Annotated in this window: 98 protein-coding genes and 3 pseudogenes (2 of these 101 cut by a window edge); 36 read left to right on the plus strand and 65 right to left on the minus strand. The window is 70.8% G+C overall.

Going from position 1 to position 112,634, the window contains the following annotated elements; translation table 11 throughout:
• Positions 1–1,382: the 3' portion of a serine/threonine-protein kinase gene (locus ACWGI2_RS38365; protein ID WP_453700616.1), read on the plus strand. Its footprint begins 247 nt before the window's first position; only the last 1,382 of its 1,629 coding nucleotides appear in the window; the start codon falls outside the window, past its left edge; it ends in the stop codon at positions 1,380–1,382.
• A 32-nt stretch (positions 1,383–1,414) separates the two neighbouring features.
• Here ACWGI2_RS38365 and ACWGI2_RS38370 read toward each other — a convergent pair whose 3' ends face one another.
• Positions 1,415–2,239: an SGNH/GDSL hydrolase family protein gene (locus ACWGI2_RS38370; RefSeq protein WP_453399309.1), complete on the minus strand. Its 825-nt coding sequence runs from the start codon at positions 2,237–2,239 to the stop codon at positions 1,415–1,417.
• A 234-nt stretch (positions 2,240–2,473) separates the two neighbouring features.
• Between ACWGI2_RS38370 and ACWGI2_RS38375 the strand changes: the two genes are divergently transcribed.
• From ACWGI2_RS38375 to ACWGI2_RS38400, 6 genes are all read left to right on the plus strand, one after another.
• A complete protein-coding gene (locus ACWGI2_RS38375; protein ID WP_453700502.1) occupies positions 2,474–2,905 on the plus strand; it encodes a hypothetical protein in 432 nt (143 codons plus the stop codon).
• 1 nt (position 2,906) lies between these two features.
• Positions 2,907–4,007, plus strand: coding sequence for a GNAT family N-acetyltransferase (locus ACWGI2_RS38380; protein ID WP_160504145.1), 1,101 nt, complete (start codon positions 2,907–2,909; stop codon positions 4,005–4,007).
• 379 nt (positions 4,008–4,386) lie between these two features.
• A complete protein-coding gene (locus ACWGI2_RS38385) occupies positions 4,387–5,220 on the plus strand; it encodes a glycosyltransferase family 2 protein (protein ID WP_453700503.1) in 834 nt (277 codons plus the stop codon).
• Complete coding sequence (locus ACWGI2_RS38390) at positions 5,217–6,248, plus strand: glycosyltransferase family 2 protein (protein ID WP_453700505.1); 1,032 nt, start codon at positions 5,217–5,219, stop codon at positions 6,246–6,248. The genes ACWGI2_RS38385 and ACWGI2_RS38390 overlap by 4 nt, the downstream gene beginning before the upstream one ends.
• A gap of 31 nt (positions 6,249–6,279) precedes the next feature.
• A complete protein-coding gene (locus ACWGI2_RS38395; protein WP_453700506.1) occupies positions 6,280–7,080 on the plus strand; it encodes a polysaccharide deacetylase family protein in 801 nt (266 codons plus the stop codon).
• Entirely contained in the window at positions 7,073–10,951 is a 3,879-nt protein-coding gene (locus ACWGI2_RS38400; RefSeq protein WP_453700508.1) for a lipopolysaccharide biosynthesis protein, read from the plus strand. Before ACWGI2_RS38395 ends, ACWGI2_RS38400 begins: the two co-directional genes overlap by 8 nt.
• A gap of 27 nt (positions 10,952–10,978) precedes the next feature.
• On the opposite strand, the gene ACWGI2_RS38405 is transcribed toward ACWGI2_RS38400, so the two are convergent.
• Entirely contained in the window at positions 10,979–12,400 is a 1,422-nt protein-coding gene (locus tag ACWGI2_RS38405; RefSeq protein ID WP_453399302.1) for a GH39 family glycosyl hydrolase, read from the minus strand.
• Positions 12,401–12,562: 162 nt separating this feature from the next.
• Between ACWGI2_RS38405 and ACWGI2_RS38410 the strand changes: the two genes are divergently transcribed.
• Entirely contained in the window at positions 12,563–13,657 is a 1,095-nt protein-coding gene (locus ACWGI2_RS38410) for a DUF5925 domain-containing protein (protein WP_453700510.1), read from the plus strand.
• Between the two features lie 259 nt (positions 13,658–13,916).
• On the opposite strand, the gene ACWGI2_RS38415 is transcribed toward ACWGI2_RS38410, so the two are convergent.
• The gene (locus ACWGI2_RS38415) at positions 13,917–14,303 is read right to left on the minus strand and encodes a GntR family transcriptional regulator (RefSeq protein WP_453700511.1); all 387 of its coding nucleotides are present in this window, start codon (positions 14,301–14,303) and stop codon (positions 13,917–13,919) included.
• A gap of 70 nt (positions 14,304–14,373) precedes the next feature.
• Here ACWGI2_RS38415 and ACWGI2_RS38420 point away from each other — a divergent pair, with 70 nt between their 5' ends.
• The gene (locus tag ACWGI2_RS38420) at positions 14,374–15,303 is read left to right on the plus strand and encodes a GNAT family N-acetyltransferase (protein ID WP_453700512.1); all 930 of its coding nucleotides are present in this window, start codon (positions 14,374–14,376) and stop codon (positions 15,301–15,303) included.
• Complete coding sequence (locus ACWGI2_RS38425) at positions 15,284–15,778, plus strand: DUF402 domain-containing protein (RefSeq protein WP_453700513.1); 495 nt, start codon at positions 15,284–15,286, stop codon at positions 15,776–15,778. Before ACWGI2_RS38420 ends, ACWGI2_RS38425 begins: the two co-directional genes overlap by 20 nt.
• Positions 15,779–15,809: 31 nt before the next feature.
• On the opposite strand, the gene ACWGI2_RS38430 is transcribed toward ACWGI2_RS38425, so the two are convergent.
• Positions 15,810–17,291 carry a methyltransferase domain-containing protein gene (locus tag ACWGI2_RS38430; RefSeq protein ID WP_453700515.1) on the minus strand — a complete coding sequence of 494 codons (1,482 nt, stop codon included), beginning with the start codon at positions 17,289–17,291 and terminating at the stop codon, positions 15,810–15,812.
• Between the two features lie 108 nt (positions 17,292–17,399).
• Here ACWGI2_RS38430 and ACWGI2_RS38435 point away from each other — a divergent pair, with 108 nt between their 5' ends.
• Positions 17,400–17,540, plus strand: coding sequence for a hypothetical protein (locus ACWGI2_RS38435; RefSeq protein WP_453399296.1), 141 nt, complete (start codon positions 17,400–17,402; stop codon positions 17,538–17,540).
• 28 nt (positions 17,541–17,568) lie between these two features.
• On the opposite strand, the gene ACWGI2_RS38440 is transcribed toward ACWGI2_RS38435, so the two are convergent.
• The 4 genes from ACWGI2_RS38440 to ACWGI2_RS38455 are packed head-to-tail and all read right to left on the minus strand — an operon-like array spanning position 17,569 to position 21,050.
• Complete coding sequence (locus ACWGI2_RS38440; protein ID WP_453700517.1) at positions 17,569–18,024, minus strand: GNAT family N-acetyltransferase; 456 nt, start codon at positions 18,022–18,024, stop codon at positions 17,569–17,571.
• Positions 18,021–19,529 (minus strand): tripartite tricarboxylate transporter permease, encoded by a 1,509-nt coding sequence (locus ACWGI2_RS38445; protein ID WP_453700519.1) that lies wholly within the window; start codon positions 19,527–19,529, stop codon positions 18,021–18,023. Before ACWGI2_RS38445 ends, ACWGI2_RS38440 begins: the two co-directional genes overlap by 4 nt.
• A 1-nt stretch (position 19,530) precedes the next feature.
• Positions 19,531–20,070, minus strand: coding sequence for a tripartite tricarboxylate transporter TctB family protein (locus ACWGI2_RS38450; protein ID WP_453399293.1), 540 nt, complete (start codon positions 20,068–20,070; stop codon positions 19,531–19,533).
• The gene (locus ACWGI2_RS38455; RefSeq protein ID WP_453700618.1) at positions 20,067–21,050 is read right to left on the minus strand and encodes a Bug family tripartite tricarboxylate transporter substrate binding protein; all 984 of its coding nucleotides are present in this window, start codon (positions 21,048–21,050) and stop codon (positions 20,067–20,069) included. The genes ACWGI2_RS38450 and ACWGI2_RS38455 overlap by 4 nt, the downstream gene beginning before the upstream one ends.
• 217 nt (positions 21,051–21,267) lie before the next feature.
• Here ACWGI2_RS38455 and ACWGI2_RS38460 point away from each other — a divergent pair, with 217 nt between their 5' ends.
• A complete protein-coding gene (locus ACWGI2_RS38460) occupies positions 21,268–21,954 on the plus strand; it encodes a response regulator (RefSeq protein ID WP_453700521.1) in 687 nt (228 codons plus the stop codon).
• A 30-nt stretch (positions 21,955–21,984) separates the two neighbouring features.
• Here ACWGI2_RS38460 and ACWGI2_RS38465 read toward each other — a convergent pair whose 3' ends face one another.
• The 3 genes from ACWGI2_RS38465 to ACWGI2_RS38475 are packed head-to-tail and all read right to left on the minus strand — an operon-like array spanning position 21,985 to position 23,499.
• A complete protein-coding gene (locus ACWGI2_RS38465; RefSeq protein WP_453700523.1) occupies positions 21,985–22,632 on the minus strand; it encodes a hypothetical protein in 648 nt (215 codons plus the stop codon).
• A gap of 4 nt (positions 22,633–22,636) precedes the next feature.
• Entirely contained in the window at positions 22,637–23,299 is a 663-nt protein-coding gene (locus tag ACWGI2_RS38470) for a sigma-70 family RNA polymerase sigma factor (protein WP_453399290.1), read from the minus strand.
• Complete coding sequence (locus ACWGI2_RS38475) at positions 23,299–23,499, minus strand: hypothetical protein (protein ID WP_160504161.1); 201 nt, start codon at positions 23,497–23,499, stop codon at positions 23,299–23,301. Before ACWGI2_RS38475 ends, ACWGI2_RS38470 begins: the two co-directional genes overlap by 1 nt.
• A gap of 732 nt (positions 23,500–24,231) precedes the next feature.
• Here ACWGI2_RS38475 and ACWGI2_RS38480 point away from each other — a divergent pair.
• Positions 24,232–25,242, plus strand: coding sequence for a lytic polysaccharide monooxygenase (locus ACWGI2_RS38480; RefSeq protein WP_453700524.1), 1,011 nt, complete (start codon positions 24,232–24,234; stop codon positions 25,240–25,242).
• A 74-nt stretch (positions 25,243–25,316) separates the two neighbouring features.
• On the opposite strand, the pseudogene ACWGI2_RS38485 reads toward ACWGI2_RS38480, so the two are convergent.
• The 3 genes and pseudogenes from ACWGI2_RS38485 to ACWGI2_RS38495 all read right to left on the minus strand — a co-directional run bounded on the left by ACWGI2_RS38485 (position 25,317) and on the right by ACWGI2_RS38495 (position 28,333).
• Positions 25,317–26,198: pseudogene (locus ACWGI2_RS38485) on the minus strand (esterase/lipase family protein).
• A 165-nt stretch (positions 26,199–26,363) separates the two neighbouring features.
• A complete protein-coding gene (locus ACWGI2_RS38490) occupies positions 26,364–27,059 on the minus strand; it encodes a response regulator (RefSeq protein WP_453399287.1) in 696 nt (231 codons plus the stop codon).
• On the minus strand, positions 27,056–28,333 hold the full coding sequence (locus ACWGI2_RS38495) for a sensor histidine kinase (RefSeq protein WP_453700526.1): 1,278 nt from the start codon (positions 28,331–28,333) through the stop codon (positions 27,056–27,058). The genes ACWGI2_RS38490 and ACWGI2_RS38495 overlap by 4 nt, the downstream gene beginning before the upstream one ends.
• Before the next feature lie 134 nt (positions 28,334–28,467).
• Between ACWGI2_RS38495 and ACWGI2_RS38500 the strand changes: the two genes are divergently transcribed.
• Positions 28,468–29,376 (plus strand): ABC transporter ATP-binding protein, encoded by a 909-nt coding sequence (locus ACWGI2_RS38500; RefSeq protein WP_453700527.1) that lies wholly within the window; start codon positions 28,468–28,470, stop codon positions 29,374–29,376.
• On the plus strand, positions 29,373–30,215 hold the full coding sequence (locus ACWGI2_RS38505; protein WP_453700529.1) for an ABC transporter permease: 843 nt from the start codon (positions 29,373–29,375) through the stop codon (positions 30,213–30,215). Before ACWGI2_RS38500 ends, ACWGI2_RS38505 begins: the two co-directional genes overlap by 4 nt.
• A gap of 9 nt (positions 30,216–30,224) precedes the next feature.
• Here ACWGI2_RS38505 and ACWGI2_RS38510 read toward each other — a convergent pair whose 3' ends face one another.
• Entirely contained in the window at positions 30,225–31,199 is a 975-nt protein-coding gene (locus ACWGI2_RS38510; protein WP_453700530.1) for a DNA polymerase Y family protein, read from the minus strand.
• Positions 31,196–34,630 carry a DNA polymerase III subunit alpha gene (locus ACWGI2_RS38515; RefSeq protein ID WP_453700532.1) on the minus strand — a complete coding sequence of 1,145 codons (3,435 nt, stop codon included), beginning with the start codon at positions 34,628–34,630 and terminating at the stop codon, positions 31,196–31,198. The genes ACWGI2_RS38510 and ACWGI2_RS38515 overlap by 4 nt, the downstream gene beginning before the upstream one ends.
• A 163-nt stretch (positions 34,631–34,793) precedes the next feature.
• Between ACWGI2_RS38515 and ACWGI2_RS38520 the strand changes: the two genes are divergently transcribed.
• Entirely contained in the window at positions 34,794–35,849 is a 1,056-nt protein-coding gene (locus ACWGI2_RS38520) for a DUF3533 domain-containing protein (protein ID WP_453700534.1), read from the plus strand.
• 47 nt (positions 35,850–35,896) lie between these two features.
• Entirely contained in the window at positions 35,897–37,042 is a 1,146-nt protein-coding gene (locus ACWGI2_RS38525; protein WP_453399280.1) for an AAA family ATPase, read from the plus strand.
• 49 nt (positions 37,043–37,091) lie between these two features.
• On the opposite strand, the gene adhE is transcribed toward ACWGI2_RS38525, so the two are convergent.
• The 9 genes from adhE to ACWGI2_RS38570 form a co-directional block, all read right to left on the minus strand.
• Positions 37,092–39,695: a bifunctional acetaldehyde-CoA/alcohol dehydrogenase gene (adhE, locus tag ACWGI2_RS38530; protein WP_453700535.1), complete on the minus strand. Its 2,604-nt coding sequence runs from the start codon at positions 39,693–39,695 to the stop codon at positions 37,092–37,094.
• Positions 39,696–39,887: 192 nt separating this feature from the next.
• A complete protein-coding gene (locus ACWGI2_RS38535) occupies positions 39,888–40,973 on the minus strand; it encodes a S1 family peptidase (protein WP_453700537.1) in 1,086 nt (361 codons plus the stop codon).
• Between the two features lie 274 nt (positions 40,974–41,247).
• Positions 41,248–42,198, minus strand: a complete 951-nt coding sequence (locus ACWGI2_RS38540) for a slipin family protein (RefSeq protein ID WP_453700539.1) — start codon at positions 42,196–42,198, stop codon at positions 41,248–41,250.
• 175 nt (positions 42,199–42,373) lie between these two features.
• Positions 42,374–43,273, minus strand: a complete 900-nt coding sequence (locus tag ACWGI2_RS38545; RefSeq protein WP_453399276.1) for a S1 family peptidase — start codon at positions 43,271–43,273, stop codon at positions 42,374–42,376.
• A gap of 260 nt (positions 43,274–43,533) precedes the next feature.
• A complete protein-coding gene (locus ACWGI2_RS38550) occupies positions 43,534–44,349 on the minus strand; it encodes a DUF1684 domain-containing protein (protein WP_453700541.1) in 816 nt (271 codons plus the stop codon).
• Positions 44,350–44,397: 48 nt separating this feature from the next.
• On the minus strand, positions 44,398–45,369 hold the full coding sequence (locus tag ACWGI2_RS38555; RefSeq protein WP_453399274.1) for an ABC transporter substrate-binding protein: 972 nt from the start codon (positions 45,367–45,369) through the stop codon (positions 44,398–44,400).
• Between the two features lie 14 nt (positions 45,370–45,383).
• On the minus strand, positions 45,384–46,145 hold the full coding sequence (locus ACWGI2_RS38560) for an amino acid ABC transporter ATP-binding protein (protein ID WP_160504172.1): 762 nt from the start codon (positions 46,143–46,145) through the stop codon (positions 45,384–45,386).
• Positions 46,142–47,017 (minus strand): amino acid ABC transporter permease, encoded by an 876-nt coding sequence (locus tag ACWGI2_RS38565; RefSeq protein ID WP_453700543.1) that lies wholly within the window; start codon positions 47,015–47,017, stop codon positions 46,142–46,144. The genes ACWGI2_RS38560 and ACWGI2_RS38565 overlap by 4 nt, the downstream gene beginning before the upstream one ends.
• Positions 47,014–47,871 (minus strand): amino acid ABC transporter permease, encoded by an 858-nt coding sequence (locus ACWGI2_RS38570; RefSeq protein ID WP_453700545.1) that lies wholly within the window; start codon positions 47,869–47,871, stop codon positions 47,014–47,016. Before ACWGI2_RS38570 ends, ACWGI2_RS38565 begins: the two co-directional genes overlap by 4 nt.
• 447 nt (positions 47,872–48,318) lie before the next feature.
• Here ACWGI2_RS38570 and ACWGI2_RS38575 point away from each other — a divergent pair, with 447 nt between their 5' ends.
• Positions 48,319–49,344, plus strand: coding sequence for an ABC transporter substrate-binding protein (locus ACWGI2_RS38575; RefSeq protein WP_453700547.1), 1,026 nt, complete (start codon positions 48,319–48,321; stop codon positions 49,342–49,344).
• Positions 49,345–49,355: 11 nt separating this feature from the next.
• On the opposite strand, the gene ACWGI2_RS38580 is transcribed toward ACWGI2_RS38575, so the two are convergent.
• Positions 49,356–50,624, minus strand: coding sequence for a DUF5685 family protein (locus ACWGI2_RS38580; protein ID WP_453700549.1), 1,269 nt, complete (start codon positions 50,622–50,624; stop codon positions 49,356–49,358).
• A gap of 289 nt (positions 50,625–50,913) precedes the next feature.
• Here ACWGI2_RS38580 and ACWGI2_RS38585 point away from each other — a divergent pair, with 289 nt between their 5' ends.
• A complete protein-coding gene (locus ACWGI2_RS38585; RefSeq protein WP_160504177.1) occupies positions 50,914–51,357 on the plus strand; it encodes a cell division protein SepF in 444 nt (147 codons plus the stop codon).
• A 13-nt stretch (positions 51,358–51,370) separates the two neighbouring features.
• Here the strand turns inward: ACWGI2_RS38585 and ACWGI2_RS38590 are convergent, their stop codons facing one another.
• Both ACWGI2_RS38590 and ACWGI2_RS38595 read right to left on the minus strand, forming a co-directional pair.
• On the minus strand, positions 51,371–52,567 hold the full coding sequence (locus tag ACWGI2_RS38590) for an acyl-CoA dehydrogenase family protein (RefSeq protein WP_160504178.1): 1,197 nt from the start codon (positions 52,565–52,567) through the stop codon (positions 51,371–51,373).
• Between the two features lie 133 nt (positions 52,568–52,700).
• Positions 52,701–54,326 carry an MFS transporter gene (locus tag ACWGI2_RS38595; protein WP_453700551.1) on the minus strand — a complete coding sequence of 542 codons (1,626 nt, stop codon included), beginning with the start codon at positions 54,324–54,326 and terminating at the stop codon, positions 52,701–52,703.
• Positions 54,327–54,556: 230 nt separating this feature from the next.
• Here ACWGI2_RS38595 and ACWGI2_RS38600 point away from each other — a divergent pair, with 230 nt between their 5' ends.
• The gene (locus tag ACWGI2_RS38600; protein WP_453700552.1) at positions 54,557–55,717 is read left to right on the plus strand and encodes a glycosyltransferase family 39 protein; all 1,161 of its coding nucleotides are present in this window, start codon (positions 54,557–54,559) and stop codon (positions 55,715–55,717) included.
• Between the two features lie 237 nt (positions 55,718–55,954).
• Complete coding sequence (locus ACWGI2_RS38605; protein ID WP_453700554.1) at positions 55,955–56,968, plus strand: phosphatase PAP2 family protein; 1,014 nt, start codon at positions 55,955–55,957, stop codon at positions 56,966–56,968.
• A 134-nt stretch (positions 56,969–57,102) separates the two neighbouring features.
• On the opposite strand, the gene ACWGI2_RS38610 is transcribed toward ACWGI2_RS38605, so the two are convergent.
• Positions 57,103–57,318, minus strand: a complete 216-nt coding sequence (locus ACWGI2_RS38610; RefSeq protein WP_453399264.1) for an I78 family peptidase inhibitor — start codon at positions 57,316–57,318, stop codon at positions 57,103–57,105.
• Between the two features lie 416 nt (positions 57,319–57,734).
• Between ACWGI2_RS38610 and ctaD the strand changes: the two are divergent.
• Positions 57,735–59,306, plus strand: a pseudogene (gene ctaD, locus ACWGI2_RS38615) (aa3-type cytochrome oxidase subunit I); the annotation flags it as partial.
• A gap of 1 nt (position 59,307) precedes the next feature.
• Here ctaD and ACWGI2_RS38620 read toward each other — a convergent pair.
• The 5 genes from ACWGI2_RS38620 to ACWGI2_RS38640 all read right to left on the minus strand — a co-directional run bounded on the left by ACWGI2_RS38620 (position 59,308) and on the right by ACWGI2_RS38640 (position 64,597).
• Positions 59,308–60,378: a helix-turn-helix transcriptional regulator gene (locus ACWGI2_RS38620; protein WP_453700555.1), complete on the minus strand. Its 1,071-nt coding sequence runs from the start codon at positions 60,376–60,378 to the stop codon at positions 59,308–59,310.
• A 71-nt stretch (positions 60,379–60,449) separates the two neighbouring features.
• Positions 60,450–61,325 (minus strand): hypothetical protein, encoded by an 876-nt coding sequence (locus ACWGI2_RS38625; RefSeq protein ID WP_453700556.1) that lies wholly within the window; start codon positions 61,323–61,325, stop codon positions 60,450–60,452.
• The gene (locus ACWGI2_RS38630; protein ID WP_453700557.1) at positions 61,322–62,602 is read right to left on the minus strand and encodes a glycosyltransferase family 4 protein; all 1,281 of its coding nucleotides are present in this window, start codon (positions 62,600–62,602) and stop codon (positions 61,322–61,324) included. Before ACWGI2_RS38630 ends, ACWGI2_RS38625 begins: the two co-directional genes overlap by 4 nt.
• Before the next feature lie 164 nt (positions 62,603–62,766).
• Positions 62,767–64,047: an ABC transporter substrate-binding protein gene (locus ACWGI2_RS38635; RefSeq protein WP_453700558.1), complete on the minus strand. Its 1,281-nt coding sequence runs from the start codon at positions 64,045–64,047 to the stop codon at positions 62,767–62,769.
• Positions 64,022–64,597 (minus strand): hypothetical protein, encoded by a 576-nt coding sequence (locus ACWGI2_RS38640; RefSeq protein WP_453399259.1) that lies wholly within the window; start codon positions 64,595–64,597, stop codon positions 64,022–64,024. Before ACWGI2_RS38640 ends, ACWGI2_RS38635 begins: the two co-directional genes overlap by 26 nt.
• A gap of 135 nt (positions 64,598–64,732) precedes the next feature.
• Between ACWGI2_RS38640 and ACWGI2_RS38645 the strand changes: the two genes are divergently transcribed.
• From ACWGI2_RS38645 to ACWGI2_RS38655, 3 genes are read left to right on the plus strand one after another with little or no spacing between them, the layout of a single operon-like run.
• Positions 64,733–65,245 carry a hypothetical protein gene (locus tag ACWGI2_RS38645; RefSeq protein WP_453700619.1) on the plus strand — a complete coding sequence of 171 codons (513 nt, stop codon included), beginning with the start codon at positions 64,733–64,735 and terminating at the stop codon, positions 65,243–65,245.
• Between the two features lie 4 nt (positions 65,246–65,249).
• Positions 65,250–68,033 carry an ABC transporter permease subunit gene (locus ACWGI2_RS38650; protein WP_453700560.1) on the plus strand — a complete coding sequence of 928 codons (2,784 nt, stop codon included), beginning with the start codon at positions 65,250–65,252 and terminating at the stop codon, positions 68,031–68,033.
• A complete protein-coding gene (locus ACWGI2_RS38655; RefSeq protein ID WP_453700562.1) occupies positions 68,030–68,719 on the plus strand; it encodes an ATP-binding cassette domain-containing protein in 690 nt (229 codons plus the stop codon). The genes ACWGI2_RS38650 and ACWGI2_RS38655 overlap by 4 nt, the downstream gene beginning before the upstream one ends.
• Here the strand turns inward: ACWGI2_RS38655 and ACWGI2_RS38660 are convergent.
• Entirely contained in the window at positions 68,694–69,533 is an 840-nt protein-coding gene (locus ACWGI2_RS38660; protein WP_453700563.1) for a transglycosylase family protein, read from the minus strand. The two genes, ACWGI2_RS38655 and ACWGI2_RS38660, sit on opposite strands and share 26 nt — an antisense overlap.
• Positions 69,534–69,652: 119 nt before the next feature.
• Entirely contained in the window at positions 69,653–70,288 is a 636-nt protein-coding gene (locus ACWGI2_RS38665) for a transglycosylase family protein (RefSeq protein ID WP_453700564.1), read from the minus strand.
• Between the two features lie 526 nt (positions 70,289–70,814).
• On the opposite strand from ACWGI2_RS38665, the gene ACWGI2_RS38670 reads away from it, so the two are divergent.
• Both ACWGI2_RS38670 and ACWGI2_RS38675 read left to right on the plus strand, forming a co-directional pair.
• Positions 70,815–71,621 (plus strand): hypothetical protein, encoded by an 807-nt coding sequence (locus ACWGI2_RS38670; protein WP_453399254.1) that lies wholly within the window; start codon positions 70,815–70,817, stop codon positions 71,619–71,621.
• Positions 71,622–71,799: 178 nt separating this feature from the next.
• Entirely contained in the window at positions 71,800–72,099 is a 300-nt protein-coding gene (locus ACWGI2_RS38675) for a hypothetical protein (protein ID WP_453399253.1), read from the plus strand.
• Positions 72,100–72,171: 72 nt separating this feature from the next.
• Here ACWGI2_RS38675 and der read toward each other — a convergent pair whose 3' ends face one another.
• The 6 genes from der to ACWGI2_RS38705 form a co-directional block, all read right to left on the minus strand.
• Entirely contained in the window at positions 72,172–73,644 is a 1,473-nt protein-coding gene (der, locus tag ACWGI2_RS38680; RefSeq protein WP_453700566.1) for a ribosome biogenesis GTPase Der, read from the minus strand.
• Between the two features lie 70 nt (positions 73,645–73,714).
• Positions 73,715–74,401 carry a 1-acyl-sn-glycerol-3-phosphate acyltransferase gene (locus ACWGI2_RS38685; RefSeq protein ID WP_160504188.1) on the minus strand — a complete coding sequence of 229 codons (687 nt, stop codon included), beginning with the start codon at positions 74,399–74,401 and terminating at the stop codon, positions 73,715–73,717.
• Positions 74,359–75,042, minus strand: coding sequence for a (d)CMP kinase (gene cmk / locus ACWGI2_RS38690; RefSeq protein WP_453399634.1), 684 nt, complete (start codon positions 75,040–75,042; stop codon positions 74,359–74,361). The genes ACWGI2_RS38685 and cmk overlap by 43 nt, the downstream gene beginning before the upstream one ends.
• 121 nt (positions 75,043–75,163) lie before the next feature.
• The gene (locus ACWGI2_RS38695; protein WP_453399251.1) at positions 75,164–76,249 is read right to left on the minus strand and encodes a prephenate dehydrogenase; all 1,086 of its coding nucleotides are present in this window, start codon (positions 76,247–76,249) and stop codon (positions 75,164–75,166) included.
• Positions 76,246–76,608, minus strand: coding sequence for a chorismate mutase (aroH, locus tag ACWGI2_RS38700; RefSeq protein ID WP_160504191.1), 363 nt, complete (start codon positions 76,606–76,608; stop codon positions 76,246–76,248). Before aroH ends, ACWGI2_RS38695 begins: the two co-directional genes overlap by 4 nt.
• A gap of 133 nt (positions 76,609–76,741) precedes the next feature.
• A complete protein-coding gene (locus tag ACWGI2_RS38705) occupies positions 76,742–77,203 on the minus strand; it encodes a YidB family protein (protein WP_453700568.1) in 462 nt (153 codons plus the stop codon).
• Between the two features lie 188 nt (positions 77,204–77,391).
• Here ACWGI2_RS38705 and ACWGI2_RS38710 point away from each other — a divergent pair, with 188 nt between their 5' ends.
• From ACWGI2_RS38710 to ACWGI2_RS38725, 4 genes and pseudogenes are all read left to right on the plus strand, one after another.
• Positions 77,392–78,075 carry a hypothetical protein gene (locus ACWGI2_RS38710; protein WP_453700570.1) on the plus strand — a complete coding sequence of 228 codons (684 nt, stop codon included), beginning with the start codon at positions 77,392–77,394 and terminating at the stop codon, positions 78,073–78,075.
• A gap of 29 nt (positions 78,076–78,104) precedes the next feature.
• On the plus strand, positions 78,105–78,698 hold the full coding sequence (locus ACWGI2_RS38715; RefSeq protein ID WP_453700571.1) for a DUF6529 family protein: 594 nt from the start codon (positions 78,105–78,107) through the stop codon (positions 78,696–78,698).
• The gene (locus ACWGI2_RS38720) at positions 78,695–79,162 is read left to right on the plus strand and encodes a Rieske (2Fe-2S) protein (protein ID WP_453700573.1); all 468 of its coding nucleotides are present in this window, start codon (positions 78,695–78,697) and stop codon (positions 79,160–79,162) included. The genes ACWGI2_RS38715 and ACWGI2_RS38720 overlap by 4 nt, the downstream gene beginning before the upstream one ends.
• 22 nt (positions 79,163–79,184) lie before the next feature.
• A pseudogene (locus ACWGI2_RS38725) lies at positions 79,185–79,950 on the plus strand (nucleotidyltransferase domain-containing protein).
• Here ACWGI2_RS38725 and ACWGI2_RS38730 read toward each other — a convergent pair.
• From ACWGI2_RS38730 to ACWGI2_RS38785, 12 genes are all read right to left on the minus strand, one after another.
• Positions 79,876–80,646: a nucleotidyltransferase domain-containing protein gene (locus tag ACWGI2_RS38730; RefSeq protein WP_453700575.1), complete on the minus strand. Its 771-nt coding sequence runs from the start codon at positions 80,644–80,646 to the stop codon at positions 79,876–79,878. The pseudogene ACWGI2_RS38725 and the gene ACWGI2_RS38730 overlap by 75 nt on opposite strands.
• 3 nt (positions 80,647–80,649) lie before the next feature.
• Complete coding sequence (locus ACWGI2_RS38735; protein ID WP_453700576.1) at positions 80,650–81,651, minus strand: ADP-ribosylglycohydrolase family protein; 1,002 nt, start codon at positions 81,649–81,651, stop codon at positions 80,650–80,652.
• The gene (locus ACWGI2_RS38740) at positions 81,648–82,376 is read right to left on the minus strand and encodes an NUDIX hydrolase (protein WP_453700578.1); all 729 of its coding nucleotides are present in this window, start codon (positions 82,374–82,376) and stop codon (positions 81,648–81,650) included. The genes ACWGI2_RS38735 and ACWGI2_RS38740 overlap by 4 nt, the downstream gene beginning before the upstream one ends.
• Positions 82,377–82,502: 126 nt before the next feature.
• Complete coding sequence (locus tag ACWGI2_RS38745) at positions 82,503–83,708, minus strand: pseudouridine synthase (RefSeq protein WP_453399241.1); 1,206 nt, start codon at positions 83,706–83,708, stop codon at positions 82,503–82,505.
• A gap of 10 nt (positions 83,709–83,718) precedes the next feature.
• Positions 83,719–84,393: an SMC-Scp complex subunit ScpB gene (scpB, locus tag ACWGI2_RS38750; protein ID WP_453399240.1), complete on the minus strand. Its 675-nt coding sequence runs from the start codon at positions 84,391–84,393 to the stop codon at positions 83,719–83,721.
• Positions 84,390–85,358 carry a segregation and condensation protein A gene (locus tag ACWGI2_RS38755; RefSeq protein WP_453700579.1) on the minus strand — a complete coding sequence of 323 codons (969 nt, stop codon included), beginning with the start codon at positions 85,356–85,358 and terminating at the stop codon, positions 84,390–84,392. Before ACWGI2_RS38755 ends, scpB begins: the two co-directional genes overlap by 4 nt.
• 18 nt (positions 85,359–85,376) lie before the next feature.
• Positions 85,377–85,976, minus strand: a complete 600-nt coding sequence (locus ACWGI2_RS38760; protein ID WP_453700581.1) for a hypothetical protein — start codon at positions 85,974–85,976, stop codon at positions 85,377–85,379.
• Positions 85,961–87,145, minus strand: a complete 1,185-nt coding sequence (locus tag ACWGI2_RS38765) for a ParA family protein (RefSeq protein WP_453399237.1) — start codon at positions 87,143–87,145, stop codon at positions 85,961–85,963. The genes ACWGI2_RS38760 and ACWGI2_RS38765 overlap by 16 nt, the downstream gene beginning before the upstream one ends.
• 324 nt (positions 87,146–87,469) lie before the next feature.
• A complete protein-coding gene (gene ald / locus ACWGI2_RS38770) occupies positions 87,470–88,594 on the minus strand; it encodes an alanine dehydrogenase (protein WP_453700583.1) in 1,125 nt (374 codons plus the stop codon).
• A 135-nt stretch (positions 88,595–88,729) separates the two neighbouring features.
• Entirely contained in the window at positions 88,730–90,829 is a 2,100-nt protein-coding gene (locus tag ACWGI2_RS38775) for a tetratricopeptide repeat protein (protein ID WP_453700585.1), read from the minus strand.
• A 188-nt stretch (positions 90,830–91,017) separates the two neighbouring features.
• Positions 91,018–91,644: an NUDIX domain-containing protein gene (locus tag ACWGI2_RS38780; RefSeq protein ID WP_453399234.1), complete on the minus strand. Its 627-nt coding sequence runs from the start codon at positions 91,642–91,644 to the stop codon at positions 91,018–91,020.
• A gap of 86 nt (positions 91,645–91,730) precedes the next feature.
• The gene (locus tag ACWGI2_RS38785) at positions 91,731–93,380 is read right to left on the minus strand and encodes a CTP synthase (protein WP_453399633.1); all 1,650 of its coding nucleotides are present in this window, start codon (positions 93,378–93,380) and stop codon (positions 91,731–91,733) included.
• A gap of 412 nt (positions 93,381–93,792) precedes the next feature.
• Between ACWGI2_RS38785 and ACWGI2_RS38790 the strand changes: the two genes are divergently transcribed.
• Complete coding sequence (locus ACWGI2_RS38790; RefSeq protein ID WP_453399233.1) at positions 93,793–95,604, plus strand: glycoside hydrolase family 15 protein; 1,812 nt, start codon at positions 93,793–93,795, stop codon at positions 95,602–95,604.
• Here ACWGI2_RS38790 and ACWGI2_RS38795 read toward each other — a convergent pair.
• The gene (locus ACWGI2_RS38795; protein WP_453700587.1) at positions 95,601–97,289 is read right to left on the minus strand and encodes a flavin monoamine oxidase family protein; all 1,689 of its coding nucleotides are present in this window, start codon (positions 97,287–97,289) and stop codon (positions 95,601–95,603) included. The two genes, ACWGI2_RS38790 and ACWGI2_RS38795, sit on opposite strands and share 4 nt — an antisense overlap.
• Before the next feature lie 11 nt (positions 97,290–97,300).
• Positions 97,301–98,812: an APC family permease gene (locus tag ACWGI2_RS38800; RefSeq protein WP_453700589.1), complete on the minus strand. Its 1,512-nt coding sequence runs from the start codon at positions 98,810–98,812 to the stop codon at positions 97,301–97,303.
• A gap of 159 nt (positions 98,813–98,971) precedes the next feature.
• On the opposite strand from ACWGI2_RS38800, the gene ACWGI2_RS38805 reads away from it, so the two are divergent.
• Positions 98,972–100,609: a PucR family transcriptional regulator gene (locus ACWGI2_RS38805; RefSeq protein ID WP_453700591.1), complete on the plus strand. Its 1,638-nt coding sequence runs from the start codon at positions 98,972–98,974 to the stop codon at positions 100,607–100,609.
• Positions 100,610–100,625: 16 nt separating this feature from the next.
• Here ACWGI2_RS38805 and ACWGI2_RS38810 read toward each other — a convergent pair whose 3' ends face one another.
• The 3 genes from ACWGI2_RS38810 to recN form a co-directional block, all read right to left on the minus strand.
• Positions 100,626–101,762 carry a glycosyltransferase family 4 protein gene (locus ACWGI2_RS38810; protein WP_453700593.1) on the minus strand — a complete coding sequence of 379 codons (1,137 nt, stop codon included), beginning with the start codon at positions 101,760–101,762 and terminating at the stop codon, positions 100,626–100,628.
• Positions 101,763–101,944: 182 nt separating this feature from the next.
• The gene (locus ACWGI2_RS38815; protein WP_453700594.1) at positions 101,945–102,730 is read right to left on the minus strand and encodes a hypothetical protein; all 786 of its coding nucleotides are present in this window, start codon (positions 102,728–102,730) and stop codon (positions 101,945–101,947) included.
• A gap of 159 nt (positions 102,731–102,889) precedes the next feature.
• A complete protein-coding gene (gene recN / locus ACWGI2_RS38820) occupies positions 102,890–104,617 on the minus strand; it encodes a DNA repair protein RecN (protein WP_453700620.1) in 1,728 nt (575 codons plus the stop codon).
• A 207-nt stretch (positions 104,618–104,824) separates the two neighbouring features.
• Here recN and ACWGI2_RS38825 point away from each other — a divergent pair, with 207 nt between their 5' ends.
• Positions 104,825–106,174, plus strand: a complete 1,350-nt coding sequence (locus ACWGI2_RS38825) for an FtsX-like permease family protein (protein WP_453700596.1) — start codon at positions 104,825–104,827, stop codon at positions 106,172–106,174.
• A 78-nt stretch (positions 106,175–106,252) separates the two neighbouring features.
• On the opposite strand, the gene ACWGI2_RS38830 is transcribed toward ACWGI2_RS38825, so the two are convergent.
• The 3 genes from ACWGI2_RS38830 to ACWGI2_RS38840 are packed head-to-tail and all read right to left on the minus strand — an operon-like array spanning position 106,253 to position 108,322.
• Complete coding sequence (locus ACWGI2_RS38830) at positions 106,253–107,158, minus strand: NAD kinase (RefSeq protein ID WP_453700598.1); 906 nt, start codon at positions 107,156–107,158, stop codon at positions 106,253–106,255.
• A gap of 11 nt (positions 107,159–107,169) precedes the next feature.
• On the minus strand, positions 107,170–107,985 hold the full coding sequence (locus ACWGI2_RS38835; RefSeq protein WP_160504211.1) for a TlyA family rRNA (cytidine-2'-O)-methyltransferase: 816 nt from the start codon (positions 107,983–107,985) through the stop codon (positions 107,170–107,172).
• 7 nt (positions 107,986–107,992) lie between these two features.
• On the minus strand, positions 107,993–108,322 hold the full coding sequence (locus tag ACWGI2_RS38840; protein ID WP_453399224.1) for a hypothetical protein: 330 nt from the start codon (positions 108,320–108,322) through the stop codon (positions 107,993–107,995).
• Between the two features lie 42 nt (positions 108,323–108,364).
• Here ACWGI2_RS38840 and ACWGI2_RS38845 point away from each other — a divergent pair, with 42 nt between their 5' ends.
• Positions 108,365–108,712, plus strand: a complete 348-nt coding sequence (locus ACWGI2_RS38845) for an alkyl sulfatase C-terminal domain-containing protein (protein WP_160504212.1) — start codon at positions 108,365–108,367, stop codon at positions 108,710–108,712.
• On the opposite strand, the gene ACWGI2_RS38850 is transcribed toward ACWGI2_RS38845, so the two are convergent.
• The 3 genes from ACWGI2_RS38850 to ACWGI2_RS38860 are packed head-to-tail and all read right to left on the minus strand — an operon-like array spanning position 108,696 to position 111,666.
• Positions 108,696–109,565 carry an ABC transporter ATP-binding protein gene (locus tag ACWGI2_RS38850; RefSeq protein WP_453700600.1) on the minus strand — a complete coding sequence of 290 codons (870 nt, stop codon included), beginning with the start codon at positions 109,563–109,565 and terminating at the stop codon, positions 108,696–108,698. The two genes, ACWGI2_RS38845 and ACWGI2_RS38850, sit on opposite strands and share 17 nt — an antisense overlap.
• A 32-nt stretch (positions 109,566–109,597) precedes the next feature.
• Positions 109,598–110,626, minus strand: coding sequence for a FecCD family ABC transporter permease (locus tag ACWGI2_RS38855; RefSeq protein ID WP_453399221.1), 1,029 nt, complete (start codon positions 110,624–110,626; stop codon positions 109,598–109,600).
• Complete coding sequence (locus ACWGI2_RS38860) at positions 110,623–111,666, minus strand: FecCD family ABC transporter permease (RefSeq protein WP_453399220.1); 1,044 nt, start codon at positions 111,664–111,666, stop codon at positions 110,623–110,625. The genes ACWGI2_RS38855 and ACWGI2_RS38860 overlap by 4 nt, the downstream gene beginning before the upstream one ends.
• Positions 111,667–111,719: 53 nt before the next feature.
• On the opposite strand from ACWGI2_RS38860, the gene ACWGI2_RS38865 reads away from it, so the two are divergent.
• On the plus strand, positions 111,720–112,634 hold the 5' portion of the coding sequence (locus tag ACWGI2_RS38865) for an ABC transporter substrate-binding protein (protein ID WP_453700601.1). Its footprint extends 126 nt past the window's final position; the window shows 915 of its 1,041 coding nt (coding positions 1–915); its start codon is at positions 111,720–111,722; its stop codon lies beyond the right edge, outside the window.

Here is a 112,634-nt window from a genome sequence, read left to right on the forward strand (position 1 = left end):
TGGACGCGGAGGGTCCGATGGCCCCGCAGCGTGCCGCTCGTGTCAGCGCCGAGGTGCTCGCCGCCCTCCGCGCCGCCCACGACGCCGGGGTCCTGCACCGTGACGTCAAGCCCGGCAACGTACTCATCGCGAACGACGGCCGTGTCGTCCTGACCGACTTCGGGATCGCCATGGTGGAGGGGAGTTCGGCCCTCACCATGACGGGTGAGGTGGTGGGCTCCCCCGAATTCCTCGCCCCGGAGCGGGCGTTGGGGCAGCGTCCTGGGCCCGAGTCCGATCTGTGGTCGCTGGGTGTGCTGCTCTACGCGGCCGTCGAGGGCCATTCGCCGTTCCGGCAGGACACCCCTCTCAGTACGCTGCGCGCGGTCGTCGACGAGGAGTTGCCGCCGCCCCGGAACGCGGGGCCGCTGGTCCCGGTCATCGAGGGGCTGCTGCGGAAGGACCCCGCCGCCCGGATCTCCGCCGCCGACGCGGAGAACCAGCTGCGGCTTGTCGCGGCGGGCGGCACCCCCCAGGTGGCGACGCCGCTCCCGTACATGCCGACTGTCACGTCACAGCAGTCACATCAGCACCAGCAGGCACCCTCTCCGCTTCCGCCGCCGTCGTCGTACCGGCAGGAGCCCGTCGTCACCACGACCACCACGGCACCTGCGACGCGCTCGCGCCGCACGGTCCTCGTCCTCACCGCGGGCCTTGTCGCCCTGGCGCTCGCCCTCGGCGGACTCATCTACGCCCTGGTCAACCGCGACGACGGAGGCGGGGGCGGCACCAGCAGCGGGTCATCCGAAGGAGGCGGGAGCGGCAGCGGCGGGAACGGCAGCGGCGGTTCCGACGGCGGCAAGAACGGCGGCAGCACGTCGGACGGCGGCGACGGCGGAGGGTCGGGCGACGGCGGCGGCAGTGACGGCGGCTCCACCGGCGGCGGCTCCACGGACGGTGGCGGCGGGGGCGGCAACGACGGCGGCGGTGGTGGCAACGGCGGTTCGGCCACGCACCCTGCGCAGTCCGTCAAGGTCTCGGTCACCGGCGCGAACACGGAGTACAGCGGCGTCTGTCCGCCGGCCGCCGGGCAGGCCCCCTCGTTCACGGCGACATTCACCGTGGGGCGGGTTCCGGTGACCGTCGACTACCGCTGGGTGACCAAGTCGGGCGAGCCGAGCGACCCCGGCTGGAAGACGCTCAGCTTCGCCTCGGGCGGGGGCAAGTCCAAGCAGGCGCACCACACGGAGACGGTCGACGGGGAGCCGGGCTCGACGTATCAGAACGAGATCAGTGTGGAGGTGCGCAGTCCGGTGGAGGCGGGCTCCAACTCGGTCGCGTACTCGGTGACATGCGAAGAGGAGACCCCGACGGGCGGGGCCTCCTCCTATGCGCCTAACTGACTCCTGTGCGCCGAACTGAGCCGGACTGAGGGTCAGGACGCCGCGGCGCTGAACACGGGGAGGTAGCCGCCGGACTGGCCCGCGGCCTTGGGGTGGTAGGACTCGCCGATGTTGGTCCAGTTCACGCTGTGCAACCACGGGGAGCCCGAGCAGATCTCGTGGCCGGTGAACGTGGAGGTCACGTCGCCGAAGGTGAAGCCGTGGTCGGCGGCGCGCTTGGCGGTCGTGGAGTTGAGGAAGTCTGCCGCGCTGTTGATGGCGCTGCGTTCCTTCTCGGAGAGGCCGGCAATGCAGCCGCCGCCGAGCTTGTAGAAGCGGGGGTATCCGAGCACGACGACCTCGGCGGCCGGTGCCTTGGCGCTGATCGCCGAGTAGACCTTGTCGAGGTTGCCGGGGAGCGTCGTCTCGACGTAACTGCGGGCCTGTGCGATCCGCGCGAGACAGCTGCTCTCGGACTGGAGCACGCAGGTCGTCATGACGTCGGCGAAGCCTGCGTCGTTGCCGCCCACGGAGAGGCTGACGAGACCCGTTCCGGAGCCGAGCGGGCCGAGCTGATTGGCCACGACGTCACCCGTACGAGCGCCCGAGCAAGCCGTGAAGTTGAAGCTGGAGGGTGAGTTGGCGGCCGCCCAGAGCGCGGGGTACGCGCGCGGGGTGCGCTTGCAGTTGCCGCTTCCGCTGTCGTATCCGCCGGCTCCGACACCGGACGAGTAGGAGTCGCCGAGTGCCACATAGCCGGTGGCCGCGGCCTGTTGATCGGATCGCTGGTCTGCGTGTGCCGCTGTGGCCCCGGTGAGGGCGAAGGCGGTGGCGAGGAGGAGTGAGGAAGCATATGCCGTGATTCGGGACAATCTCATGGAACCTCCCTTAGCAGGATTTCTGCCTCGACTGTGGTACCACTCCCCCCAGGTCGCCGGTAGTGTTCATGTCAATGAGTTCTTCTGCAATTCCCTTGCCCGCACAGGGAGTTCCCTTACGGTTCAAGGGTCTGACGGCGAACATCTCCACACTCCCTCCGCATCTTGACGGGCCGCCGTCGACTGCGCGACATTGAAGCCCGGCATCCGGCGCTTCGGGGGGCAAAGTCGCCAATGCAGACCATCAGGATCAAGTCACTGTCATCAGACACCGGGCGAGAGCCCCACGACCGGCCTGGCCGTCACGAAGACGCGCTGCCCCTGCTCGCGGGCACGGCTGTGGCGGTGGGCGCGGTCGGCGCGATGCTCGCGCTCACGGACATCGATTCGCCGCTGCGCGCCCCGTTCACCCTGTTCTTCCTGCTGGCGGCGCCCGGCGGAGCAATTGGCGCCGCTCTCAGGGGACTTGATCCATGGGGCCGGATCATTGCTTCCGTTTCCGGGTCCTTCGCGGTCAACCTGTTGGTGGCGCAGGCGATGCTCGCCCTCCACATGTGGTCGGTACGCGGCGGGGTCGCCGCCATCACCGTGATCGGCTCGCTCATCTATCTGCTGGTACTGGCGCGGCGGCTGCGACGCCGCGCCCCGACGAGGCGGACCTCCTGACGTGGACATCACCGTGCACCGCCCTGGAGAACTCACCGCTGCGGACCGGGCGGCCTGGACAGCGCTGCAGTCCAAGGCCCACCTCCACGGCTCGCCGGAGCTGGCCAATCCTTTCCTCTCCCCGGAGTTCACCCTCGCGGTGGGCCACTGGCGGCGCGGGGTGCGGATCGCGGTCGTACGCGAAGGCGGCGAGCCCGCGGCCTTCTTCCCGTTCCAGAGATCCATCACCGGCGTCGGCCGGGCCATCGGCCTCGGCGTCTCCGACTGCCAGGGCCTGGTGCACCGGCCCGGCTTCACGTGGGACGCACGAGAGCTGTTACGGGCCTGCGGGCTCGCGATGTACGAGTTCGACCATCTGACCAACGGCCAGGAGCCGTTCGAGGCGGGCGCCTCCGGTTCCTTCGCCTCCCCCGTCATGGACATCGACCAGGGGTACGAGGCGTATCTCGGCCAGCTCAGGGCGAAGTCACCGAAGTTCACCCGCACGACGCTCTCCAAGGTGCGCAGGCTCGAGCGCGACCACGACACCGTTCGCTACGTGCACGACGAGCGCGACCCCGCGGTCCTTCGCACCCTGATGGAGTGGAAGTCGGCCCAGTACCGCAGGACGGGCCGCAGCGACCGCTTCGCGTCCACGTGGATCAACCAGCTCGTCCGGCAGCTCTTCCACACCAGGTCCGATCAGTTCGCCGGCCTGCTCTCCGTGCTCTACGCCGACGAGGTGCCCGTCGCCGCGCACTTCGGGCTGCGCTCCGAACGGGTCTTCGCCCAGTGGTTCCCTGCGTACGACCCGGCGTACGCCAAGTACTCGCCCGGCCTGATCCTGCATCTGCGCATGGCCGAGGCGGCCGCCGCCGACGGCATCGCGTATCTCGATCTCGGGCGGGGCCAGAAGCAGTACAAGGACTCCCTGAAGACACGCGAACTCACCGTGTCCGAGGGGTGGGTGGCTCTGCGCCATCCGGCAGCGATCGGTCACCGGGCGCGGCGCGCTCCGGTCAGGGCGCTGCGCAACACGGTCTTGTCACGGCCGGAACTCTTTGAACCGGCCGACAAGCTGCTGAAACGCATGGGCCAAATCCGATCAAGAAAGAACGAATAAGGGGTAGCGGGAGGGAACAGGGCGCTCCGTATGTGCCCACCAAGATTGGCCAAATCATCAAAAACGTGAGGCCACGTTCCAGGTCTTGCCATACGGTCTCAATCATCAATACCGTCGTACATCCACCCGCATCGGTCCATCACGCAATGCGATCTAGGGGAGGGCTCAAGGTCGCGGTGGAACCGGCGCGGGGCGCGGTAGGGGGGTGCCGTGCTCGGCGACTGAATTCGTGCCGAGTCACGTCCCGCGCGATGCCAGCTCACTCGGCATGCACGGAGATCCATTTCGTCATGCGCAAGTGAGAACCCCCCTTTCGAACCGGATACATATCCGGACCGCCCGGGGGTGGGCGGTCCACCGGACGAGAGGGATCAGACTCATGACTTCTTTTGTGCGCCCTGCCACCGAGCCGGGCCAAGATCCGTTAAACAAGCCGACACTGTCCGGCAACTACCGGCCGATTACCACCCACTTGGCGATCACACCGCCGGTGAGCGTCGTGATTCCCGCGATGAATGAGGCGGAGAATCTTCCCTACGTCTTCAAGACATTGCCCGAATGGATCCACGAGGTCGTGCTCGTGGACGGCAATTCCACCGATGACACGGTGGCCGTCGCGCGGGAACTGTGGCCGGACGTGAAGGTCGTCCGCCAGCTCGGCAAGGGCAAGGGTGACGCCCTGATCACCGGATTCGAGGCATGCACCGGCGACATCATCGTGATGGTCGACGCGGACGGCTCCGCCGACGGTCACGAGATCGTCAGCTATGTCTCCGCCCTGGTCTCGGGCGCGGACTTCGCCAAGGGCTCGCGGTTCGCCAACGGCGGTGCCACGGACGACATGACGCCGATCCGCAAGCTCGGCAACCACGTTCTGTGCTCCGTCGTGAACGCCAAGTTCGGCGCCCGCTACACCGACCTCTGCTACGGCTACAACGCCTTCTGGCGGCACTGCCTCGACAAGATAGAGCTCGACTGCACGGGCTTCGAGGTGGAGACCCTGATGAACATCCGGGTGGTCAAGGCCGGGCTCAAGGTGCAGGAGATCCCCAGCCACGAGTACCTCCGCATCCACGGCGTCAGCAACCTCAGGGCCGTACGCGACGGTCTGCGCGTCCTGAAGGTGATCCTCACGGAGCGTTCCAACCGCCGCGGGAAGCGCCGCAGCACCCGTGGGGTGCCCTTCCGCACGCGTCAGGGAGAGGTGTCTTGAGCGGTTCCGGACACCACGGGGGTAGCACGGTCGCGGGCATCTCCGTCGTCATCTGCGTCTACACCGAGGACCGCTGGGAGGACATCCTCGCGGCGGTCGCCTCGGTGCGGGCGCAGTCCCTGGCGGCACTCGAGACGCTTCTCGTGGTGGACCACAACGCCTCGCTCCTCGACCGTCTTTCCAAGGAGTACAAGGAGACAGAAGGGGTGCGGGTGCTCGCGAACGCGGGCCCCCGCGGCCTCTCGGCGGGCCGCAACACCGGGATCGCCGCATCCGGCGGCGAGATCATCGCGTTCCTCGACGACGACGCCGTCGCGGAGCGGGACTGGCTGCGCCACTTCGCCGAGGGGTACGCCGACCCGAAGGTCTTCGCGGTGGGCGGGCGCACCATGCCGATCTGGGAGTCACGGCGCAGGCCCGCCTGGTTCCCCGAGGAGTTCGACTGGGTCGTCGGCTGTACGTACAAGGGGCTGCCCGAGGGGCGGGTCCGCGTGCGCAACGTCCTGGGCGGCAACGCCTCCTTCCGTCGCAGCGCGTTCGAGGCGGCGGGCGGCTTCGCGACCGGCATCGGGCGCGACGGCGACAAGCGCCCCCTTGGCTGCGAGGAGACGGAGCTGTGCATCCGTCTCACCCGCGCGAGGCCGGACGCGATCCTGCTCATCGACGACCGCGCGGTGATCCACCACCGCGTCCCCGCGGCACGGGAGCGCTTCCAGTACTTCCGCACACGGACGTACGCGGAGGGCCTCTCCAAGGCGCTCGTGGCGCGAAGTGTCGGTGCCGACAAGGGGCTTGAGTCCGAGCGCCGGTATGCCACGCGCGTCCTGCCGGCCGGTGTCGGGCGCGGTCTGCGTGACGCGCTGCTCGCGCGTCCGGGCGGCGCGGGCCGCGCGGGCGCCATCGTGGCGGGCGTGCTCACCGCGGCGGGGGGGTACGTGCTCGGGAGTGTCCGCGCGCGCAGGGGAGGCGCCACGTTCTCGGTCGTGGAGATCGAGACGGATGCGGACGGTGAGGGGGCTGCGGCATGAGCACGGCACCGACCGGCCGAGGAGGGCCGTCATGAACGCTCCTGTGCCGATACTCATGTACCACTCGATCGCGCATGAACCGACCCTGGAGACGCGGGCGTTGTCCGTGTCTCCAGGGGCGTTCGCCGAGCAGCTCGAACTGCTCGGCGAGCGGGGGTTCACGCCACTGAGCACGGCCGGGCTCGCCGCGATCTGGCGTACTCCCGGCCGCGCCCTGCCGGCCAGGCCCGTCCTGATCACCTTCGACGACGGCTATGAAGGCGTGCACCGGCACGCGCTGCCCGTGCTCGCCAAGCACGGCTTCGCGTCGACGCTGTTCGTCTCCACGGGCTGGCTGCGCGGAGCGCACGACACCGGGGGCGGCCTCGACCTGATGCTCGACTGGGACCAGGTGCGCGAACTGGCCGCAGCGGGCACGGAGATCGGCGGGCACAGCCACACGCACCCGCAGCTCGACCAGCTGGACGACGACGATCTCTGGTTCGAACTCCTTCGCTGCAGGGAGATCGTCACCGAAGAGATCGGCACCCGGCCGGTCTCCTTCGCCTACCCCTACGGCTATTCGAGCCGCCGGGTGCGCCGCACGGTGCGCGGCGCCGGATTCGCCCAGTCGCTCGCGGTCGGCAACGCCCTCGCGCGGCGTACGCAGGGGCCGTACGCCCTGCAGCGGGTGACCGTGCGCCGCTCCACCGGCATCGGGGAGTTCGAACGGCTCGTGGAGGGCCGTTCGATCGCCCGCAACTTCGCAAGGGACCGTGCCCACACCAAGGGGTACGCCGTGGTCCGAAGAGCCCGACAGGCCCGCCGGAAGGCAACTCGTACCCGTGTCTGACACGTCGACCGCCCAGGCAGACGTCTCTGGGACTCCGAGCACCGAACAGCGGCCGCCGTCCGGCAAGCCGGGCAGGCCGCGCAGGATGCGCCTGCCCGGCAGGGGTGGCGGTGGTGGTGGGAGCCCGTTGTTCCGCAACGCCTATGCACTGATGCTGAACACCGGCATCTCCGGCGTGCTCGGCGTCGGCTTCTGGCTGGCCGCCGCTCGGTACTACTCCGAGTCGGCGGTCGGCCAGGGCTCGGCGGCGATCGCCGCCATGAAGCTCCTCGCGGGGCTCACCGCCCTCACCCTGACGGGTGCCCTCGCCCGCTACATACCGGTAGCGGGACGCGCCACGGGCAAGCTCATCTTCCGTACGTACGCGGCCAGTTCGGTGGTCGTGGCGTTCGCCGCGCTGATCTTCCTGTTCACGCTCGACCTGTGGGGACCCTCGTACAAGTTCCTGCACGGACCGCTGCACGGCCTCGGCTTCATCGCCGCGGTCATCGCCTGGTCGCTGCTCACCCTCCAGGACGGGGTGCTCACGGGGCTGCGCAACGCACTGTGGGTACCGGTCGGCAACACCATCTTCTCGGTCGTCAAGCTGGGGCTGCTCATCGCGGTGGCCGCGGCGATCCCGACGGCGGGCGTGTTCGTGTCGTGGGTCGCCGCGATCGCCCTGTCGGTCATCCCGCTCGGCTGGCTGGTGTTCCGGCGCCTCGTGCCGCGGCACGTGAAGGCGACCCAGGACAAGACGCAGCCGCCGACGCTGCGCGAGATGGGCCGCTTCCTGGCCGGCGACTACACGGGCTCGCTCTTCTCGCTCGCCGTCGTCTATCTCGTACCGGTGATCGTCGCCTCGCAGGTCAGCTCGGTCGACAACGCGTACTTCTACATCACCACCACGATCGGCGGCACGGTCAATCTGCTCGCCATCAACATGGGCGCCTCGCTGACCGTCGAGGGCGCGCACGACCCGGCGCGGCTGGCGGCGAACACCCGGGCCGCGCTGCGCCGCATGGCGCGCATCATGCTGCCGGTGTGCGGTCTGCTCTTCATCGGGGCGCCGTTCATTCTGCGGGTCTTCGGCGAGGCATACGCGGACGCGGCGACGCCGCTCCTTCGCTGGTTCGCGGTGGGCGCGGCGCTGCGGGTCGTCATGGAGACGTACTTCGCGGTGCAGCGCGCGCAGAGCCGTACGTCCGGGATCGCCTGGATGCAGGGGCTCTTGTGCGCCCTCGTGCTCGGCCTGACGCTGATTCTGCTGCCGCGGATGGGGCTCACGGGCGCGGGTGTCGCCGAGATCTGCAGCCTCACGGTGATCGTGGCGATCGCGGCGCCGAAGCTGTACCGGGTGGCGCGGGGGGCCGCGCCGTCGGATGCCGGCGGGGCACCGGACGGCGATCTCGCGGACCTGGGGACGCCCGAGACGCCGCTCGCGCCCGCGGCGGCGGACGCGGCGGGACAGAAGAAGGAGCGGCGCGGGCCCGCCTGGGCGCTGCGCGACGCGCTCGACTCGGACACGCTGCAACTGGCGGTGCGGCCCGACTTCGAGCATCCGGAGCGCAGGCCCGACGTGCGTCCGGGGCCGGGGACGCCCGCGTCCGGGACGCCGGTCTTCGGGAAGGCCGCGGGCACGGGGGGCAAGGGGGACAAGGGGGACAAGGGGGATGACATGCCGGACACGGAGGACTCGGAGGTCACGGCGCACCGGCCGACCTGGGCGCTGAGAACACCGGTCAAACCGCGCGAACCGGCGGCTCCGTCGCCGATGCCGCCTTCGGTGTCGTCGGCCGTCACCGCGCCCGCCGAGGAGCCCGCCACCGCCCCCGGCGCGGCGGAGGAACCGCCCGAGCCCGTCGTCGCGCCCGGACCGCTCCCCCGTAGCCACGCCCTCTTCATGGCGCTGTTCCTCGCCTTCGCGCTCGCCCTCTACTGGCTGCCCACCGTGGGCATCACCGAGGCCGATCTGGACGAGATGGGCGGGCTCGGGCTCATCTCGATCCTGCCCGCGCCGACCCTGCTCGGCGCCGCGCTGCTCGTCGTCGTCTTCGCCTCGCTGCTCTGGCTGGAACGCCCGCACAAGGCCCTGCTCCTGGCGACGCTGCTCACCACGGTGGTGTGTCTGCACGCACTGCCGGCCCTGCTCGAGGACGAGCCGCGGTTCGCGACGGCCTGGCAGCACCTGGGCTTCATGGAGTACATCGACAGGACCGGCTCCGCGGTGCCCGACCTGGACGCGCGCTGGAGCTGGCCCGGGTTCTTCGCCGCGGCCACGTTCGTGGCGAAGGCGTGCGGCGTCTCGGACATGACCGAGGTGATCCGCTGGTGGCCGCTGGCCATGCAACTGCTCTACCTGGCCCCGATGTTCCTGCTCGTGCGCTCCATGCGGGCGTCCTGGCGCGCCAAGTGGGCAGGCCTGTGGATCTTCGCCCTCAGCGGCTGGGTCGGCCAGGACTACTTCTCCCCGCAGGGCTTCACGTATCTGCTCTATCTGGTGTTCGTCGCGGTGCTCCTCGTGTGGTTCCGCGCGCCGCACGTGCTGTGGGCCAGGCGGCGCCCGGGAGAGCTGGAGGTCGAACCCGCCGACCGGCGCCAGCGCGCGGTCCTGCTCGTCGTCCTGATAGCCCTGTTCGCGGCGACGGTCCCCGCGCACCAGCTCACGCCGTTCGTGATGCTCGGCGTCCTGGCCGCGCTCGTCCTGGTGGGCCGCTCGGAGCTGCGGGGCCTGCCGATCCTCTTCGCGGTCCTCGTCGCCGTCTGGGTGGGCTTCCTCGCGGAGCCGTACTGGTCGGGTCACTTCGACGAGCTGTTCGGCGGGATCGGCGGCGTCGGCGGCAACGTGACGTCGTCGGTGTCCGGCCGCATCGAGGGCGGCAGTTCGACCCACCAACTCGTCCTGTACGCACGCGTCGCGCTGGCCGGCGGTGTCATGGCGTTCGCCTGCTGGGGCTGGTGGCGGCGGCGCGACCACAAGTACACGGAACGCTCGCTGCTCGTCCTGACCTTCATCCCGTTCCTGGGCTTCGGCATGCAGTCGTACGGCGGCGAGATGGCCCTGCGTGTCTTCATGTTCGCGCTGCCGGGCGCCGCGCTCCTGGCCGGGCTCGCGTTCTTCCCGCGGGCGGGCATCACCGCGAAGGAACGGGACCGCGACAAGGTGAGCCTGGCGCCGCTCGCCGCGCTGATGGCGGGGCTCGTCCTGATGGGCGGCTTCCTGGTGGCGCGCTGGGGCAACGAACCCTTCGAGCGGACCCGGGCCGGCGAGGTCGCCGCGATGGAGTACGTGTACGAGCACGACGACCCGACGGTACGACTCCTGTGGATGAGCGACGACACGCTCAACAACGTGACGCCCGCGATGCCTTGGGGCATGCGCGACATGGAGAAGGTGCAGTACGTCCCGACCCTCGCCCCCGCCGACCCGGTCCTGGTCTCCAGCCTGGTGAAGGCGCTCAAGGACGCGGGCCCCAACTCGTATCTGATGATCAACAAGAGCCAGACGGTCTATCTCCAGATGGACGTGGGCTACTCCAGGACCTGGGACACCCGGCTGATCACGAACCTCGACAACCGCCAGGAGCTGAAGAAGGTCCTCACGAACGACGACGCGACCCTCTACACGCTGCGCAAGCAGCCGAACGGCGCGGTCGAGAAGGCCGATCCGGGCCCGATCGGGCCGCAGGTGACCTGGACTCCCTGGTCGGTGGTCGGCGCGCTCGCGGCGATCGCCCTGGTCCTGCTTCTCGTCACCCGTGAGGTCGTGCGGGTGGCGGTGGAGCCGAGCGTGCGGCAGCTGCGCTGGCTGCAGAGCAGCTTCTGGTTCTCGCTGCCGCTGCTCGCGGTGCTGCTCGCCTCGCTGATCCAGCGGTTCCTGACGATGGCGTGACGCGGGGCCGGGGAGGGCTGAAGCGGATCACCGCTTCAGCCACTTCACCTCGTACCCCTTCATCCCGAACCGCTGCCCGTCGACCTTCGCGTCGATGGAGCGGTCGAGGGTGTTCACGACGAGCACGGTCTCCTTGTCGGCGAGGACGCGTACGTTCGGTACGTCGTCGGCGGCGACGGAGACCTTCTCGTACTCCGTGCCGGGCGGGAACGCGTCGTTGAACCGGGAGAGCATCTTCAGCATCGGCAACTCCGTGCCGCCGTCGTCGAGTTGAGTGGACCGCCACAGGCAGCCCGCGCAGGTCTCGCCTCTCTTCTGCGGGTTCCAGTAGAAGCCGCTGCTCGCACCGCCGCGTGCCATCGCCATCAGCCCGGTGGCGTGCACGGCGACGCGGTGCGGCTCGGACCAGTCGTCGCGGTCGTCGTCGCTGTCGCCCGGTTCCACGTAGTACTCGGCCCACCACAGCGGCAGGTCCCCGGTGCGCTCCCGCACCCATTTGCTGACGGCCGTGAGCTTCTCGGTGGCCTTGAACTCGTCGGGGAGCATCTCGTCGTCGACGGTGTAGCTGGAACCGTCCACGACGACGAAGTCGGCGCCCGCCTTGTTCTTGTTCCAGTAGTCGAAGGCGTCGAGGACCCGCTGGTCCAAGCGGCCCCAGGGGCCCTTGACCTCCGTCGACGCGCCCTCGGTCTGGCGCGGGTCGACGCTGTCCATGACGAGGTAGGGGCCGCCGACCATGATGTCCTTGTTGACCTTCTTGAGCTCCTTGTAGACCAGGTTGTAGAGCTCGGTGTAGCCCTCGTAGTCCCAGCGGGCCTTCTCGTTGTTCCAGAAGCCCTTGAACTCGTTCCAGACGATGAAGTGCCGTACGTCCGGATAGCGTTTGGCGACGGTCGCCGCGAGCTTGGCGTAGTCCTTGAAATGGGCGGGCTCCGGAGCGGTCTCCAGGGCCTGCTGGCTCCAGTCGGTGTTGTCCGCGCCGGGCTTGCCGCCCTTCATCCAGTCCGGGGCGCAGCACAGGGTGACGACCGGCGTGCCGTCGGTGGCGCGGATGAAGTCCATCCGGCTGTCCATCTCCGTGAAGTCGTAACGCCCCTTGACCGGCTCGGGGTTGCCCGCGCCCCAGCCCATGATGTGCTGGATCTGCGGCAGCGGGCGCGGCTGGCCCGCGAGCAGCTCCTCGGCGCGCCGCGTGGCCGCATCGCCGCCCTCGTCCGCGCTGTACTGGGTGTGGGTGAAGCCCCAGCCGACGGCCGGCTTCGCCTCGCCGGGCGGGACCGCGGGGGTGCCGTGCACCTTGTCGCCGTCGCGCGTGGTGCCTTCGGAGTCGGTGCCGTCATCGGGGAGCGTGACGACGGTCAGGATCAGTGCCAGTGCGGCCAGAGCAACGCCGAGCAACGCGGCGAGCCGCCACCGCTGTGCCCCCGAATACCACCCATGACGTCCCATCAAGAGCAAGAGTAGCCACGGTAGTTGGCGGTAGGACAGGTTCCGTACCACGGGTTTGCGGCTTTCCTGCGGATTCGGGGGGCCTGCCCCCACCTGAACGGAGTACGGCGGAGTACGTAAACCTGGATGCACGAGGGCACTTGTGTGCCGGATCATGGCGGCATGTCTGCGAACCCTCAGGACACCCTGCCGATCCGGCTCAACGTCGACGACAGCGACTCGCCGTCGGATGTCGTGGACGCCCTCTTCCTCGGCCGCTTCGCCACCGGTGAGCAGCCCTTCTCGCACAGCTCCAACATCGACCGCGTCAAGTCCGGCTCCACGCTGCTCCCGCCCGGTGCGACGGTGCTGCGCGCGGCCCGCGACGACGACCGCAGCGCGACGCTGGCCGAGGGCGCCGGCTGGACGCTCCTGATCTCGCGCTGGAACCGCGGCGCGGACGTCACCGTGACGGCGACGAGCGCCGACCTCGCGGAGAAGGTCCTGAAGCAGGCGACGGACGGCGCGCAGGACGAGCCGGAGCCCCAGCCGGACAACGTGACCATGGGGTTCTGGTACGTGTCGCCCAGGCGCGGCCCGCACCGCACCACGCGGCAGATCGCCGCCGGTACGTGGGAGGAGGTGCGGGAGAACTACACCGCGCCGGTCGCCGAGGCCATGGACTCCCTGATGAAGACGGGGCCCGAGGACATCTCGGGCCGCCTCCTGCTCCTGCACGGCCCGCCGGGCACGGGCAAGACGTCGGCGCTGCGGACGCTCGCGCGGTCCTGGCGTGACTGGTGCCAGGTGGACTGTGTCCTGGACCCGGAGCGGCTGTTCAGCGACGTCGGCTACTTGATGGACATCGCGATCGGCGAGGACGACGGCACGGCGAAGGGCCGCTGGCGGCTGCTGCTCCTGGAGGACTGCGACGAGCTGATCCGGGGGGAGGCGAAGCACACCGCGGGGCAGGCGTTGTCGCGGTTGCTGAACCTGACGGACGGGCTGCTCGGGCAGGGGCGCAACGTCCTGGTCGGCGTCACGACGAACGAGGACCTGGAGCGGCTCCACCCGGCGGTGGTCCGGCCCGGCCGGTGCCTCGCCCGCATCGAGGTGGGCAGCCTGACCCGCGCCGAGTCGATCGACTGGCTCGGCACGGAGGAGGGAGTCCCCCGCGAGGGCGCGACGCTGGCGGAGCTGTACGCGTTGCGCCGCGGAACCTCCCCTACGTCGGTCCCGGACCCCCGGGAGGGCGCGGACTCGGGGCTGTATCTGTAGCCCTGCGGGCGGCTTACAAGCCGCCGCTTCGCGGCGATTTCTCCCGCCCACCCACCCGTATACCCCGCAGCCACTCTCGCTGCGGGCAGGCGTTCAGCCCGCCCCCGTTGTGGGCAGGCGTTCCGCAGGGCGATTGGGGTCTCCCCTGCTCGAGCGAAGCCGAGAGCTTGGGGAAGGGTGGGCACAACGCGAAGCCGCAGGGTGCGGATTCAGCAAGGGGTCAAGTCCCTCCCCGGGCCCCGGCCCCGGGGAGGGGCAGTCACCCCGAGTCCCCATAAGCGGCCCGCAAAGCATCCCGCGCAGCGGCAAGCGCCCCCGCCTCGGAGAGGCCGAGCCGCCGAGCCCGCTCGGCAAAAGCCTGGGCCGCGGCGGACGCCTCCCGCGCCGCCGCATCCCCCGCGGCGGCGATGAACGTCCCATGACGCCCCCGCGTCTCAATCACCCCGTCAGCCTCAAGCGCCCGATACGCCTTGGCCACCGTATTGGCGGCAAGCCCCAGCTCCTGGGCCAGCCCCCGCACGGTCGGCAACTTGTATCCCACCGGCAGCGCACCGCCCCGCGCCTGCTCGGCGATCTGGGCCCGCACCTGCTCGTAGGACGGCACACCACCCGCACCGCCACCGTCGATCTCGATCTTCAAGGTCACGCGGTGATTGTCCCGCACCCCCGGAAAATAGGAGGCATCCCGGCGCGCCCCGCGCGTAGCGTGCGGCTCCATGACCGTCCTAGTCCGCGCACTGCGCCCCGGCAGCAGACCCGATGCCGAGGGTTTCGCCGCCGTCCGCCGCGCCTGCCTGCCCGCCATGCTCGCCACCGCCGATTCGGTCCGGTTCGACCTGGCACACGCTCATCCCGACTCCCGGTACCTCCAGTTGGTCGCCGAGGCCGACGGGGAGATCGTCGGCACGGCGCAGGTGGGCATCGCCTACGACAGCCCCGAACCGGGCCAGGGCTTCGCCAACGTCTACGTACACCCGGAGCGGCGCGGGCTCGGCGCGGGTTCGCTGATCCTGCGGACGGCGGAGGAGTACCTGGCGGACGCGGGAGCCACCACGGTCTTCTCCTGGGTCCTCGACGAGCCCGCGAACCGCGCCTTCGCCGCAGGACGCGGCTACCGCGCGAGCCGCTCGGCCCACTTCCTGCGCCTCGACCTGGCCGGTGGCCGGCTGCCGCCGCGCCAAGAGCTGCCCGCCGGGGTGGAGTTGCGTACGGGAGCGGAGTTCGGGGACGACCCGCGCGCTCTCTTCGAGCTGGACGCGGAGACCGTGGCGGACGAACCGGGCGATGTGGCCGCGGAGTTCACGGACTACGAGCAGTGGCTCGCCGAGACCTGGAACCACCCCTTGGTGAACCGCGAACTGACCTCGGTGGCAGTGGTGGACGGCACGCCTGCCGCCTTCACCCTGGCCAGGACGGACGACGCGTCGCGCTACGCGAGCGGCATGACAGGCACCGCACGCGCGTTCCGCGGGCGCGGCCTCGCCAAGCTGGCCAAGAACGACTCCCTGCACCGGGCGCGGACCGTCGGCTGCACCGAGGCGTTCACGGGCAATGACACCGGCAACGAGCCGATGCTGGCGATCAACAAATGGTTCGGCTACGAGATCTGCGCGACGGAGGTACGTCATGTCCGGGCCCTCGGCTGACAAGCTGGACGTCATCCTGATGAAGGCGGGCCGAATGAAGATCCGCTACCCGGCGGAGGTCCTGGCGGACGACGGCATGGTGGTGACGGTCCGCGCACCGTGGGCGGCGGACGGGGTACGGGACTTCGGCTTCGTACGCTTCGAGCCGGGCGACGTCTTCACGGAGCACTACTGGCGCGACCGCTGGTACGCGGTGAAGGAGGTCCGCACCTCCACGGGCACCCTGAAGGGCTGGTACTGCGACGTGACACGCCCCGCGGTACGGACCGGCGCCACGCTGACGGTGGAGGACCTGGACCTGGACCTGTGGTGCTCGGCGGACGGCAAAACAATCATCCGCCTGGACGAGGACGAGTTCACCGAAAGCGGCCTCACCGAACGCGACCCCGTGGCCGCCGCGGCGGCTCTGTCCGCCCTGGACGAGCTGGAGCGCTTGGCACGCGGGGAAGGCTCCTTCACCCCCGGCCCGCGTTAGGAAGGCTCCCTCCCCCCGGAACGGGCTCGAATCAGCCCCCGGCCACCAGCTCTACCTCGAACCCCGCCCCGTCCTCCAGATACGCCGCACAGTGCTCCTCCCCTCCCGCGAACGGATACCGCTCCGGGAAGAGCAAGGACCAGCCGTGCTCCGGAGCCTGCGCCACCAGTCGGTCGAGCTCCGCAGGGCCCGGCACGTGAAACGCCAGGTGGTTCAGGCCGGGCCTCAGCCGGTCATGTTCCCCGCCCCGCATGTCCGGCGACTGTTCGAGCACCACATACGTCGCACCCCGCCGCCAGCTGCCGCCACCCTCCCACCGCTGCTCACGGACATGCCCCAACTCGCCCATGAGCCAGCCCCACGAGGCCTCCGCGGCGGCGAAGTCCGGCACCCACAGCTCCACATGGTGCGCGCCCCGGGCGGGCCCGAGGGCGACCGCCCGGCCAGCCCCGCCCGCCTCGTACCGCACCGCGTCCCCCTCCTCCTGCCAGTGCAGAGCGAACCGCTCCCCCGCCCGCCACGCCTCAAGTGCCGCCCTGCAGTACGCCACCATGTCGTCCGGCAGTGCGTCCGCCCTGTGCCAGCTCAGTTCGTCGCACTTGTGCGGCTCCGCGTTGAAGGGTTCGCCGCCCGTGCCGTACGTCGCTTCGAAGAACCAGCCGATGCGAGGGTTTCCGCCCGGGCCCCGGTGCTGGAGGACCAGTTCGGCGCTGACGTCCTCGGGGGCAAGATCGAGGCCGATCTCCTCCCTCGCCTCGCGGATCACTGCCGTACGGACGTCCTCGCCGGGCTCGACGTGGCCCGAGGGGGTGTTGAACAAGCCGTCCCCGTAACCGGTGTTGGCACGGCGGGCAAGGAGCACCTCGTCACCTCGGCGGAGGATGAGGTGGACATCCACCACCTCCTTGTGGCGGCGGGGCGCGGCACTGGGGAGGACCGCCACCAGCGCGTATCGCTCATCCTCCACCTTCTTCCCCCACAACCGCTCGTCGCCCGACAGACGTTCGGAGTGGAGACGGGTGGCCGGCGGCGTCAGGATCTCGATCAGGCGGCTCGCGGGGATACCGGACGGGTTCGTCGTGCCCCATACGCCCTCGATGAGTACCAGGCGGCCCCCTGGCCGCAGCAGCCCGCACCAGCGCCGCAGCGTCGCCTCCGGGTCCGGCAGCATCCACAGCACGTGCCGGGCCAGGACCACGTCGAAGCGACGGCCGTCCACCGGGGGCGCTTCCGCGTCGCCGATCAGCACCTCCGCCGCGTGCCCCGACAGCTTCTCGCGGGCCCGTTCCACCATGCTCGGGGAGAGGTCCACCGCCGTGACGCGATGCCCGCGCTCGGCGGCCAGCAAGGAGAGGCTTCCGGTGCCGCAGCCCAGGTCAAGGACGTCGCCGGGGGCCTTCGGCAACCAGTCCCGCAGGCGCTCCGCCCACGCGCCCCGCACCACCGTGTCCCGCAGTCCGTGGTCCGGCTCGTCGTCAAAGGTGACTGCCTCGGCGTCCCAGTCGATCGTCATCCGCCGATGGTGACACCCGCCACTGACAATCCACCTCGGATGAGAAACCCTCCCCGCAGAGGTCTACCGACGTCCCACCTTGGACATCGGTAGTACAGGGAGGCAGCCATGCGCCGTGTGACCGTGCACAAGACCGTCGGGAAGCCCACCAATCGGCAGATCCGGGAGAAGCACGACTCCGAGGAACGGCCTCGCGAGCGCCCCGAGGTCCGCAAGGACATCCAGCGGACCTGGTGGCCGGACGGGTGAGATCCCGGGGCGAGGGAAGAGGCCAGAGCTAGAGCCTCTTCCGGTAGTGGTAGCGGTCGTACGGGCCGTCCACCCTGCGCTGCACCATCTCGTAGCCGTACCGAGGGTAGAGCTTCCGGTTCTCCCACATCATCGCGTTCGTGTAGAGCCGGACCTCGGGAAGGCCGAGCGACCGCGCCCGCTCGTCCACGAAGGCGAGCAGGCGGCGGCCCACCCCTTGGCCCACGCCATCGGGGTGGACCGCGATGCTGTCCAGGAACAGGTGGTCCTCGTGCGGGACGAGGACCAGGACGCCGATCACCGGGTCGCCGGTGACATACACCCGCCCCGCCGCCACCTCCGCCGCGTGGTCCGCCTCCATGGGGGCGGGCACGACACCGATGCGCTCGATGTAGGGGTGGTACGCCGCGTCCGTCACCGCCTTCACAGCAGGGACGTCGGCGGCGGTCGCGGGGCGGATGTCGTCGTTCGTGCCTTGGATCATGCCTTTACGTCTACGTCAGTCCTCCTGCCCCGCACCAGCAGTTTCTTCAGGAGAGGCCAGAGCACGATCAGCGCGATGATCACGTACACCGTGATCGAGAAGGGCGTGTCGACCAGGCCCCTGACACTGCCGTCGCTGATCTGCAGGGCGCGGCGCAGCTGCTGCTCCGCGTTCGGGCCGAGGATGACGCCGATGACGGCGGGCAGGACAGGCAGTCCGTAGCGCCGCATGCCGAAGCCGATCAGGCCGATGATCAGCAGGATCACCAGGTCCAGGGCCTCGCCGCCGACCGCGTACGCGCCCACCGCGGCGAAGAAGAGAATGCCCGCGTAGAGGTAGGGCCTCGGGATGCGCAGCAGCTTCGCCCAGACGGGGGCCAGCGGCAGGTTCAGGGCCAGGAGCAGGACCATGCCGACGAAGAGGGACGCGATCAGGCCCCAGACCAGGTCGGGTTCGCGCTCGAAGAGGAGCGGGCCCGGCTGGATCCCGTACTGCTGGAAGGCCGCGAGCATGACCGCCGCCACCGCCGTCGTGGGCAGGCCGAGCGTCAGCATGGAGACCAGGGTGCCCGCGGCCGATGCCGAGGACGCCGACTCGGGTCCGGCCACACCTTCGATCGCGCCCTTGCCCCACTCGTCCTTGTGCTTGGACAGGCGCTTCTCGGTGACGTACGAGAGGAAGGTGGGGATCTCCGCGCCGCCCGCCGGGATCGCGCCGAAGGGGAACCCGATGAGCGGGCCGCGCAGCCAGGACTTCCAGGTGCGCTTCACATCGGCCTTGCCCAGCCAGGGGCGCCCGACCGGTATCGCCTCGCCGCTCGTGCGCCGCAGGTGGGCCGCGACCCACAGGGCCTCGCCGATCGCGAAGAGACCGACCGCGACGATCACCACGTCGATGCCGTCGGCGAGTTGGAGGGAGCCGAAGGTCAGACGCTGCTGCCCGGTCATCTGGTCGAGGCCGACCAGGCCGAGGGTGAGGCCGATGAGGAGCGAGGCGAGTCCTCGTACGCGCGAGGAGCCGAGCACGGACGTCACGGCGATGAACGCGAGGACCATGATGGCGAAGTAGTCGGGCGCGCCGATGTCGACGGCGAGTTCCGCGACGGTCGGCGCGAGCGCCACCAGGAGGATCGTGCCGATGATGCCGCCCGCGAAGTGCCCGATGGCGGCGGCCGCGAGGGCTTGCGCGCCCCGTCCGGCCTTCGCCATCGGGTTGCCCTCCATGGCGGCCACCACCGCCGCGCTCTCGCCCGGTGTGTTCAGCAGGATCGAGGTCGTCGAGCCGCCGAACATCGCTCCGTAGTAGATGCCCGCGAACATGATGAACGCGCCGGTCGGCTCCAGGCCGTACGTCACGGGCAGCAGCAGCGCCACCGCCATCGCGGGGCCGATGCCGGGCAGGACGCCGATCGCGGTGCCCAGGAGCACGCCGACGGCGGCCCAGAGCAGGTTCATGGGGGTGAGGGCCGTGCCGAAGCCGTCCATCAGGGAGTTGAAGGCGTTCATGTCACAGCACTCCCATCAGCGGCCCGCCGGGCAGCGGCACCCCGAGCAGGTTGTTGAAGACGACGTACGTGATGAGGGAGATCCCTGCCGCGATGAGCGGATCGCGGTCCAGGTGGCGGCTGCCCAGCGCGTACGCCGCGCCCCAGAAGAGCAGGGCGCCCGCGATGGGGAAGCCGAGCGGCTCGATGAGGACGGCGGCGCCGAGGAAGACTCCGGCCAGGAGCAGCACGGTGCGCCAGTCGGCGGGTTCGGACAGGTCGATGTCCTCGCCGCCCTCGGCCTCGCCGCGGCCGCCGCGCAGGACGTCGATCGCGAGGAGCACGGCGACGACCAGGAGTCCGATGCCGACAGCGATCGGGACCGTCTTGGGGCCGATCGGGCCGCGCTGGGCGATCTCGACGTCCATCGTGAGCGCGTCACTGAGAACGAGCACGCCGAGGGCCAACAGCATGAGGCTCACGCCGAGTTCGGAGTGCTCGCGCAGCCAGGCGCGGCGGCTGCTCCCGCTCTCCTCGGGCGGGTTTTCGGTGCTCGTCGTCACAGTCCCAGCTCCTTCAGCACGGAGACCACGTTCTTGTCCTGTTCGGCCAGGAAGTCGCCGAACTTGTCGCCGGTGAGGAAGGCGTCGTCCCAGCCGTTGGTCTTGAGGGACTTGCGCCACTGAGGGGAGTCGTGGAGCTTCCTGACCAGGCCGGTGAGCTTCTTGCGTTCCGCTTCGGAGAGGCCGGGCGGGGCGACGATGCCGCGCCAGTTGGTGAAGTCCACGTCGTAGCCGGACTCCTTGAGGGTCGGGCCCTTCAGGCCGTCGACGCGCTTCGGTCCGGTGACCGCTAGCAGCCGCAGCTCGCCCGACTTGATCTGGTCCAGGTACTCGCCGACGCCCGAGACGCCGAAGGCGACCTTCTTGCCGAGGATCGAGGCGAGGAGCTCGCCGCCGCCGTCGAAGGGGACATAGTTGACCTTCTTCGGGTCGATCCCGGCGGCGCGGGCCATCAGCATCGGGGCGAGGTGGTCGGGGCCGCCGGGGGACGAACCGCCGCCGACGGGGAGCTTGCCCGGGTTCTTCTTCCATGCCGCGACGAGCTGCTTGATGTCCTTGTACGGCGAGTCCTTGGCGACCACGACGACGTCCGGCTCCTCGGTGAGGCGGGCGATCGGGGTGGTGTCGGCGAGGGTCTTGGGCGAGTGGTTGGAGCGTGCGGCGCCCACGACGCCGAGGCCCATGGACATGGCGAGCTTGCCATTGCCGTGCTCGCCGACGAGGCGGCTGAGGCCGACGGTGCCGCCGGCGCCGGGCAGGTTGAACACCTCGATGTTGTGGGTGAGTCCGGCGTCCTCGGCGTTCTTCGCCGCGGTGCGGGCGGTGATGTCGTAGCCGCCGCCCGGGGTGTTGGGGACCATGAAGCGCAGGCCGGGGATCTGTGTGCCGGTCTCGGCGCCGCTGCCCGTCGAGAGCAGAGGCGGCCCTGCGAGCACGAGCAGCGCGGCCCCGAGCAGGGCAAGGGGTGTGCGCAGACGCACGTGTGCCACCACCTGTCGGTACGTAGTCGGGGTACCTGGTCGGTACGGAGGAGTTGATGCGGCCGGGCTCCCCGTGGGGGAGAGAACCCGGCCGCCGTCCGCGGGGACGGGGATTCCTGTGAGGTGGCCCACATGTTGCCTGCGCGTTAAGAAGCTGTCTCTCTTCCGGAATCAACGGACGTTGTGGTCGTTGTGGTCGCGCCCATAGCCTGCGGCGATGACAAGGGTGCTGGTCGTGGACGACGACTTCATGGTCGCCAAACTGCACAGCCGTTATGTGTCCGCGGTGGACGGGTTCTCGGTGGTGGGAGTGGCGCACAGCGGTACGGAGGCGCTGGCCGCTGTGGAGCGGCTGCGCCCCGATCTCGTCCTTCTTGACATCTATCTGCCCGATATGGACGGCATCGCGGTGCTACGGGAGTTGCGTGCCGTCGAGGAGCGGGACCGGGACCGGCAGCCGCTGGACGCGCTGTTCATCACGGCCGCCCGGGACGCGGAGATCGTACGGGCGGCGCTGCGGGCCGGGGCCCTGCACTACCTGATCAAGCCGTTCAACCAGGCCGCGCTGCGCGAGCAGTTGCTGCACGTGGCGGCGTTGCGGGCCCGCCTGGACGGCCTGGACGAGGCGCGCCAGGAGGACGTCGACCAGATCTTCGGCCCCCGCCCGCCCGGCTCCCGCGAACTCCCGAAGGGCCTGGCGGCGCACACCGCGGACCTGGTCGAGCAGACGCTGCGGGGCCACCCGGCCGGACTCTCCGCCTCGGAGTGCGCGCAGGAGGGCGCCCTGTCCCGGGTCAGCGCGCGCCGCTACCTGGAGTTCTTCGCGGACACGGGCCGGGTCGAGGTGACGCTGCGGTACGGGGGGACGGGGCGGCCGGAGCGGCGCTACCGGTGGGTGCGGTAGGGGCCCCGGAGGGCCCACCATGAGCACGGGCTATGAGGCGTTGGCCAGCTCTTCGACCGCCTGGTCCACGAGGTGGGAGTCCGGGTAGGGGACCTTGCCCATGCCGAAGTCCTCCACGGTGTCGACCTTGAGCCGGCGTACGGCCTCGTGCAGGCGCCGCGGCAGACGGGCCGCACGCGGCGCGACCGGTCGGCCCTGGTGCGGGGAGCGGGGGGCCGGCGGCTCGGTCAGGGTGATGGCCTGCTCGGCCCAGAAGGTGGCATCGCGGACCTCGCCCCGGCTGCGGTGGTAGAGGCTCAGGCACTGCGCGGCGACCGCGTTGCCGGCGCCTGCGGAGAACTGCCACCAGAACTGGGCGCCTTCGCAGCACCCGGCCAGGCTGAGCAGGCAGGCGAAGTAGAGGGCGCCGTCGGGGTTGTCGGGCCCACGGGTCGCCAGCTGGGAGAGGTGTCCGGCGGCTTCGGGGTGGTGCAGGACTTGGGTGGACACCGCGTCCAGGTGGAGTGTGGCCTGCTCGTGGACGGTGGGCATCTGGCCTGCCGGGCCGGGCGCGGCCCCGAACATCAGGTTCTGGGTGACGTCCCTGACGATCTCCTGCTTGAGGTCGTCGAGGTCGGCGTCGGTGAACACGTCGTCCATCGCAGCCTGGGCGAGGATGGTGTCGATGTGGCTCGGCACGGCGTTACTCCTTCTCGTCGGCGGCTGGATCGATCGACAGATCGAGTTTGATGGCCAGGCGCTGGCGCGCCAGGCGCCGGTGGTAGCGAACGGTGTCAGCTTTGATGCCCATGATGTGGGCGATGCGCCGAGAGGGATAGCCCAGGACGTAGTGGAGCACGATGACGTCGTACTGGCGCTCGGGGAGGCCCGCTATCGCGGTGTACAGGCCGAGGGCGGATTCCATCGCGGTGAACCGGTGACGCGCGGCCTCCAGGGTGGCGCGGGCGGTGTGCTGGAGGGCGGCGCTCTGTGCCACCTCGGACCGGGCGGGCCGCCCGGCCAGCCGCAGGTGGATCTCCACGCGCTGTTTGAGGAGCTTCCAGGCGTAGGCTTCCGGGCTCCCCTCCTTCTGTACGTTGCGCCAGTTCAGGGCGAGGTACCGGTAGCAGCGGCGCACGATGGTCTTGGCGGCGTCTTTGTCGCCGAGCATCGAGTGGGCGTAGCGCAGTTGGGGCTTGGCGTTGCGGGTGTAGCACGCTTCCAGGTCGGGGGGCATCTCGTAGGACATGCCGGTGAGGCTGTGCAGGTCCGAGAACGGCGCGTGATCCATGCCGGCCAAGGAGAAGACGGTGTCCTTGGGCCGCTCGGCGTCCTCGGACGGCACCGACGTGGTGTGGTCGCTCATCACTGGGCCCCCTCGTCGCTCGGGGCCGGCAGCAGCTCGGCGGTGTCGGAGAGACGTTTCCCCTTGAGCAGTTCGGCGGCGCCCACGCGCACTCCGGCACGCAGCAGGCGGCGCGTCAGATGGCGTGCGTCAGGGGCGAAGACCCGCAGCGCGGTGACGACGACCGTCGCGGCGAGCAGTTCGTCGAGGGTGAAGGTCACTGTTCCTGTCCTTTGTCCTGCTGACGGCAGACCGTCCTGCACCAGGTGCGGACCACCGGAGAACGTCGATGTCCTCAACCGCAGGATTTCGGATCGCCGGGGGCAAACGCGTATGCCAGAGGCAGCCAATTCTGGACGCAAAGTGACTTGGGAGTAACTGTGGGACAGAATTCACGTTCGAAGTGAACGACGGGTAACTGGCCGTCACTCTGAGTGCAGCCCTCTGGCCAGCGCAAACCCTCCCCTCGCGAGGGGCTCAGACGTACGTCCCGCACTCCCTCCCGAGCCGCTCACGCCCCCGCGCCGCGTTCAGAACCGGCATCAAATGTGACTGACGTCACTCGGTGGTGGCCAACTCCGGTCACTCATCGGCCTGTTGGGTCACCCGGGGTCGAACTGGCGGACGCCATAAGGCCAGACGTCCGCGCGGCCGTGCCCTCAACGGCACCCCTTCCACAAACTCCACCGGACCGGTTCGTAGATCGCGTAACCGGCCAAACAGGAACTCCCAAGGGCCCAGCCTCAGCCCTCGGTTAGCCCTCCCTTAACCCCACCATAAAGATCGCCATCACCCCCTCCCAGCAGGCGAATTCGGGGATTTCAGCGGCTAGCTTTCTCGTCGCCGGGCCGGTTACGAACCGTCGGCGCCGCACGCATTCGGGGGGCGGCACCGGCCGTTCGCAACCGTCTCGTGTCCCCACCCCCCAGAACCGCCGCTGAGGAGAACCACTCATGACCGCACGTCGCAAGGTCGCCGCGATCGCCGCCGTCGGCATCGCCCCGCTCGCCCTGACCGCCCTTTCGGCCGCCCCCGCCGCCGCGCACGGTTCGATGACGGACCCGGTGAGCCGTGTCTCCGCGTGCTTCCAGGAAGGCCCCGAGGCCCCGAAGTCGGCCGCCTGCAAGGCGGCTGTCGCGGCCAGTGGCGCGCAGGCCTTCTACGACTGGAACGGCGTGAACATCGCCAATGCCGCGGGCAAGTCGAAGGAGATCATCCCCGACGGCAAACTGTGCAGCGCGGGCAACGACAAGTACAAGGGCCTCGACCTGCCGCGCGCCGACTGGCCGTCGAGCAAGATGTCCGGCGGCAACCACACCTTCCGCTACAAGGGCACCGCCCCGCACAAGGGTTCCTTCGAGCTGTACATCACGAAGGACTCGTACGACCCGTCCAAGCCCCTGAAGTGGTCGGACCTGGAGGAGAAGCCGTTCGTCGACGTCACCGACCCGAAGATGGAGAACGGTGACTACGTCTTCGACGGCAAGGTCCCGGCCAAGTCGGGCCGCCACCTGATCTACTCGATCTGGCAGCGCTCGGACTCCCCCGAGGCCTTCTACACCTGCTCCGACGTCGTCTTCGGCAAGGACAGCGGCGGCGGGGCCGCGGCTCCGGCCCCGACCGCGTCCGCGCCCTCCGAGAAGGACATCGCCGCGGGCGCCGAGAAGTCCACCGTCGAGCACCAGGGCCACGGCGACAGCGACGCCAAGACGGGCGCCGAGGCCTCCGAGGCGGCCCCGGCCGCCGGTGACGACACGGCCGGGGGCGACAACACCGCCGCGAACCAGCCCGAGGTGAACGGCGGCGCCGCGAAGCCCGCCGCGGCCACCAACGAGAACCTCGCCGAGACCGGCGGCGACAGCACCACCCCGTACATCGCGATCGGCGGCGCCGCCGCCCTCGCGATCGGTGCCGCGGCCATGTTCGGCACGGCCCGCCGCCGCACGGCGCGCCACGGCCGCTGAATCCTCTGAGAGCCCGCTGAGCCGCCGCTGACTCCGGTCAGCGGCGGCTCTCGGCTCGGGACAACACTCTCGGCTCAGGAGAAGCAGGTGCTCGGCGTCGCGTGCGCCGGGTCGAGTGCGTTCGCGACCTCGTGGTGCGCGACGCGGTCGAGGATCCCGATCGCCACATGCTCCGACAGGTCGACGGGGCACAGGTCCTGGATGGTCACGTTGCGTACGCCCGGGCCGTCCAGGAATTGCGTGCGGTACGGGGTGACCACCTCGTCGTACTTGGTGGCGATGACGGTGTAGCGCACGCCGGGGACGGTGTCGCCGCCTTCGTTGAGCTTGGTCAGGAACGGCGATCCGGCCACCTGGTCGGCGAGGCTCGGGGTCTTGGTGGTGAGCAGGTCCTCGATGCCGGGGAAGTAGGGCAGCAGCTTGGTGAGGCCGAGCAACGTGGTGCCGTGGTTGTCCGGCGCGAGGCCGACCAGGGCGTTCACCTTCTCCGCGCCACCGAGGAACTTCAGGTAGTAGCGGGGCATCATGCCGCCCTGCGAGTGGCCCACGAGGTCAGCCTCGGCCGCGCCCGTCGATGCGAGCACCTTGTCGACGAAGCCGTCGAGCTGCTCGGCCGACTTGTCGATCGGGCCGAGCCCGTTGAAGAACGGCACTCCTGGCAGCTGGCCCTAGTCGAGGGAGTAGACGCAGTAGCCGCGCCTCACCAAGTAGGGCGCCAGGACGAGCCAGTTGTCGATGGAGTTGCCGAAGGTGCCGTGGACGAGGACCACGGGGCGCGGGTGGGCGGCGGACGGCTTGCAGTCGTAGTCGTTCCAGCCACTCGACGAAGAGGCAGCGGCGGCGGGGGCGGCGGACGCCGTGCCAGCGGCGGGAGTGAGGGTGAGCAGGCCCGTCACGAGAATCGTCATGAGGAGGGCGGCGGTGAACGCTCTGAGCGTTCGTCTCCAGGGCAGCATCGGGTGATCTCCTTGCGGCTCAAGGGAGTTGCGATGGGTGAGCCCTGTGATCCGGATCACGAGGATGCCGTGCACACGACAAATTACGGGCGAGTAGTAAAAGTGTGAAGCTGCGCGTCGGCAAAACTTCCAGCAGGCACTGGCACGGTCACGCGGCCCGCCGCCTCACCGTCCGGGCGGCGATACGAGCCCCACCTCGTACGCGATGATGACCAGTTGGACCCGGTCACGGGAGTCCAGCTTGGTGAACAGCCGCGCCACGTGCGCCTTCACCGTCGCCACGGTGATGAAGAGTTCAGCGGCGATCTCGGCGTTGGACAGACCGCGGCCGACCAGCGTCAGCACCTCGCACTCGCGGTCGGTGATGCCGTCGACCGTCCGCCGGGCCCGCTGCTCCGGAGCGGGCCGCGCGGCGAACTCCGCGATCAGGCGCCGCGTGACGCTCGGCGCGATCAGGCCGTCCCCGGAGGCCACCACGCGGATCGCCGCGAGGATGTCCTCAAGTGCCATGTCCTTGACGAGGAATCCGCTCGCGCCCGCGCGGAGCGCGCCGTACACGTAGTCGTCGTCATCGAAGGTGGTGAGCACGAGGACGCGGACCGGCTCCGCCTCCGTCTCTGCCTGTGCCTGCGCCTCCGCCGTGATCAGACGCGTCGCCTCGATGCCGTCCATGCCGGGCATGCGGATGTCCATCACGACGACATCGGGGCGTACGTCGCGGGCCAGCCGCACCGCATCGGCGCCCGTCCCCGCCTCCCCCACGACCTCGATGTCCGGGGTGTCGGCCATCAGGACGCGCAGGCCCGCGCGGACGAGGGGCTGATCGTCGGCGAGGACGACCCTGACGGCGGGGCCGGTCATCGGGCCTCCACCGGCGGCAGAGGCAGCAGCGCCGTCACCCGGAAGCCGCCCTCGGGCCGCGGCCCCGCGGTGAACCGGCCGTGCAGCAGGGCGACTCGCTCACGCATGCCGACGAGGCCGAACCCGGTGCCCGCGGGCAGGCCGCCGCGGCCGTCGTCCTCGACCGCGAGGGACAGTTCGCCGTCCCTCTGCTCGACGGTCACCCGGCAGGAGTCCGTCCCCGCGTGCCGTACGACATTGGTGAGGGCCTCCTGAAGGATGCGGAACGCGGCCAGGTCGATGTCGGCCGGCAGCGGCCCGCGCTCCCCCACCCTGCGGATCTCCGCGCGGACCCCGGCGTCCCGCGCCGCCGCGGCGAGGCGGTCGACATCGGCGAGCCCCGGAGCGGGTTCGCGGGGCGGCGGCGCGGAGGCCTCACGGGCGGCGTCCCGCGTGCCATCGGCGGCTCCCGGCTCCGGCCTGCGCAGCGCCACCAGCGTCCTGCGCAGCCCCGCGAGGGTCTCCCTGCTGGTGGCCTCGATGGTGGTGAGCGCGTTGCGGGCCTCCGCGGGCTGGGTGTCGATGACCCGGCTGCCCACGCCCGCTTGGATGGCGATGACGCCGATGCTGTGGGCGATCATGTCGTGCAACTCCCTTGCGATGCGCAGCCGTTCGGCGGTGACGGCACGGGCCGTGGCCTGGGCGCGCAGCGCGTCGGCGTGTGTTCGGCGCTCGCGGGCCGAACTGCCCGCCATCCAGGCGGCGATGAGGGCGACGGCGACGAACGCCACGGTCTCGGCATTGTTGTTCGCCCAGCCGGAGGTCTCGCAGCCGCCCGGCTGGTAGGGGGGCCGGCAGCCGTCGTCGGGCGGGAAGGCGAAGAGGGTGACGGCCTGTGTCGTGAACGCCATGAGGGCGGCGGGGATTGAGGTGCGGCGCGAGCGGGTGGCCGCGAGATAGCCGACGGCGCAGACCCCGGCCAGCGTCTGGAGGTAACTGACCTCCGTCTTGCGCATCTCCATCGTGGCCGCCGCCGCGCCCAGGAGCAGGAAGGCGAGCGCGGGCAGCGGCCGACGCCTGAGGAGCGAGGCGACCACGGCCGTCAGCGCGATCGACGCGAGGACCATCAGGAGGTCGAAGCCATGCTGTCCGTGGTCGAAGGTCACGTACGTGACGAGCGGATGGATGAGGGCTCCGCTCCAGGCCAGGCCCGTGCGCACGGGCGGCCACAGGCGCCGGGCCACGCGTCGGCTCCGCCCCTCCTCGGCCGTGGGCTGACCTGCGTCGATGTCCATGCGCCGATCGTATGTGCCCTTTCCTCGCGGGGGTATTGGCCCGCGGTCGTACGCCCAGGGGCTACCGGAGCCGGCGGCGGGTGTGGCCTTCGGCCCGATGCCGCGCGGCCCCGGCCGGCGGCACCGTGGTCCGGGTGATCGAAGTCAACGAACTGACGAAGCGGTACGGCGACAAGAGCGCCGTACACAATCTGAGTTTCACGGTGCGCCCGGGGCAGGTCACCGGGTTTCTCGGCCCGAACGGCGCGGGCAAGACGACGACCCTGCGGATGCTCCTCGGCCTGGTGGCCCCCAGCGGCGGAACCGCGACCATCGACGGCCGCCCCTTCCGGGACCGGCCGCGCGGGCTGCGTCACGTCGGCGCGCTGCTCGACGCGGGCGACGTGCACGGCGGTCGTACGGCCCGCGCCCATCTGCGCGCCCTGGCCCACGGCAACGACATCCCCCGGAGCCGAGTGGCCGAGGTGCTCGACGAGGTCGGCCTCACCGAGGTGGCCCGGCAGCGCCTGGGCGGCTTCTCGCTCGGCATGCGGCAACGCCTGGGTATCGCGACCGCGCTGCTCGGCGACCCGCCCGTCCTCCTCTTCGACGAGCCCCTCAACGGCCTTGATCCGGAAGGGGTGTTGTGGGTACGCGGGCTCTTCCGGCGCCTTGCCGCCGAGGGCCGCACGGTCTTCGTGTCCAGCCATCTGATGTCGGAGATGGAGAACACCGCCGACCAGCTCGTCGTCATCGGCCGGGGCGAGCTGATCGCGGCGGAGAGCCTCACCGACTTCGCGGCGCGGGGTACGCGGCTGAGCGTGACGGTGCGTACTCCGGACGCCCTGAGGCTGACGGAGGCGCTGGGCGCCGAGGGTGCGTCGGTGGAGTCGGCCGGCGGCACGCTCACCGTCACCGGTCTGCCCGCGGCCCGCATCGGTGAACTCGCTTTCCAGCACCGGGTGTTGCTGCACGAGCTGACCACGCGGGCCGCGTCCCTGGAGGAGGCGTTCATGGAACTCACCGCCGACAGCGCCGAATACCTGGCAGGAGAACCGCGATGACGGCCCTCACCCTGACCGCCCCCGCCCCGGAACCCCGCGCCCGCTTCCGTCATCTCGTCGGCGCCGAGTGGATCAAGCTGTGGTCCCTGCGCTCGACGTACTGGGTCCTCGCCGCCGCCGCGCTGATCGTCACCGGGATCAACGCGAACTCCGCCTGGTCCAACCTCGACTGGCTGACGCGTCAGGATCCGGCCGTCGTCGGGGAGGGGCCGGGGTACGACACGCTGTCGAGCGCGTTCGTCGATCCCGCCTGGCAGATCCTCGTGGTCGTCGCGGGCAGCATGGGCGCCCTCACGGTCTTCGGCGAGTACACGAGCGGCCTGATCCGCACGACGTTCACCGCCGTCCCCGACCGGCGCGCGGTGATGGCGGCCAAGGCCGCCGTCGTGACCGCGGTGATGCTCGCGCTCGGCACCGTCGTCTCGGTGGCTTCCTTCGGCGTGACGCAGGCGATCCTGCGGGAGCACGGGGGCCTGTCGATCGGCGATCCGGGCGCGCTGCGGGCCGTCGTGGCGTCCGCGCTGCTCGCGCCGTTGAGCGCGCTGGTGGGCATGGCCGTCGGGGCGCTCGTGCGGCACGCCACGGGCAGCATCGTCACGACCCTCGTGACGCTGGTGCTGCTTCCCGCACTCCTCCAGGGCGACGAGTACCGGTGGGTCAAGGAGATCGGCAACGCGATGCCGCTCACCGCGTGGCAGGTCCTCGTCGAGAACCCCGCGATGGGCTACACACCGGTCAAGTACGCGGCGACCATCACCGAGGCGTGGATCGTGTTCGCGGTGTGGCCGCTGGTGGCGGCGGCCGTCGCGGTGGTCACCGTGCACCGCCGCGACCTGTAGCCCCCGTGGCTACGCCGCCAGCGTTCCCGGCACGATCGCGCCGGGGCCGAACTTGGCCCGCGCCCGGTCGGCCACCGCCTCGATCCTGCGGGCCCTGTCGTCCACCGGGTCGAACATCAGCTGGTGGGCGGCGTGTTCGGCGGGGCCGAGCCCTTCGGCGCGCAGCGAGATGCCGCGCACCCGAGCCCGCTGGAGGCCGAGCGCCTCGTACATCCGGTACGCGGACGCGGTCAGCGCGCAGGAGTGCGCGGTCGGCTCGGGCAGCGCGCGCGTGCGGGTCGTGGTGGAGCGGTCGGCGTAGCGCACGGTGAGGGTCAGGGAGCGGCACACCTGGTCCTCGTCGCGCATCCGCGCGCCGAGTTCCTCGGTGATGGAGAGCAGCGCCCTGCGGTGCCGCGTGGGGTCCAACTCGTCGCGGGGGAAGGGGCGTTCGGAGCCGAGGGAGCGGGCGGCGGCATTCGGCACGACGCGTGCGCGGTCGATGCCGAGCGCCTTCTCGCGCAGCTCACGGCCCGCGCGGGCACCGACGAGGCGTTGCAGCGTGGACAGCGGCGCGGCGGCCACCTTGCCTACGGAGTCGAGCCCGTACGAGCAGAGGGTGCGGGCGGTGGCGCGGCCGACCCCCGGCAGTTCGGCGACCGGCTTCGGCCCGAGGAACTCCGCGACGGCGTCCGGGTCGGCGCCCACGGCCCGGGTCACCCCGGGCGCGGCCTCCCGGGCGGCCATCCGCGCGAGCATCGACCCCGGCCCGGCGCCGATCACGCAGTCCACGCCGTGGTGGGCGAGCGCCCGCACCCGGATCACCGAGGCGAGCTCGACGGCGTCCCGCCCGAAGTAACGCATCGCTCCCCGTACGTCGACGAGCGCGGAGTCGGGCGGCAGGGCCTCGACGACAGGGCTGAACTCGCCGAGCAGCGTGAGCAGCCGGGGCACGGCGGCCTCGTACATCGGCGGCAGAAGGAACCGTACGCAAAGAGTGCTCATCCCGCGCTCCCTGGACTCTGGTGCCACAACTTCCGTCCTGTCGCCGCCCGTTCACCGGGGGGCTGGAGGTCGGCCCAGGGGTGCATCTCGTACCCCGTGGACATCCGGATGCGGCGGCCGTCGTCCGCCGGGGTTCCGTCGGACGCCTCGTCCGGCCCCGGCTCGGCGAGACGTGCTCCCACCGCTTCGAGTCCGCCCTCCTGCCGCAGCTCCACCAGTTCCGCCAGGTTCCACGCGGCGGCGCCGACCACGCTGAGGCTGCGGGGCCCGCGCCGCTGCACCACTCCGCGGACCAGGAGCAGCCAGGAGTGGAAGACGGTGTGCGCGCACCGTTCGTGCGCGTCGTCGAAGAAGGCCAGGTCGACCAGGCCCGTGCCGTCGTCCAGGGTGGTGAAGATGACGCGTTTCCCGGAGCGGATCGGCGGGGTCTGGGTGGCCGCCTTGGCGCCCGCGACCAGGACGGTCGCCCCGTGTTCGGCCTCCCGCAGGCGGCGGGCGCTCAGCACGCCGAGCTCCCGGAGGAACTCCGCGTGGTCGCCCATGAGATGGCGTGAGGAGTCCATGCCGAGGACGCCGAGCTCGGCGCTGAGCCGTTCCGCGTCGTCCAGGTCGGGCAGCCCGGCCGGGGCTGTCTTCCGCCCGCCGGACAGGGGGAGTTGGGCCCCGGAGGAGCCCCGCGAGCCCCGCCGGAGTTCCGTCAGGTGCAGTTGCAGATCGCGGCGGTTGGCGCCGAACGCGTCGAGCGCGCCGACCTGTGCGAGCCGCTGCGCGAGCGGTTTGCCGGGCCTGGCCCGCTCCCAGAAGTCGAGGAGCGAGGCGTAGGGCTGCCCGTCCGCGATCCGCGCGGCCTCGGCCTCGCTGATGCCGTGGACGTCGGCCAGCGCGAGACGCAGACCCCAAGTCTCCCTGGGCTCGGACACCAGTTCGATACGGTGAGCGACCGCGGACCGGTTCACGTCCAGCGGAAGGATCGGCACCCCTCGCCGCCGCGCGTCCGCGAGCAGCAGCCGCTTCGGGTACATGCCGGGGTCGTGCGTGAGCAACCCCGCGTAGAAGGCGGCCGGATGATGGGCCTTCAGCCACGCCGACTGGTACGTCGGCACGGCGAAGGCCACCGCGTGCGCCTTGCAGAAGCCGTACGAGCCGAAGGCCTCGATGATCTCCCACGTCCGGCCGATCGTCTCGGCGTCGTAGCCCTTGGCCGCCGCCTGCTGCGCGAACCAGAACCGGATCCGTCCCTGCGACTCGGGGTCGGAGAGCCCGCGCCGCACCCGGTCCGCCTCGTCGCGTCCGCAGCCGGTCATGATGTCCACGATCTCGATGATCTGCTCGTGGAAGACGACGACGCCGTACGTCTCCTCGAGCGGCCCCGCCAGGTCCGGGTGCGGATAGCGGACGGGCGCGCGGCCGTGCCGGGCCTCGATGAAGGGCCGCACCATGTCGGCGGCGACAGGACCCGGCCTGAAGAGCGAGATGTCGACGACCAGGTCGTGGAAGGTCGCGGGCTGAAGGCGTCCGACCAGGTCACGCTGGCCCGGCGACTCGATCTGGAAACAGCCCAACGTCTCGGTGGACTTGATGAGTTGATACGTCGCCGGGTCCCCCGGCGGCACCGCGTCCACGTCCACCCGCGTGCCCGTGGCCCGCTCGACCTCCTCCACCGCGTGCGCCATCGCCGACTGCATCCGCACCCCGAGCACATCGAGCTTGAGCAGCCCGAGGTCCTCCACGTCCTCCTTGTCGAACTGGGACATGGGGAAGCCCTCGCCGCTGGTGGGCATGACGGGCGTACGCGCGAGCAGCGAGGCGTCGGAGAGCAGCACCCCACACGGGTGCATGGCGACCCCGCGCGGCAGCGCGTCCAGGGCCTCGACAAGATCCCACAGGCGGCCGTGGCCCTCCTTCTCCCCCGCGACCTCCCGCAGTTCGGGCAGCTCCTCCATCGCCGAGCGGGCGTCCCGGGCGCGGATGTGCGGGAAGGCCTTGGCGATCTTGTCGATCTCGGCCGGGTCCATGGAGAGCGCGGCGCCCACGTCGCGGATGGCATGGCGGACCCGGTAGGTCTCGGGCATGGCGACGGTCGCGACCCGCTCGGTGCCGAAGCGGCCGATGATCGCGCGGTAGACCTCGAGGCGGCGTGCCGACTCCACGTCGATGTCGATGTCCGGCAGGACGGCACGGCGCGTGGAGAGGAACCGCTCCATGAGCAGGCCGTGCTCGACGGGGTCGGCGTGCGCGATGCCGATGAGGTGATTGACCAGGGACCCGGCGCCGGAGCCGCGCGCCGCCACCCTGATGCCCAAGTCGCGTACGTCGTCGACCACTTGGGCCACGGTGAGGAAGTAGGAGGCGAAGCCGTGGTACGCGATGATGTCCAGCTCGTGGTGCATCCGCTCCCAGTAGCCGTGGGCGCCCGGGGCGCGGTCGTACCCCCGAAGGACCATCCCCGCCGCCGCCCGCGAGGCGAGTACGCGCTGGGCGGTGCGGCGGCCCGCGCCGACGAGGTGCGGCTCGGGGAAGCGCACGGAGCCGAGGCCGATGTCGTCCTCGGGGTCGACGAGACACTCGGCGGCGGCCGACTGGGTCTGCTCCACGAGGCGGTGGGCGGTGTCGCGGCGGAAGCCGGCGGCCTCCACGATCCGCTCGGCGTTGCCCAGCATGGCGTCGGCGCCCTTCAACCACCGTTCCCCGCTGTCGAGTTCCTTGGTCGGGTCGACGGGGACGAGGCGGCGCGCGGCGTCGAGCACGTCGGCGACCGGGCCCATACCGGCGTCGGCGTAGCGGACGGCGTTGCTCAGTACGGGGCGGACGCCCTGCTCAGCGGCGAAGCCGACGGTGCGGGCGGCGAGGCGCAGCGATCCGGGTCCGGTGCCTTCGCGGCCGTGCCACACAGTCTCCAGGCGCAGCGCGTCTCCGTAGCGCTCACGCCAGGGGGCGATGAGGCGGGCGGCCCGGTCGGGGCGCCCCGCGGCGAGCGCGCGCCCCACGTCGGAGGCGGGGCCGAGCAGCACGGTCATGCCCTCGCCGTGGTTCTCCTCCCACGGAAGCACGGGCTGCCCCTCGCCGCTCCGGTGCGCGGCGGTGATCAGCTGGCACAGCGCGGCCCAGCCCGTGGCGCCGTCGCGGGCGAGGAAGGTCACGCGCGGGGTCGACTCATCGATGAAGGCACCTCCGCGCACCGGGGTCCGCCGCCGCGCACCGCGCGGCGGAGCAGGCTCCCCCACCGCGAGCTCGGCCCCGAACAGCGGCCGCACCCCCTCCTTCGCGCAGGCCTTGGCGAACCGGACGGCCCCCGCGAGGGTGTCCCGGTCGGTGAGCGCGAGGGCGTCCATGCCCCGCTCGGCGGCGCGCTCGGCGAGCCGCTCCGGGTGCGAGGCCCCGTACCGCGTGGAGAACCCGGAGACGGTGTGCAGATGCGTGAACCCTGGCACACGCACCTCCTGAAACCCTGAACCGATCCGACCTCACATCCCCCACCTCCACCATAGACCAACTTTCGAACGCATGTACGACACCCGAGTCGAACCGCACCTCTCTTCGCCCATTCGGCCCCGCCCACCTGCGGGAACGACAGGGGGCACGGAGCGTGGGGGCATGAGTTTCACCGATGAGTTGAAGAGCGCCGTCACCCCGCGAGCAGCCCTGCTGGTCATCGGTGTACTGGCCTTGCAGCTGCTGTTCATCGCCTCCTACGTAGGGGCCCTGCACGACCCCAAGCCGAGAGACGTGCCCTTCGGAGTCGTCGCTCCGGGGCCCGCGGCCCAGGAGACATCGGACAAGCTCGGGAAACTCCCCGACGAACCGCTCGACCCGCGTGTGGTCAAGGACGAGGCCGCGGCCCGGCACCAGATCATGAACCGCGACATCGACGGCGCCCTGATCGTCGACCCCCGGGGCACCACCGACACCCTCCTGGTCGGCTCGGGCGGCGGCACCGTACTCGCCACCGCCCTGGAGAAGATCGCCACCGAGGTCGAAGGGGCCGAGAAGCGGACGGTCAAGACCGTGGACGTGGCCCCGGCGTCCACCAAGGACTTCGACGGGCTCTCGTCCTTCTACCTGGTCGTCGGCTGGTGCGTCGGCGGCTATCTGTGCGCGTCGATCCTCGCGATCAGCGCGGGCTCCCGGGCCGCCAACGGCCCGCGCGCGCTGATCAGGACCGGCGTCATGGCGCTCTACTCGATCGCGGGCGGTCTGGGCGGCGCGATCATCATCGGGCCGATCCTCGGCGCCCTGCCCGGCAGCGTCATGGGCCTGTGGGGCCTCGGCTCGCTGATCGTCTTCGGGGTCGGCATGATCACGCTCGCACTGCAGTCGCTCACCGGCATCGTGGGCATCGGCCTCGCCGTCCTGCTCGTCGTGATCGCGGGCAACCCGAGCGCGGGCGGCGCCTTCCCGCTGCCGATGCTGCCGCCGTTCTGGAAGGAGATCGGCCCCTGGCTGCCGCCGGGCGCGGGCACCTGGGTGGCCCGCTCCATCGCGTACTTCAAGGGCAACGCGATCACCGGGCCGATGCTGGTGCTCGCCGCCTGGGCGGTCGTGGGCACCGCCGTCACCCTGGCCATGTCCGCGCTGCGCGGGGACCGCCAGCCGGGGCAGAAGCCCGCGATGCAGGAGACGGAGACGGACAGCGGCGCCCACCGCGGGTGAGGGCCCGCTCCCCGGCCGTTGTCAGACCCGGGTGCGAAGCTGGAGCGATGATCACCACCCTGGCGGTCGAGAACTACCGCTCCCTGCGCAAACTGATCGTTCCCCTCGACCGGCTGAACGTCGTGACGGGCGCGAACGGCACCGGCAAGTCGAGCCTGTACCGCGCGCTGCGCCTGCTCGCCGACTCCGCGCGAGGCGGTGCGGTGGCCGCCCTCGCCCGCGAGGGCGGGCTGCCCTCCGCGCTGTGGGCGGGCCCCGCGAAGGCGGAGGCGACCAGCCTGCGCCTCGGCTTCGCGGGCGACGAGTTCGGGTACGGGGTGGACTTCGGGTATCCGATCCCCACCTCGGGATCCGGCGCGGCGCCCTCGATGTTCAACCTGGACCCGGAGATCAAGCGCGAGTCCACCTGGGCCGGGCCCGTCCTGCGCCCTGCCGCGCTGCTCTGCGACCGCGCGGGCCCCGCCGTGCGCACCCGCACCGCCGACGGCGGCTGGCACCGGACCCAGGGCATCCGCCCGTACGACAGCATGCTGAGCGAGCTCGCCGATCCGCAGCTGGCCCCCGACCTGCTGCGGCTGCGCGAGCTGATCCGCTCCTGGCGGTTCTACGACCACGTCCGCACCGACGCCGAAGCCCCCGCCCGCGCCGCCCGCATCGGCACCCGCACCCCAGTCCTCGGCCATGACGGGGCGGACCTGGCGGCGGCCCTGCAGACCATCCGCGAGATCGGTGATCCTGCGGCGCTCGACGCGGCGGTGGACGACGCCTTCCCCGGCAGCCGGGTGGGCATCGTCGAGCAGGGCGGACGCTTCGAACTCCAGCTGCACCAGCGTGGGTTGAACCGCCCTCTCGGAGCGGCCGAGCTGTCCGACGGCACCCTGCGCTATCTGCTGTGGACCGCGGCCCTGCTCACGCCCCGGCCACCGTCCCTCCTCGTCCTGAACGAACCGGAGACGAGCCTGCACCCGGATCTCCTGCGCCCCCTCGCGGACCTGATCCTGACCGCGACGAAGGACACGCAGGTCGTCCTGGTGACCCATGCCCGCCCTCTCGCCGATGCGGTGGCCAAGGGGGCGGCCCGCCACCGGGTCGACGTCAACTCCATAGAACTGGTGAAGGAGTCGGGCGAGACGACGGTGGCGGGCCGCGAGAGCCTCCTGGACGAGCCGCTGTGGTACTGGCCGAAGCGCTGAGTTCGACGCTGCGGGTCGTCAGTGGCTGGTCGCGCAGTTCCCCGCGCCCCTACGGGGCTCGCCCCCCGTAGTAGGCCTGCCGCATCAACTGCTCCATCTCGGAGAGCATCGGCATGCGCGGGTTGGCAGGCGCGCACTGATCCGCGTACGCGTTCATCGCCTGCTCAGGCAGGGCCGCGATGAAGGCGGCCTCGTCCACGCCCTCCTCGGCGAAGGAGGCGGGGAGACCACACTTGGCGCGCAGTTCCTCGACGGCGGCGGCGTAGGACTCCACCCCCTGCTCAGGGGAAGCCGCCGCAAGGCCCAGCATCCGCGCGATCTCCTGGAACCGCTCCGGAGCCCGGTAGACCTCGGCCTTCGGCCAAGGCGTCGCCTTGGCCGACACCGTGCCGTTGTGCCGGATGACGTGCGGCAGAAGCAGCGCGTTGGTGCGGCCGTGCGAGACGTGGAAGGTGTTGCCGAGGGTGTGCGCCATCGCGTGCACCAGACCCAGGAAGGCGTTGGCGAAGGCCATGCCCGCCACGGTCGAGGCGTTGTGCATCTTCTCGCGCGCCTCGGGGTCGTCGGCCCCGTTCACGACGCACCGCTCCAGGTTCTCGAAGATGAGCTTGATCGCCTGGAGGCAGAGCCCGTCGGTGTAGTCGTTCGCGTACACCGAGACGTACGCCTCGGTGGCGTGGGTCAGCGCGTCGAAGCCGGAGTCGGCGGTGACCGTCGCGGGGAGCTTCATCGGCAGGACCGGGTCGACGATCGCCACGTTCGGGGTGAGCGCGTAGTCGGCGAGGGGGTACTTCTGCGCGGCCTTCGGGTCGGAGATGACCGCGAAGGGAGTCACCTCGCTGCCCGTGCCCGAGGTGGTCGGGACGGCCACCATCTGCGCCTTCTCACCGAGGCCCGGGAACGTGAAGGCCCGCTTGCGGATGTCGAAGAACTTCTCCTTGGTGTCGGCGAACTCGATCTCCGGGTGCTCGTACATCAGCCACATGATCTTGGCCGCGTCCATCGGCGAGCCGCCGCCGAGCCCGATGATCGTGTCCGGCTCGAAGTCCCGCATGCGCGCGGCCCCGGCCCGCACGGTCGCGAGCCCCGGGTTGGGCTCGACGTCGTCGATGACCTGGACGGTGACCGCTTCGGGGCGGGCGGCGAGGATGTCGGTCACCCGCTGGACGAAGCCGAGCGCCGACATCGCCTTGTCCGTCACGATCGAGACCCGCCTGATGCCGTCCATCTCCCCCAGGTAGCGCAGGGAGTTGCGCTCGAAGTAGATCTTCGGCGGGACCTTGAACCACTGCATGTTGTTGTTGCGCCGTCCGATCCGCTTGACGTTGATCAGGTTGACCGCGGAGACGTTGTTGGACACCGAGTTGTGCCCGTAGGAGCCGCAGCCGAGGGTGAGCGAGGGCAGGAAGGCGTTGTAGACGTCGCCGATGCCGCCGAAGGTCGATGGCGCGTTGACGATGACGCGCACCGCCTTGACGCGCCTGCCGAACTCCTCGGCGAGCTCCTCGTCCTCGGTGTGGATGGCGGCGCTGTGGCCAAGACCGTTGAACTCGACCATCCGCGCGGCCAGTTCGAGACCCTGCTCGGTGGATCCGGCCTTGAGGGCAGCGAGGACCGGGGAGAGCTTCTCGCGGGTGAGCGGCTCGCCGTCGCCGACCTCCGCGCACTCGGCGACGATGACCGACGTACCTTCGGGGACCTCGAATCCGGCCTGCTCGGCGATCCACCGCGGCGACCTGCCGACGACGGCCGCGTTCAGCTTCGCGCCCGCGCAGTCGGCGCCGAAGGCCGTCGTCCCGAAGACGAACTCCTCCAGCTTGGTCTTCTCGGCCGCCGTGACGACGTACGCGCCTAGCCGCTCGAACTCCGCGATCCCCGCGTCGTAGATCTCCTCGTCGAGGATCACGGCCTGCTCCGATGCGCAGATCATGCCGTGGTCGAAGGCCTTGGAGAGCACGATGTCGTGCACGGCTCGCCCCAGCTTTCCGCTGCGCGTGACGTACGCGGGTACGTTGCCCGCGCCGACGCCGAGCGCGGGCTTGCCGCAGGAGTAGGCGGACCTGACCATGGCGTTGCCGCCGGTGGCGAGGATGGTGGAGACACCGGGGTGGTTCATGAGCAGCCCTGTGGCCTCCATGGAGGGCTCCTCGATCCACTGCACGCAGTCCGCGGGGGCGCCGGCCTCGATCGCGGCGTCGCGTACGACGCGGGCGGCCTCGGCGGAGCAGCGCTGGGCGCTGGGGTGGAAGGCGAAGATGATCGGGTTGCGGGTCTTCAGGGCGATGAGGGCCTTGAAGAGGGTCGTCGACGTCGGGTTGGTCACCGGGGTCATGGCGCAGACGACGCCGACCGGTTCGGCGATCTCGGTGATGCCGTTCAGTTCGTCGCGGGAGATGACGCCCGCGGTCTTCAGGCCGCGCATCGAGTTGACGACGTGCTCGCAGGCGAAGAGGTTCTTGACGGCCTTGTCCTCGAAGAGCCCGCGGCCCGTCTCCTCGACGGCCAGCCTCGCCAGTTCCCCATGCCGGCTCAGCGCGGCGAGGGAGGCCTTCTTGACGATGTGGTCGACCTGTTCCTGGTCGTACGACGCGAACCGGCCGAGCGCGGTGAGCGCTCCCCTGACCAGTCCGTCCACCATCTCGTTGGCCTCCATGGCGGGGCTCCTTCGGTGAGACCTTTTCGCTTATGCCTCAATTCGACACCCGGGCTTGCCGCTTGAGGGGCGGAGAATGACCTCACCCCGAGGGCCGAAGGTCCCTTTTTTGCCCCCTTTTCTGCACAAAAAAGTCCCACCCCTGCTCTCGCAGGGGTGGGACCGGAACTTCCTGTGAAGCTACCCGCAGGGTCAGCCGATTTCCGCGCCGAAAGCGGAAAGCGCCTCCGGAACAGGCTGGAAGAACGTCTCCCCGCCGGCGCTGCAGTCACCACTGCCGCCCGAGGTGAGGCCGAGCGCGGTGTCACCCGCGAAGAGCGCGCCACCGCTGTCACCGGGCTCGGCACAGACGTCGGTCTGGATGAGTCCGTTGACGACGTCGCCGTTGCCGTAGTTCACGGTGGCGTCGAGACCGGTGACCGAGCCGTCGTGCAGCTTCGTGGTCGAGCCACTGCGCTGCACCTTCTGGCCGACGGTCGCGTCGCCCGCCTTGGTGATGGCCTGCGTCGAGCCGTTGTAGAGGTTCACCTCGCTCGGGTGCGCGGTGTCGCCGCTGTACTTGACGATGCCGTAGTCGTTCTCGGGGAAGCTGGAGCCCGCGTTCTCACCGATGGCCGGGCCGCCCTGCTCCTCCGACCAGCTGGTCACGGCCTCCGTGCAGTGGCCGGCGGTCAGGAAGTGCGGAGCGCCGTCCTTGACCACGTTGAAGCCGAGCGAGCAGCGGCTGCCGCCGCCCCAGATGGCGTCGCCGCCGGCGATGAACGGTTTGAACTCCCCCTTGCTGTGCTGGAGTTCGGCCTTGGAGCCGAGTGCCTTCACGACCGCGCCGAGCTTGTCGAGCTCGGCGCCCTTGACCGTGCGGTCCGCCGTGACGACGACCTTGTTGGTGGCCGGGTCGACCGCCCACGAGGTGCCGGGGATGGATGCCTTGTCGCTGAGCGTCGAGCGGGCGCTCTTCAGCTCCGCGAGGGAGTTCTCGACGATTCTCGCCTTGGCGCCCGCCGACTCCACGGCGTCGGCAGCGCTCTTGTCCAGGACGTTCACGACGAGGTTCTTGGCCTTGGCGTCGTAGTACGTGCCTGCCGCGTCCAGGCCGAGGTCCTTGCCGAGGGACGAGGCGAGCTTTCCGGCCTTCGCGACCGAGAGGGTGTCCGGCGTGGGGGTCGGGGCACTCTCACTCGCGTTCGCAGTCTGGAAGGTGATTCCGGCGGCGATCAGTGCGGTGATGCCCGCACCTGCCACGGCGGCACGTCGCTTGGATATGCGTCGGTGCTTCAACTCACGTCCTCCTGTGGGGGGTCGGCCCGTTCGGTGTGGGGACCTGGGGACCGGAAGGCGTACCGGCACGGAGTCGCACACGCTGCGAAAGCCGCGTCCATGCCAAAGGTTGGGCCCACTATCCCGATACCGCCTGGTAGCACACAAGGTCTACTTCAGGACGCGCACGCGACAATCACCGTGCGCCCCCCGCCTCTTCACCAGCGCCGGTCTCACCACGTCGGTTCCCGGTGCAAACACCGCGTGCGAGCGGATGATCGGCAGCGGGTAAGGACTAGTCCTGTCCGGATCTCGACGCTCCTGGCGCCTCCCGCTCACCGGCTTCCGAATCCGGAGCACCGAAATCCGGCAGCGCGACAGCGGGCGATTCGGTCACGGCGGCGGCGGGCGGACCGGCCGCCGCGACGGGAGACTCAGGCACGGCGGCGGGAGACTCGGGCACGGCGGCGGGCGGCGGCTGCTGCGCCTGTGTGGCCCGTTCCAGGAACCGCAGCAGTTCCACGGGGAAGGGCAGCACGAGGGTCGAGTTCTTCTCGGCGGCGACCGCCACCACGGTCTGGAGCAGCCGCAGCTGGAGCGCGGCCGGCTCCTCCGCCATCTCATGTGCCGCCTGGGCCAGCTTCTTGGAGGCCTGTAGCTCGGCGTCCGCGTTGATCACGCGGGCCCGTCGCTCGCGGTCGGCCTCGGCCTGCCGGGCCATGGACCGTTTCATGGTCTCCGGGAGCGACACGTCCTTGATCTCGACCCGGTCGATCTGCACGCCCCACCCGACCGCGGGAGAGTCGATCATCAACTCCAGGCCTTGGTTGAGCTTCTCGCGGTTGGAGAGCAGATCGTCCAGGTCGCTCTTGCCGATGATCGAGCGCAGGGACGTCTGCGCCATCTGCGAGACCGCGAAGCGGTAGTCCTCCACCTGGACGACGGCCTCGGCGGCATCGATCACCCTGAAGTAGATGACCGCGTCCACGCGCACCGTGACGTTGTCCCGGGTGATGCCGTCCTGCGCCGGGACCGGCATCGTCACGATCTGCATGTTCACCTTACGGAGCCGGTCCACGAACGGCACGACCATCGTGAACCCGGGCCCGCGCACCGAACGCTGCAGCCGCCCGAGCCGGAGCACCACACCCCGTTCGTACTGCTTGACGACACGCGCCGCCGCCATCACATAGACCGCTCCGACAGACCCGACGGCTACTCCCGCCGCCACCAGCTCCTCGACCATGCCGGCCCCCCAGGGTCCGAATTGGGCGTGTTGGGCGTGCACTTCGAAGGTAACGCCGCAGGGCGCACAAAGGGAGACGGGAGACAGGAGAGAGCCCCCGCCCGGACATCTTCCGGACGAGGGCTCTCCTACTGCTGGCTGCGGACTGGTCGTACGTGGATCAGTCGTACGTGGATCAGTAGACGCTCACGCCGTACCGGCTCAGCGCCTCGGTGACCGGCTGGAAGAAGGTCGTGCCGCCCGTGGAGCAGTTGCCGCTGCCGCCCGAGGTGAGGCCAAGGGCCTTGGTCCCCGCGTAGAGCGGGCCGCCGCTGTCGCCGGGTTCGGCGCAGACCGTGGTCTTGATCATGCCGTAGACGATGTCGCCGCCGCCGTAGTTGACGGTCGCGTTCAGGCCGGTGACCCTGCCGCTGTGGGTACCGGTGGTCGAGCCACGCCGGGTGACGGCCTGGTTCAGGGTGGCGTTGCCCGCGCTGGTGATGTCCTGGCTGCCGACCGTGCCCGACTTGGTGATCGAGCCGTTGGTGTACCTGACGATGCCGTAGTCGTTGGTCGGGAAGCTGGAGCCGTGCGTGGTCCCGAGCACCGTGGTCTTCGCGGAGTTGGCCCACCAGGTGCCCGCACCGTCGGTGCAGTGACCGGCGGTGAGGAAGTAGTAGGTGCTGCCGCTGCGGACGTTGAAGCCGAGCGAGCAGCGCCAGCTGGACGCGTAGATCGCGTCGCCGCCGGAGATCAGCTTGCTGAACTTGCCGGGAGTGCGCTCGACCTTGAGGGCGCCCGCGTTGCTGCCCGCCGCCTCCTTGATCTTGGCGATCTCGGCCTTGGAGACGGTGCTGTCGGCGGTGACGACCAGACGGTTCGACGCCTTGTCGACGCTCCATGCGGTGCCTGCGACATCCGCGTCGAGCACCGCGTCGCTCGCCTTGGTGAGCTGCGCCGAGCTGAAGGTGGTGACGTCGTTGGCGTTCGCAGCGGGGACGGCGAGCGCGCCGACGGCCACAAGTCCGGTGGCCACGGCGAGCAGACGAGTACGTCTCGCTATGCCGCTGCGGGGGGTGGTGCGCTTGTTCCTCACTTGTTGTTCCTCCCGAGGGGAAGTCAGTGGGCCCTTGTGGGTTGAGGGCCCGTGAGGCGCAGCCAATGAGCAAAGGGCAAGCCGGATTCCGGATACGCCGTGCTCCTGACAAGCGCTGCTCGGGAGTATTCGGGCCACGGACACCGCGCACAAGGGCGCCTTTCGGCCGTCAGCCGGATACACGACGACCGGCCCCGACGGCTTTCGCTCTCTGTCGTACGCCGTCGGGGCTCTGGGTCATCGGCTCTGCTTCTGACGTGTCAGCGGCCGATGAGGTTCCGCTCCCCCGCCGCGATCTCGGCGGCAAGGGTGTTGCCCGGGGGCGGGAAAGGGCAGATGAAGTGGTCGGCGAAGGCGCACGGAGGAAGGAGCGCGCGGTTGAAGTCCACCGTCGTGCGGCCTTCGGCGTCCGGCGCGGCGGGCCGCAGGAACCGGAACCGGTAGCTGGACACCCCGCTGGTCGCGTCGGCGAACACCGCCCACAATGAGCCGTCACCCTCCACCGACACCTGGAGCGTGTGGTCCTTTCCGGCCAGAGTGAAGGCCAGCTCACCGCCGAGGCCGAGTCCCCGCTCCACCCCGTCCGCGTTGCCGACCCGCACGGTGCGCACCCCGGTTCCGTCGCAGTCGGTGCTCTCGGCGGCGTACGGCGTGAAACGGCCCGGCACCGCCCAGCGCGCGTCGTACGCGGTGGCCTCGATGCCCTGGAAGGCGCGGCGCGTCGCGGACTCCGGGTCGAAGTCGCGTACCGCCCAGAGCCCTTCGCGCCGCAGCACGACCAGGCGGCGTTCGCCGTGCCCGACGCGGGCCGCGCCGACAGGACCGGGGTCGGCGGCGAGCCGGGCCTCGCCGCTGAACAGCTGCCCGTCGAGGGTGAGCCCGTCGCCGGTCTCGGCGGTCAGGACGATCTCGTCGCCCGCCTCGGTCCAGCGCCCGGGGATGTTCGGAAGCGAGCCGTCCGGGTAGTCCGCGAGCCAGTGGGTTCCGGTGAGCGAGAGCGGGCCGTAGGGCGCCGACACCGTCTCGTTCCGCTGCTCGTGCCAGTGCTTCCAGTCGCGTGAAGCGTCCGTCGTCATGTGATCAACCCTTCCATATGTGAACAACCCTTCCATACGGTCGGCTTCTTACGGCTTCGGCAGGCCCTTGGGGTTGATCTGTGACTCCTTCACGGCCTCGCTCTTCAGATCCCAGCGCCCCAGGACCTTGGCGTAACTGCCGTCCTTGATCACGTGGTTGAGCGCCGCCGCGTACGCGTCGACGAGGCCGCTGTCCTTCTTCGTGGTGGCGGCGATCTCGCCCTGGATGTCGGGGCCCCCGCCCGACAGAGTCCCGATGATCTTCGTCTGCCCCGATGACGCGACGTGATAGGCAGCCGTCGGGTTCGGGCCGAGATACGCGTCGATGCGGCCCGACTGGAGGGCCAGGTAGTAGTCGGAGTCCTTCTGGAAGTACTTGATGGCCACCGGCTCGCGCCCGGCCTTCTCGTTCTGCTCGCTCCAGTCGACGAGGATCTTCTCCTGGTTGGTGCCGGAGGAGACCGCGATTGTCCTGCCCGCCACGTCCGCCGGCTTCTTCGCCGTCCAGTCGGCGTCCTTGCGCGCCTCGAAGGCGATGTTGTCGTGGCGGTAGGTCGCGAAGTCGTACTTCTCCTTGCGTTCCTCTGTCACCGTGACGTTCGAGAAGACCCCGTCGAACTTTCCGCTGTCCAGGCCGACGAAGAGGTTCTCCCAGGAGACCTGCTCGAATTTCGGCTGCAGGCCGAGCGTGTCGGCGACCAGGCTCGCGATGTCGACCTCGGAGCCGATCCGCGTCTTGTCGTCGGTGGCGTAGAAGCCGAGGGGCGCGACCGAGTCGGCGCTGCCGCCGAGCCGCAGCGTGCCGCGCTCGCGCACCTTCTCGGGCACGAGCTTCGCTATCGCGTCGACCTTCTTCCCGCGTACGCGGTTCTGGTCGGGCCCGATGTTGATGCCGCCGACCTTCTTGGTGCCGGGCTCGCCGCCGCCGGTCGCGGCGTCGCTGTCCCCGCCGCAGGCGCTCAGCAAGGGCGCGAGAGCCAGGGCGGCGACAGAGACGGAGAGAGTGCGTCGGGAAAACATGCGGGAGCTCCTAGCTAGAGAACCTTGGAAAGAAACGCGCGGGTGCGGTCGTGCCGTGGACGGTCCAGTACGTCGTCGGGGGCGCCCTGCTCGACGATGAGCCCCTCGTCCATGAAGACGACCGTGTCGGCGACCTCACGCGCGAAGCCGATCTCATGGGTGACGACGATCATCGTGGTGCCCTGGCGCGCCAAGTCCTTGATGACGTCGAGGACTTCACCGACCAGTTCGGGGTCGAGCGCGGACGTCGGCTCGTCGAAGAGCAGCAGCTTCGGCTCAAGCGCGAGCGCGCGGGCGATGGCCACGCGCTGCTGCTGTCCCCCGGAGAGCTGCTTGGGGTACGCGTCCGCCTTGTCGGCGAGCCCGACCCGGGCGAGCAGGGTCCCGGCGTGGGCGACGGCTTCCTTGCGCGGGCGCTTCAGCGCCGAGACGGGCGCCTCGACGATGTTCTCCAGGACGGTCAGATGCGGGAAGAGGTTGAAGTTCTGGAAGACGAAGCCGATCCGGGTGCGCTGTTTGAGTACGTCGCGTTCACGCAGCTCGTACAGCTTGTCGCCGGAGCGCCGGTAGCCGACGAGCGCGCCGTCGACGCTGATCCAGCCCTTGTCCACCTTCTCCAGGTGGTTGATGGCGCGCAGGAGCGTGGACTTGCCGGAGCCGGAAGGGCCGAGGATGACGGTGACTTCCCCCTTCCGCACCTCCAGATCGAGGCCCCGCAGTACTTCCAGGGACCCGAAGGACTTGTGTACGGACCGGAGTTCGACCATCGCGCTCATCGCGATGCCCCCTTCGAGAAGTGACGTTCGACGTAGTGCTGGAGGACGGAGAGGGCGCTGGTCAGCAGGACGTACCAGGCGGTGGCGACCATCAGGAGCGGCACGACGCGGCCGTTGCGGCCGTAGATGACCTGCACCTGGTAGAAGAGCTCGCCGATCGCCATCACGGAGACGATCGAGGTGCCCTTGAAGAGGGAGATGATCTCGTTGGCCGCGTTGGGCAGGATCGAGCGCATCGCCTGCGGCAGGATGATGCGGCGGATCTGCCGCAGCCGGGGGATGCCGAGCGCGGCCGCCGCCTCCAACTGCCCGCTGTCGACGGACAGTACGCCCGCGCGCACGATCTCGGCGGCGTACGCGGCCTGGTGCAGGGCGAGTCCGAGTACCGCCGCGCTCATCGCGCCGACGAGCCCCATCGTGTCGAAGGAGAAGAAGCCGGGCCCGAACGGGATCCCGAACTGCAACTCCTTGTAGAGGTAGGCGAGGTTGAACCAGAACAGCAGCTGCACGATGAGCGGGATCGACCGGAACGCCCAGATGTAGGCGAAGGCCACGGCCTTGAGGAAGGGGCTGGCAGAGAGCCGCATGAAGGCGATCACGATGCCGAGCGCGAAGCCGAGAGCCGTTCCGTAGAAGGTGAGCTGGAGGGTGACCCAGACCGCCTCGAGGATCACGTCGGCGGTGAAGAACTCGGCGAACACCTCCCATTCCCAGCCGGAGTTGGTGGCGAGGCCGTGCGCGAACTGGGCCACGAGGACGGCGGTCGCGACGACGGCGGCCCAGCGCCAGGGGTGGCGTACGGGGACCACTTTCAGCGCGCCGAAGTCGTCCTGCGCGATGTCACTGGCCGGCTTCTGTTCCGTCACGCTCATCGGGTGCGCTCCGAACCGCGCGCGTAGTGCCGCTCCACGTAGTACTGGCCGACGCTGAGGAGCGAGGTGATCACGACGTACCAGAGGGTGGCGACCAGGAGCAGCGGGATGACCTGGTAGGTGCGGTGGTAGACGAGCTGCACGGAGTACAGGAGATCCTGCACCGCGATCACGCTGACGATCGACGTGCCCTTGAGCGTGCCGATCAGCATGTTCCCGGCGGGCGGCACGATGGAGCGCATGGCCTGCGGAAGGACGATCCGCCGCCATCTGCGCCACCGGCTGAGCCCGAGCGCCTGCGCGGCCTCGATCTGCCCCCGGTCGACGGAGAGGATGCCGCCGCGCACCACCTCGGCGGCGTACGCGGCCTCGTGCAGGGTGAGCCCGATGACGGCGATGGTGACGGGCCCGAGGAGGTTCACCGTCTTCACGCCGAAGAGGTACGGGTACAGCGCCCCGATGTTGAACCAGAACAGCAGCTGCACCAGGATCGGCATCGACCTGAAGAGCCACACATAGCCCCAACTGACCGCGCGCAGCACGGGGTTGGACGAGAGTCGCCCCATGGCGAGCACCGCGCCGAGCGCGAAGCCGAGCGCCATGACGACGGCGGTCAGCCAGAGCGTGAGCCACAGGCCGCGCAGCACGGAGGCGGAGGTGAAGTAGTCGCCCACCACGGCCCATTGGAACGCGTCGTTACGGACGACCGAGTTGAGGGTGAGCGCGAGGAGCACGAGGACCGCGGCGGCGGCCACCCACTGCCCGGCTCGGCGTTGCGGCACGATGCGCGGGACATCGGGTGGCGGGTCGTGGAGAGGGGCGGTCGCGGCTTTGGCGAGCGTGTCGGAAGACATGGCGAAGGCTCCGTGGATACGGGTGGTGCCTTCACACGGACCGAGCCCCTCAGCACGATCCGCCTTGAGAGTACGGGGCGCTTTCGGCCCGCTGTCAAGGCTGTCCAGGATATGAGCGTTACGTCTCACGGCAGTTGACGCGGAAACGGATGCCTGCTCCACTTGCCCCATGCATCCGCAGCAGTGGCTGGTCACGCGCTCCCACATCGACTTCGGTCGAGTGTGGTCGGCGTCGTGTTCGACGACTCTCTGAGCCGACCCCCTGCGCGCTGAGCCTGCTCCGTTTCCCGGGGCTCTCCCGCCTTGCATCTCCCGTGCGCTTACGCGCCGTTGACCTCGCCTTCACACGCGTACACCGCCGCCGCGCCGCTCTGCGCCGCGACGGCACCCCCTCCCCTCGTACGTCCGCTTCACCCTGCCCTGCTGCCTGATGGAGAACGTCACGCCATGAGCAAGTCCGCGCATTCCGGCGCCCCGCATTCCCGTCGTATCCAGGCGGCCTTCGCCCTGATCACCGCCGCCACTCTCACGCTCACCGCCTGCGGTTCCGGCGGCACCGCCGACACCGCGGGCGGCGCGGCACCCGCGGGCGGGAGCGACAAGGTCCCCACGCGGGACGTGGTCTCCTCGGTCAAGAAGAACGCGGCGGCCGCGAAGCTCCTGCCGGCGGACGTACGCGAGCGGGGCACCCTGAGTCTCGCGACCGCCGTCGGCGGCAGCCCGCCCGGCAATACCTACCTGGAGGACGGCAGGACGATCGTCGGCCAGGACGCCGACTTCGCGGAGGCCGTGGCCAAGGCGCTCGGCCTGAAGCTGAAGCGCGAGGCCGCGAGCTTCGAGGCGATCCTGCCCGCCCTGGACAGCGGGAAGTACGACCTGGGCACCGGCAACTTCGGCGTGACGGAGGAGCGGCGCAGGACCATCGACTTCGTCACGTACATCAACGACGGCCAGGGCTTCGCCGTCCGCGACGACAGCGAGCTGAAGAAGGTCACCGACTTCAGGCAGCTGTGCGGCCTGAACGTGGCGACCGGCGCCGGCACCACCTTCGAGGTCACCCTTGAGGACAACAAGCACGTGTGCGAGGACGCGGGCAAGAAGCCGTACAGCGTGAAGACGTACGCCGAGCAGGGCGCGATCTGGGGCTCGCTCCAGCAGGGCCGCAGCGATGTGGTGATGTCCACGATCAACGGCCTGCGCTACGCGGTCGCCCACCAGGAGGGCCTGAAGTTCCTGGGCGAGTACCACCGTCTCGACGTCGGCTTCGCCTTCAAGAAGGGCACAAGGCTGGCGCCGGCCTTCCGGGCAGCGGTGAACGGGCTGATCAAGGACGGAACGTACGACCGCATCCTGAAGAAGTGGAACACGCAGGGCTCAGCGATCGAGGAGTCCCGGATCTCACCGCCGGAGCGCCCCAAAGGGGCGCGGGGAACTGCGCGACCAGCCCCCACAGACCTGCAGACGAAGCAATAGCCGCCCAGTGCCTAAAGCCCGCAGTCACAGCAAGCGCAGCACTCGCAGCAAGAGCAACACCCGCTGTCACCACAATTGCTACAGCAGCCCTCCCGCTTCTTGCGGGACCAGGGGCCCTCGTACGAATCGGCGCAGCACAGTTTGCAGGTGCAGCAGAGGCCGATGGCGACCGCGCATCCCGCCCAGAAGCCCCGCTTGCCCGGCTTCGGCGGTTGCGGTTCGGACCCGGGCCCGAACCCGCCGGGCCCACCAGGACCACCGGGACCGCCGGGACCACCGGGTGCCCCGCCCCCGTATGGATTGCCGCCCCCATACGGATTGCCGTCTCCGTAGGGTCCGCCCTGCGGAGGCCCGAAGGAACCACCCTGCGGCGGTCCGAAGGAACCGCCCTGATGCGCCGTCACCTCATGTGTGTGCCCGCACGCGTCGGTCCCGAAGGCCCGGTCCACCGAGCGCCCCAGCTCGTGCGCGAGCAGCACATGCGCCAGCTTGCCGTCGGTGAATTCCACCTCGCGCAGTGCCAGGCGTATGCCGTGCAGGGCGTCGTCCGCGAGGCGCCGTGCCTCGGCGAGGCCGGTACCCGTGGCCGTCAGGGGGTTCCACGCACCCGACGCGGCGTCAGCTTCCTTGTCCTCCACGGCATCCAGGAGATGCGCGAGCCTGCCGAAGAGCCGCCCGGCCTCGGCGAGCGGTTCGGCGTTGCCCGGCCTGCCCGCGATGACGGCGGTGTGCGCGAAGGCCGCCGCGGTCGCGGTCTCGGTGGGCTCGGTGACCGTGAGCAGGGAGGTGCCGGGACCCGCCAAGCCCTCGATGCCGACCTGCCGTTCGACGGCGTCGAGCAGGACCGCCGTGTCGAAGCCCACATCAGCACCGGTGCGAGCGCCCGCCCGGTCCCAGCTCCGTGCGACCTTCCGGGCCGCGGCGGCCACCGGCCTGCGCGCCAAGAGGCCGTCCCCGTCGACGACGTGGTCGCGTACCTTCGCCGACGCGAGCACCAGCGAGACCGCGGCGGCGAGCCGTGCTCCCTCGCCCTGCGCGACGGAAGCGGTGCGCATGCCGCGCAGCGGACAGGGTCCCGCGGTGCGGCGCCAGCCGGTGGACTGCTTGGCCTGAGCCTCCGTCAGAACCGAGATGATCAGGCCGTCGTAGTTGGTCACGACGCGGGCGAACTGCCCGTGATCACCGCGAAGGGCGAGGCAGAGACCGCACAGATGCGCCATCCATTGCGTCTTGAGACCCTCACCGAGACGATGGCTGCAGGGCCTGACGATTCCGAACATACGACTCCCCCGAGAGCCCGCTGACGATCAACTCGGGCATCGTATCGAGGGGTCCGTTCACCCGGACGCACTGGTCGTCACCCATACGCCGTGAAGAATCATATTTCACTCACTGTCAGCAGCCGTACACAGCTGGACCCTTGGGGAATCACGCGGAACGGCGTGTTGACTCTGCACCAGTACCGTCACGAAAACCCCGCGCGGCGACTATCCACTTGGCGCACTATCCGCATCATGGACGAACATGGGGATGCGGAACGCAGAAAGCCCGCTGTGAGAGGAGGCGTCCATGGGATCGGTGCGCAAGGCGAGTGCCTGGCTTGGCCTCGTCGACGACAACAACAATGACGAGCGTTACTACGACGGCTACGACGACGACGGGGCCGAGGGGCCCGGCGAAGCCTGGGTGACCGACCCGCGGGTGCGGGTGGTGGCCGAGGCCGCCGAGGAGGAAGGGCGCCGGATCGGGACCGTGACCCCGGACAGTTTCCGGGACGCGCGCGGCATCGGCGAGCTCTTCCGGGACGGTGTCCCGGTCATCATCAACCTCACGTCGATGGAGCCCGGCGACGCCAAGCGCGTCGTGGACTTCGCGGCGGGCCTCACCTTCGGTCTGCGCGGTTCCATCGAGCGCGTGGCGACGCGGGTCTTCCTGCTCACCCCCGCCGACACGCACATCGTCAACGGGGAGGCCACCAGCCGTCCGACGGACGGTTTCTTCAACCAGAGCTAGCGGGCGAGGCCGCTCACCGGAAGGCGTCAAGGCCGGTGAGCGCCTTGCCCAACACGAGTTGATGCATCTCGACGGTGCCCTCATAGGTGAGCACCGATTCGAGATTTGTCGCATGCCGCATCACGGGGTACTCCAGCGAGATCCCGTTCGCACCCAGGATCGTCCGGGACGTGCGGCAGATCTCGATCGCCTCTCGTACGTTGTTGAGCTTGCCGAAGCTGACCTGTTCGGGCCGGAGCCTGCCGGCGTCCAGGCGGCGGCCGAGGTGGTGCGCGAGCAGGATGCCCTTGTGCAGCTCGACCGCCATGTCGGCGAGCTTGGCCTGGGTGAGCTGGAAGCCGCCGATGGGCCTGCCGAACTGCTCGCGGGTCTTGGAGTACTCGACGGCGGCCTCGAAGGAGGAGCGGGCGGCGCCCATGGCTCCCCAGACGATGCCGTAGCGCGCGTGGGAGAGGCAGCTCAGGGGGCCCTTGAGTCCGGTGACCTCGGGAAGCACCGCGTCGGCCGGCAGTCGCACCTCGTCAAGGACCAGCTCACTGGTGACGCTCGCGCGCAGCGACCACTTGTGCTTGATCTCGGGGGCCGAGAAGCCGGGGGTCTCGGTGGGGACGACGAAGCCCCTGATCCCGTCGTCGGTGTGCGCCCAGACCACGGCGACCCCGGCCACGGAGCCGTTGGTGATCCACATCTTGCGTCCGGTGAGCACCCAGTCGGTGCCGTCCTTCTTGGCGAAGGTGCGCATGGACGCCGGGTCGGACCCGTGGTCGGGCTCGGTCAGGCCGAAGCAGCCGATGATCTCGCCCGCGGCCATGCCGGGCAGCCAGCGCTGCTTCTGCTCCTCGGAGCCGAAACGGTGGATGGCGTACATGGCGAGGGAGCCCTGCACGGAGACGAGCGAGCGGATGCCGGAGTCGGCGGCCTCCAGCTCCAGACAGGCGAGCCCGTACTGGACGGAGCTCGCCCCGGCGCAGCCGTAGCCCTCCAGGGACATGCCGAGCGCGCCGATCGAGCCGAGCTCACGGGCGAGCTCACGGATGCCGGGCAGTTCGCCCTTCTCGTACCAGTCGGCGATGTGCGGCATGACGCGGTCGGCGGCCCAGGTGCGGACGGTCTCGCGGATCGCGAGGTCCTCCGGCTCCAGGAGGTCGTCGATGCCGAGGGGGTCGGCGGGGTCGAAGGGCGGCAGAGGGGTGCGGGCACTTGCGGACATGCGGGCCTCCGGCGACACGAAAACTAGCAGTGGTAGTTAGCTACGGTTCGCGCTGACGTTACGACGCAGTGTCCCGCACGTCCATAAGGGCGGGTGGGTGAGGGAATCCCCCCGGCCGAAGGCCGGGATCACGTCAACGGACGGACTCCACAGGAACCCCCGCCTCCCCCCGGGGCGCCGGAACCCCCTGCTCAGGCCGCGCCGCAGGCGCCCCGCACTCCATGGTCCGCGGCAGCTTCAGCGCCATCAGCGCGCCGAGCAGCAGCAGCCCCGCGCTGACCAGCAGGGTCACGTGCAGCCCGTGCACGAAGGACTCGCGCGCGGCGGTGCGCAGCGCCTCGCCCGCCCCGCCACCGAGGCCCGAAGCGACTTCGTACGCCTCACCGAGCGAGTGGCTCGCGGCGGCGCTCTCCCTTGCCGGGACGCCCTGCACGGACGAGAGGCCGGGCGCGTACGCCGCGTTCATGACGCTGCCGAGGAGCGCGATGCCGATGCCGGCGCCCAGCTGGTACGAGGTCTCGCCGATCGCGGCGGCGCCGCCCGCCTGCGACTGGGGCGCCTCGCTGAGCATCGACTCGTACGAACCGAAGAGGGTCGTCTGGAGACCGAGGCCGAGCAGTACGAAGCTGACGAGCAGGAGCGGGTCGTTGGCCTGGTCGCCCATGCCGGTGAGCACCACCACGGCCGCCGCGGTCAGGGTGAAGCCGGAGGCGACCATCGTGCGCGGGCCGAAGCGGTGCAGGAGCTTCGATCCGGCGAGGCCCGCGGCCATCGCGGCGACGGTGAGCGGCACGAGCCGCATGCCGGTCTCCAGCGGGGAGAGGCCGAGCACCAGCTGGAGATACTGCGCGGCGACCAGTTCCAGGCCCACCAGGGCGAGCATCGCGAGCACGATGCAGCCGAGCGAGGTGCTGAACGCGGGCCGCGCGAACATCGACAGGTCTATGAGCGGATGCTCGCGCCGCCGCTGCCTGCGGACGAAGCCGACCAGGAGGGCCGCGCCCAGGAAGAACGACAGGAGGGTGGTCATGCCGAACGGCGACTCTCCGCCGCCCGCCCGCTTCACCGCGAACACGAGCCCGAAGAGACCGGCCGCAGCCATCAGCGCGCCGACCACGTCCCACGGCCCGTTACGGTCGCCCGTCGACTCGGGAAGGAGCCAGCGCCCGATGGGCAGGCTGACCAGCATCAGCGGGATGTTTATCAGGAAGACCGAGCCCCACCAGAAGTGCTCCAGCAGGAAGCCGCCGAGCAGCGGCCCGCCCGCCGCGCCGATTCCGGCCACCGCGCTCCACACACCGATGGCGACGGCGCGCTCACGCCGGTCGGGGAAGACCTGGCGCAGGATCGAGAGCGTCGCGGGCATGATCATCGCGCCGCCGACGCCGAGCAGGGCGCGGGCCGCGATGAGGATCTGGGCGTTGTCGGCCATGGCGGCCACGGCCGATGCCACGCCGAAGAGGGCGTACCCGAGGAGGAGCACCCGTCTGCGGCCCACCCGGTCACCGAGCGTGCCGAAGAGGATGAGCAGCGAGGCGCAGACCAGTGGATAGACGTCCACGATCCACAGCAGCTCGATGCCACCCGGCTTCAGGTCCTCGGTGACGGCGGGCACCGCCACGTGCAGAACGGTGGCGTCGACGGCGACGAGCAGCAGGCTTACGCAGAGAACGACGAGCACCAGCCAGCGGTTGGCGCCGCCCTGCGACCCGGGTACCCGACGGCCGGAAGGAGCGGTGGCCGTGGTTGAACCCGACATGTGCGATACCTCCCAGTGATCCCTCGCATCGGCGGCCCCGCGGGACGTGATCTCCCAGCTGGCGGCAACGAAAGGCGAGTGAGCCGTCAGAGTACGCGAGTTCACGGCTGTGGCGCGTGGCGGACCTCTCACGGTTGCACGGAGACGGTGTGGCATACGCCACGCTGCCCACGCATGGACCACGCCCCCGGCAGGCCCGCCGGTTCCCGGCTGCGCCGATAATCGAGCCCGTGACCGACCTGGATCAACGCCTGCCCCCGCCGTCGTACGGCGCCCGTGCGAGCGCCGCGCTGCGCCGTGCGGCGCCCGCGCTCCTCGCCTACGCGGGGGTGCGCGCCCTGGGGGTCGCGGTGCTCGCGGTGTGGAGCGCGGCGGCGGGCAAGAGCTGGCACACCCTCCTCACCGCCCGCTGGGACTCCCTCTGGTACACCCGCGTCGCCGAGCACGGCTACGGCTGGGAGGTGACGCTCCCGGACGGCAGCGTCCACTCGAACCTCGCGTTCTTCCCGCTGCTGCCCTGGCTGGAGCGCCTCGTCTCGGCGGTCAGCCCCTTGTCGTACGCCGATGCCGGCCTGGTGGTGAGCTGGCTCGCCTCGCTCTGCGCGGCCGGGGGGATCTTCGCGATCGCCGATCACCTCTACGGGCGCCGCGCGGGGATCTGCGCGGTCGCGCTGTGGGCGGTCCTGCCCGTGGGGATCGTGCAGTCGATGGCGTACAGCGAGTCCCTCTTCACGGCGCTCGCGGCCTGGTCGCTGTACGCGGTGCTCACGGGACGCTGGGTGTGGGCGGGCGTGCTCGCCTCCTTCGCGGGGCTGACCCGGCCCGTGGGCGCCGCGGTCGTGGCGGCGCTCTGGGTGACGGCGGCCGTCCACGTCCGCCGGGAGCGCACCGCGGACCGGCGCATGATCCTCGGGGTGGTCCTCGCCCCGCTCGGCGCCGCGGGTTACGTCCTGTGGGTCGGCCACCGCACCGGCGACGGCCTCCTCGGCTATCTCGACGTCCAGGCCGGCTGGGGCAACGGCTTCGACTTCGGCTATGCCTTCGCCCGCTTCATCGGCGAGAAGTTCACCGCCTTCCCGGCGGCCCTCGCGGGGGTCGGCCTGATCGTCGGGGTCGCCCTGGTGGTCTGGCTGTACGTCATCGGCGTACGCCAGAAGCAGCCGCTGCCGCTCCTCGTCTACTGCGGGATCGTCGTGGCGCTCGCCCTGTGCGCCGCGGGCTATTTCGGCTCGAAGCCGCGCCTCCTGCTGCCCGCCTTCCCGCTCCTCCTGCCGATCGCTGTGGCGCTCGGTAGGGTGCGTCCGTCCAGGTCGGCGCTGGTGCTCGGGGGTGTGGCGGCGGCGAGCGCGGTGTACGGGTCGTTCTGGCTGAACGGCTCAGGTCCGCCATGATCGTTTCCGGGCGCCGTGGTGAGCGGACGGCAAAATCCGCGCAAGACCCCGGTGAACGAATTTATAAGGACCATAAAACGGTCGCATCAATGATCAACGAATTCAGTAAGGGGCTCATCTCGGAATAGGGAAACCGCAGGAATAAACCCCCGTCTGAGATCAATGCCACATCACATCGTCATCACAAAGCCACTGATTCGGCCTAGTCCCGCACTCACTCGCTGTAACGTCGATTGGGTGCGTACCGAACGAAACCTCACCCGTCTGGACCGGGTCTTCGCCCGTCTTGACCGGGAGCCGGAACGACCTGCCGGCCTTGATCTGCCGAGGATGAGCAGACACAGGATCGTGCTCTTCAGCGCGACCCTGGCCTTCTACCTCGCCATCGTGGTCGCCGTGCTGACCACGTCGTGGCTGGTGCGGTTCGACTGGCAGGTCATGTTCTTCAGGCCCTACCAGCAGTGGCCCGAGATCCACGCCTTCCTCGACTACTGGGTGGTCCTCGGCCAGCGCGGCCCGACCGCCGTGATGGTCGCGGCCTGGCTGGGCTGGCGCTCCTGGCGTCAGCACACGATCCGCCCGCTCCTGACGTTCGGCGCCGCCCTGCTGCTCCTCAACGTCACGGTCGGCGCCGCCAAGATCGGCATGGGCCGCCTCGGCCCGCACTACGCCACCACGATCGGCGCCAACGAGATGTGGCTCGGTGGCGATATATTCCCTTCGGGCCACACCGCCAACGCCGTCGTGACCTGGGGAATCCTGGCCTACATGGCCTCCACCCCGCGCACCCGCCGCTATCTCTCGGCGCTCTCCGCGGTGGTCTCCCTCAGCGTCGGCCTGACCACCGTCTACCTCGGCACCCACTGGCTGAGCGACGTCTTCCTCGGCTGGGCCGCGGGTCTGCTCGTCCTGCTCGCCCTGCCTTGGGTCGAGCCGCTCATCAACCGCGTCGAGGGCTGGATCTTCAGCCTGCGGGACCTGTGGCGCGCCCGTCGCGCCGGCCTCGCGACCCCGGTCGCCCCGGCTCCGGCGAGGGTGCCGCGGCCCACCCCCGCACCGGCCGACGAGCCCCCGCTGCGCGAGCCGGTCGGCGCCTCCCGTCCCGCCCGCGCCCCGGCCTACCTCGCGCCGGGCCCGCACACACCGCGCTCCGAGCGCAGCCCGGTCACCCCCGCGGGCAGCCGCCGCCCGCCGCACTCCGAGCGCGCCTCACGCGCCGCCACGTCGCCACGGCCGGTGGCGGGCGGCTAGCCCCGAAGACAGCGGGGGTCGGTACGCACAACCCATCCCCCGCATCGCGAAGGCCCCGGTTCCGTCCAGGAACCGGGGCCTTTCGCCGTGCCGTGGTCAGTGGCCAGTGGTCCGTGGTCACGCCTTGCCGAGGGTCAGCCCTTCCAGCAGCGGATCACGACGCCTTCCTTGACCTCGAAGTTGAGCCGCCCCGCGAGGTACTCCATGGTGATGATCGCGCCCGGCGGCAACGACCTGACGGTGGACCAGCCGCGCTCGCGGGCCTGCCGCTCGGCGCCCTCGGCCGAGAGGCCGACGTAGGCGTCCAAGGTGTCCTGGGGTTCGGCGGGAGGGGTCGGAATAGGTGCCATGGCCGCCACGTTAGGCGCCGCGGCCCGGCCGGGGAAGGCCGTAGCCGGACACCATGCGTCACCGGTCCCCCTCCGGTCACGCTTTTGTCACAGGATCACGACGTGCGTTTCGCCTTAACTCCGTCACACGTACGGGCGGTTCCGAAGTTGTTCCGACGCCATTCCTGGATTTCCCGCGAGCTACCTGAGAGCGTCTCGGTACCACTGAAATAGCACGGCGGACAGAGTGCCGAGTTGCCTTTACATACCCTCCTCATTTCTGAATCCAGGGTGCTCGACGAGATGTGACGACGCATAGGGAATTCGAGGTTCCGGCACAGCGGGCCCGTACGCCCCCTGTCGGATCCGGGTGTGACGCGAGCATCATGGCGGGTGCTTCGAGCAGGACCGGCGGCGTGACGGCGAAGGGGCGAGCGATGGGGACTGAGACCGCGACCGCGGCGGCACCGCCGGCCTTGCGGAAGACTCCGGGCCGGATCCTCGTGGACTGGCTGACCACCACCGACCACAAGAAGATCGGTCACCTGTACCTGGTCACGTCCTTCGTGTTCTTCCTCGCCGCGGGGCTGATGGCCCTGATGATGCGGGCCGAACTCGCCCGTCCCGGGCTACAGCTGATGACGAACGAGGAGTTCAACCAGGCGTTCACCATGCACGGCACGATCATGCTGCTGCTGTTCGCGACGCCGACCTTCGCCGGCTTCGCCAACGAGATCATGCCGCTCCAGATCGGCGCGCCCGACGTGGCCTTCCCGCGGCTCAACATGCTCTCCTACTGGCTGTTCCTCTTCGGCGGCCTGATGGTGCTCGGCTCGCTCCTGGTGCCCAGCGGCCCGGCCGACTTCGGCTGGTTCGCCTACGCGCCGCTCAACAGCATGGAGCGGTCACCGGGGATCGGCGCCGACCTGTGGATCATGGGGCTCGCACTCTCCGGGTTCGGCACGATCCTCGGCTCGGTGAACTTCCTGACGACCATCATCGGGATGCGCGCCCCCGGGATGACGATGTTCCGGATGCCCGTCTTCACCTGGAATGTCCTGTTCACTTCGATCCTGGTGCTGCTCGCGTTCCCCGTGCTCGCCGCCGCGCTGCTCGTCCTGGAGGCGGACCGGCGCTTCGGCTCCATGGTCTTCGCCCCGGAGAACGGAGGCGCGCTCCTGTGGCAGCACCTCTTCTGGTTCTTCGGGCATCCCGAGGTCTACATCATCGCGCTGCCGTTCTTCGGGATCATCTCCGAGATCATCCCGGTGTTCAGCAGGAAGCCGATCTTCGGCTATCTGCCCCTGATCGGCGCGACGATGGCCATCACCGGGCTCTCCGTCGTCGTGTGGGCGCACCACATGTTCGCGACGGGCGCGGTGCTGCTGCCCTTCTTCTCCTTCATGTCCTTCCTCATCGCGGTCCCCACGGGCGTGAAGTTCTTCAACTGGACGGGGACGATGCTCAAGGGCTCGCTGTCGTTCGAGACACCGATGCTGTGGTCGATCGGCTTCCTCGTGAGCTTCCTCTTCGGCGGGCTCACCGGCGTGATCCTGGCCTCGCCGCCCCTCGACTTCCACGTCACCGACTCGTACTTCGTCGTGGCGCACTTCCACTACGTCGTGTTCGGCACCGTCGTCTTCGCGACCTTCGGCGGCTTCTACTTCTGGTGGCCGAAGTTCACCGGGAAGATGCTCGACGAGACGCTCGGCAAGATCCACTTCTGGACGCTCTTCGTCGGCTTCCACGTGACGTTCCTCGTCCAGCACTGGCTGGGCGCGGAGGGCATGCCACGGCGTTACGCGGACTATCTGGCCGCGGACGGCTTCACGGCGCTCAACACCATCTCGTCCATCGGGGCGTTCCTGCTCGGCATGTCCACGCTGCCGTTCCTCTACAACGTCTGGAAGACCGCCAAGTACGGCAAGAAGATCGACGTCGACGACCCCTGGGGATACGGCCGCTCCCTGGAGTGGGCCACCCCCTGCCCGGTGCCGCGCCACAACTTCGTCACGCTGCCCCGGATCCGCTCCGAGTCCCCGGCGTTCGACCTGCACCATCCGGAGTTCGCCGCGTTCCATCCGCCCCAGGCGCAGTACCCGGACCCGCAGACCGAACACCCCGGTCCAGGGCCCGGCTCAGGAGGTCCCTCGCCGAGCTGAGCCGTTCGGTGAAGTCCACGGGCTCGACGACCTCGAACTCGAAACCCATGAGCAGCACATGGATCACCATGACGTCCAGGCTCATGGCGCCCGTGCGCAACAGACAGCTGTGCTCGGTCTCGGCCTCCAGCGTGCCGTCCGACGGGGTGACCCGCTGGGCCGCCTCCTCCAGGGGCACCAGGAGACGGAACACCGCCTGTGCGGCGTACGCACGCGTGGAGACGCCCTTGGAGACGTACGCGGCGAGGTCGTCGGCCGGCGGGGTGCGCGGCGCGAAGCGCGGTCCGTGCGGGGGCTTCGGTGTGATGCGGTCCGCGCGGAACGTACGCCAGTCGTCGCGGTCGACGTCCCAGGCGACCAGATACCAGCGGCGCTCGGTGCAGACGAGGCGGTGCGGTTCGACGGTGCGGCGGGTCGAACCGCCGCCGTGGTCGCGGTAGTCGAAGCGCAGGCGCTCCGCGTCCCGGCAGGCGTGGGCCAGTTCGGTCAGGACCGAGGGGTCGACGGCCTGCGCCTGGGGGCTTCGAAGCATCGGCACGGTGAACGCCGTCAGGGCGCCCACCCTGCGCCGCAGTCTGCTCGGCAGGACCTGCTCCAGCTTGGTCAGGGCGCGTACGGAGGTCTCGCCGATGCCCTCGATGCCCTGTCCGGCGGCGGTGCGCAGGCCGACGGCCACGGCGACCGCCTCGTCGTCGTCGAGGAGCAGCGGCGGCAGCTCTGCGCCCGCGCCGAGCTGGTAGCCGCCGCCCGTGCCGGGGCTGGCGTTGACGGGGTAGCCGAGCTCGCGGAGCCGGTCCACGTCGCGCCGCACGGTGCGCGGGGTCACGCCGAGCCGGTCGGCCAGGTCCGCGCCCGACCAGTCGCGGTGGGCCTGGAGCAGCGAGAGCAGGCGGAGCAGTCGTGCGGAGGTCTCCAACATGGGGCTGATTGTGCCCGGCGTCGCGGACAGCCACGGTCCGCGATGGCATCAGCTTCACCGACTGGCCGACGTCACCCCTCGACCGTGTTCGCCTCACGGATCCGTACCGAGAGGTCGTTGTCGTTCGTGTAGTACGCCCCCGCCTCCAGCGCGCCGTGCGCCGCCGTGTCGAGCCGGACCACCGGATAGGTGAAGATCTGCTTCTTGTCCGGGATGTCGTCCAGGAGCCGGGCGAGCCGGATCCGCGGCCCGCTCTCCCCCGCCGGGCGCAGCCAGAGGTCCCAGGGGCCGGGCCCGCTGTCGGCGAGCACGTCGCAGTGCAGGGCGAAGCTGAACTCCACGCCGTCGGCGGTCAGTTCGTAGCGCTCGATCCGGTCGGGCTCGGCGCGACGGGACGCCTCCGCGTATGCGGCGCCGGTCAGCGCGGTGCCGTACACGCGGCCCTGCGCGGTCACCTGGGTGCCCTCGATCCGCAGCTCGCCGATCTCCGCGTGCGGGGCGCGCAGCCAGCTGCGTACGGAGAGGTTGCCCTGCTTGGTCGCGTACGGAATGCGGACGGCGATGTGGCCGCGGGCGCCGCTGGGGGCGCGATCGACCAGCGAGCGCAGGTCGTTGACGCCGGGCGCGAGGCGGCGGGGGGTGGCGCCGCCGACCTCCGCGTAGGCGTTCCAACGTCCCTCGGCCAGCTCGACACTGCTGGGCAGCGCGGCCCGCAGCCGTCCGTCGGCCGCCGGGGAGAGCGGCAGGCGTACGTCCTCTTCGGCGGAGGCGGCGTCACGGCGGCGCAGCAGCAGGTAGGCCGCGCCCTTGCCACCGGGGTCGGTGACGTCGAAGGTGAGGCCTCCGGCGGAGTCGGCTATGCAGTCGGCGCGTGGTGCCGCCGCGACGTCCTGATCGGCACCGGTGTCGCAGGGCGATGAGGCGTCCGAGGTGGCCAAGGCCGTCATGCGGTGGATCCCTTCGTCTGTATGCCGCTGGTCGATACCCCATGTCCGATGTCCCGCACCGCGTACGCACCGCCGAGGAGCGCGCCGCGGGTGCGGTGCAGTGAGCCGCGCATCCGGCCGCCGAAGGAGCTGCCGCGGGCGAGCATCCCGGTGAACATCGCGTCGTAGCGTTCGGCGATGCGGACCGGGTCGAAGCGCTCGGAGTCCTCGAGAGCGGCACCCGCCATCCGCCGGCGGAGTGTGTCGTTGTTGATCAGTTCGAGCAGTCCGCCCGCGATCGCGTCGGGGTTGCCGACCTCGACGAGTCGCCCGTCGACACCGTTGTCGATGATCTCGCCGGGACCGTGCGGGCAGTCGGTGGCCACGACGGGCAGGCCGCAGCGCATCGCCTCGACGATGGTCATGCCGAAGGATTCGAGGCTGGAGGTGACGGCCGCGATGGAGCCCTTGGCCCACTCGGGCTCGATGGGGTGGGCGGGCCCCATCAGGAAGACGTGGTTGTAGAGGCCGAGTTCGTCGATCAGGGCGCGCAGCTTGTCCTTCTGCTTGCCGCCGCCGTATATCCGAAGGCGCCAGTCGGGGCGCTCGGCGCGCACCTGGTCGAAGGCCCGGATCAGCAGGTCGTACCGCTTGACGGGGGCGAGCCGCCCGGCCGCGACGACCCACTTCTGGTTGCCGTCGGCGGGCTCGATGCCGGGCGCGGGCACGGGGTTGGGCACGGCCTGGACGTGGACGCCCGGCAGGCGCATCTTGCGTCGGTAGGCGCGGGCGTCGGCCTCGGTGGTCGTGGTCAGGACGTCGAGGCGGGGGTAGACGCTGCGCAGTTGGCGGCGCAGTTCCTTGGAGTGGCTGTCGAGCGTGAGGTGCTCCTGGCCGACCCGCAGCGGGCCGCGCGTGGTCTCGCGCGCGAGGTGCACGTTCAGGCCGGGCCGCGTACCGACCACCACGTCGGCGCTGACCGAGGAGAGATGCTCGGCGATGCGCCGGTCGGTGAGGGCGCTGTACTGGTCGTAGCGGCCCTCCGCACTGGGGAACGTCCGGGCGGGCCGCAGGGCTTCGGCGGCCTCCCCCTCATATCCGGGGCTTTCCTTGCGCATGTCGACGAGGTGACTGAGCCTGACGCGGGAGTCGGGCGAGAACACGGGCTCGTCGCGGTGCCGGAAGACGGAGACGATCTCGACGTCGTGCTGCTCGGCGAGAGTGTTCGCCAAGTTGTACGTCGTCCGGATCGTCCCGCCGATTCCGTACGCGTTGTGAATCAGGAAAGAGATATGCATGCGTCCCCGTATCCCACGCTTCCCCGCGGACAGTCCTTCTCGTCCGCCTACCGCAGGGTTAGACGGGGATTACGGACAGAGGGTTGGGTTTCATCATCAGCTTGTTCCTGAACAGTTGTGCCATCGGTACCCGGTTTCGGGAACTTTCCTGCTAGGTACACGCATCATGGCTGGTAGGAGAGCTGCGGCACCTCGAAGCAGTTGTCGTTCATGTTCCCCTGTGTGACCCAGCCCTCACTGTCCTTCCAGCGGGCCACGGACACACAGGCCCTCCGGGTGCCGGGCGGCTCGGCCCGCTCCTCGTACGTCACCGGGAGCAGCAGTCCACGTGCCGTGTAGGGCTCACCGCGGTTCATGAAGCGGTCGACGCACGCGCGCGTGACGTCGGCCCGGCACGACTTCGCCGCGTCCGTGAACCACATCGCGGCGGCCCAGCCCTCCAGCTGCCACTGGGAGAGCTCCTTGTGCCCCTTCATGGCGTCGCGGAACTCGCGTACGGCCGGCTGGTCCGTGTCCTCGTAGTTGCGGCTCGCGCCGGTGGCCCACAGGGCGTTGCGGCAGCGCGGCGCGTCCTTGTAGTCGCCGGCCACGGAGGAGGTCCAGTTCTGGACGTTGGTGACCTTGGCGGTGACGTCGGCGCCCACGTCGTCCATCGCCTCGCACAGCTGGGCGTTGCCGTGGGTGTCCATCGCGTCGAAGACGAGGTCGGCGCCCTGCTCCTTCAGGTCGGCCGCCGCCGCGCGGAAGTTGGGCAGCGCGAAGTCGACCTGCTCGGTGACCACCTTGTAGCCCTCGGCCTTCAGGCCCCGGGTGACGAGACGGGCGTACGCGGCGGACGAGGCCTGGTTGTAGGAGACGACGGCGGCGGTGCGCGCGCCCTGCTCCCGCTTGAAGTAGCGGTAGACCTCGGTCCCGCCGATCAGCTTGCCGCCCCAGCCGGGCTTCCCGTCGCGCGGGGCGAGGCTGCCGTAGATCCCGTACAGATGCGGATAGGTGTCGTACGCGGACCCGATCGGCTGGCCCCCGACATCGGGCACGCGCGCGCGGGAGACCCGGGAGGCGCCCGCGTAGTCGAGGGAGCTGGTCGCGACGAGCGCGACGACGCGCTCCTCGTCGACCAGCTTGTGCACGCACTCGTTGTTGCCGACGCCGCTGCCACCGTCGTCACACGTGCGCACCTCGATCTTGCGCCCGTCGATTCCACCGCGTGCGTTGAGCCGTTCGAAGTACGCCTTGGCCCCGTCCCTGGGCCCGGTGAACGCGGAGCCGCCGACGGGGCTCGTCGCGCTGGTGATGATGCCGACCCGGATCGGTGCCCCGGACGGGGCGGGCGCCCTGCTCCTGGACTCGAAGTCGCTCTCGGGGAGCCGGCTGCCGCACCCCGCCACGGCCACGAGCAGCGCGGCGCCCCCTAGGACCTCAGCAGCCCGGACCGGGCGACTCATTGCCGCTCAGTTTCACCAGGGCGCAGAGGGTCTTGACGGACACCTTCCAGGTGTCGTCCTGGTTGACGGAGGTGCCCGAGGCGTCGGGCAGCGCGGTGGCGCCCTTCAGGGTCAGGGCGTACGTCACGTCCGCCTCGGTCGCCGAGGTGAACTCGACCTTGTTGACGTCGGCGCTGACCTGCTTGCCGCGCTCGTCGCCGCTGAAGCTCTTCAGGACGGCGCGCATCTTCGGCCCGTTCTCGAGGACGGCCTCCTTGTCCTTCATGGAAACGGCCGGATCGAAGAACTTCTCGAAGTTCTCCTTGACCTGTTTCTCGGCCGCCGCCGGATCCGCGGGCGCGTCCCCCGCGGGCGCTTCCGAAGAGGCGTCCGGAGTCGACTTCTCCGCGGACGGCTTGGGCGGATCGCTGTCGCCGCCCCCGCCGCTGTCGTCACCGCATGCCACGGCGGCCGGAGCGACGAGCAGGACCGCGGCTGCCGCGAGGGCCGCGCTCCTCACCCTTCCCCGCCTGAGATCGCTCCCCCGCTTGGGGCTGGTCCAGAGAACCATCTGGCTCACCACCGGGTGTCGGTCCGGGCCATCAGGGCCCGGTGCTTTCAGGGTCAGCTTGCAGAAGGCATAGTGCAAGCCATCGGCTGACATGGACAGCCCACCGACGCTACGAACGTGTCCCAGGGGGCGCAGATGCGGGCGGCTCAACCGGATCAGACAGCTCGTTCGGCCCGGCTCCGCGCTGTGCGCCCCGTCCTCTGGGTGGCCTTCGCCGCCCTCGCCGCCGGTGCGGTGCTCTGCGTGGTCGGCTGGTACGGCATCTCGGGCGAACGCTTCGCCGAGCGTCAGCTCCCGTATCTGGCGTCGTGCACGGTCCCGGGCGCGGCGCTGATCATCGCCGGGGCGGTGCTCTTCACCCACGGCAGGAGCGCCCTGGCCACGGCCCGCGTGGAAGAGCTGTACGAGCTCCTGGTGACGGCCGGCACGCCTCCCGCCACGACGGAGCGGCCCGACCCGGTGGCTACCAGCGGCGACTTGCTGATGATCCCCGGCGGCACGCTCTGGCACCGGGCGGACTGCCCCCTGGTGGCGGGAAAGCCGGAAGCGGTCCCCGCGGACGCCCACATCCTCGCGACCGGCGACCTGAGCCCCTGCCCCATCTGCGAACCGCAGCCGACGCCCATCACCCCGTCACCGGAGCGATGACCCGGTGGCCTCCCTGAGCTACGACCTGACGCTGGCCGGGCTCGCGGTCGGCAGCGCGGCGGCCCTCACCGGCATCGGCCTGATCGTCACGTACCGCGCGACCGGTGTCCTCAACTTCGCGCACGGCGCGATCGCGATGGTCTGCGCGTACGTCCTGCGCCAGCTGACGGTGGAGTGGCACTGGCCGCTGCCCCTGGCCACGGCCGTCACGCTCCTCCTGGTCGCCCCGGCCATCGGCCTGCTCCTGGAGAAGGCGGTCTTCCGCCCCTTGTCGATCCTGGGCAGCGATCCGGCCCAGACCCTGGTGGCGTCCATCGGCGTCTTCATCCTCCTGGTCGGCGGCGCCGCGCTGATCTGGGGCCAGGGAGCGAAGGCTGACGCCCCCACGCTCGTATCGGCGGACCCCTGGGCCCCGTTGGCGGTGACGCTCGCCCTGGCCGCGACGGTCTGGGCGGTCACCCGCTGGACCCGCTTCGGCAGCGAGCTGCGGGCCGTGGTGGACAACCGTCCCCTCGCGGTCCTCAGCGGCATCGACGCGGACCGGGTGGCTTCGGCGGGCTGGGCGTTCGGCGCCTTCACGGCGGGCCTCACCGGCGTGCTGCTCGCTCCCTTCGTACGCCTGGACCCCTACGGCATGCCGCTCCTGGTGATGGAAGTGGTGGCGGTAGCGGTGGCGGCCCGCATGCGGAGCCTGTTCATCGCGGTGGCAGTGGCCCTCGGGATCGGCGTGGCCCAGAGCCAGTTGACCCGCCTGCACCCTTCCGGCTGGGCGGAACCCCTCCTCCAGGCCCTGGGGGCCAACCTCTTCGTGGTGGCCCTCCTCATCGCGGCGCTCGTACTCCCGGGCATCGGCTCGCGGAACACGCTCCCCCGCACGGCGGCGGCGCGCGTCCCGGCGCCGCCGGGCGCGTGGATAGTGGCGGCGGTCCTCTTCCTCATCCCGCTGGGCTTCGCGGGCTCGGACCTGACGACCTCGGTGCAGGTCCCGGCGCTTGCGGTGATCCTGCTCTCGCTGGTGATCGTGACCGGCAGAGGGGGCCAGATCTCCCTTGGCCAGGCGGCGTACGCGGGTCTTGGCGCGCTCTTCACCGCCCTCCTGGCGGCGGGCCGTTTCCCTGGCCTGCCCGAACTCCCCCACCTCCCCGCCCTGGCCGTGGCCGTCCTCCTGGTGGCCCCCCTCGGCCTCCTCACCGGCTGGCCCGCGATCAGCCGCCGCGGGCTTGCGCTGGCCCTGGCGACGTTCGCGGTGGGCGTCGGTGTGAGCCGCTTCGTCTTCGCCCAGCCGTACGCGACGTCGGGCCTCACCCTGGACCGCCCTGCGGGCTTCGACAGCGACCGTGCGTACTACGTCCTCGAACTGGCGCTGCTCGCCGCGGCGTTGCTCTTCGCGGTCAGCATGCGCCGGGGCCGCATGGGGCGGGCGCTTGCCGCGATGCGGGATCACGAGGCGGGGGCGGCGGCCGCGGGTGTGCCGGTGCGCACCCTGAAGCTGACGGCCTTCGTGGCCGGGGCGGCGCTTGCCGCCCTGGGGGGCGGGATGCTGGGCATGGGGCTGCGGGCCTTCGACCCCGCCGCGTACGACCCTGTGCGCGGGCTCCTCTGGTTCGCGGCGGTGGTGGTGCTTGGGGCGGACAGTCTGCTGGGTGCCCTGCTGGCTGCGGCGCTTCTGGTGGGCCTTGACGCGGGTACGCGGGGTGGGGTGGCGGCGGCCTTGATCGGCGTCCTCGCGGTGCTGGTCGGGCGCGTGCCGGCTGCCGCCGGGGGTTTGCGCCGCGCTTGCCTGACGCCGCTGGGCGGGCGGGCCCGCAACGCCCTGACCCCAACTCCCCACCCACCCACCCGATCACCCCGCAGCGCAATTGGCGACGGGCCGCAGCCGCCGACGCGACCCGAGGGGACGGTTCGGTATGTCCGCCCGGAGCACGGTTCGCGGCGCTCCGGTGCCGAAACCCCGCGGCCACCGGACGATAGCGAGGACGGACATACCGAGGCGGCCCCGCCCCCAAACGCACCCCTCCGCGAACCCCAGCAGCCACCGGACAACGCCCAGGACACACACACCGGCGCAGCCCCACCCCCAAACACACCCCACCACCAACCCCCGCACCCCCTCACCGCCCACCACATCACCGCCACCTACGACAGCTTCACCGCCCTCGACGACGTGACCCTCTCCGTACCCCCAGGCCACATCACCGCCGTAGTAGGCCCCAACGGCGCGGGCAAGAGCACCCTCTTCCACTGCCTCGCCGGCACCCTCCGCCCCGACTCCGGCCGCATCACCCTCGGCGGCCGAGACATCACCCGCGCCCCCGCCCACGCCCGCACCCGCCTCGGCGTGGCCCGTACCTTCCAGCAACTGGCCGTGTTCCCGTCGCTGACCATCACTGAGAACGTCCAAGTGGGCGCCGAGCAAGGACGCCTGAAGCACCCCCAGGCCACGACCCAGTCTCTTCGCCTCCTCCACCTCCACGGCCAAGACACCCGCCACCACCCCGCCGCAGACCTCCCCACCGGCACCCTCAGACGCGTAGAACTGGCCCGAGCCCTCGCAAGCCACCCCCACACACTCCTCCTGGACGAACCCGCAGCAGGCCTGGACACCGCCGAAGTGGCCGCCCTGGCCCGCGTCCTGCGAGCCCTGGCCGCCGACGGCATGGCACTCCTGGTGGTCGAGCACGACATCGACCTGGTGGCCGACCTGGCCGACACCGTGCACGTCATGGCGGCGGGCCGCATCGTCACGTCGGGCCCCCCGACCGAAGTCCTCCACAGGGCAGCCCCATGAGAACCGGCATCGAACTCCACGAGGCCCGCGTCCGCTACGGCCCCCTCGAAGCCCTGCACGGCGTGACCCTCGCGGCCCCCGCCCCCGGCCTCACCGTCCTCCTGGGCCGCAACGGCTCGGGCCGTACGACAGCGCTGCGGGCCCTGGCCGGCACGGCCCGCCTCACCTCCGGCACCGTCACCTGGGACGGCACGGACGTCACCCGGCTCACCGCTCACGAACGCGCCCGGCGGGGCCTGTGCTTCGTACCCGACGGCCAAGCGGTCTTCGGCCACCTCACGGTCGCCGAGAACCTCAGCCTGTCCGCCCCCGACATCACCCCGGCCCTGGACGCGTACCCCGAACTACGCCCCCTGCTCCCCCGCCCCGCAGGCACCCTCTCCGGCGGAGAGCAACGCATGCTCGCCCTCTCCCGCGCCCTCCTGACGACCGGCGCCGGCGTGATCCTGATCGACGAACCCACCCAGGGCATGTCCCCCACCGTCGCGACCCGTACGTACGACCTCCTCATCGCCCTGAGCACCCGCGCCGCCCCCACCTGCGTCCTCGCCGCGGAACAACGCCTGCCGCCCGGCCTGCGCGAGCACGCGGACCGGACGGCAGTGGTGGTGTACGAACTACGCCGTGGCGAGGTCGTGTTCAGCGGCGAGGCAAGCGAACTCAGCCAACCGGGACCAAAGGCTTAGCCGACACACCAGGCTCGGCAGGCTCCGCAGCCACGGCCGACTCCCCAGGCTCAGCAGGGACGGCTGACTCCGCAGGCTTCTCCGACTCGACAGGCTTAGCCGACCCAACCGGCTTCGCAGGCTCGGCCGGCTTGGCGGACGGGCCAGGCTTCGCAGTCGCGGCCGGCTTGGCGGACGGAGCAGGCTTCTTCGCCCCGGCCGTCTCGGACGGCCTGGCCGACTCGGTGGACGTCTTGGCCGCCTTCTTCGGGATGACCAACTCCGTGCCGATCGCCAGCCTGTCGGGGCGGTTTCCGACCTCCTTGCGATTGGCTTGATACAGGGCTTTCCATCCGCCCTTCACGTCGTAGCGGCGGGCGATGGAGCTCAGCGTCTCCCCCGCCTTGACGACGTGCACGCCGTGCCCGACCCCCCAGCCCTCCCGGACCTTCTTGGGGATCTTCTTGGAGCACACGGGCCAGGCCTTCCAGCCCTGGACCCGCAGCACCTTCTCGGCGACCTTGATCTGTTCCGCCTTGGTGGCGAGGTCGGCACGCGGCGCGTACTTGAGGCCGCCGAACTCCTCCCAGGTGGACTGCTTGAACTGCAGCCCTCCGTAGAATCCGTTCCCCGTGTTCGCGTTCCACCGGCTCGTGCTCTCGCACTTGGCGAGGCAGTTCCAGGCCCCCTCGGTCCGGGAGCAGTCGTACGCCGCGGCGGCGGACCCCGGCCCCGGCCGGGGCGACGCGTTCGCGGACACGGGCAGCAGCAGTGAGGTGACAGCGGCGACGACCAGACCAGCGGGCCACAGCGACCGAAGACTCTTGACCGGCATCGGATACATCCGCCCACGCTAGGCAGCGCCACCGCGGCGCGGAGCCGTGCCGCGCCGCCACGGGCGCGGCCCCACCCGGTCGGACGACCGGGCGGGGCCGCGCCCCAGAGGGACTCGGCTCAGAGATCGAGCCGCTGCCCGGGCAGGATCACGTTCGGATCCCCGCCGATGACCGCCTTGTTGGCGGAGTACACCTTCTGCCAGCTGACGCCGTGCGCGGCCGCGATCCGGCTGAGGGTGTCCCCCTGCCGAACGGTGTAGTCACCGCGCCCGGAGCCCCGGTCGGCATGGCTCGGCGTCCGCTTCTGCGGCTTGGCGGGCTGCTGCCCGGCCGCCTTGGGAGCCTTGGGGGCCTGGGCGGCCTTGGGTGCCGCGGGAGCGGCCGCCGCCCCCGGCGCGCCGCCGGACGCACCCGCCCGCGCCGAGCATGTGGGCCAAGCGCCCCAGCCCTGGGCGCGCTGGACCTTCGTGGCGACAGCGATCTGCTGTGCCTTGGACGCCTTGTCGGCGGTCGCCGCGTAGGCGCCTCCGCCGTACGCGCTCCAGGTCGACGCGGAGAACTGGAGTCCTCCGTAGTAGCCGTTCCCGGTGTTGATGTGCCAGTTTCCGCCGCTCTCGCACTGAGCGATGCGATCCCACACTCCGCTGTCCGCCGCTCCGGCCTGGCCGGCGGCGGTGAGCAGTCCCAGCGGGGCGAGCAACGCCGCTCCGCCGATCACTGCTGTCCTGCGAACGCACTTGGGACGTGCGGACATGAATATCCCTCTCGAAGGACCCGGGATCCCCCAGGTGGCCCGGACCTCCTCGCGCATCTGACGCCGGAGGCCCGCCCACCCCGTCCGCCGGAGTTCGGCACGTTCGTGCCGTGGTGCTTGAGCTGGCTGCCTGGTGCGGCCGGCGGACGTACCCGAGCGGTGCTCGCTGCACACGGCGGTGGAATCTAGGTGTCCGATCGCCCGATATCAACCACCTCCTTGTATTTCCAGGCCAGTTGGCCGTTACCGGGAGTATCGGCTAATTCAGGCCAGCCACTTAATTCGCTGATTTCATGATTTGTCGACCTGTCGTCATGGTGATCTGTGACCCACCTCACCGACCCAACTTCCCTGTACGCAGAAGACGTTGGCGCGGAGTGACGGATTCCGCCGGGCAACTCACCCTCCGCTGCGGATGGTTCGATTCCGTTCGCCTTCACGCGTGACTTGCGCCACTGATCGCCCGTTGTCTCCTTATGAGCCGGGCACACCCCCGGTCCGCACTCAACGAATCCAGGAGCCCCCCGTGCCGCGCATGCTCGACGTCGGCGACGACGTACGCGCCGAGATCGGCGACGAAGAAGCCGACCGGCTGCTCGCCGGAGACAACGCCCCGGGCAGTTACGACTGCACGTCCTGCCGTACCCCGGGCGACACGGAGCAGGAACGCACCAGCACGGTCCTGTTCATCGGCGACGAGACCGCCGTACTCGCCTTCGCCCACGCCACCTGCCTGCCCTCCCAGATCGTCCAGGTCTCCGAGGAGCAGCTGCAGGGTGCCGTGCGCTCGATCACCGGCGAGGACGGCACCGGCGTCGCCGGTGTCGCGGGCCCCGGCCCCGGCGAAGGAGTGCCCGACCAGGCGGTCCTCGGCGTGACCAGCGGCCTCGTGCTCATCGAGGGCGAGCTGCGGCCCGCCCTCGTCGTCGAGCCGACCGGCGCCATCGCCCGCCCGGGGTCTGCTCCCGGCGGCGGCGACGACTTCTTGCAGCTCCTGGTCGAGCAGGGCTTCACGCCGGTGGCCTCGCTCGACGGCGTGCCTCCCGTGCTGCACGGCTGGTCGGTGCTGCTGGCCGCGGGTCAGCTGCACGCCGTGCTCCAGCCCGGCCCCGGCGGCAGCACCCCCGTCGCCTGGTGGCAGGCCCACCACCCGCTCCAGGTCACCGAGGCCTGGCGGACCGCGGCGAACAAGCTCCAGACGGTGCTCCTGTTCGCGGCGCCGGTCGGCTCCATCGGCCGCCAGCCGCGCGAGGACCTGCTGCGCGACGCCCTGGACAAGGCGGCGACGCACGGCCGCCTCGTCGCGGCGGCGATGCCTCTCGCGGGCACCTGAGCCCGTGCGGGCCGCGCCGCCGCCACGCCCCGGGTCCCGACTGCGCCCGTCACGCCCCCGGCGCCCCGTGAAAGCGGCGCGGCCCCCGCATCCGTACGAGACCGGGGTCGTTGGCACATACGTGCACACATACGACCCCTCCCGCCCCCGGCCGGCGTACCAGTCCCCCATCCCCTCCATGCGCTCGGCGCAGGACTCGGGGGGCGACCACTCGGCCACACCGATCTACGACGCGCTCTACTCGGAGTACCGCAGGTCGTTCAAGGCCCTTCCGGGAGACCGGACCGGCGAGGAGGATCTGGGGTTCACGTCGTTCGGCAGCGCGCCGTACGGGACGCACCGTGTCGGCGACCGGCAGGACCCCCGGCACACCACCTTCAGCCAGCTGCACGTCACCCGCTACGGCCACGAGCAGCACGGCACGGTGCACCAGCAGTTCCCCGCGGCCCTTCCGCCGGGCCCGCGCAGGGGGATCTGAGGCACCACCGCCAATGGGCCGGGCCCCGCCTTCTTGATGAAGGCGGGGCCCGGCCCATTGGTCCGTCCGGGGCTACTTCTTGCGGCCGCGCTTCTCGCGCACCCGCACCGAGATGTGGATCGGCGTGCCCTCGAAGCCGAACTCCTCGCGGAGCCTGCGCTCCACGAAGCGGCGGTAGCCATGCTCGATGAAGCCGGAGGAGAAGAGCACGAACCGCGGCGGCTTCGTGCCCGCCTGCGTGCCGAAGAGGATGCGGGGCTGCTTGCCGCCGCGGATCGGGTGCGGGTGGGAGGCCACGAGCTCGCCGAGGAAGGCGTTCAGGCGGCCGGTCGGGACGCGCGTCTCCCAGCCCGCGAGGGCCGTCTCGATCGCCGGGACGAGCTTCTCCATGTGGCGGCCGGTCTCGGCGGAGACGTTCACCCGGGGCGCCCACGCGACCTGGAGGAGCTCGGTCTCGATCTCCCGCTCCAGGTAGTAGCGGCGCTCCTCGTCGAGGGCGTCCCACTTGTTGTACGCGACGACGATGGCGCGGCCCGCCTCGACGGCCATCGTGACGATGCGCTGGTCCTGGACGCTGATCGACTCGCTGGCGTCGATCAGGATGACCGCGACCTCCGCCTTCTCGACGGCGGCGGCCGTGCGCAGCGATGCGTAGTAGTCGGCACCCTGCTGGAGGTGGACGCGCTTGCGGATGCCCGCGGTGTCCACGAACTTCCAGACGACGCCGCCGAGTTCGATGAGCTCGTCGACCGGGTCGCGGGTGGTGCCCGCGATCTCGTTGACGACCACGCGGTCCTCGTTCGCCACCTTGTTGAGCAGGGACGACTTGCCGACGTTCGGGCGGCCGATGAGCGCGATGCGGCGCGGGCCGCCGATGGCGGTGCCGAAGGTCTGCTCGGGCGCCTCGGGCAGCGCGTCGAGGACGGCGTCCAGCATGTCGCCGGTGCCGCGGCCGTGCAGCGCGGACACGGGGTGCGGCTCGCCGAGGCCGAGCGCCCACAGGGCGGTGGCGTCGGCCTCGCCGGAGGGGCCGTCGACCTTGTTGGCGCACAGGACGACGGGCTTGCCGGACTTGCGCAGGAGGCGCACGACGGCTTCGTCCGTGTCGGTGGCGCCGACCGTCGCGTCCACGACGAAGACGACCGCGTCGGCGGCCTCGATCGCGTACTCGGCCTGGGCGGCCACGGACGCGTCGATGCCGAGGACGTCCTGCTCCCAGCCGCCGGTGTCGACGAGCTTGAAGCGGCGGCCCGCCCACTCGGCCTCGTAGGTCACGCGGTCGCGGGTGACGCCGGGGCGGTCCTCGACGACGGCCTCACGGCGGCCGATGATGCGGTTGACGAGGGTCGACTTGCCGACGTTCGGGCGGCCGATCACCGCGAGGACGGGCAGCGGGCCGTGGCCCGCCTCGCCGATCGCGCCTTCGACTTCCTCGGCGTCGAAGCCCTCTTCCGCGGCGAGCTCCATGAACTCCGCGTACTCGGCATCGCCAAGCGCCCCGTGCTCGTGTTCAGGCGAGCCTTCGGGCTGGATCTGGTCGTTCATGAAGTCCGTACCTCTGTCGTATTCGTGATCGGTGGACCGTCTCGCGACGATCCACTACTGAAAGTCTCGCTCAGCGCCCGGTCAGGCGCCTGGCGTCCGCCAGGTGGGCGGTCAGCCGCTCCTGGATGCGCACGGTCGCCTCGTCCAGCGCCTTGCGCGTACGCCGTCCGCTGTCGTCGCCCGCTTCGAAGGGGTCGCCGAAGACGACGTCGACCCTGCTGCGCAGCGGGGGCAGCTTCTTTATCAACCGTCCGCGCTTCTCCGTGCTTCCCAGAACGGCGACCGGAACGATCGGCGCCCCGCTCCGTACGGCGAAGTACGCGAGGCCGGCGCGCAGCGAGGCGAAATCGCCCTCGCCCCGGGTGCCCTCGGGGAAGATCCCGAGGACGCCGCCGTCGTCGAGCACGCCGAGGGCCCGGGTGATCGCCGTGCGGTCGGCGATCTCGCGGTCCACCTTCACCTGCCCGATGCCGCGCAGGAAGCGGTCCAAGGGGCCTATGAAGGCTTCCTTCTTGATGAGGAAGTGCGTCGGCCTGGGTGCCGTCCCCATCACCATCGGGCCGTCGACGTTGTGGGAGTGGTTCACGGCCAGGATCACCGGGCCGGTCGCGGGGACCTTCCAGGCGCCGAGGACGCGGGGCTTCCACAGGCCGTACATGAGGCCGACGCCGATGCGGCGGCCGACCTCCGCACCCCGTTCCGACGGCGCCGCGGTCACTTCGCCGCCCGCTTCTCCTCGACGAGGGTGACGACGCACTCGATGACCTGCTGGAGCGTGAGCTCGGTGGTGTCCACCTCGACGGCGTCACCGGCCTTGGCGAGCGGGGACGTCTTGCGGCTGGAGTCGGCCGTGTCCCGCTTGATGAGCGCCTCACGCGTGGCGGCGACGTCGGCACCCTTGAGCTCGCCGCTGCGGCGGGCGGCGCGGGCCTCGGGCGAAGCCGTGAGGAAGATCTTCAGGTCGGCGTCGGGCAGGACGGTCGTACCGATGTCACGCCCCTCGACGACGATGCCCTTCTCGGCGGAGGCGGCGATGGTGCGCTGCAGCTCCGTGATGCGGGCGCGCACCTCGGGGACGGCGCTGACGGCGCTGACCTTGGAGGTGACGTCGGTGGTGCGGATCGGCCCCGCGACGTCCGTGCCGTCGACCGTGATGGTCGGGGCGAGCGGGTCGGTGCCGGAGATGATCTCGGGCTTGCCCGCGACCGCGGCGATGGCGGTCGGGTCCGTCAGCTCGATGCCGTTGTGCACCATCCACCAGGTGATCGCGCGGTACTGGGCGCCGGTGTCCAGGTAGCTGAGGCCGAGCTGGGCGGCGACGGCCTTCGAGGTGCTCGACTTGCCCGTGCCGGAGGGACCGTCGATGGCGACGATCACTGATGCCGGGGCGGTTTCCACGGTTTCCACGGGGTGCGAAACCTCTCTCAGGACGCGGGGGCAAGGTAGCGGGGCGCAGACACGCCCCGCACAAGGTTACTGGCTCCCGCGCGCACCTCTTACTGCCGGATGCCCCGGGCCTTTACTGGCGGATCGCCCAGCCCCGCTCCCGCAGTGCCGCGGCGAGCACCGGGGCCGCCTTCGGCTCCACCAGGAGCTGGATGAGGCCCGCCTGCTGGCCCGTCGCGTGCTCGATGCGGACGTCCTCGATGTTCACACCGGCCCGGTCCGCGTCGGCGAAGATCCTCGCCAGCTGCCCCGGCTGGTCGTTGATGAGCACCGCGACGACCTCGTACGCGGTCGGGGCCGACCCGTGCTTGCCGGGTACCCGGACCTGCCCCGCGTTCCCGCGCCTCAGCACGTTCTCGACCCCGGCGGCGCCCTCGCGCCGCTTGACGTCGTCCGCCGACTGCAGCGCCCGCAGCGCCGTCACCGTCTCGTCGAGATCGGTGGCGACGGCGGACAGCAGATCGGCGACGGGGCCGGGGTTGGCCGACAGGATGTCGATCCACATCCGCGGGTCGGAGGCCGCGATGCGCGTGACGTCACGGATGCCCTGCCCGCACAGGCGCACCGCCGTCTCCTCGGCGTTCTCCAGACGGGCCGCGACCATGCTGGAGACCAGGTGAGGCATGTGCGAGACGAGCGCGACCGCGCGGTCGTGCGCGTCGGCGTCCATGACGACCGGCACGGCACGGCAGAGGGCGACGAGCTCAAGGGCAAGGTTGAGGACCTCGGTGTCGGTGTCGCGGGTGGGCGTGAGGACCCACGGCCGCCCCTCGAAGAGGTCGGCGGTGGCGGCGAGCGGGCCGCTGCGCTCGCGCCCCGACATGGGGTGCGTGCCGATGTACGGGGTGAGGTCGATACCGAGCGCTTCCAGCTCGCGGCGCGGGCCGCCCTTGACGCTCGCCACGTCGAGGTAGCCGCGGGCCACATCGCGCCGCATGACGTCGGCCAGCGTCGCCGCGACGTGCGCGGGCGGCACGGCGACGACGCACAGGTCGACCCGCCCCTCGGGGGCCTCGTCGGTGCCCGCGCCGAGCGCGGCCGCCGTGCGGGCCTGTCCGGGGTCGTGGTCGGCGAGGTGCACGGTCACGCCGCGCGATGCGAGGGCCAGGGCGGCGGAGGTGCCGATCAGGCCGGTGCCGATGACGAGGGCGGTTCTCACTGGGCGATGTCCTTGCGCAGGGTGGCCGCGGCGCCGAGGTAGACGTGCGTGATCTCGTTGCGGGGGCGGTCGGACTCGATGTGCGCGAGGACGCGGACGACCCGGGGCATGGCTCCGTCGATCTGCAGCTCCTGGGCGCAGATCAGCGGTACGTCGAGGATGCCCAGCTTGCGGGCCGCCGCCGCGGGGAAGTCGCTGTGCAGATCGGGCGTCGCGGTGAACCAGATGCTGATCAGGTCCTCCTGGGTCAGCTCGTTCCGCTCGAGGATGGCGGTGAGCAGCTCGCTGACCTGCTCGTCCATGTGGTCGGCGGCGTCCCGCTCCAGTTGGACGGCGCCCCGGACCGCTCGTACCGCCACAGTGCTGCTCCTCGCTCGCGTACGTATGACTGATGTACCGACAAGGGTAGTCAGGGCCCTGGGGACGAGTGCGCGGCGCCCGCCTGCCGAGACGGACGCCGCGTGCCTCACCGGGGTGGGGAGCACGGTGGGGTCAGAGCTTCTGCTCCTTGATGATGTCCTCCAGCGAGCCCGCCGGGACCTGCCCCTCCGGGGTCAGCTTGTCGACGGCCTGGGGCAGCTGCTGCGCGATCTGGTCGGCGGCCTCGTCGCGGCTGACGCCCGCGTCGTTGGCGACCTTGTCCAGGGTCTCGTCGGGGACGGCCTGCTTGACCTGGTCCGGGCTCAGCGGCTGGTTGCCGCCGTTGCCGACCCAGGAGTCCAGCTGCTCCTGGCTGACCAGGCCCGACTTCGTGATCATGTCGAGGAGGCCGCCCAGCGGGTTGCCGCCGGAGCCGCCCTGGGCGCCGCCGCTCCCGCCCGCGCCGCCCAGCAGACCGCCGAGCAGCGAGCCGAGGACGTTGCCGCCTCCGGAGCCGCCGGCCGCGCCGCCTTGGCTGCCTTGGCCGCCGCCGAGGAGACCGCCGAGAAGGCTTCCCAGATCGTTACCCGCCATGGTCCCGCCTTTCGAGTGAGTGGCCGGGTCGGCGCCTCGGAGGGGCGCGGACCTCAGACCATGACAATGTCGCCCGAATCGCCCCCTGTCGCCACTTGGCCCGATTGGTGGCCGTTCAACTATGGACGCCGGGGCACGGGTCCGCTTGCATGGAGGGGCCGTCAAGGCCACGCCTCGGGGGAGGCCGCATGAAGCGCTCAGGCCCGCTCTACACGCTTCTCGGGGGGCTGCTGCTCGCCCTGTTCATGCTGTCGCTCAACGCGACGACAGGGACGGGCAATTCGTCGTACGGAGGGGACTCGCCCGGCGCCGCGTCGCCTGCCCCCTCCGCCTCGGAGCCCACCAAGGACGCGCCGTCTCCCACACCCACCAAGAGCCCCTCACAGAGCCCGTCGGAGAAGCCGCCGCCCGGGAAGTCCGAGTACGCGGGCCGCACGGCCGACGACGCGGCCGCCGTCTCCCTCTCGATCCGTGACGACAAGGCCATCGCGTACTACTGCAACGGCCGCGACGCGGAGGCCTGGCTGAAGGGCAACGTCAAGGACGACGGCTCCATGCGCCTCACCGGCAAGCACGGCGCGAAGCTGGACGGCACGCTCGCCGGAAACGCGGTCACCGGCACGGTCGAGATCGACAAACAGCCACGGGACTTCACCGCCGCCAGGGCGAAGAAGCCCTCCGGCCTGTATCGCGCGACGACCGAGGTGCGCGGCGCCGAGATCGACGGCGGCTGGATCGTCCTGCCCGACGGGCAGCAGGTCGGGATCCTCAAGGAGGACGGCAAGCCGCGGAAGGCACCGCGCCTCGACCCTGAGACCGGCACCGTCCCGTTCGACGGCGGCGATCTCACCGCCCGTCCCGTCGTGCCCTGACCCCGCTCCGCCCCGACCAGGGAGCCTCCATGAGCGTCGATCCGAACGCCGCCACACAGGGCGGTTTCACCCCACCTCCCGCGGCGGGCGACCATCGCCGCCCGAGCGCGGCCCGCTATGTCGTCCCCGTCCTTGTCGCCGGGGCGGTCGCGGTCGGCCTCGGGGTGTACGGCAAGACGCACGACCCCGAGGGCACTGCCTTCAACCTCGCCGGGTTCAGCAGCACGAGCGCGGTCAAGGCCTGGCTGGGCACGACGGCGTTCGCCTTCGCGCTGGTCCAGGTCGTATCGGCGTTCATGGTGTACGGACGCCTGCCGGGGCCGTCCTGGTCGTCGGCGCTGCACCGCTGGTCGGGCCGGATCGCGTTCCTGGTGTCGGTCCCCGTGGCGGTCCACTGCCTCTACGCCCTCGGGTACCAGACGTACTCGACCCGCGTGATGTGGCACTCGCTGCTCGCCTGCTTCTTCTTCGGCGCGTTCAGCGCCAAGATGCTGCTGCTCCGCTCGGAGAGGCTGCCCGGCTGGCTGCTTCCGGTGGTCGGAGGCCTGGTCTTCGTGGTCCTCACGGTGGTCTGGTGGACGTCGGCGCTGTGGTTCTTCCGTACGCTCGGGGTGACGACATGAGCGACGCGGCCCCCTCACGGCGCACCGTCCTGGCCGCGGGCGGGGTCGTCGCGCTGACCGCCGGGTGCAGCAAGTACGGGGACGAGGGCGCGGAGCCGGAGCCGCCGAAGTCGCAGCCGCCCGCGGCGTCCTCCTCGCCGCCGAAGTCCGGCGGGAAGGATCAACCGCCTCCCAAGGCCGAGGAGTTGGCCAAGACCTCCGACATCGCGGTCGGCGGCGGCAAGGTGCTCAAGGACAAGAAGATCGTCGTGACCCAGCCCGAAGAGGGCGACTTCAAGGCCTTCTCCGCGGTCTGCACGCACTCGGGCTGCACGGTCAGCGAGGTCGCGGACGGCACGATCAACTGCGCCTGCCACGGCAGCAAGTACCGCGTGGCGGACGCCTCGGTCGCGGACGGGCCGGCGCCACGCCCGCTCCCTCCTCAGACCATCACGGTCACCGGAAATTCGATCACGCGCGGCTAGCCGGTGGCCGTACGCTCCCGGCATGCACCGCCCCACGGACACCGACCTGGACCTGGTCCGCGACCACACCGTCTACGCCTGTGTGATGGGCTCGCGCGCCTTCGGCCTGGCCACGGACGGCAGCGACACCGACCGCAGGGGTGTCTTCCTGGCCCCCACACCGCTGTTCTGGCACTTCGAGAAGCCGCCCACGCACGTGGAAGGACCGGCGGACGAGCAGTTCAGCTGGGAGTTGGAGCGCTTCTGCGAGCTGGCCCTGCGTGCCAACCCGAACATCCTGGAGTGCCTGCACTCCCCCGTGGTGGAACACGTGACGGACACCGGCCGCGAACTCCTGTCCCTGCGCGAAGCGTTCCTCTCCCGCCAGGCTCACCAGACCTTCGCCCGCTACGCGCTGGGCCAGCACAAGAAGCTGGAAGCGGACGTACGCCTGCACGGCGCCCCACGCTGGAAACACGCCATGCACCTCCTGCGCCTCCTGATCAGTTGCCGCGACCTCCTGCGCACCGGCGAACTGACGATCGACGTGGGCGACCAGCGCGAGCCGCTGCTGGCGGTCAAGCGCGGCGAGGTGCCCTGGCACGAGGTCGAGTCCTGGATGCGCCGCCTGGCCGAGGAGGCCGACAAGGCGGCCACCCGCACCCCGCTCCCCGCTCCCCGCCGAGCCTGACCGGGACCGCGTGGCGGACTTCCTGTTCCGCGCACGGCGAGCGTCAGCCCTGGAGCCGCACCCGAACGACGAGATCATGCAGCGCGTCGAACGCGGAGTGACCCCGAGGAAGCGCTGAGTCCGCCTGCGCCTGGTCCAGAACTCCGTGCAGCCGCTCCACATCGGCGGCCACGCGTGCGTGGTCCACGTCGGCGCCGCCGTGCTCGGCCTCGGTCTTGGCGGCGACGAGGTCGGGCAGGTAGGCGGGCGCCACGGAGTCGCCCGCCTCCCCCATGAGCGTGGGCAGATGGGCGATCACGGACCCGCTGCGCATTAGATGGATCCCGGTCAGCAGCACGCGGAAGGTGTAGAGCAGCGGCTTGAGCTCGCCGTTCCTCTCGAAGAGCCGCCACTGGGTCTTGGCGAACCCCCGGTAGTGGTGGGCGTGATGACTGGTGAGGACGGTGGGCGCGAGCGAGACGAGCTCCGCGTGGGCGTCCGTCGTGTGCGCCACCAGCGGCGAGAGCAGCTGCTCCAGGACGTAGCCGTTGTGCCGCAGCATCAGCCGCACGAACTTGCGCAGGTCGTGCGTCACGAGGTCCATCTCCACGCCCTCGTGGTCCCACATCCTCGAACGGGTCTCCTCCGGCTCCCGCAGCCCCACCAGATCGGCCACCGGCAGCAGGTGCACCCCGCGCAGATCGACGTCGGAGTCGCGGGACGGGAAGCCGTACAGGTGAGCCCCGGAGACCGTCGCGAACAGCAGCGGGTCCGCCTGCTCCGCGGCGACGGAGGCGAGTTGGGCGTAGAGGCCGGGCCCCAGGTCGACAGTCATGGCTCAAGAATCCCAGAGCGCCCCCAGCTCAAGGAGCTCCCCCCGGTACTCGATCCGCTCGGCCCACTCGGCGGGCCACGCGTCCGCGCCCAGGTGGGCGCCCGCGAAAGCACCGGCGAGGCAGGCGATCGAGTCGGAGTCGCCGGAGGTGCAGGCGGCCCTGCGCAGGGCCGTGACGGGCTCGTCCACGAACTGCAGGAAGCACAGCAGCCCCGTGGCGAGCGCCTCTTCGGCGATCCAGCCCTCGCCCGTGGCCAGGCAGGGGTCCGTCTCCGGGTTGGCATGCCTCAGTGCGGCCTCAAGGCGTTCGAGGACGGCAAGGCACTCGTCCCAGCCACGTGCCATGAACGCGCCCGGCGTCGGATCGCCGCCGCGCGTCCACAACTCGCCGAGCCAGCGCCCGTGGTACGTCTCGCGGCTCTCGTACGCGTACGAGCGCAGCAGACCGACCAGGCCCGTCGGCTCGGCGCCCTCCGCGAGCAGCCGCACGGCGTGCGCCGTGAGGTCCGACGCGGCGAGCGCCGTCGGGTGGCCGTGGGTGAGCGCGGACTGGAGCTGGGCGGCGCCCGCCCGCTGCTCGTCGCTCAGGCCGGGGATGAGCCCGATCGGCGCGACGCGCATGTTGGCGCCGCAGCCCTTGGAGTGGACCTGGCTCGCCTCTTCCCACGGTTTGCCGGTCTTGAGCAGGTAGCAGGCCTTGAGGCAGGTGTTGCCGGGCGCGCGGTTGTTCTCCGGCGACTGGTACCACTCCACGAACTCCTCGCGCACCGGCCGCTCCATCCGCTTCGGCCCGAGCAGTCCCCGGTCCATGGCGGTACGCAGGCCGCGGCCGAGCGCCAGCGTCATCTGCGTGTCGTCCGTGACGATCGCGGGCCTCGGCAGCTCCATCTCCCGCCAAGGCCCGCACTTGGCGAGGATCGACGGTACGTCGTTGAACTCGGTCGGGAAGCCGAGCGCGTCCCCCAGGGCGAGGCCTATGAGGGATCCGGTGGCGGCACGCTTCATGAGGGCTGTCCTTCCGAGGGGATGGTCGCGGGGCGGAGCAACGGCGGGTGCAGCGACGTGGCCGGGCCCGCACGGTAGAGGGCCGCCGGTTTGCCACGGCCGCCCGTCAGGCGCGCGGCGCCGGGGATCGCCTCGACGAAGCCGGGCGTGCCGAGCACCTTGCGGCGGAAGTTGGCCGGGTCGAGCTCGGCGCCCCACACCGTCTCGTAGACCTGCCGCAGCTCGCCGAGCGTGAACTCGGGCGGGCAGAAGGCGGTGGCGAGGCCGGTGTACTCGAACTTGGCGCAGACGCGGTCGTGGGCGTCGGCGAGGATCCGGTCGTGATCGAAGGCGAGCGGCCCCTGGGTGCCGTACGGCAGCCACTCCGCGCGGGCCGCGTCACTGCCGGCGCGCACCGCGGGAGGGTCGGGCACGAGCGCCGCGAAGGCGACCGAGACGACGCGCATCCGCGGGTCACGGTCCGGTTCGCTGTAGGTGCGCAGCTGCTCCAGGTGGAGCCCGGCGCTGTCCGTGAGGCCGGTCTCCTCGGCGAGCTCACGTCCGGCCGCGGTCTCCGCGGACTCCTCCGGCAGCACGAATCCGCCGGGCAGCGCCCAGCGCCCCGCGTACGGCTCCTGACCGCGCTCGACGAGCAGCGCGTGCAGGCGGCCCGCGCGGACGGTGAAGACGGCGAGGTCGACGGTGACGGCGAACGGCTCGAAGGCGTACTTGTCGTAGCCCTGCATGGACCCCCCTCCCTTTATGGTCAGCGCGACTATAAATGCGGGTGGACGAGCTCCGCAAGACGCGAAAAGGCGGCCGGCCCCCGCACAACGCAGGGACCGGCCGCCTTTTACCAACCTCGGTCAGGCCTAGAGGTCGACTTCCTGCATCAGCATGCCGACCTCGGTGTTGGACAGCCTGCGCAGCCACCCCGACTTCTGGTCGCCGAGCGTGATCGGCCCGAAGGACGTCCGCACCAGCTTGTCGACCGGGAAGCCGGCCTCCGCGAGCATGCGGCGCACGATGTGCTTGCGGCCCTCGTGCAGCGTCACCTCGACCAGGTAGTTCTTGCCGGTCTGCTCGACGACGCGGAAGTGGTCCGCGCGGGCGTACCCGTCCTCGAGCTGGATGCCGTCCTTGAGCTGCTTGCCCAGGTCACGCGGGATCGGTCCGACGATGTGCGCGAGGTAGACCTTCTTCACGCCGTACTTCGGGTGCGTGAGGCGGTGGGCCAGCTCACCGTGGTTGGTGAGCAGGATGACGCCCTCGGTCTCCGTGTCCAGGCGCCCGACGTGGAACAGCCGCGTCTCGCGGTTGGTCACGTAGTCGCCGAGGCACTGGCGGCCCTCGGTGTCCTCCATGGTGGAGACGACACCGGCGGGCTTGTTCAGCGAGAAGAACTGGTACGACTGGGTCGCGACCGTCAGGCCGTCGACCTTGATCTCGTCCCGCTCCGGCTGGACCCGCAGGCCCTGCTCCATCACGATCTCGCCGTTGACCTCGACACGGGCCTGCTCGACGAGCTCCTCGCAGGCACGGCGCGAGCCGTAGCCCGCACGGGCGAGGACCTTCTGCAGCCGCTCGCCCTCCTGCTCGGCGCCCGGGAAGGTCTTGGGCGGGCTGACCTTCGGCTTGCCCGCGTAACGCTCGCGGTTGCGCTCTTCCTGCCGCGCGTCGTACTCACGGGACGTCGCGGGAGCTCCCGCGCCGCGCCGGGTGCCCCTGTCCGAGCCCTGAGGCGCCCTGGGGCCGCCCTTGGCGCCGCCGCGTGCCGCCGCGCCACGGCCCTTCCGGGAGGCGTCGCCGCCTACGTCGTAGCGGCGCTCCTCGGGACGGGGCTTGCTCTCGCGCTTCGGCGGCTGGTCGTCGCGACCGCCTCCGGCGCCGCGACCCTGCCGGTCGGGGCTGTTACCGGAACCCCGGTAGTCGCGGCCGCCACCGCTGTTGCCGCGGCCACCACCGCCCGGGCGGCCACCGCTGCTGGGGCGCCCACCGCTGCTGCCACGGCTGCCGCTGTTGCCACCACGGCTCCCGCCGTTGTTTCCGCTGCTGTTCCTGCCGTTGCTGCTTCGCATCAAATTTCCGTTAGTCGTCTGTGCCCTTGGTGTACTCGTAACCCGGCGCATCGGGGGCGTCCGGGTCGAACGACGGAACACCCTCCAGCGTCTCGGCCTCGATCGCCTCCGCCTCGGGGAGGAAGGGCGCGAGCTCCGGGAGCTCGTCCAGGCCACGCAGGCCCATCCGCTCCAGAAAGTAGTTCGTCGTCCTGTACAGGATCGCACCTGTTTCGGGTTCCGCGCCCGCCTCCTCCACCAGACCCCTCTGGAGGAGCGTCCGCATCACGCCGTCACAGTTCACTCCGCGCACCGCGGAGACCCGGGAACGGCTGACCGGCTGGCGGTACGCGACGACCGCGAGGGTCTCCAGGGCCGCCTGGGTGAGCCTCGCCTGCTGCCCGTCAAGGACGAAGCGCTCCACGGCGGCGGCGTACTCGGGCCGGGTGTAGAACCGCCAGCCGCCCGCCACGAGCCGCAGCTCGAAGCCCCGCTTCTGCACGGTGTACTCGTCGGCAAGCTCCCGCACCGCGTCGGCGACCTGCCGCCGTGGCCGGTCGAGGATCTTGGCGAGGTGTTCCTCGGTGGCCGGTTCGTCGACGACCATGAGCACGGCCTCAAGGGCGGGCCGCAGCTCCAGATCGGCGACGGCACCCGCCAGGTCTCCCGCGGGGGTCGCAGGGGTCGCGGGGTTCTCCACGCTCATGTGGCCTTCTCCTCACTCACCGGCTCGGGGGCGCGGTCGAACTCGTCGGTCACCGTCGGCTCGCCATCGCCGTCCCCACCGGTCCACCGCACCATCAGCTCGCCCAGGGCGGCCTCCTGGTCCAGCTCCACGGCCTTCTCGCGGTACAGCTCCAGGAGCGCCAGGAAGCGGGCGACGACGGTGAGGGTGTCCCCCGCGTCCTCGACGAGCACCTGGAAGCTGACCTCGCCCCGCTCCCGCAGCAGGGCCACCACAAGCCCTGCCTGCTCCTGCACGGAGACCAGCGGGGCATGGATGTGGTCGACGTACACCTGGGGCTTCGCACGGGGCTGCATCGCCTTCACCGCGAGACTGGCGAACCCCTCGGCGCCGATGCTGATGACGACCTCGGGGAGCAGCTCCGCGTGGTGGGCCTCCAGGCCGACGGTCCGCGGATAGCGCCGCGCCTCCTCTTCGAGCCGCCCGCTGAAGATGTCGGCGATCTGCTTGTACGCGCGGTACTGGAGCAGCCTCGCGAAGAGCAGGTCCCGCGCTTCGAGCAGCGCGAGGTCCGCCTCGTCCTCGACCTCGGCGGAGGGCAGCAGCCGGGCCGCCTTGAGGTCGAGCAGGGTGGCGGCGACCACGAGGAACTCGGTGGTCTGATCCAGGTCCCAGTCGGGCCCCATGGCGCGGATGTAGGCCATGAACTCGTCGGTCACCGTGGACAGCGCGACTTCGGTGACGTCCATCTTGTGCTTCGAGATGAGCTGAAGCAGCAGATCGAAGGGGCCCTCGAAGTTGGCGAGCCGGACCTTGAACCGCCCGTCGTCGGGCTCAGGAGCTGCCGCCTCCGGCTCCGGCTCGGGAGCTGCCGGCTCCGGCTCGGGAGCTGCCGGCTCCGGCTCGGGCTCCGCCGCGGCCACCCCGGGGCCCCGCCCCAGGGCGCGGCGAGGGGCAGGTCGTGCGGAGTCGTCAGTCGTGGCCATCAGGCGGGAACGCTACCGCTACCGCCCGCGAAGCCGTCGTACGAGAATGCTCGCGTCCCCGCGGGACTCAAGATCCGCGAGAACGACGGCCACCGCCTCGCGGACGATGCGCCCGCGGTCGACCGCGAGCCCGTGCTCGCCCCGCAGCACGAGACGCGCGTGCTCGAGGTCCATCAGCTCCTCGGCGGACACGTACACGGTGATCTTCTCGTCGTGCCGCTCACGCCCGCTGGGCCGCCGGTTGGCCGCCCGCGCGCGCCGCCGTGCCTGCGCCGTGGAGGAGGAGTTCGCGGACCGGCCGCCGCCGCTCTGTGCGGCGGCGCCTTCCTGGTCCTGGGCGGGACGGCGCCCGTCCTTGTCGGCATCGGCGGTGGCCGACCGGCTGCGGGATTCACCCGACTCCGCGTCGGCGGCGCCGTGTTCGGCGGCGTCACCGCCGTCCGTGGCCGCCGCGCCGCCGCGGGAATCCCCCGCGGCGGTCTCGTCGCTCTCCCCCGCGGGGCCCGGCACCCGGGCCTCGCCGTTCGCCTGGCGTCGCGGGGACGACGACTGCAGCGCCATCCCCCCGGTCGTACGGAACAGTTCGTCGGCCCCCGGCAGACTCACTCGGCGTGACACCGGGCGAGCACCTCCCTGGCGAGCTGGCGATAAGCGGCCGCGCCGACCGAGTTCGATGCGTACGTCGTGATCGGCTCACCGGCGACCGTGGTCTCCGGGAAGCGGACCGTGCGTCCGATCACCGTGTGGTACACGTGATCGTCGAAGGCCTCGACCACCCGCGCGAGCACCTCACGGCTGTGCACCGTGCGGGAGTCGTACATGGTGGCCAGGATGCCGTCGAGCTCCAGGTCGGGGTTGAGCCGCTCCTGGACCTTCTCGATGGTCTCCGTCAGCAGGGCCACACCGCGCAGCGCGAAGAACTCGCACTCGAGCGGCACGATCACCTTGTGAGCCGCCGTCAGGGCGTTCACGGTGAGCAGGCCGAGCGAGGGCTGACAGTCGATCACGATGTAGTCGTAGTCCTGCATCAGCGGCTTCAACGCCCGCTGCAGCGTGGACTCTCGGGCGACCTCGCTTACCAACTGCACTTCGGCGGCGGACAGGTCGATGTTGCTGGGCAGCAGGTCCATGTTCGGGACCGCCGTCTTCAGCAGCACCTCGTCGGCCGACATGCCCCGCTCCATGAGCAGGTTGTAGACCGTCAGGTCCAGCTCCATCGGGTTCACCCCGAGGCCCACCGAGAGGGCGCCCTGCGGGTCGAAGTCGACCAGCAGGACCCGGCGTCCGTACTCCGCGAGCGCGGCACCCAGGTTGATGGTCGACGTCGTCTTGCCCACGCCGCCCTTCTGGTTGCACATCGCGATGATCTTCGCGGGACCGTGATCGGTCAACGGACCCGGAATCGGGAAGTACGGCAGCGGGCGTCCCGTGGGACCGATGCGCTCACGGCGCTGACGGGCCGCGTCCGGGGCCAGCGTGGCCGCGTACTCGGGATCGGGCTCGTACTCGGCGTCAGGGTCGTAGAAGTGCCCCTGGGGCAGTTCCTCGTAGTCGGCGAGTTGGGTGTGGGTGGTGTTCTCGCCACTCCGGTCGCCGGCCATGGCGTTCACGTGATGGCCATCCATGCTCTGGGGTGCAGACGGTGTCGTCAGCGTCGACTGGGTTCCCTGACGGGCTTCGAAGGTGCGGACAGCGACGGAGCCGACAGCCTCGAGCCCCACGGGTCCTTGGCCCCGCTCAGAGGTTCCTGGTTGACCACCCCCGGGAGCAAATGTCGACTCATTCACAAGTCGTCTTACCTCCTTGGTGACCAGGAAATTTCTCGATAGGTCAGCGTGGCACCATGCCGACGGTTGGCGACTCTATGGCGTGTCACCGGTCCGCAGCAACACAATCCGCCGGACCCGGCCCGATGTGTCGGCAATCGAACGCCCCCATGTCAAGGGCGCGCGGGGTGCCATTGGCACATTTCCGGGGTGGTCGAATCGGTTAAAGGGTTACGTTCAAGGCGAGTTGACCATGTCCACGGACATACGCATACGGCCGGACCCCTCTCAAGGTCCGGCCGTGGGCGTGAGATTGACGACTTTCGTTGACGAAAGCGGTCAGGTTCAGCCGAGGAGCGTCTCCAGCTCGACGTGCTCGAGGCCGTGCGACTCGGCGACCTCCTTGTAAACGACCTGGCCGTCATGGGTGTTGAGGCCCAGGGCGAGGGCGTGGTCACGGCGCAGCGCCTCGACCCAGCCGCGGTTCGCCAGCTCGACGATGTACGGCAGCGTCGCGTTGGTCAGCGCGTACGTCGAGGTGTTGGGCACCGCGCCGGGCATGTTGGCGACGCAGTAGAACACCGAGTTGTGGATCGGGAAGGTCGGCTCGGCGTGCGTCGTCGGGTGCGAGTCCTCGAAGCAGCCGCCCTGGTCGATCGCGATGTCGACAAGGACACTTCCCGGCTTCATGCGCGACACGAGCTCGTTGGTGACGAGCTTGGGGGCCTTGGCACCCGGGATGAGGACGGCGCCGATGACGAGGTCGGCGTCGAGGCAGGCCTTCTCGAGCTCGAAGGCGTTGGAGACGACGGTCTGGATCTTCGTGCCGAAGATCTTGTCCGCCTCCTTGAGCTTGTTGATGTCCTTGTCGAGCAGGGTCACGTGGAAGCCCATGCCGATGGCGATCTGCGCGGCGTTCCAGCCGGAGACGCCGCCGCCGATGACGACGGCCTTGCCGGCCGCGACACCCGGGACACCGCCGGGCAGGACACCGCGGCCGCCCTGGGCGGCCATCAGGTGGTAGGCGCCGACCTGCGGGGCCAGACGGCCCGCGACCTCGGACATCGGGGCGAGCAGCGGGAGCGCGCGGTTCGCGGTCTCGACGGTCTCGTACGCGATGGCGGTGGTGCCGGACTCCAGGAGCGCCTCCGTGCACTCCTTGGACGCGGCCAGGTGCAGGTAGGTGAAGAGGGTCTGGTCCTTGCGGAGGCGGTGGTACTCCTCCGCGACCGGCTCCTTGACCTTCAGGAGGAGGTCGGCGGTGGCCCAGACCTCGTCGGCGGTGTCCAGGATGACGGCGCCCGCGGAGACGTACTCCGCGTCCGGGATCGAGGAGCCGACACCGGCGTTCCGCTCGATGACGACCTGGTGGCCGTGGCGCACCAGCTCGTGCACGCCGGCGGGGGTGATGGCCACCCGGAACTCGTTGTTCTTGACCTCGCGGGGGATGCCGACCTTCACGTCGATCACGGTCCTCTTGGCTCAGGGATTTTTCGGGCAACGAACTACATACCGATACACAAGAGGGCGCATCGGAGACACCACGGAAGTACGCGGCAGAGCCAGTCTAATGAAGGACTTCTCGCTGTCTAGCCTTTCAATGCATCAATCTTCTGCGGAAGCGCTACGGATTTCGTAGGCGGAAGCCCCGGGTCCATCCTTCGATGCAAGCCCTGTGACCTGCTCGAGCTCCATTCCCAGGATGCGCTCGGCGGCGGCGCGGTGCAGCCTGGCGGCGGCCGGGTCGCCGAGCCGGTCCAGGGTGTCGGCGAGCCTGAGCTGCAGCGCCGCCTGGAGGCGTACGTCACCGGCCTGCCGCGCCCAGTCGACGGCCTCCTGGCAGGTGCGCAGCGACTCCTCGGGCCGCCCCGCGTACTCCTGCACCCGCGCGAGCTCGCTCAACGCCCTTGCCTGGCCCGCCACATCACCGGCCTTGCGGTGCCCGGTGACGGCCGAGCTCCAGTTGCGCAGCGCCTCGCCGTAGCGGCCCGCGTAGGTGTGCGCCGTTCCGATGCGGCCGTAGAGGCGGGCCGCGTCGGAGCGCTCGTCCCGCGCGAGCCGATGGGCGAGGGCACGCCCGAACCAGTCCGAGGCCCGCGACCAGTCCCCCAGCTCCTCGTAGGCACCGCCTACGGATTCCATCGCGCGGCCGGTCGCGTACGGATCATTTGCTTCCCGTCCGGCGTCCAGAGCAAGCCGATAGCGCACCAGTGCCTCTTGCGTACGTCCTGTCCGCGCGTCCAGATCCGCGAGATTCAGGAGGGCGGCCGCCTTCTCGCGGGGCAGGTTCCTGCGCTCGGCGACATCGAGCACGAGCCGGTGGATGCCGTACAGCTCGGGAGCCGCGTCCTCCGTGCCCCGGTGGGCGACCAGGGCCCGCGTCAGGGCAGCCATCAGGCGTCGCGCGAGGGTGTCGAGCTCCCCGTCGGCGACCGCGAGGCGGGCCGCGGCGAGCAGGGCGGGCTGCCGGACGCGCAGCCACTCTTCGGCGGCGCCGGGGTGGGGGAAGCGCAGGGCCCGCGGCAGGCCCGCGAGCTTCTTGCGGGCACCGGAGCTGTCCGGCTCCGTGATCGCCCGGCAGGACTGGAGGAGGCGCACGGTCCGCTCCAGCATCCTGGCCCGCGCGAGCTGCACCTCGGCGGGCCGGTCCTGGCTCTCGGTGCGCTCGCGGAGCAGCGGGACCAGGCAGTCCGGCAGCTCGTACTGCGGAAGCGGCGAGTCCACGGCCCTGACCAGGCCGAGCTTCACGAAGTCGTCCAGGGTCGTGCGGGCGGCGGAGACCGAGCAGCCCGCGAGCGCGGACGCGGTGTGCGGGTCGACGTGACCTGCGGGGGCGAGCGAGAGGTAGCGCAGTATCCGCGCGGCAGCCCCCGGCAGCGAGGTGTACGAGAGCTGGAACATGCGGGAGAGGGCGCCGGCCGCGGACTCGTCGTCGGGCCTGTCGTGCACCTGTTTGGCCAGGTCGGCGACGGCCGCCTTGGGCCGCCCGGAGAGCCAGCCGCCGGCCAGGACGAGGGTGGCGGGGTGTGCGCCGCAGGCCTCGACCAGGCTCTCCGCCGACCGCGGGTCGACGGTGATGCGCACCGGGCCCGCCGCGCGGGAGAGCAGTTCGACCCCCGCGGCGGTGTCCAGGCCGCCCAGCGTGCACGGCCGCACGTCCGGGATGCCGGTGAGCGGGCCCTCCGAAACGGCGACGACCAGGCACTCGGGCGCGTCCGGGAGCAGCGGGTCGACCTGCTCGGCGTCCGCGGCACCGTCGAGGAGCAGCAGGGCCCTGCGCCCCGAGAGTGCCTCGCGGAGCACTTCGGCGAGCTCGTCCTCGTCCGCCCCCGCGGGGGCGGGGACGTCGAGGGCGTCCAGGAGTTCGCGGGCGGTGCGTTCCGTGGGCACGCGCGTGCCGTCGGGTTCGGTGAGCTGGGCTCGGAGCACCCCGTCGGGGTAGTCGTCGGCGACCTGCCGCGCGAGTTCCTCCGCGAGCGCGGTGCGGCCCGAGCCGGGGCGGCCCGCGATGAGGAGCACGCGGGCCCGGGGCGCCTTGCGGCCCGAGATGGTGTCGAGTCCGGCACGGTCGATGTCGGCGCGGAGCTCTTTCAACTCCCTGCGCCGGCCGACGAATTGACCGCCCTCGGAAGTCTGGGCCGGAGCGGGCCGCGGCACCGCGCCGCCCGCCGCCGAACCGTCCGTGTCGACCGCCTGATCCGTCACGGGCCATGCTCCGTCCGCCTGCGCGCGAACCCGCCGGGACTCCGGTCGGGACGCTTCCAGAGCCTAGTTCAGGCCCTGACGCATCCCCCGGCGAGCGGCGCGCACAAGTCCCCCGATCGGATCAGCAGATCGTCACACCGGAGAGCTCCAATGGCCCAGAGCGGTAACTCTCGTACCTCTCAGGCCTCTCAGGCCTCGAAGGGGCGCGCGGGCCAAGGCGCCTCGGCGGGGCGCAGCGCGTCGACACCGTCGCCGCTCAGCACCGCGGTCAGCGAAAGGGCGCCCACGACGAGGCAGTTGTTGTGCAGCTCACCGGCGAGCACGCCCCGTACGAGCTCTTCGAGCGGTACGCGCGCCAGCTCCATGTCGGCCTCCTCCTCGGAGACTTCGAAGCGCTCGCCCTCGGCCTCGGAGAGGTCGCGGGCGAGGAAGATGCGCACGGCCTCGTCGCAGCCGCCGGGCGTGGTGTAGACGTCGGTCAGGACGCGCCAGTCCTCGGCCTTGACGTGCGCCTCTTCGTAGAGCTCGCGCTGGGCGGCGTGCAGGGGGTTCTCGCCGGGGATGTCGAGGAGGCCCGCGGGGATCTCCCAGAGCTTGTGGCGGACGGGGTGGCGGTACTGGCTCAGGACCAGGACCCGGCCCTCGTCGTCCAGGGCCAGCACGGCGACTGAGCCAGGGTGCACCTGGTAGTCACGGCGTACGACGGTCCCGTCGGGCATGACCACGTCGTCGGTACGCACGGAGGTCTTGTTCCCCACGAAGGGGGTCTCCGTGGCCGTGACCTGCCACTCTTCGGCGGTGTCCTTGATCGTCATGTCGCCCTGTCCTCCCACACGTGCAAACAGAAACCGGGGCACCAGCCTCACAAGGCTCGTACCCCGGCAACCGTATCGCTCTTGTGTTACTTACCCGTCTGGCGCTCCACGGCGGCCTTCACCAGGCCCGCGAAGAGCGGGTGCGGGCGGGTCGGGCGCGAGCGCAGCTCCGGGTGCGCCTGGGTGGCGACCAGGTAGGGGTGGACCTCGCGGGGGTACTCGACGTACTCGACGAGCTTGCCGTCCGGGGAGGTGCCGGAGAAGAGGATGCCGGCCTTCTTCTCGAGCTCGGCGCGGTAGGAGTTGTTCACCTCGTAGCGGTGACGGTGGCGCTCCTCGACGTACTCCTTGCCGTCGTACACCTCGCGGGCGATGGAACCCTCGGCGAGCTTCGCCGGGTACATGCCCAGGCGCATCGTGCCGCCCATGTCGCCCTCGCCCGCGACGATGTCCAGCTGCTCCGCCATGGTCGAGATGACCGGGTGGGCGGTCGCGGAGTCGAACTCCGTGGAGTTGGCGTCGGGGATGTCCGCGAGGTTGCGGGCGGCCTCGATCACGATGCACTGCAGGCCGAGGCAGAGGCCGAGCAGCGGGATCTTGTTCTCGCGGGCGAAGGTGATGGCGCCGACCTTGCCGGTCACGCCGCGGTCGCCGAAGCCGCCCGGGATGCAGATCGCGTCGACGTCGGCCAGCTGCTTGGCGGCGCCCGCCGGGGTCTTGCAGTCGTCGGAGGTGACCCACTTGACCTTGACGCGGGCGCGGTTGGCGAAGCCGCCCGCGCGCAGCGCCTCGGTCACCGAGAGGTAGGCGTCGGGCAGGTCGATGTACTTGCCGACCAGCGCGATGGTGACCTCGTGGTTCGGGTTGTGCACCCGGTCCAGGAGGTCCTCCCACTGGGTCCAGTTCACGTCGCGGAACGGGAGGTCGAGCTTGCGCACCACGTAGGCGTCGAGGCCCTCGGTGTGCAGGACCTTCGGGATGTCGTAGATCGACTTGGCGTCGACACAGGCGACGACCGCGTCCTCGTCGACGTCGCACATCAGCGAGATCTTGCGCTTGATGGCGGTCGGCACGTCGCGGTCGGCGCGCAGCACGATGGCGTCCGGCTGGATACCGATGTTGCGCAGGGCCGCGACCGAGTGCTGGGTCGGCTTGGTCTTCAGCTCACCGGACGGGCCGATGTAGGGCAGCAGCGAGATGTGCACGACGAAGACGTTGTCGCGGCCGACCTCGTGGCGGACCTGACGGACGGTCTCCAGGAACGGCAGGGACTCGATGTCGCCGACCGTGCCGCCGACCTCCGTGATGACGACGTCGACGTCGTCGGTGGCCATGCGGCGGATGCGGTGCTTGATCTCGTTCGTGATGTGCGGGATGACCTGCACCGTGTCACCGAGGTACTCGCCGCGCCGCTCCTTGGCGATGACCTGCGAGTAGACCTGGCCGGTGGTGACGTTCGCCGTGCCGTCGAGGTCGACGTCCAGGAAGCGCTCGTAGTGGCCGATGTCCAGGTCGGTCTCGGCGCCGTCGTTCGTGACGAACACCTCGCCGTGCTGGAACGGGTTCATCGTCCCGGGGTCGACGTTCAGGTACGGGTCGAGCTTCTGCATGGTGACGCGCAGGCCGCGCGCCTTGAGGAGCGCACCCAGGCTCGAGGCAGTCAGACCCTTGCCGAGGGAAGAGGCGACACCCCCGGTGACGAAGATGTGCTTGGTCGTCGTGGACTTTGGCTGCATGGCCAAGAGGGGGCTCCCGTGGTCGCGGTCTGAAGGGTGCGTACCGGCACCCTCACCTGGGATTCTGGGGAGGTGCCGTCGCTGCGGTTCGGGGGTTCAATGACCACCGGCTCACGGGCTACCAGGGTATCAGCGACCGGGCGAGGCTGCTTCCGGCCACGCTCGGGCACTCACGTCACACCTCCCTCACCTGGCGCTCACCCGTTCGGCGCAGGCCGGTTGCCGGGAGCGGCGCGCAGATCACCTAGGTGCGTCGTATCCTGCTCGGACACTCGCTGCCGAGCCGGTCCGACTAACGGCAACCACCCCCGTCCGTCCCCCGGAACAAGAGACTCGTGCAGTTCGTTTTACAGCGAAGCCTTGACCGTAGAGCGAGCGCCCCCGAGAGGGCGACGTGGCCGTTTGACTGGAGATGCACGTGGCCGGGCGCATCGAGGATTACGCACTCATCGGAGACATGCAGACCGCTGCCCTGGTCTGCCGGGACGGCACAGTCGACTGGCTGTGCCTGCCCCGCTTCGACTCGCACGCCATCTTCGCCGGATTGCTCGGCACGGAGGAGCACGGATTCTGGCGCCTCGGGCCCGCTCACAGCCCCGACGCACCACCGCCGACAGCCGCGCGGCGCACGTACCGCGGCGACTCGCTGATCCTGGAATCCGAGTGGGACACCCCGCGCGGCACGGTCCGCGTGACCGATTTCATGCCTCCGCGCGACACGGACGCGCCGCAGCTCGTGCGGATCGTCGAGGGTGTCAGCGGCCGGGTGCCGATGCGCTCCGCCCTGCGGATGCGTTTCAGCTACGGCCGCGTGGTGCCCTGGGTGCACAAGGTCGACGGGCGCACGGTGGCCGTCGCGGGGCCCGACTCGGTGTGGCTCGACACGTCGGCCGAGACCTTCGGCAAGGACCTCACGACGTACTCGGACTTCACGGTCGCGCCCGGTGACCGGGTCGCGTTCACCATCTCGTGGCAGCCCTCGCACAAGGAGCCGCCCGCGCCGGCCGAGCCCGAGAACGCCCTCGTGGCCACGCAGGACTTCTGGCGGGAGTGGGTCGAGCACTGCACGTACCACGGCCCGTACCGCGAGGCCGTGGTCCGCTCCCTGATCACGCTGAAGGCCCTGACGTACGCCCCCACGGGCGGCATCGTCGCGGCGCCCACGACGTCGCTGCCCGAGGACATCGGGGGCTCCCGCAACTGGGACTACCGCTACACGTGGCTGCGCGACGCCGCCATCACGCTCTCCTCGCTCCTGCGCACCGGGTACCGCGAGGAGGCCCGCGCCTGGCGCGAGTGGCTCCTGCGCGCGGTGGCGGGCGACCCCGAGAACCTCCAGATCATGTACGGCATCGCGGGCGAGCGTGAGCTCGGCGAGGCCGAGCTGGACTGGCTGCCGGGGTACGAGGGCTCGACACCGGTCCGGGCCGGCAACGGCGCCGCGCACCAGCTCCAGCTCGATGTGTACGGCGAGGTCACCGAGGCCCTGCACCTGGCGCACATGACGGGCCTGGCCCGCAGTGACTACGCCTCACTGCTCCAGCTCAAGCTGATCCGGTATCTGGAGACGCACTGGGACCAGCCCGACGAGGGCATCTGGGAGGTGCGCGGCCCGCGCCGCCACTTCGTGCACTCCAAGGTGATGGTCTGGGTCGCCGTCGACCGCACGATCAAGCTCATCGAGTCCGGCGACGCGGACGGCCCCCTGGACAAGTGGCGCGACCTGCGCGACGACATCCACCGGGACGTCTGCGAGAAGGGCTACGACAAGGAGCGGAACACGTTCACGCAGTCGTACGGCTCGAAGGAGCTGGACGCCTCGCTGCTGCTCATCCCGCAGATGGGCTTCCTGCCGCCCGACGACAAGCGCGTGATCGGCACGATCGAGGCGATCCAGCGGGAGCTCTCGACGTCGGACGGCTTCATCCTGCGCTATCCGACCGCGGGGGACGACGCGGGCGTGGACGGTCTTGAGGGCGACGAAGGCGCCTTCCTGGCCTGCTCGTTCTGGATGGCGGACGACCTGGCGATGATCGGCCGGGTCGACGAGGCCCGCAAGCTCTTCGAGAAGCTGCTCGCGCTCCGCAACGACCTGGGGCTGCTCGCCGAGGAGTGGGATCCGCGGCTGCAGCGCCAGGTCGGCAACTTCCCGCAGGCGTTCAGCCACGTGCCGCTGATCGACACGGCACTGCGGCTGACGGCCTCCGGGGCGTACGGCGGCTAGGCCAGTTTCCCGATGACCTCCCGGGCGGCGCGCTCTCCCTCGGTCGCGCCGCCCTCCATGAAGCCCTGGAAGTCGTAGGAGCAGTGCTCGCCGCCGATGTGGAGGGTGCCCCGCGGGCCCTGCGGTGTGCCTTCGTAGCCGGCGTAGCGGTGCAGATAGCCGACGGGCCAGTACGAGTAGGCGCCGAGGGCGTAGGGGTCCTTGTGCCAGGCGGAGAGCTGGGCCCTGCCCGTCCAGGCGGACCTGGTGCCGGGGAAGACCTGGTCGATCTGGCCGAGGTACCGGGTGGAGAGGTCGCGTACGTAGGGGTCCGACTCGGTGCTGAACGGGCCCGCCGGTGACAGCGATCGGGCGAGGGTGCCGCCGCCGTACTGGATGAGGATGCCGCCGGTGCCCGGCTGGAGCTTGGTGGTGTCCCAGGTCTGCTGGAAGTCGGCGTCGGTGAAGCAGTCACCGGCGCTCACTCCCGGCCAGGCGCCGGTGCCGCGCCAGGGGCGGCTGCCGAACTGCATGTTGAGCTTGGTGCAGTGGCCCATGCGGGCGTCACGCAGCAGGTTGGTCATGCGGGCGTCCAACCCGGCCTTGGTGAGGTCGAGTTGCTTGAGCACCGGCAGCGGTACGCACAGGATCGTGTGGTCGGCGGTGGCGGTGCGCGTGGCACCCGCCTCGGTGTAGGTGAGGGTCTGGGTGCCGTCGGCGTCGGCGCGTACGGCGGTCAGCGCACAGCCGGGGCGCAGGGTGCCGTCGGGCAGGAAGTCGGCGATGGCGCGCGGGAGTTGGTCGTTGCCGCCGGTGATGTGGTAGCGCTCGTCGGACAGGCCCCAGATATTGAAGTGCCCCGGATTGGTCTGGTAACCCATCAGCAGGACGAGGGCGAGCGCGGACTGGTCGGTGGTGTCGGCGCCGTACTCGACGTTGTAGGCGACGTCGAACCAGCGGCCGAGCGGGGAGCCGTGCCCACCGGGGACGCGGGAGTCGATCCACTCATGAATCGACATGTTGTCCAGGGCCGTGCCTGCCGGGGTGCTCCGGTTCCAGAAGACCTCGCCCGCCTCCGACAGGTCGCGGCGCAGGAGTTGGTAGACCTCCTTGAAGTCCTCGTCGGCCTGGGCGCGCGGGTAGTAGGCGCCGTTGAACCAGAGGATCTCCTCCGCGCCGCGCGGTCCGCCGCCGAGGAAGTCCTCGACGGGGAGGTCGAAGCGGCGGCACAGCTCCAGGATCTTCTTGTGGCTCGTGTCGATCAGCTCGCCGCCGATCTCGGAGGTCTGGCCGTACGCCCAGTGGCCGCGCTGGGTGTGCACGCGGCCGCCGACCCGGTCGGGATTCGCTTCGTAGAGCGTGCAGTTCAGGCCCGCGTCATGGAGGGTGAGAGCGGCGGTGAGGCCCGATATCCCGGCTCCTACGACGGCTATGCGGGGTGCGCCTTTGCCGGTCGCGGCCCTGGCGCGGGGAGCGGCCGCCGCACCGGCGCCGATCGCGAGGCCCGCGGCGGCCGCCCCTCTGAGGACCGTTCTTCGGCCGGGCGAGGCGGCGGCGCCCCGGAGTCCGGCGGCGCCCCGGAGTCCGGCGTTGCCCCGGAGGTCAGCCGTGCCCCGGAGTTCGTCGACGGGGACCGCGCGGCGCCGGGCCTCGGTGTGCGCCGCGGCCAGTTGCTTCAAGGCGTGCATCGGGTTCGTACGGGACACGGCAGATCTCCTCAGACGGTGGCGGACGTCGTGGACTCGGTGTCGTTCGCGCGCTCGGCCGCGTCCTCCAGGACGATCCGGCCGATGATCTCGTAGCGGGCGGGCTGCTTCGCCCGCAGATACAGGCCGAGGCCGAGGCCCCCGAAGAAGACGAGGCCCACGATCCAGGGGATGGCCTTGAAGAAGAGGGAGTCGGCGGCGCTGCCCGCCGCGGTGTCCATGTTGATCACGAGCAGGACGACGACGGCGATCATGCCGATGCCGCCGAGCAGCGGGGCGACCAGGGTCGTGAACCAGTGCCGGTCCTCGGGGTGGTTCTTGCGGAAGTAGCCGATGACGGCGAACGAGCAGAGGGTCTGCACGATGAGGATCGCCATCGTGCCGAGGATCGCGAGCAGCGTGTAGAGGTGGATGTACGGGTCCTGTCCGGTGAGCCAGAAGGCGGCGACCAGCGCGACGGCGATCGCGGACTGGACGTAGGAGGCGATGTACGGGGAGCCGTGCCTGGGGTGCGTGCGGCCGAGGCCGCGGTGCAGGAATCCCTCGCGCCCGATCGCGTACAGATAGCGCGAGGCGCACTGGTGGAAGGCCATCCCGCAGGCGAACGAGCCGGTGATCAGGAGCCATTGGAAGGTGTCGACGGCCCAGGCCCCGATGAAGGAGCGGGCCGGGTCGAAGAACAGGTCGAGCGGGCTTGTGGACTGCGAGACCTTCACCGAACCGGTCAGGCCGTTGCCCGCGATGGTCATCCAGGAGACGTAGATGTAGAAGAGGCCGACGCCGACGACCGAGATGAGGGTCGCCCGCGGGATGACCTTCTTGGGGTTGCGGGACTCCTCGCCGTACATGGCGGTGGACTCGAAGCCGACCCAGGACCAGAAGGCGAAGAAGAGGCCGAGTCCTGCCGATGTGCCGGTGAAGGCGTTCTTCGGGTTGATCGGCTCGACGGGGATGCCGTCGGGGCCGCCGCCGTGGATCAGTACGGCGGTGGCGACGGCGAAGAGGACCGCGATCTCGGCGACCAGCATCACGCCGAGCGCCTTGGCGGTGAGGTTGATGTCGAAGTACGACAGGACGACGGTGACGGCGAGCATCGCGGCCGCGTAGAGGATCCACGGCAGGTCGGCGCCGAGCTGATCATGGACGGTGGTCTTGGCGAAGTACGCGAAGACACCGACGATCGACGCCTCGAAGACGACGTACGCGAGGACGGCGAGCATCCCGGACGCCATGCCCGCTATGCGGCCGAGGCCGTGCGAGATGTAGCCGTAGAAGGCGCCGGCGGCGGTGATCCGCTTGGCCATGGCGACGTATCCGACCGAGAACACGGTCAGGACGAGCGTCGCGAAGAGATAGCCCGCGGGGGCTCCGGTGCCGTTGCCCGCGCCGACGGCGATGGGGAGGTTGCCGGTCATCGCCGTGATGGGCGCGGCGGTGGCGACCGCCATGAAGACGACGCCGACGAGGCCGACGGAGTTCGCCTTGAGACGGTGGACCTCGGGTGTGGTGGGTTGCTCTGGCATGGCGGGCACCCTTCCGTGGAGTGACGTACGCCACAACCGACAGGAGGTCGCGCAATTGACGTTCCGGGGCGACGAGTTGTCGGGTTATGAGCGGATCAGATCATTCCCGTAACGGGCCGGAGATGTTCCCGGAACGAATGCGCAGGTACCGTCCGCCCCATGGAAAGTCAGGGCACGCAGGGCACTCAGGGCGGCATCACCGTGCAGCGTGCCCTGGAACTTCCGGGTCTTCGCGGCGGGCTGCCCGAAGTCGTCGCGGGCGCGGAACGGCTGCAGCGCACGGTGCGGTGGGTGCACGCGGGCGAGGTGCCGAACATCGCATCGCTCCTCAAGGGCGGCGAGCTGCTCCTGACCACGGGCCTCGGCCTGGGCGCACGCCCCGCCGAGCAGCGCGTCTTCGTGCGCAAGCTCGCCGAGCGCGGCATCGCGGCGCTCGTCGTGGAGCTGGGCCCGCGCTTCACACGGCTCCCCGCCGCGATCGTGGAGACGGCGCGCGCGGCCGGGCTTCCGCTGGTGCAGCTGCACCGCGAGGTGCCCTTCGTGACGGTCACCGAAGAGGTGCACACCGAGATCGTCAACGGCCACTACGCGCTGCTCCAGCGGGCCGACGAGGTCCACCGGCGCTGCACGGAGGCGCTGCTCGGCGGGGGCGGCGTACCCCAGGTCCTCAACGTCCTCGCGGACTTCAGCGGCAACCCGGTGTTCCTGGAGACGGCGGACGGGCAGCTTCTGTACGCCGCCGGGGCGGGCACGGAGTGTGCCGATCCGCTCCAGGTGTGGGAGGGGCTGCGGGGTCAGCACAAGGACGGGCCGCCCGCGGGCGCGCTGCTCGTCGAGGTGCCGGGCGGCGGTCCCGGCTCCGGCTCGGTGCGCGCCCGGCTCGTGCTGCTCGCGGTGGAGTCCGCGCTGCTTCCGGTGCACCGGATCGCGGCGGAGCGGGCCGCGGGCTCGCTCGCGGTGGTCCTGATGCAGGCCCGGCAGGAGGAGGAGCTCGCCGCGCGGGGCCGGGGCGACTTCCTGACCGATCTGGCGGAGGGGCGGATCCTGGCCGACGACGCGCCCGCCCAGGCGCGGGTGCTCGGTTTCAAGCCCGGCGAGAGCCCGCTGCTCCCGGTCGTGATGCGGCTCGCGGACGGGCTGCCGCCTGGCGGCGGCTGGGCCGTGCTCGCGCGGGCGGTGGCGGAGGAGCTCGCGGCGGTGGGCGTGCCGGTGCTGCTCGGCGTACGTCCGGTCGAGGGGCGGGTCCCGCTGCTCCTCGGACTCCGTACGGAATCCGAGCGCACCGCGGTGGCCGACCGGGTCGCCGCCGCGCTGCGGGCGGGCGTGGAGCGGGCGGGGATGCAGCGGGCCGGGGCGCTGCCGCCGGTCGTGGTGGTCGGGGTGGCGGGCGGCTGGGCGGCGGCGTCGGCGGGGCTGCGGCACGCGGCGGAGACGGCGACGGCGGCGCAGGGCCTCTCGGACCGCCCCTGGTACGACGCGCGGCGCCTGGACATCGACCTGCTGCTGTGGCGCCTGCACAACTACGACGACTCGGCGCTGGCGGCATTCGTGGACCGCGCGATCGGCCCGCTGCGCACCCACGACCGGCGCTCGAAGCCACCGCTGCTGCCCACCCTCCAGACGTATCTGGCCCATGCGGGACGCAAGGCGGAGACGGCGCGCGAACTGCACCTGAACCGTCAGACGCTCTACAACCGCCTCGCCCGGATCAGTGAACTCCTCGGCACGGACCTGGACGACCCGCAGACGGTGCTCGCGCTGAGCCTGGCGCTGCGGGCGCGCAGGCACGTGGCGTAGCGGCCCCGCGCCGGAGCTACGTGGCGAAAGGCTGCGTCAACTCGTCGTAGACGCTGAGGACTTGAGTGACCGTTTCGTCCTCGGTCGGCCATGTCGCCGCCTGGGCCGTGCCCTTGTCCTTGAGCCGCTCCCTGAGCGCGGGGTCGGCGAGGAGGCGTGCGACGGCGGTGGCCAGGGCCTCGGCGTCGCCGTACGGGACGAGGACGGCGGCGTCGCCGACCAGTTCGGGGATGCCGCCGACAGAGGTCGCGACGAGCGGCACGCGCGCGTGCAGGGCTTCCTGGGCGAGCACGGAGCGGGACTCCCAACTGGTGGGCAGCACCACGAGATCGGCCGCCGCGAGCATCTCCGGCACGTCGTCGCGCCGCCCGACGAGCCGGACCGGAAGGCCTTCGCTCTCGATACGGCGCTGCAGGGCGCCGCGCTCGGGCCCTTCACCGGCGATGACGAGGACCGGCAGGGGGTCGAGGTGGCGCCACGCGCGCGCGGCCTCCAGGAGGACGTCGTAGCCCTGCTGCCGTTCGAGGGTGCCGACGGTGACGATCAACGGCCGCCCGACGGCGCCGAGTTCGGCGAGGGCCTTGTGGCGCAGCCCCTCGGCATCCTCGGCCGGCCCGGCCGCGGGCCGCGGCGCGGGGAACGTGACGGGGGCGAGGCGGGCGTCCCGCGCGCCCCTGCTGCGGGCGCGGTCCACGAGGTCGGACGAGGTGCCGAGGACCACGGCGGCGGCCTTGGCGACGCGTCGCTCCAGGAGGCGCAGAACGTGGGCGCGCGCTCCTTCCGCGTGCGCGCGCGTGTGCCAGGTGACGACGAGGGGGACACGGCGGCCGGTGAGCGCGAGGGCGGCGCGGAGTGCGGCATGCAGTCCGTGCGCGTGCACGAGGTCGGCGTCGGCGCAGGCCAGACGGAGGGAGGCGACGGACGCGGGGTCGCTGCTGCGCGGTACGTGGACGTGCCGGGCGCCGGTCCCCGTCAGGTCGTAGGCGCCGACCGCTTCGGTGGGGGCACACACCGTGACCCGCACGCCCCGCGCGGCGAGGCCCGCGGCGAGCGACCTGACGTGGGCACTGCTGCCCGCGCTGCCACCGCCCAGTACTTGCACGGTGTGCAGGGGGGTCTGACCGTGCGGTGAGTGGCTGCTCACGTGGCTCACGTAGCCGGGGCTCCTGGGTCGGCGTCGGGGGGCTGCGCCAAGGATGCCAGTCCGTACGGACGTTCCGGCACCGCCGAAAGGCCTCTTCCGTGTCGGGGCGGGCAACTCCCTGAGCCGGATCACCCACACGGGTGAGGGCAACGGGGATCTTGGGGCGGCTTCGGCACGGCACGGAGGAGACGCTAGGCGGCCGAGCTCCCCGCCACCGCGCCGGCGCTGACCTTCTCTCCGTAGACGGCCGCCGCGACAAGAGCCGCCGCATGCACGGCGAGCCCCGCGCGGCCGTTACCGGCGACGACGGCCGCGCCGAGCGCCGCGCCCAGGGCATGCGCTCCCACGTCGCCGATCATGGCCTGCTCCCCGATGTCCTCCGGCAGCACGGCCGCCGCGGCGCCCACGGAGGCGGCTGCGAGGGCCCCGGCGGCGCCTTCACGCAGCAGACCCGGCGCCCCCAGCGCGACCACGGCTCCGGCGGCCCTTCCGGGGCGTACGTCCACGAGGTTGACGAAGTGGGCAGCACCCGCGATCACGACGCCCGCAAGGAGCTTGTCCACGGGCCGCTCCTTGAGCAGCGCACCGGCGGCGAGCCCCGCCGCGGAGATCCCGAACAACTTCACGGCCCCGCTGGTCACTTCGCCGCCCCGCAGCGCACCGAGGTGCGCGCGAAAGCCCCGGCGCGGATCACCGTCCCCCGCAGCATCGTCGTACGCCCCGCACGCCCCCGCCGCGAGCACGGCGAGCGCGGCGGCGGCACGGGTCCTTGCGGGCAGAGCCACGACTCCCGCCGCCGCACCAAGGGCGGCGGCGGGCCCGGCGTACAACTCCACTGCCCGCCCGGCATAGTTCGTCCGCTGCCACCGGTCGGTCCCACCGGGGGCGCGCGAACGCAACGCGGCGGTGGCCGCGCGAGTGACGGCGGCCGCGCCGAGGAGGGCCGGGAGACGCCGGGCAGAGGTGCGCTTGATCATGCGCATCAGGGTACGGGGGCTGAAACTCCAGCCTGACCGCCGGGATCCGGCGTCTCAGCCCGTCCGGCGTTTGAGGACGAACTCGGCGAAGCCGGTGACCGGCGGCACACAAGGCACCCCCGCTTAAAGGCGCCCCCGCCCGAAAGGAGCCCCCGCCCGCTACCCGTCCCCCCGAGCCGTCGCCAGCAGTTCCTCCGCATGTGCCCGCGCGGTCTCCGAGTCCTCCTGGCCCGCCAGCATCCGGGACAGCTCCCGCACCCGGTCCTCCCCCTCAAGCACCAACACTCCGGAGCGCGTGACGCTCCCGTCGTTCGTCTTCTCGACCAGCAGCTGCCGGTCGGCGAACGCCGCCACCTGCGGCAGATGCGTCACGACCACGACCTGCGCCGACTTGGCGAGGCGGGCCAGCCTGCGGCCGATCTCGACAGCGGCCTTGCCGCCGACACCGGCGTCGACCTCGTCGAAGAGGTACGTCGGCACCGGATCCGTGCCCGCGAAGACCACCTCGACGGCGAGCATCACGCGTGACAGCTCACCGCCGGACGCGCCCTTGGCGATCGGCCGGGGCGGGGCGCCCGGATGCGGGGCAAGGAGGAGTTCCACCTCGTCGACGCCCGCAGGGCCGTACGCGACGAGTCGGCCGTCGACCGGCACACCGTCCGCGTCGTCCGCCACCTCCGTGGCGGTGATGTCGATCGTCACGCGCGCGTGCGGCATCGCCAGCGAGGCCAGCTCTTCGGTGACGGCCGCCGCGAACCGCGACGCCGCCTCCTGCCGCGCATCGGTCAACGCCTGTGCGAGTCCGGCGAGTTCAGCCCGCAGCGCGTCCCGCTCGGCGGTCAGCTCCTCCAGACGGTCGTCGTCACCTTCGAGTTCGGTGAGCCGCGCGGCCCCCTCCTGGGCCCAGGCGAGCACGGCGTCGATGTCGGAGCCGTACTTCCGGGTCAGCTGGGTGAGCGCGGCCCGCCGTTCCTCGACCGCCGCGAGGCGCAGTGGATCGGCGTCGAGGTCATCGGCGTACCCCGCGAGCTCGCCCGCCACATCGCCCAGCAGAATCCCGATCTCGCCGATCCGCTCGGCAAGCGCGGCCAGGGCGGGGTCGTGGGAACGCACCGCCTCAAGCGCCCGGTGGGCGCCCGCCACCAGCGTCGTGGCGTCGACACCCTCGGGGTCCTCGGGGATGCCCGCGAGCGCGGCGTGCGCGGCCGTGGCGGCGGAGGCGAGGGCCTCCGCGTGGCCGAGCCGCTCGGCCTCGGCGGCCAGTTCGGTGTCCTCGCCCTCGCGCGGCTCCACGCCCGCGACCTCGTCGAGGCCGAAGCGCAGCAGATCGGCCTCCTGGGCCCGTTCACGCGCACGCGTGGTGATCTCGTCGACCTCGGTCGTCACGGCCCGCAGCCTGCGGTACGCGGCCGTGTACTTGGCCAGCGGCACGGTGACCGCGTCGCCCGCGTACCGGTCGAGGGCCCCGCGCTGCCGGGCCGGTTTGAGCAGGCCCTGCTGGTCCGTCTGGCCGTGCACCGCGACGAGGTCGTCGGCGAGTTCGGACAGCAGACCCACAGGGACCGACCGGCCGCCGAGGTGCGCACGGGAGCGCCCCTCCGCCGAGACCGTACGACTGATCAGCAGCGCACCGTCGTCGAGTTCGGCCCCCGCTTCCTCCGCGCGCACGGCAGCCGTGGCATCCGCGGGCACAGTGATCCGCCCCTCCACCACCGCCGCTTTGGCGCCGATCCGCACCAAAGCGGGATCCGCGCGTCCGCCGAGCAGCAGGCCAAGGCTGGTGACCACCATCGTCTTGCCCGCACCGGTCTCGCCGGTCACGGCGGTGAACCCCGGCGACAGCTCGACCACCGCGTCGTCGATGACTCCGAGCGACCGTATCCGCATCTCCTCCAACACGGACACGACCTTACGAGGTCATGGGCCAGGTGTGCGACGGCCCCTGGTCTCCTTCCACCTTCCTTCCACGAAGACGCAGGTGGCAAAGGCGGACCGAACGGACGCTGTCACTCGCAGGGGGTGGGGATTACCCCACCATGATCTTCCTGTCAGCCTCCTGGTGCACGGATGACCCAGCACCCCACCATGATCAATATGGGAACGGGACTGGCACAGGCGGCGCTGCGCGCGCATCGCCCGGCATTTGTGGGGACGGCGGTGGCCGCGCTCTTCGCGGCGACCGTGGTGAGCGCATCGACGATGATGCTCGGCACGACGGGCACCGAAGGGCTCTCCGCGCGGGCACGCAGGCAGATCACCGAGAACGGCGTCGGCGACATGGCCGTCGTCCTTCTCATCGGATCGATCTACATGTCGATATTCGTGGTCGCGTCGACGATGGGTACGGCCGTCACGCAGCAGCACCGCGAGCTGGCCATGGTGCGTTCCATCGGCGCCAAGCCCCGTCAGGTCCGCCGCGCGGTGGCCGTTCAGGCCCTCGCCGCGTCGATCCCGGCGGCGCTCGCCGGCTTCGTCCTCGGCGGCTTCGGCGCGCGGTGGTGGCACGCGGGCATGGTGTCGCACGGACTGCTCCCCGCCGAGGCGGACTTCCGGTTCGGCTGGGTCGCCCTGCCGGTGTGCCTGGGCGTGGCCGTGGTGACGACGACGCTCGCCGCGCTGCTCTCGGCGCTGCGGTTCTCGCTGCTTCGCCCGGCCCGCGCCCTGAGCGAGGCGGCGACCGGGCGGCGGGGGCTCGGCATGCTGCGGGCGCCGCTCGGCCTGATCGCGGTCGCGGGGGCCTGCGCCGTCTCCGTACTGCTGTCGAAGCAGCCCGCGGCCGAGGCGAGCGAGGGCGCCTTCCTCGTCCTGATCCTCTTCTGCGTCGGCGCGGGGCTGCTCGGCCCGCGGATCATCGGGCCCGCGGCCTGGCTGGTCTCCGCGCTGGTGGGCCGGTTCGGCGGCAGCGCACGCCTGGCCATGCTCAACGTCCGCTCGCAGCCCCGCCGTTTCTCCGCCGCGGTCGTGCCGCTCGTCCTGGTCGTGGGCTTCGGCCTGACCAAGATCGGCATGCACACCACGGCACAGCACTACACAGGTTCGGCGGGCAGCACGGGCGAGGTCTGGCTCGACTATGTGGGCACGGGGCTCTACGCGGGCTTCGCCTCGATCGCCGCGGCGAACACCCTCGCCATGATCTCCTTCGAGCGCCGCCGCGACGTCGCGCTGCTGCGGGTGGTGGGCAGTCAGCGCGCCCAGGTGCGGGCGATGGCGGCCTGGGAGGCCGTGGTCGTCGCGGGGACGGCGCTGCTGCTCGGCACAGCGATAGCGCTCGGCACACTGGCCCCCATCCTCAGCACGGCCTTCGGCTCGTCGCTCCCCCACCTGCCGTGGGCCGTGCCGACGGGGATAGCGACGGGCACGCTGCTGCTCACGCTGCTCGCCACAGGCCTCCCGGTGGCGAGCGTGTTGCGACGCCGGGCGATCTCTGTGGTGCAGGCAACGTAAGCGTCCCGAAGGGGCGCGGGGAACTGCGCGCTCAGCCACGACGGACCCGCAGCTGAGTCCGCCTCCCCCAGCGGAGCGCTAGTGCGGCGCCCCGCGCCACCCCGACACCGGCAGCGCGAACTTCGCCACGAGGCGGTCGGTGAACGACGCGTGATGCAGCCGCGCGAGCCGCACCGGCACCTCGCCCTTGCGGACCTCCACCCGCGCGCCCGGCGGCAGTTCCACGGTCCGCCGCCCGTCGCACCACAGCACCCCGTGCGACGTGTGCTGCTGGACCTCGACGGCGAGCACCGAGTCCGGCGAGGTCACCAAGGGCTTGGCGAACAGGGCGTGAGCGCTGATCGGCACCATCAGGAGCGCCTCCACCTCCGGCCACACCACGGGCCCGCCCGCGGAGAAGGCGTACGCGGTGGATCCGGTCGGCGTCGCGCACACGATGCCGTCGCAGCCGAACCCGGTGACCGGACGCCCGTCGATCTCCAGGACGACCTCAAGCATCAGTTCGGCCGACATCTTCTGCACGGCGGCTTCGTTGAGCGCCCAGTCGCGGTGCACGACATCGCCGTTGCTGCGCACGACGACGTCGATGGTCATCCGCTCCTCGACCTCGTACGCCCTCGTCACCACCCGGTCGACGACCTTGTCGAGGTCGTCGCGCTCGGCCTCGGCGAGGAAGCCGACCCGGCCCAGGTTCACGCCGAGCATCGGCACCCCGGAGGCGCGGGCGAACTCGGCGCCGCGCAGCAGCGTGCCGTCGCCGCCGAGCACGACGAGCAGTTCACAGCCGTCGAGGCACTGCGGGGTGGCCTCCTTCACCGTGCCGACCTCGGGCGGCAGCGGCAGATCGGCCGCCTCCGCCTCCAGGACCCGTACGCCGATGCCGCTGCGCAGCAGCCCCTGGACGACGAGTTCGGCACTGCGGATGGCGGCAGGCCGCCCGGTGTGCGCGAGCAGGAAAACGGTACGAGCTCGGGTCTGGGTCACTCGGTCCTGAGTCAACGGGGCCCCTCCGCCACGGCACGGTCAACGTCCGCCGGGTCGAGTTCGGGCGCCCCGGCACGCAGCCACAGAAAGTACTCGACATTTCCGGAAGGTCCGGGCAGCGGGCTCGCGGTCACGCCACGCACACCGAGCCCGAGCCCCCACGCCTGGCGCGCCACACCGCGTACGGCATCGGCCCGCAGCGCCGCGCTGCGCACCACACCGCCGCTGCCCAGGCGTTCCTTGCCGACCTCGAACTGCGGCTTGACCATCAGCACCAGGTCGGCGTCCGGGGCGGCGCAGCGCACGAGAGCGGGCAGCACCAGGCCGAGCGGGATGAACGACAGGTCGCCGACGACCAGGTCGACGGGGGTCCCGTCGATGGCTTCGAGCGTCAACTCCCGTACGTTCGTACGGTCCTTGACGGTGACCCGGTCGTCGCTCTGCAGCGACCAGGCGAGCTGGCCGTAACCGACGTCCACGGCGACGACGCCCGAGGCGCCCGCGCGCAGCAGCACATCGGTGAAACCGCCGGTGGACGCGCCCGCGTCGAGCGCGCGCCGCCCCTCGACGACCAGACCCTGCGGCACGAACGCGGCGAACGCGCCCGCCAGCTTGTGGCCGCCGCGCGATACGTAGTCGGGATCGCTGTCGTCGTTCGCGACCACGATGGCCGCGGCGGTCTCCACCTGCGTGGCGGGCTTCGTCGCGGTGTTCTTGTCGACGGTCACACGCCCGGCGGCGATCAGCTGGCTGGCGTGCTCGCGCGAGCGCGCCAGCTTGCGCCGGACCAGTTCGGCGTCGAGGCGGCGGCGTGCCACTCCTGCCACGTTCTGTTCAGCTCCTGTTGTACGAGGGTGAGTGCTGCTGCGGAGCCGCGTGCGTCCCCATGGGTGAGGGCGCGGGCGGCCCGGGGTGTGCGTCGAGCGCGGTCAGCGCGTCACGCAGTCCCCGGTGTACATCCTCGTACACCTCGATGTGGCCGTCCGTGGCGAGGTGGTCGGCGTCGCCGAGGCGCCGGAGCAGGCCGTCGACCTCCGCGTCCCCGGTCGGGACACGCTCCACCCCGAGGGGCGCGGGCCCGACGGGGTCGTACGTCTCCGCCTGCACCTCGGCGGCCTCGGGCTCCACCTGCTCAGGCTCGGGGCCCGGCAACGAGTCGTTCATGCCCCGACGCTACCGCGAAGCGCTGCGGTACCGTCGATCACGATGGCGACGATCGAAGAGTGCCGGACGGCGCTCGACAAACTCTCGGACAATCTGGCGGGCGCCGAAGGCGGCGTGCGCAGTGCCGCCGCGCTCAACCGCTCGCTGAGCTGCCGCATCACCGATCTCGACGTGACCTTCACGGGCCGTCTCGAGAACGGCCGGATCACGGTGCTCGACACGCATCCCGGCCCTCCTCGCGAGAAGGCCGAGATCCGCCTCACCATGTCCGGCGACGATCTGGTGGCGATGGTCGACGGCGAGCTGAACTTCGCGAAGGCCTGGGCCTCCGGCCGGGTCAAGCTGGAGGCGGGCCTGCGCGACCTGCTCCGGCTCAGGTCGCTGCTTTAGCCGCAGCCGCGCTCTTTGTCCGCACCCGCCGAGCCGCCGGCACCACCAGCGGTGTCCCGGTCTCAGGGTCGTCGATGATCTGGCAGTCCATCCCGAAGGTGTCCCGCACCAGCTCCGTCGTGACGACGTCGGACGGCGCGCCCTCGGCGATGACCTCGCCGTCGCGCAGGGCGATGAGGTGGGTGGCGTACCGGGCCGCGTGGTTGAGGTCGTGCAGGACGGCGACGAGCGTGCGGCCCTGCTCCTCGTGGAGGTCGGCGCACAGGTCGAGGACGTCGATCTGGTGCTGGATGTCGAGGAACGTCGTCGGCTCGTCCAGGAGCAGCAGCGGGGTCTGCTGGGCGAGCGCCATCGCGATCCAGACGCGCTGACGCTGGCCGCCCGAGAGTTCGTCGACATAGCGATCGGCCAGTTCGGCGACGCCGGTCGAGGCCATGGACTCGCCCACGATCCGCTCGTCCTGCGCCGACCACTGGCGAAGGAGCCCCTGGTGGGGGTAGCGGCCGCGCGCCACCAGGTCGCCCACCGTGATCCCGTCGGGCGCGATGGACGACTGCGGGAGCAGGCCGAGCGTCCGGGCCACCTTCTTCGCGGGCATCGACTGGATGACGTTGCCGTCGAGCAGGACGCGCCCCGCAGAGGGCTTGAGCATCCTCGACAGGGCGCGCAGCAGGGTGGACTTGCCGCAGGCGTTCGGGCCGACGATCACCGTGAAGGAGTTGTCGGGGATCTCGACGGACAACTTCTCCGCGATGACGCGCTGGTCGTAGCCAAGGGTCACGTCGTCCGCGATGAGCCGGTTCACTGCGGCACGCTCCTGCCTGTCGGTGCTCTCAGAGGTGTTCGTGTTCATGGCCGTACGCGTTCTCACGGGCGTGCGCGTCTTCATATCCGCCCCGCCTTGCGCTCGATGACGAGGAGCCACAGCAGGTAGATGCCGCCGAGCACTCCCGTGACCACGCCGACGGGCAGCTGGTCGGCGCCGAAGGCCCGCTGTGATGCCCAGTCCGCGACGATCAGCAGGGTGGCGCCCATGAACATCGCGGGCAGCAGGTTCGGCCCCGGCGAGCGGGTGAGCCGCCTGGCCAGCTGCGGTGCGGTGAGCGCGACGAAGCTGACGGGGCCCGCCGCGGCGGTGGCGGCGGCGACGAGCAGCACGGCCGAGCCCATCAGGACGATGCGGGTGCGCTCGACGGGCACGCCGAGCGCGTACCCGACGTCGTCGCCCATCTCCAGCATCCGCAGCGGACGCGCGTACGTCATGACGAGGGGTACGAGGATCGCGCACAGGACGAGCAGCGGCCAGACCTGGTCCCAGTCCCGGCCGTTGAGGGAGCCGGTCATCCAGACGACGGCGCGGGCGGCGTCGACGATGTCCGCCTTGGTGAGCAGATAGCCGTTGATCGCGGTGACGAAGGCGGAGACACCGATGCCGACCAGGACGAACCGGAAGCCGTGCACGCCCCGCTTCCAGGCGAGCACGTAGATCGCGAAGCCGGTGACCAGACCGCCCACGAGCGCGCCCCCGGCGACCTGCACCGCGCTGCCCTGGAAGAGGACGATCATGATGAGCGCGCCCGCGGTGGACCCCTGGCCGAGGCCGAGGATGTCCGGACTGCCCAGCGGATTGCGGGAGATGGACTGGAAGATCGCGCCGCCGAGCCCGAGCGCGGCCCCCACGAGGAGGCCGACGAGGACCCGCGGAAGGCGCAGGTCGTTGATGATGAACTCCTGCCCGGCGTCTCCGTTGCCGAGCAGGGTGCGGATGACGTCGGCGGCGGGGATGGGGAAGTCGCCGGTGCCGATCAGGACGACGCTCGCGGCGAGCGCGGCCAGGATGAGCACGGCGACGACCACGGCCGTGCGGACGTCGAGGCGGAAGCTGAGCCCGCCCCGGGTGCGTATCGCCTTCACAGCTGAGCCAGCCTCCGCCGTCGTACGAGAAAGATGAAGACCGGAGCGCCGATCAACGCGGTAATAATGCCGACCTGAAGTTCCGCGGGGCGCGCGACGATGCGCCCGATGACGTCGGCGCCGAGCAGAAGGACCGGCGAGAGGATCGCCGCGTACGGCAGGATCCAGCGCATGTCGGGCCCGGTGAAGGAGCGCACGACGTGCGGCACCATCAGGCCGACGAACATGATGGGCCCGCAGGCCGCGGTCGCCGCCCCGCAGAGCAGGGTCGCGGCGGCCATGGACAGGGCGCGGGTGCGGTTCAGATGGGCGCCGAGAGCGCGGGCGGTGTCGTCGCCCATGGCCATGGCGTTGAGCGGCCGGGCGAGGCCGAGCGCGAGCACGATGCCGATCACGAGGAAGGGCAGGACCTGAAGGATGGTCTCGTTCTTGGCGGAGGCCAGCGAACCGACCGTCCAGAAGCGCATCTTGTTGAGCGCGGCGTTGTCCGTGATCATCACGGCCTGCAGATAGCCGTAGAGCGCGGCGCTCAGCGCGGTGCCGGCGAGCGCGAGCCGTACGGGCGTCGCGTTGCGGGTCCCGCCGAGGGCGTAGACGGCGGCGCCGACAACTGCCGCTCCGGCGAAGGCGAACCACACGTAGCCGCTCAGTGAGGTGACGCCGAAGAAGCTGATGGCGGTGACGACGGCGGCCGAAGCTCCGAGGTTGATGCCGAGCAGTCCGGGGTCGGCCAGGGGGTTGCGCGTCAGTGCCTGGAGGACGGCGCCCGCGAGGCCGAGGGCCACGCCGACGAGCACGCCGAGCAGCGTCCGCGAGAGCCGCTCTCCGACGACGACATCGCCGTACGTCCCGGTGTCCTGGAAGAGACCGTGCCAGACCTGGTCCAGGGACATCTGTTTCGCACCGACCGCGATGCTCGCCACGACGACGAGCAGCAGCACACAGACCGAGACGAGGAGCCCGGCACTGCGTATCGCACGGCGGTTGGGTGGCGCGGGGGCACTCTCCGCGCTGGCTTCGGGGGGACTGTCGACCAACACCAGGTTAGGTTAGCCTACCCTCGCACTGGACTTCGACGAGAGAAGCACCACCTATGCATGCCCGCCGCCCGATACCTCCCGGCCTGACCCGTCGTGGCGTCCTCAGTGCAGGCGGCGCCCTCGGTGTGGGCGGGCTCCTGACAGCATGCGGCGGCCAGGACGACGGCGCAAAATCGCCGGGCGGCGGCACGGGCTGGAGCTTCAAGGACGACCGCGGAACCACCGCGAAGGCCGCGAAACGCCCGCGCCGCATCGTCGCCTACATCGGCGCCGCCGCCGCGCTGCACGACTTCGGCGTCGAGTGCACCGGCGTCTTCGGCCCGACGAAGCTGAAGAACGGCGAACCCGACGTACAGGCGGCGGATGTCGATGTCGACAAGGTGACCATCATCGGCAACGCCTGGGGCGAGTTCAGCGTCGAGAAGTACGCGAAGCTCCGCCCCGAGCTCCTGGTCAGCACCATGAACGAGTCACCGAGGCTCTGGTACATCCCCGACGACTCCGCCAAGAAGATCACCTCGCTCGCGCCCAGCGTCGGCATCCTCACCGGCAAGTCGTCTCTGACGAAGGTGATCGGCCGCTTCGCCGAGCTCGCCGAATCCCTCGGCGCCGACCTCAAGGCGGAGAAGGTCACCGCCGCGAAGAAGCGCTTCGAGGCGGCCTCGGAGACGCTCCGCAGGTCCGCGAAGGCGGCGAAGTCCCGAGGCGGCATCAAGGTCATGGCGGTGGCGGCGCAGGCCGACCTCCTCTACGTGGGCGACCCTGCCGACTTCACCGACCTGCGCCACTACGCGGACCTCGGCATCGAGTTCGTCACGCCGACGAAGACGGCCGAGGGCGGCTTCTTCCAGGAACTCGGCTGGGAGAACGTCGACACATACGAAGCCGACCTCATCCTCGTCGACAAACGGACCGGCAACCTCCAGCCCGGCGAGCTCAAGAAGTCCAAGCCGACCTGGGCGAAGCTC

Source organism: Streptomyces sp. NPDC054866 (genome assembly GCF_053610745.1).

What these genes read in the sequence shown, in the direction of transcription:
- ACWGI2_RS38370 (WP_453399309.1), bottom strand. Translation starts at nt 2,239, where the DNA reads ATGAGATTGTCCCGAATCACGGCATATGCTTCCTCACTCCTCCTCGCC.
- ACWGI2_RS38375 (WP_453700502.1), top strand. Translation starts at nt 2,474, where the DNA reads ATGCAGACCATCAGGATCAAGTCACTGTCATCAGACACCGGGCGAGAG.
- ACWGI2_RS38385 (WP_453700503.1), top strand. Translation starts at nt 4,387, where the DNA reads ATGACTTCTTTTGTGCGCCCTGCCACCGAGCCGGGCCAAGATCCGTTA.
- ACWGI2_RS38395 (WP_453700506.1), top strand. Translation starts at nt 6,280, where the DNA reads ATGAACGCTCCTGTGCCGATACTCATGTACCACTCGATCGCGCATGAA.
- ACWGI2_RS38405 (WP_453399302.1), bottom strand. Translation starts at nt 12,400, where the DNA reads ATGGGACGTCATGGGTGGTATTCGGGGGCACAGCGGTGGCGGCTCGCC.
- ACWGI2_RS38410 (WP_453700510.1), top strand. Translation starts at nt 12,563, where the DNA reads ATGTCTGCGAACCCTCAGGACACCCTGCCGATCCGGCTCAACGTCGAC.
- ACWGI2_RS38420 (WP_453700512.1), top strand. Translation starts at nt 14,374, where the DNA reads ATGACCGTCCTAGTCCGCGCACTGCGCCCCGGCAGCAGACCCGATGCC.
- ACWGI2_RS38425 (WP_453700513.1), top strand. Translation starts at nt 15,284, where the DNA reads ATGTCCGGGCCCTCGGCTGACAAGCTGGACGTCATCCTGATGAAGGCG.
- ACWGI2_RS38430 (WP_453700515.1), bottom strand. Translation starts at nt 17,291, where the DNA reads ATGACGATCGACTGGGACGCCGAGGCAGTCACCTTTGACGACGAGCCG.
- ACWGI2_RS38435 (WP_453399296.1), top strand. Translation starts at nt 17,400, where the DNA reads ATGCGCCGTGTGACCGTGCACAAGACCGTCGGGAAGCCCACCAATCGG.
- ACWGI2_RS38440 (WP_453700517.1), bottom strand. Translation starts at nt 18,024, where the DNA reads ATGATCCAAGGCACGAACGACGACATCCGCCCCGCGACCGCCGCCGAC.
- ACWGI2_RS38445 (WP_453700519.1), bottom strand. Translation starts at nt 19,529, where the DNA reads ATGAACGCCTTCAACTCCCTGATGGACGGCTTCGGCACGGCCCTCACC.
- ACWGI2_RS38460 (WP_453700521.1), top strand. Translation starts at nt 21,268, where the DNA reads ATGACAAGGGTGCTGGTCGTGGACGACGACTTCATGGTCGCCAAACTG.
- ACWGI2_RS38470 (WP_453399290.1), bottom strand. Translation starts at nt 23,299, where the DNA reads ATGAGCGACCACACCACGTCGGTGCCGTCCGAGGACGCCGAGCGGCCC.
- ACWGI2_RS38480 (WP_453700524.1), top strand. Translation starts at nt 24,232, where the DNA reads ATGACCGCACGTCGCAAGGTCGCCGCGATCGCCGCCGTCGGCATCGCC.
- ACWGI2_RS38490 (WP_453399287.1), bottom strand. Translation starts at nt 27,059, where the DNA reads ATGACCGGCCCCGCCGTCAGGGTCGTCCTCGCCGACGATCAGCCCCTC.
- ACWGI2_RS38495 (WP_453700526.1), bottom strand. Translation starts at nt 28,333, where the DNA reads ATGGACATCGACGCAGGTCAGCCCACGGCCGAGGAGGGGCGGAGCCGA.
- ACWGI2_RS38505 (WP_453700529.1), top strand. Translation starts at nt 29,373, where the DNA reads ATGACGGCCCTCACCCTGACCGCCCCCGCCCCGGAACCCCGCGCCCGC.
- ACWGI2_RS38510 (WP_453700530.1), bottom strand. Translation starts at nt 31,199, where the DNA reads ATGAGCACTCTTTGCGTACGGTTCCTTCTGCCGCCGATGTACGAGGCC.
- ACWGI2_RS38520 (WP_453700534.1), top strand. Translation starts at nt 34,794, where the DNA reads ATGAGTTTCACCGATGAGTTGAAGAGCGCCGTCACCCCGCGAGCAGCC.
- ACWGI2_RS38525 (WP_453399280.1), top strand. Translation starts at nt 35,897, where the DNA reads ATGATCACCACCCTGGCGGTCGAGAACTACCGCTCCCTGCGCAAACTG.
- adhE (WP_453700535.1), bottom strand. Translation starts at nt 39,695, where the DNA reads ATGGAGGCCAACGAGATGGTGGACGGACTGGTCAGGGGAGCGCTCACC.
- ACWGI2_RS38540 (WP_453700539.1), bottom strand. Translation starts at nt 42,198, where the DNA reads ATGGTCGAGGAGCTGGTGGCGGCGGGAGTAGCCGTCGGGTCTGTCGGA.
- ACWGI2_RS38550 (WP_453700541.1), bottom strand. Translation starts at nt 44,349, where the DNA reads ATGACGACGGACGCTTCACGCGACTGGAAGCACTGGCACGAGCAGCGG.
- ACWGI2_RS38555 (WP_453399274.1), bottom strand. Translation starts at nt 45,369, where the DNA reads ATGTTTTCCCGACGCACTCTCTCCGTCTCTGTCGCCGCCCTGGCTCTC.
- ACWGI2_RS38560 (WP_160504172.1), bottom strand. Translation starts at nt 46,145, where the DNA reads ATGAGCGCGATGGTCGAACTCCGGTCCGTACACAAGTCCTTCGGGTCC.
- ACWGI2_RS38565 (WP_453700543.1), bottom strand. Translation starts at nt 47,017, where the DNA reads ATGAGCGTGACGGAACAGAAGCCGGCCAGTGACATCGCGCAGGACGAC.
- ACWGI2_RS38570 (WP_453700545.1), bottom strand. Translation starts at nt 47,871, where the DNA reads ATGTCTTCCGACACGCTCGCCAAAGCCGCGACCGCCCCTCTCCACGAC.
- ACWGI2_RS38575 (WP_453700547.1), top strand. Translation starts at nt 48,319, where the DNA reads ATGAGCAAGTCCGCGCATTCCGGCGCCCCGCATTCCCGTCGTATCCAG.
- ACWGI2_RS38580 (WP_453700549.1), bottom strand. Translation starts at nt 50,624, where the DNA reads ATGTTCGGAATCGTCAGGCCCTGCAGCCATCGTCTCGGTGAGGGTCTC.
- ACWGI2_RS38585 (WP_160504177.1), top strand. Translation starts at nt 50,914, where the DNA reads ATGGGATCGGTGCGCAAGGCGAGTGCCTGGCTTGGCCTCGTCGACGAC.
- ACWGI2_RS38590 (WP_160504178.1), bottom strand. Translation starts at nt 52,567, where the DNA reads ATGTCCGCAAGTGCCCGCACCCCTCTGCCGCCCTTCGACCCCGCCGAC.
- ACWGI2_RS38595 (WP_453700551.1), bottom strand. Translation starts at nt 54,326, where the DNA reads ATGTCGGGTTCAACCACGGCCACCGCTCCTTCCGGCCGTCGGGTACCC.
- ACWGI2_RS38610 (WP_453399264.1), bottom strand. Translation starts at nt 57,318, where the DNA reads ATGGCACCTATTCCGACCCCTCCCGCCGAACCCCAGGACACCTTGGAC.
- ACWGI2_RS38620 (WP_453700555.1), bottom strand. Translation starts at nt 60,378, where the DNA reads ATGTTGGAGACCTCCGCACGACTGCTCCGCCTGCTCTCGCTGCTCCAG.
- ACWGI2_RS38625 (WP_453700556.1), bottom strand. Translation starts at nt 61,325, where the DNA reads ATGACGGCCTTGGCCACCTCGGACGCCTCATCGCCCTGCGACACCGGT.
- ACWGI2_RS38630 (WP_453700557.1), bottom strand. Translation starts at nt 62,602, where the DNA reads ATGCATATCTCTTTCCTGATTCACAACGCGTACGGAATCGGCGGGACG.
- ACWGI2_RS38635 (WP_453700558.1), bottom strand. Translation starts at nt 64,047, where the DNA reads ATGAGTCGCCCGGTCCGGGCTGCTGAGGTCCTAGGGGGCGCCGCGCTG.
- ACWGI2_RS38640 (WP_453399259.1), bottom strand. Translation starts at nt 64,597, where the DNA reads ATGGTTCTCTGGACCAGCCCCAAGCGGGGGAGCGATCTCAGGCGGGGA.
- ACWGI2_RS38645 (WP_453700619.1), top strand. Translation starts at nt 64,733, where the DNA reads ATGCGGGCGGCTCAACCGGATCAGACAGCTCGTTCGGCCCGGCTCCGC.
- ACWGI2_RS38655 (WP_453700562.1), top strand. Translation starts at nt 68,030, where the DNA reads ATGAGAACCGGCATCGAACTCCACGAGGCCCGCGTCCGCTACGGCCCC.
- ACWGI2_RS38660 (WP_453700563.1), bottom strand. Translation starts at nt 69,533, where the DNA reads ATGCCGGTCAAGAGTCTTCGGTCGCTGTGGCCCGCTGGTCTGGTCGTC.
- ACWGI2_RS38665 (WP_453700564.1), bottom strand. Translation starts at nt 70,288, where the DNA reads ATGTCCGCACGTCCCAAGTGCGTTCGCAGGACAGCAGTGATCGGCGGA.
- ACWGI2_RS38675 (WP_453399253.1), top strand. Translation starts at nt 71,800, where the DNA reads ATGCGCTCGGCGCAGGACTCGGGGGGCGACCACTCGGCCACACCGATC.
- der (WP_453700566.1), bottom strand. Translation starts at nt 73,644, where the DNA reads ATGAACGACCAGATCCAGCCCGAAGGCTCGCCTGAACACGAGCACGGG.
- ACWGI2_RS38705 (WP_453700568.1), bottom strand. Translation starts at nt 77,203, where the DNA reads ATGGCGGGTAACGATCTGGGAAGCCTTCTCGGCGGTCTCCTCGGCGGC.
- ACWGI2_RS38710 (WP_453700570.1), top strand. Translation starts at nt 77,392, where the DNA reads ATGAAGCGCTCAGGCCCGCTCTACACGCTTCTCGGGGGGCTGCTGCTC.
- ACWGI2_RS38715 (WP_453700571.1), top strand. Translation starts at nt 78,105, where the DNA reads ATGAGCGTCGATCCGAACGCCGCCACACAGGGCGGTTTCACCCCACCT.
- ACWGI2_RS38720 (WP_453700573.1), top strand. Translation starts at nt 78,695, where the DNA reads ATGAGCGACGCGGCCCCCTCACGGCGCACCGTCCTGGCCGCGGGCGGG.
- ACWGI2_RS38730 (WP_453700575.1), bottom strand. Translation starts at nt 80,646, where the DNA reads ATGACTGTCGACCTGGGGCCCGGCCTCTACGCCCAACTCGCCTCCGTC.
- ACWGI2_RS38735 (WP_453700576.1), bottom strand. Translation starts at nt 81,651, where the DNA reads ATGAAGCGTGCCGCCACCGGATCCCTCATAGGCCTCGCCCTGGGGGAC.
- ACWGI2_RS38740 (WP_453700578.1), bottom strand. Translation starts at nt 82,376, where the DNA reads ATGCAGGGCTACGACAAGTACGCCTTCGAGCCGTTCGCCGTCACCGTC.
- ACWGI2_RS38745 (WP_453399241.1), bottom strand. Translation starts at nt 83,708, where the DNA reads ATGCGAAGCAGCAACGGCAGGAACAGCAGCGGAAACAACGGCGGGAGC.
- scpB (WP_453399240.1), bottom strand. Translation starts at nt 84,393, where the DNA reads ATGAGCGTGGAGAACCCCGCGACCCCTGCGACCCCCGCGGGAGACCTG.
- ACWGI2_RS38755 (WP_453700579.1), bottom strand. Translation starts at nt 85,358, where the DNA reads ATGGCCACGACTGACGACTCCGCACGACCTGCCCCTCGCCGCGCCCTG.
- ACWGI2_RS38780 (WP_453399234.1), bottom strand. Translation starts at nt 91,644, where the DNA reads ATGACGATCAAGGACACCGCCGAAGAGTGGCAGGTCACGGCCACGGAG.
- ACWGI2_RS38785 (WP_453399633.1), bottom strand. Translation starts at nt 93,380, where the DNA reads ATGCAGCCAAAGTCCACGACGACCAAGCACATCTTCGTCACCGGGGGT.
- ACWGI2_RS38790 (WP_453399233.1), top strand. Translation starts at nt 93,793, where the DNA reads ATGCACGTGGCCGGGCGCATCGAGGATTACGCACTCATCGGAGACATG.
- ACWGI2_RS38800 (WP_453700589.1), bottom strand. Translation starts at nt 98,812, where the DNA reads ATGCCAGAGCAACCCACCACACCCGAGGTCCACCGTCTCAAGGCGAAC.
- ACWGI2_RS38805 (WP_453700591.1), top strand. Translation starts at nt 98,972, where the DNA reads ATGGAAAGTCAGGGCACGCAGGGCACTCAGGGCGGCATCACCGTGCAG.
- ACWGI2_RS38815 (WP_453700594.1), bottom strand. Translation starts at nt 102,730, where the DNA reads ATGATCAAGCGCACCTCTGCCCGGCGTCTCCCGGCCCTCCTCGGCGCG.
- recN (WP_453700620.1), bottom strand. Translation starts at nt 104,617, where the DNA reads ATGCGGATACGGTCGCTCGGAGTCATCGACGACGCGGTGGTCGAGCTG.
- ACWGI2_RS38825 (WP_453700596.1), top strand. Translation starts at nt 104,825, where the DNA reads ATGGGAACGGGACTGGCACAGGCGGCGCTGCGCGCGCATCGCCCGGCA.
- ACWGI2_RS38840 (WP_453399224.1), bottom strand. Translation starts at nt 108,322, where the DNA reads ATGAACGACTCGTTGCCGGGCCCCGAGCCTGAGCAGGTGGAGCCCGAG.
- ACWGI2_RS38845 (WP_160504212.1), top strand. Translation starts at nt 108,365, where the DNA reads ATGGCGACGATCGAAGAGTGCCGGACGGCGCTCGACAAACTCTCGGAC.
- ACWGI2_RS38850 (WP_453700600.1), bottom strand. Translation starts at nt 109,565, where the DNA reads ATGAACACGAACACCTCTGAGAGCACCGACAGGCAGGAGCGTGCCGCA.